The 114,040-nt window shown below is 50.8% G+C and carries 115 protein-coding genes; 68 read left to right on the forward strand and 47 right to left on the reverse strand.

Translation table 11 applies throughout. From position 1 onward, the window contains the following. The 3 genes from P2G53_RS12485 to P2G53_RS12495 all read left to right on the forward strand — a co-directional run. Positions 1-91 (forward strand): IS3 family transposase (locus tag P2G53_RS12485; RefSeq protein WP_275817948.1); only part of this gene is annotated, 91 nt, incomplete at its 5' end. Positions 92-569: 478 nt separating this feature from the next. Further along, complete coding sequence (locus P2G53_RS12490) at positions 570-971, forward strand: GFA family protein (RefSeq protein WP_275817732.1); 402 nt, start codon at positions 570-572, stop codon at positions 969-971. Positions 972-1,080: 109 nt separating this feature from the next. Beyond that, positions 1,081-1,569, forward strand: a complete 489-nt coding sequence (locus P2G53_RS12495; RefSeq protein WP_275817734.1) for an RDD family protein — start codon at positions 1,081-1,083, stop codon at positions 1,567-1,569. 107 nt (positions 1,570-1,676) lie between these two features. On the opposite strand, the gene leuA is transcribed toward P2G53_RS12495, so the two are convergent. Continuing rightward, on the reverse strand, positions 1,677-3,359 hold the full coding sequence (leuA, locus tag P2G53_RS12500; protein WP_275817736.1) for a 2-isopropylmalate synthase: 1,683 nt from the start codon (positions 3,357-3,359) through the stop codon (positions 1,677-1,679). 218 nt (positions 3,360-3,577) lie between these two features. Here leuA and P2G53_RS12505 point away from each other — a divergent pair, with 218 nt between their 5' ends. Beyond that, positions 3,578-4,045, forward strand: a complete 468-nt coding sequence (locus tag P2G53_RS12505) for an Lrp/AsnC family transcriptional regulator (RefSeq protein ID WP_275817738.1) — start codon at positions 3,578-3,580, stop codon at positions 4,043-4,045. Positions 4,046-4,111: 66 nt separating this feature from the next. Here the strand turns inward: P2G53_RS12505 and P2G53_RS12510 are convergent, their stop codons facing one another. Next, positions 4,112-4,360: a hypothetical protein gene (locus P2G53_RS12510; RefSeq protein ID WP_275817740.1), complete on the reverse strand. Its 249-nt coding sequence runs from the start codon at positions 4,358-4,360 to the stop codon at positions 4,112-4,114. 406 nt (positions 4,361-4,766) lie between these two features. Between P2G53_RS12510 and P2G53_RS12515 the strand changes: the two genes are divergently transcribed. Then, on the forward strand, positions 4,767-5,147 hold the full coding sequence (locus P2G53_RS12515) for a BBE domain-containing protein (RefSeq protein ID WP_275817742.1): 381 nt from the start codon (positions 4,767-4,769) through the stop codon (positions 5,145-5,147). 6 nt (positions 5,148-5,153) lie between these two features. Here the strand turns inward: P2G53_RS12515 and P2G53_RS12520 are convergent, their stop codons facing one another. Further along, complete coding sequence (locus P2G53_RS12520) at positions 5,154-5,615, reverse strand: YaiI/YqxD family protein (RefSeq protein WP_275817744.1); 462 nt, start codon at positions 5,613-5,615, stop codon at positions 5,154-5,156. Between the two features lie 315 nt (positions 5,616-5,930). Here P2G53_RS12520 and P2G53_RS12525 point away from each other — a divergent pair, with 315 nt between their 5' ends. Genes P2G53_RS12525 through hisA form a run of 3 tightly spaced genes read left to right on the forward strand, consistent with a single transcriptional unit; the run spans position 5,931 to position 8,768 of the window. Next, positions 5,931-7,319, forward strand: coding sequence for a glycosyltransferase (locus P2G53_RS12525; protein ID WP_275817746.1), 1,389 nt, complete (start codon positions 5,931-5,933; stop codon positions 7,317-7,319). 28 nt (positions 7,320-7,347) lie between these two features. Beyond that, positions 7,348-7,947: a hypothetical protein gene (locus tag P2G53_RS12530; RefSeq protein ID WP_275817748.1), complete on the forward strand. Its 600-nt coding sequence runs from the start codon at positions 7,348-7,350 to the stop codon at positions 7,945-7,947. A gap of 50 nt (positions 7,948-7,997) precedes the next feature. Beyond that, complete coding sequence (gene hisA / locus P2G53_RS12535; RefSeq protein WP_275817750.1) at positions 7,998-8,768, forward strand: phosphoribosylformimino-5-aminoimidazole carboxamide ribotide isomerase; 771 nt, start codon at positions 7,998-8,000, stop codon at positions 8,766-8,768. Between the two features lie 106 nt (positions 8,769-8,874). On the opposite strand, the gene P2G53_RS12540 is transcribed toward hisA, so the two are convergent. After that, complete coding sequence (locus P2G53_RS12540; RefSeq protein ID WP_275817752.1) at positions 8,875-9,735, reverse strand: LysR family transcriptional regulator; 861 nt, start codon at positions 9,733-9,735, stop codon at positions 8,875-8,877. A gap of 193 nt (positions 9,736-9,928) precedes the next feature. On the opposite strand from P2G53_RS12540, the gene P2G53_RS12545 reads away from it, so the two are divergent. Together P2G53_RS12545 and P2G53_RS12550 are read left to right on the forward strand one after the other, a co-directional pair. Continuing rightward, positions 9,929-11,122 carry a YbfB/YjiJ family MFS transporter gene (locus tag P2G53_RS12545; protein ID WP_275817754.1) on the forward strand — a complete coding sequence of 398 codons (1,194 nt, stop codon included), beginning with the start codon at positions 9,929-9,931 and terminating at the stop codon, positions 11,120-11,122. 15 nt (positions 11,123-11,137) lie between these two features. Beyond that, complete coding sequence (locus P2G53_RS12550) at positions 11,138-11,740, forward strand: glutathione S-transferase N-terminal domain-containing protein (protein WP_275817756.1); 603 nt, start codon at positions 11,138-11,140, stop codon at positions 11,738-11,740. Between the two features lie 165 nt (positions 11,741-11,905). On the opposite strand, the gene P2G53_RS12555 is transcribed toward P2G53_RS12550, so the two are convergent. Then, the gene (locus P2G53_RS12555; protein ID WP_275817758.1) at positions 11,906-12,211 is read right to left on the reverse strand and encodes a hypothetical protein; all 306 of its coding nucleotides are present in this window, start codon (positions 12,209-12,211) and stop codon (positions 11,906-11,908) included. Positions 12,212-12,386: 175 nt separating this feature from the next. Here P2G53_RS12555 and P2G53_RS12560 point away from each other — a divergent pair, with 175 nt between their 5' ends. After that, complete coding sequence (locus P2G53_RS12560; RefSeq protein WP_275817760.1) at positions 12,387-13,316, forward strand: AEC family transporter; 930 nt, start codon at positions 12,387-12,389, stop codon at positions 13,314-13,316. Here P2G53_RS12560 and P2G53_RS12565 read toward each other — a convergent pair. The 3 genes from P2G53_RS12565 to P2G53_RS12575 form a co-directional block, all read right to left on the reverse strand. Beyond that, complete coding sequence (locus P2G53_RS12565; protein WP_275817762.1) at positions 13,308-14,339, reverse strand: nucleoid-associated protein; 1,032 nt, start codon at positions 14,337-14,339, stop codon at positions 13,308-13,310. The two genes, P2G53_RS12560 and P2G53_RS12565, sit on opposite strands and share 9 nt — an antisense overlap. Before the next feature lie 134 nt (positions 14,340-14,473). Beyond that, the gene (locus P2G53_RS12570) at positions 14,474-14,662 is read right to left on the reverse strand and encodes a hypothetical protein (RefSeq protein WP_275817763.1); all 189 of its coding nucleotides are present in this window, start codon (positions 14,660-14,662) and stop codon (positions 14,474-14,476) included. A gap of 646 nt (positions 14,663-15,308) precedes the next feature. Beyond that, complete coding sequence (locus tag P2G53_RS12575) at positions 15,309-15,524, reverse strand: hypothetical protein (RefSeq protein ID WP_275817765.1); 216 nt, start codon at positions 15,522-15,524, stop codon at positions 15,309-15,311. A gap of 462 nt (positions 15,525-15,986) precedes the next feature. Between P2G53_RS12575 and P2G53_RS12580 the strand changes: the two genes are divergently transcribed. Continuing rightward, complete coding sequence (locus P2G53_RS12580) at positions 15,987-18,728, forward strand: bifunctional acetate--CoA ligase family protein/GNAT family N-acetyltransferase (RefSeq protein ID WP_275817767.1); 2,742 nt, start codon at positions 15,987-15,989, stop codon at positions 18,726-18,728. Positions 18,729-18,732: 4 nt separating this feature from the next. Here P2G53_RS12580 and P2G53_RS12585 read toward each other — a convergent pair whose 3' ends face one another. After that, a complete protein-coding gene (locus tag P2G53_RS12585; RefSeq protein WP_275817769.1) occupies positions 18,733-19,017 on the reverse strand; it encodes a metalloregulator ArsR/SmtB family transcription factor in 285 nt (94 codons plus the stop codon). A 347-nt stretch (positions 19,018-19,364) separates the two neighbouring features. Here P2G53_RS12585 and P2G53_RS12590 point away from each other — a divergent pair, with 347 nt between their 5' ends. Then, positions 19,365-20,300, forward strand: a complete 936-nt coding sequence (locus P2G53_RS12590; protein WP_275817771.1) for a universal stress protein — start codon at positions 19,365-19,367, stop codon at positions 20,298-20,300. Between the two features lies 1 nt (position 20,301). Here P2G53_RS12590 and xthA read toward each other — a convergent pair whose 3' ends face one another. Beyond that, entirely contained in the window at positions 20,302-21,120 is an 819-nt protein-coding gene (gene xthA, locus P2G53_RS12595) for an exodeoxyribonuclease III (protein WP_275817773.1), read from the reverse strand. A 173-nt stretch (positions 21,121-21,293) separates the two neighbouring features. Here xthA and gorA point away from each other — a divergent pair, with 173 nt between their 5' ends. Continuing rightward, positions 21,294-22,652, forward strand: coding sequence for a glutathione-disulfide reductase (gorA, locus tag P2G53_RS12600; protein WP_275817775.1), 1,359 nt, complete (start codon positions 21,294-21,296; stop codon positions 22,650-22,652). Between the two features lie 7 nt (positions 22,653-22,659). On the opposite strand, the gene P2G53_RS12605 is transcribed toward gorA, so the two are convergent. Next, positions 22,660-23,298, reverse strand: coding sequence for a DUF2238 domain-containing protein (locus tag P2G53_RS12605; protein ID WP_275817777.1), 639 nt, complete (start codon positions 23,296-23,298; stop codon positions 22,660-22,662). A gap of 127 nt (positions 23,299-23,425) precedes the next feature. On the opposite strand from P2G53_RS12605, the gene P2G53_RS12610 reads away from it, so the two are divergent. Beyond that, positions 23,426-23,956 (forward strand): DinB family protein, encoded by a 531-nt coding sequence (locus tag P2G53_RS12610; protein ID WP_275817779.1) that lies wholly within the window; start codon positions 23,426-23,428, stop codon positions 23,954-23,956. 18 nt (positions 23,957-23,974) lie between these two features. Here P2G53_RS12610 and P2G53_RS12615 read toward each other — a convergent pair whose 3' ends face one another. After that, positions 23,975-25,000 (reverse strand): GGDEF domain-containing protein, encoded by a 1,026-nt coding sequence (locus P2G53_RS12615; RefSeq protein ID WP_275817781.1) that lies wholly within the window; start codon positions 24,998-25,000, stop codon positions 23,975-23,977. A 271-nt stretch (positions 25,001-25,271) separates the two neighbouring features. Here P2G53_RS12615 and P2G53_RS12620 point away from each other — a divergent pair, with 271 nt between their 5' ends. Then, on the forward strand, positions 25,272-26,927 hold the full coding sequence (locus P2G53_RS12620) for a SulP family inorganic anion transporter (protein ID WP_275817783.1): 1,656 nt from the start codon (positions 25,272-25,274) through the stop codon (positions 26,925-26,927). Here P2G53_RS12620 and P2G53_RS12625 read toward each other — a convergent pair. After that, on the reverse strand, positions 26,915-28,084 hold the full coding sequence (locus tag P2G53_RS12625) for a cation diffusion facilitator family transporter (protein ID WP_275817785.1): 1,170 nt from the start codon (positions 28,082-28,084) through the stop codon (positions 26,915-26,917). The two genes, P2G53_RS12620 and P2G53_RS12625, sit on opposite strands and share 13 nt — an antisense overlap. A 365-nt stretch (positions 28,085-28,449) precedes the next feature. Here P2G53_RS12625 and P2G53_RS12630 point away from each other — a divergent pair, with 365 nt between their 5' ends. Beyond that, the gene (locus P2G53_RS12630; protein WP_345799207.1) at positions 28,450-29,367 is read left to right on the forward strand and encodes a bile acid:sodium symporter; all 918 of its coding nucleotides are present in this window, start codon (positions 28,450-28,452) and stop codon (positions 29,365-29,367) included. On the opposite strand, the gene queE is transcribed toward P2G53_RS12630, so the two are convergent. After that, on the reverse strand, positions 29,364-29,993 hold the full coding sequence (gene queE / locus P2G53_RS12635) for a 7-carboxy-7-deazaguanine synthase (RefSeq protein WP_275817789.1): 630 nt from the start codon (positions 29,991-29,993) through the stop codon (positions 29,364-29,366). The two genes, P2G53_RS12630 and queE, sit on opposite strands and share 4 nt — an antisense overlap. Before the next feature lie 111 nt (positions 29,994-30,104). Here queE and P2G53_RS12640 point away from each other — a divergent pair, with 111 nt between their 5' ends. Continuing rightward, positions 30,105-30,617 (forward strand): DUF3087 family protein, encoded by a 513-nt coding sequence (locus P2G53_RS12640; protein ID WP_275817790.1) that lies wholly within the window; start codon positions 30,105-30,107, stop codon positions 30,615-30,617. A 56-nt stretch (positions 30,618-30,673) separates the two neighbouring features. On the opposite strand, the gene rdgC is transcribed toward P2G53_RS12640, so the two are convergent. The 14 genes from rdgC to ccoN all read right to left on the reverse strand — a co-directional run bounded on the left by rdgC (position 30,674) and on the right by ccoN (position 43,813). Continuing rightward, positions 30,674-31,582 (reverse strand): recombination-associated protein RdgC, encoded by a 909-nt coding sequence (rdgC, locus tag P2G53_RS12645; protein ID WP_275817791.1) that lies wholly within the window; start codon positions 31,580-31,582, stop codon positions 30,674-30,676. A 66-nt stretch (positions 31,583-31,648) separates the two neighbouring features. Then, a complete protein-coding gene (locus tag P2G53_RS12650; RefSeq protein ID WP_275817793.1) occupies positions 31,649-32,131 on the reverse strand; it encodes a thioredoxin fold domain-containing protein in 483 nt (160 codons plus the stop codon). Positions 32,132-32,202: 71 nt separating this feature from the next. Next, positions 32,203-32,745: an adenine phosphoribosyltransferase gene (locus P2G53_RS12655; protein ID WP_275817795.1), complete on the reverse strand. Its 543-nt coding sequence runs from the start codon at positions 32,743-32,745 to the stop codon at positions 32,203-32,205. Between the two features lie 82 nt (positions 32,746-32,827). Further along, complete coding sequence (gene fnr, locus P2G53_RS12660; RefSeq protein ID WP_275817797.1) at positions 32,828-33,610, reverse strand: fumarate/nitrate reduction transcriptional regulator Fnr; 783 nt, start codon at positions 33,608-33,610, stop codon at positions 32,828-32,830. A gap of 67 nt (positions 33,611-33,677) precedes the next feature. Then, positions 33,678-35,066, reverse strand: a complete 1,389-nt coding sequence (hemN, locus tag P2G53_RS12665; RefSeq protein WP_275817798.1) for an oxygen-independent coproporphyrinogen III oxidase — start codon at positions 35,064-35,066, stop codon at positions 33,678-33,680. A 34-nt stretch (positions 35,067-35,100) separates the two neighbouring features. Beyond that, complete coding sequence (locus tag P2G53_RS12670; RefSeq protein WP_275817800.1) at positions 35,101-35,778, reverse strand: sulfite exporter TauE/SafE family protein; 678 nt, start codon at positions 35,776-35,778, stop codon at positions 35,101-35,103. Next, a complete protein-coding gene (gene ccoS / locus P2G53_RS12675) occupies positions 35,771-35,959 on the reverse strand; it encodes a cbb3-type cytochrome oxidase assembly protein CcoS (protein ID WP_275817802.1) in 189 nt (62 codons plus the stop codon). The genes P2G53_RS12670 and ccoS overlap by 8 nt, the downstream gene beginning before the upstream one ends. Positions 35,960-36,000: 41 nt before the next feature. Further along, positions 36,001-38,484 carry a heavy metal translocating P-type ATPase gene (locus P2G53_RS12680; protein ID WP_275817805.1) on the reverse strand — a complete coding sequence of 828 codons (2,484 nt, stop codon included), beginning with the start codon at positions 38,482-38,484 and terminating at the stop codon, positions 36,001-36,003. Between the two features lie 4 nt (positions 38,485-38,488). Further along, entirely contained in the window at positions 38,489-39,001 is a 513-nt protein-coding gene (locus P2G53_RS12685) for a FixH family protein (RefSeq protein ID WP_275817808.1), read from the reverse strand. 94 nt (positions 39,002-39,095) lie between these two features. After that, a complete protein-coding gene (gene ccoG, locus P2G53_RS12690) occupies positions 39,096-40,520 on the reverse strand; it encodes a cytochrome c oxidase accessory protein CcoG (RefSeq protein WP_275817810.1) in 1,425 nt (474 codons plus the stop codon). Between the two features lie 140 nt (positions 40,521-40,660). Then, positions 40,661-41,554 carry a cytochrome-c oxidase, cbb3-type subunit III gene (gene ccoP, locus P2G53_RS12695; protein ID WP_275817812.1) on the reverse strand — a complete coding sequence of 298 codons (894 nt, stop codon included), beginning with the start codon at positions 41,552-41,554 and terminating at the stop codon, positions 40,661-40,663. After that, positions 41,551-41,733 carry a cbb3-type cytochrome c oxidase subunit 3 gene (locus P2G53_RS12700; RefSeq protein WP_275817814.1) on the reverse strand — a complete coding sequence of 61 codons (183 nt, stop codon included), beginning with the start codon at positions 41,731-41,733 and terminating at the stop codon, positions 41,551-41,553. The genes ccoP and P2G53_RS12700 overlap by 4 nt, the downstream gene beginning before the upstream one ends. Before the next feature lie 7 nt (positions 41,734-41,740). Then, positions 41,741-42,358, reverse strand: a complete 618-nt coding sequence (gene ccoO / locus P2G53_RS12705) for a cytochrome-c oxidase, cbb3-type subunit II (protein ID WP_275817950.1) — start codon at positions 42,356-42,358, stop codon at positions 41,741-41,743. Between the two features lie 24 nt (positions 42,359-42,382). Then, positions 42,383-43,813, reverse strand: a complete 1,431-nt coding sequence (gene ccoN, locus P2G53_RS12710) for a cytochrome-c oxidase, cbb3-type subunit I (protein ID WP_275817816.1) — start codon at positions 43,811-43,813, stop codon at positions 42,383-42,385. 421 nt (positions 43,814-44,234) lie between these two features. Between ccoN and P2G53_RS12715 the strand changes: the two genes are divergently transcribed. Next, positions 44,235-44,843, forward strand: a complete 609-nt coding sequence (locus P2G53_RS12715; protein WP_275817818.1) for an alpha/beta family hydrolase — start codon at positions 44,235-44,237, stop codon at positions 44,841-44,843. Next, positions 44,840-45,901 (forward strand): 23S rRNA (cytidine(2498)-2'-O)-methyltransferase RlmM, encoded by a 1,062-nt coding sequence (gene rlmM, locus P2G53_RS12720; protein WP_275817820.1) that lies wholly within the window; start codon positions 44,840-44,842, stop codon positions 45,899-45,901. Before P2G53_RS12715 ends, rlmM begins: the two co-directional genes overlap by 4 nt. A 58-nt stretch (positions 45,902-45,959) precedes the next feature. Here rlmM and P2G53_RS12725 read toward each other — a convergent pair whose 3' ends face one another. Continuing rightward, complete coding sequence (locus P2G53_RS12725) at positions 45,960-46,241, reverse strand: antibiotic biosynthesis monooxygenase (protein ID WP_275817821.1); 282 nt, start codon at positions 46,239-46,241, stop codon at positions 45,960-45,962. Positions 46,242-46,398: 157 nt separating this feature from the next. On the opposite strand from P2G53_RS12725, the gene tusA reads away from it, so the two are divergent. From tusA to P2G53_RS12740, 3 genes are all read left to right on the forward strand, one after another. Beyond that, positions 46,399-46,635: a sulfurtransferase TusA gene (gene tusA, locus P2G53_RS12730; RefSeq protein ID WP_275817822.1), complete on the forward strand. Its 237-nt coding sequence runs from the start codon at positions 46,399-46,401 to the stop codon at positions 46,633-46,635. Continuing rightward, positions 46,632-47,180: a ProQ/FinO family protein gene (locus P2G53_RS12735; protein WP_275817824.1), complete on the forward strand. Its 549-nt coding sequence runs from the start codon at positions 46,632-46,634 to the stop codon at positions 47,178-47,180. The genes tusA and P2G53_RS12735 overlap by 4 nt, the downstream gene beginning before the upstream one ends. A gap of 382 nt (positions 47,181-47,562) precedes the next feature. After that, entirely contained in the window at positions 47,563-49,740 is a 2,178-nt protein-coding gene (locus tag P2G53_RS12740) for a GGDEF domain-containing phosphodiesterase (protein ID WP_275817826.1), read from the forward strand. Here the strand turns inward: P2G53_RS12740 and P2G53_RS12745 are convergent. After that, on the reverse strand, positions 49,737-50,786 hold the full coding sequence (locus P2G53_RS12745; protein ID WP_275817828.1) for a DUF3080 family protein: 1,050 nt from the start codon (positions 50,784-50,786) through the stop codon (positions 49,737-49,739). The genes P2G53_RS12740 and P2G53_RS12745 overlap by 4 nt on opposite strands. Continuing rightward, a complete protein-coding gene (locus P2G53_RS12750; protein ID WP_275817830.1) occupies positions 50,779-52,104 on the reverse strand; it encodes an MATE family efflux transporter in 1,326 nt (441 codons plus the stop codon). Before P2G53_RS12750 ends, P2G53_RS12745 begins: the two co-directional genes overlap by 8 nt. Before the next feature lie 196 nt (positions 52,105-52,300). Between P2G53_RS12750 and P2G53_RS12755 the strand changes: the two genes are divergently transcribed. Continuing rightward, positions 52,301-53,761, forward strand: coding sequence for an NAD-dependent succinate-semialdehyde dehydrogenase (locus P2G53_RS12755; RefSeq protein ID WP_275817832.1), 1,461 nt, complete (start codon positions 52,301-52,303; stop codon positions 53,759-53,761). Positions 53,762-54,052: 291 nt separating this feature from the next. Further along, positions 54,053-54,253, forward strand: coding sequence for a cold-shock protein (locus tag P2G53_RS12760; protein ID WP_275817834.1), 201 nt, complete (start codon positions 54,053-54,055; stop codon positions 54,251-54,253). Between the two features lie 93 nt (positions 54,254-54,346). Here P2G53_RS12760 and P2G53_RS12765 read toward each other — a convergent pair whose 3' ends face one another. Continuing rightward, entirely contained in the window at positions 54,347-54,583 is a 237-nt protein-coding gene (locus tag P2G53_RS12765) for a YkgJ family cysteine cluster protein (protein ID WP_275817836.1), read from the reverse strand. Between the two features lie 54 nt (positions 54,584-54,637). Beyond that, a complete protein-coding gene (gene mqo, locus P2G53_RS12770) occupies positions 54,638-56,158 on the reverse strand; it encodes a malate dehydrogenase (quinone) (protein ID WP_275817838.1) in 1,521 nt (506 codons plus the stop codon). A gap of 391 nt (positions 56,159-56,549) precedes the next feature. Here mqo and P2G53_RS12775 point away from each other — a divergent pair, with 391 nt between their 5' ends. Continuing rightward, positions 56,550-56,954 (forward strand): SMI1/KNR4 family protein, encoded by a 405-nt coding sequence (locus tag P2G53_RS12775; protein WP_275817840.1) that lies wholly within the window; start codon positions 56,550-56,552, stop codon positions 56,952-56,954. Positions 56,955-56,998: 44 nt separating this feature from the next. On the opposite strand, the gene phaC (P2G53_RS12780) is transcribed toward P2G53_RS12775, so the two are convergent. Continuing rightward, positions 56,999-58,738 (reverse strand): class I poly(R)-hydroxyalkanoic acid synthase, encoded by a 1,740-nt coding sequence (gene phaC / locus P2G53_RS12780; protein ID WP_275817842.1) that lies wholly within the window; start codon positions 58,736-58,738, stop codon positions 56,999-57,001. 300 nt (positions 58,739-59,038) lie between these two features. On the opposite strand from phaC (P2G53_RS12780), the gene P2G53_RS12785 reads away from it, so the two are divergent. After that, on the forward strand, positions 59,039-59,305 hold the full coding sequence (locus P2G53_RS12785) for a glutaredoxin family protein (protein WP_275817844.1): 267 nt from the start codon (positions 59,039-59,041) through the stop codon (positions 59,303-59,305). Here the strand turns inward: P2G53_RS12785 and P2G53_RS12790 are convergent. After that, positions 59,283-60,089, reverse strand: coding sequence for a TatD family hydrolase (locus tag P2G53_RS12790; RefSeq protein WP_275817846.1), 807 nt, complete (start codon positions 60,087-60,089; stop codon positions 59,283-59,285). The genes P2G53_RS12785 and P2G53_RS12790 overlap by 23 nt on opposite strands. A gap of 14 nt (positions 60,090-60,103) precedes the next feature. Continuing rightward, positions 60,104-62,062 carry a transglycosylase SLT domain-containing protein gene (locus P2G53_RS12795; RefSeq protein WP_275817848.1) on the reverse strand — a complete coding sequence of 653 codons (1,959 nt, stop codon included), beginning with the start codon at positions 62,060-62,062 and terminating at the stop codon, positions 60,104-60,106. A gap of 168 nt (positions 62,063-62,230) precedes the next feature. Between P2G53_RS12795 and P2G53_RS12800 the strand changes: the two genes are divergently transcribed. Next, entirely contained in the window at positions 62,231-64,111 is a 1,881-nt protein-coding gene (locus P2G53_RS12800) for an ATP-binding cassette domain-containing protein (RefSeq protein WP_275817850.1), read from the forward strand. Here the strand turns inward: P2G53_RS12800 and P2G53_RS12805 are convergent, their stop codons facing one another. Beyond that, complete coding sequence (locus P2G53_RS12805) at positions 64,112-64,546, reverse strand: universal stress protein (RefSeq protein WP_275817852.1); 435 nt, start codon at positions 64,544-64,546, stop codon at positions 64,112-64,114. Positions 64,547-64,681: 135 nt separating this feature from the next. On the opposite strand from P2G53_RS12805, the gene P2G53_RS12810 reads away from it, so the two are divergent. Further along, positions 64,682-65,188, forward strand: a complete 507-nt coding sequence (locus P2G53_RS12810) for a hypothetical protein (RefSeq protein ID WP_275817854.1) — start codon at positions 64,682-64,684, stop codon at positions 65,186-65,188. Beyond that, the gene (locus P2G53_RS12815; RefSeq protein WP_275817856.1) at positions 65,175-65,408 is read left to right on the forward strand and encodes a DUF1653 domain-containing protein; all 234 of its coding nucleotides are present in this window, start codon (positions 65,175-65,177) and stop codon (positions 65,406-65,408) included. Before P2G53_RS12810 ends, P2G53_RS12815 begins: the two co-directional genes overlap by 14 nt. On the opposite strand, the gene P2G53_RS12820 is transcribed toward P2G53_RS12815, so the two are convergent. After that, positions 65,405-66,109, reverse strand: coding sequence for a DNA topoisomerase I (locus tag P2G53_RS12820; protein WP_275817858.1), 705 nt, complete (start codon positions 66,107-66,109; stop codon positions 65,405-65,407). The genes P2G53_RS12815 and P2G53_RS12820 overlap by 4 nt on opposite strands. A 274-nt stretch (positions 66,110-66,383) precedes the next feature. Between P2G53_RS12820 and topA the strand changes: the two genes are divergently transcribed. From topA to P2G53_RS12835, 3 genes are read left to right on the forward strand one after another with little or no spacing between them, the layout of a single operon-like run. Continuing rightward, positions 66,384-69,002, forward strand: coding sequence for a type I DNA topoisomerase (topA, locus tag P2G53_RS12825; RefSeq protein WP_275817860.1), 2,619 nt, complete (start codon positions 66,384-66,386; stop codon positions 69,000-69,002). A 34-nt stretch (positions 69,003-69,036) separates the two neighbouring features. Then, positions 69,037-69,561 (forward strand): DUF6586 family protein, encoded by a 525-nt coding sequence (locus P2G53_RS12830; protein ID WP_275817862.1) that lies wholly within the window; start codon positions 69,037-69,039, stop codon positions 69,559-69,561. Positions 69,562-69,567: 6 nt separating this feature from the next. Further along, positions 69,568-69,825: a hypothetical protein gene (locus P2G53_RS12835; RefSeq protein ID WP_275817864.1), complete on the forward strand. Its 258-nt coding sequence runs from the start codon at positions 69,568-69,570 to the stop codon at positions 69,823-69,825. 39 nt (positions 69,826-69,864) lie between these two features. Here the strand turns inward: P2G53_RS12835 and P2G53_RS12840 are convergent, their stop codons facing one another. Beyond that, positions 69,865-70,329 (reverse strand): SulA-like leucine-rich domain-containing protein, encoded by a 465-nt coding sequence (locus P2G53_RS12840; protein ID WP_275817866.1) that lies wholly within the window; start codon positions 70,327-70,329, stop codon positions 69,865-69,867. 2 nt (positions 70,330-70,331) lie between these two features. Continuing rightward, positions 70,332-70,934, reverse strand: coding sequence for a transcriptional repressor LexA (lexA, locus tag P2G53_RS12845; protein WP_275817867.1), 603 nt, complete (start codon positions 70,932-70,934; stop codon positions 70,332-70,334). Positions 70,935-71,073: 139 nt separating this feature from the next. Here lexA and dinG point away from each other — a divergent pair, with 139 nt between their 5' ends. Genes dinG through sixA form a run of 5 tightly spaced genes read left to right on the forward strand, consistent with a single transcriptional unit; the run spans position 71,074 to position 76,317 of the window. Next, positions 71,074-73,182, forward strand: a complete 2,109-nt coding sequence (gene dinG / locus P2G53_RS12850; protein ID WP_345799208.1) for an ATP-dependent DNA helicase DinG — start codon at positions 71,074-71,076, stop codon at positions 73,180-73,182. 33 nt (positions 73,183-73,215) lie between these two features. Beyond that, positions 73,216-74,607 carry an ATP-dependent RNA helicase RhlB gene (gene rhlB, locus P2G53_RS12855; RefSeq protein WP_275817871.1) on the forward strand — a complete coding sequence of 464 codons (1,392 nt, stop codon included), beginning with the start codon at positions 73,216-73,218 and terminating at the stop codon, positions 74,605-74,607. After that, the gene (locus P2G53_RS12860) at positions 74,582-74,818 is read left to right on the forward strand and encodes a hypothetical protein (RefSeq protein ID WP_275817873.1); all 237 of its coding nucleotides are present in this window, start codon (positions 74,582-74,584) and stop codon (positions 74,816-74,818) included. Before rhlB ends, P2G53_RS12860 begins: the two co-directional genes overlap by 26 nt. 12 nt (positions 74,819-74,830) lie before the next feature. Beyond that, a complete protein-coding gene (locus tag P2G53_RS12865; RefSeq protein ID WP_275817875.1) occupies positions 74,831-75,859 on the forward strand; it encodes an NAD(P)H-dependent glycerol-3-phosphate dehydrogenase in 1,029 nt (342 codons plus the stop codon). Then, entirely contained in the window at positions 75,856-76,317 is a 462-nt protein-coding gene (sixA, locus tag P2G53_RS12870; RefSeq protein WP_275817877.1) for a phosphohistidine phosphatase SixA, read from the forward strand. Before P2G53_RS12865 ends, sixA begins: the two co-directional genes overlap by 4 nt. On the opposite strand, the gene P2G53_RS12875 is transcribed toward sixA, so the two are convergent. Continuing rightward, positions 76,256-78,049, reverse strand: a complete 1,794-nt coding sequence (locus tag P2G53_RS12875) for an O-antigen ligase family protein (RefSeq protein WP_275817879.1) — start codon at positions 78,047-78,049, stop codon at positions 76,256-76,258. The two genes, sixA and P2G53_RS12875, sit on opposite strands and share 62 nt — an antisense overlap. 72 nt (positions 78,050-78,121) lie before the next feature. Here P2G53_RS12875 and P2G53_RS12880 point away from each other — a divergent pair, with 72 nt between their 5' ends. Genes P2G53_RS12880 through P2G53_RS12890 form a run of 3 tightly spaced genes read left to right on the forward strand, consistent with a single transcriptional unit; the run spans position 78,122 to position 80,754 of the window. Then, positions 78,122-79,000 carry an alpha/beta hydrolase gene (locus P2G53_RS12880; RefSeq protein ID WP_275817881.1) on the forward strand — a complete coding sequence of 293 codons (879 nt, stop codon included), beginning with the start codon at positions 78,122-78,124 and terminating at the stop codon, positions 78,998-79,000. 12 nt (positions 79,001-79,012) lie between these two features. Continuing rightward, entirely contained in the window at positions 79,013-79,864 is an 852-nt protein-coding gene (locus P2G53_RS12885; protein ID WP_275817883.1) for a DUF4892 domain-containing protein, read from the forward strand. Positions 79,865-79,866: 2 nt separating this feature from the next. After that, positions 79,867-80,754 (forward strand): patatin-like phospholipase family protein, encoded by an 888-nt coding sequence (locus P2G53_RS12890; RefSeq protein WP_275817885.1) that lies wholly within the window; start codon positions 79,867-79,869, stop codon positions 80,752-80,754. 6 nt (positions 80,755-80,760) lie between these two features. On the opposite strand, the gene P2G53_RS12895 is transcribed toward P2G53_RS12890, so the two are convergent. Then, complete coding sequence (locus P2G53_RS12895; RefSeq protein ID WP_275817887.1) at positions 80,761-81,294, reverse strand: Smr/MutS family protein; 534 nt, start codon at positions 81,292-81,294, stop codon at positions 80,761-80,763. A gap of 62 nt (positions 81,295-81,356) precedes the next feature. On the opposite strand from P2G53_RS12895, the gene prmB reads away from it, so the two are divergent. From prmB to phaR, 7 genes are all read left to right on the forward strand, one after another. After that, positions 81,357-82,271: a 50S ribosomal protein L3 N(5)-glutamine methyltransferase gene (prmB, locus tag P2G53_RS12900; protein WP_275817888.1), complete on the forward strand. Its 915-nt coding sequence runs from the start codon at positions 81,357-81,359 to the stop codon at positions 82,269-82,271. Between the two features lie 70 nt (positions 82,272-82,341). Beyond that, the gene (aroC, locus tag P2G53_RS12905) at positions 82,342-83,433 is read left to right on the forward strand and encodes a chorismate synthase (protein WP_275817890.1); all 1,092 of its coding nucleotides are present in this window, start codon (positions 82,342-82,344) and stop codon (positions 83,431-83,433) included. Between the two features lie 195 nt (positions 83,434-83,628). Further along, positions 83,629-84,123 (forward strand): adenosylmethionine decarboxylase, encoded by a 495-nt coding sequence (speD, locus tag P2G53_RS12910; RefSeq protein WP_275817892.1) that lies wholly within the window; start codon positions 83,629-83,631, stop codon positions 84,121-84,123. Beyond that, a complete protein-coding gene (speE, locus tag P2G53_RS12915; protein WP_275817894.1) occupies positions 84,104-84,958 on the forward strand; it encodes a polyamine aminopropyltransferase in 855 nt (284 codons plus the stop codon). The genes speD and speE overlap by 20 nt, the downstream gene beginning before the upstream one ends. Positions 84,959-85,024: 66 nt before the next feature. Beyond that, positions 85,025-86,188, forward strand: a complete 1,164-nt coding sequence (locus P2G53_RS12920) for an MFS transporter (RefSeq protein WP_275817896.1) — start codon at positions 85,025-85,027, stop codon at positions 86,186-86,188. A 71-nt stretch (positions 86,189-86,259) separates the two neighbouring features. Next, a complete protein-coding gene (locus tag P2G53_RS12925) occupies positions 86,260-86,529 on the forward strand; it encodes a DUF6489 family protein (protein WP_275817898.1) in 270 nt (89 codons plus the stop codon). Positions 86,530-86,547: 18 nt separating this feature from the next. Further along, on the forward strand, positions 86,548-87,066 hold the full coding sequence (gene phaR, locus P2G53_RS12930; protein WP_275817952.1) for a polyhydroxyalkanoate synthesis repressor PhaR: 519 nt from the start codon (positions 86,548-86,550) through the stop codon (positions 87,064-87,066). 57 nt (positions 87,067-87,123) lie between these two features. On the opposite strand, the gene phaC (P2G53_RS12935) is transcribed toward phaR, so the two are convergent. The 3 genes from phaC (P2G53_RS12935) to P2G53_RS12945 are packed head-to-tail and all read right to left on the reverse strand — an operon-like array spanning position 87,124 to position 90,134. Beyond that, positions 87,124-88,188: a class III poly(R)-hydroxyalkanoic acid synthase subunit PhaC gene (phaC, locus tag P2G53_RS12935; RefSeq protein WP_275817900.1), complete on the reverse strand. Its 1,065-nt coding sequence runs from the start codon at positions 88,186-88,188 to the stop codon at positions 87,124-87,126. Next, positions 88,185-89,177: a poly(R)-hydroxyalkanoic acid synthase subunit PhaE gene (locus tag P2G53_RS12940; protein ID WP_275817902.1), complete on the reverse strand. Its 993-nt coding sequence runs from the start codon at positions 89,175-89,177 to the stop codon at positions 88,185-88,187. Before P2G53_RS12940 ends, phaC (P2G53_RS12935) begins: the two co-directional genes overlap by 4 nt. 60 nt (positions 89,178-89,237) lie before the next feature. Beyond that, positions 89,238-90,134 carry a LysR family transcriptional regulator gene (locus P2G53_RS12945; protein ID WP_275817904.1) on the reverse strand — a complete coding sequence of 299 codons (897 nt, stop codon included), beginning with the start codon at positions 90,132-90,134 and terminating at the stop codon, positions 89,238-89,240. A gap of 146 nt (positions 90,135-90,280) precedes the next feature. Here P2G53_RS12945 and leuC point away from each other — a divergent pair, with 146 nt between their 5' ends. The 15 genes from leuC (at position 90,281) to P2G53_RS13020 (ending at position 107,584) form a co-directional block, all read left to right on the forward strand. Then, positions 90,281-91,702, forward strand: coding sequence for a 3-isopropylmalate dehydratase large subunit (gene leuC / locus P2G53_RS12950; RefSeq protein ID WP_275817905.1), 1,422 nt, complete (start codon positions 90,281-90,283; stop codon positions 91,700-91,702). Positions 91,703-91,719: 17 nt separating this feature from the next. Continuing rightward, complete coding sequence (gene leuD, locus P2G53_RS12955; RefSeq protein WP_275817907.1) at positions 91,720-92,367, forward strand: 3-isopropylmalate dehydratase small subunit; 648 nt, start codon at positions 91,720-91,722, stop codon at positions 92,365-92,367. Positions 92,368-92,412: 45 nt separating this feature from the next. Then, positions 92,413-93,495 (forward strand): 3-isopropylmalate dehydrogenase, encoded by a 1,083-nt coding sequence (gene leuB, locus P2G53_RS12960; RefSeq protein ID WP_275817909.1) that lies wholly within the window; start codon positions 92,413-92,415, stop codon positions 93,493-93,495. Between the two features lie 98 nt (positions 93,496-93,593). Beyond that, entirely contained in the window at positions 93,594-94,709 is a 1,116-nt protein-coding gene (asd, locus tag P2G53_RS12965; protein WP_275817911.1) for an aspartate-semialdehyde dehydrogenase, read from the forward strand. 319 nt (positions 94,710-95,028) lie between these two features. Then, positions 95,029-97,767 carry a FimV/HubP family polar landmark protein gene (locus tag P2G53_RS12970; RefSeq protein ID WP_275817913.1) on the forward strand — a complete coding sequence of 913 codons (2,739 nt, stop codon included), beginning with the start codon at positions 95,029-95,031 and terminating at the stop codon, positions 97,765-97,767. 1 nt (position 97,768) lies between these two features. Beyond that, the gene (truA, locus tag P2G53_RS12975) at positions 97,769-98,632 is read left to right on the forward strand and encodes a tRNA pseudouridine(38-40) synthase TruA (RefSeq protein WP_275817915.1); all 864 of its coding nucleotides are present in this window, start codon (positions 97,769-97,771) and stop codon (positions 98,630-98,632) included. A 61-nt stretch (positions 98,633-98,693) separates the two neighbouring features. Further along, positions 98,694-99,326, forward strand: a complete 633-nt coding sequence (locus tag P2G53_RS12980) for a phosphoribosylanthranilate isomerase (protein ID WP_275817917.1) — start codon at positions 98,694-98,696, stop codon at positions 99,324-99,326. Next, positions 99,304-100,524, forward strand: a complete 1,221-nt coding sequence (gene trpB / locus P2G53_RS12985; protein WP_275817919.1) for a tryptophan synthase subunit beta — start codon at positions 99,304-99,306, stop codon at positions 100,522-100,524. Before P2G53_RS12980 ends, trpB begins: the two co-directional genes overlap by 23 nt. 22 nt (positions 100,525-100,546) lie before the next feature. Further along, complete coding sequence (gene trpA, locus P2G53_RS12990; protein ID WP_275817921.1) at positions 100,547-101,350, forward strand: tryptophan synthase subunit alpha; 804 nt, start codon at positions 100,547-100,549, stop codon at positions 101,348-101,350. 25 nt (positions 101,351-101,375) lie between these two features. Beyond that, entirely contained in the window at positions 101,376-102,296 is a 921-nt protein-coding gene (gene accD / locus P2G53_RS12995) for an acetyl-CoA carboxylase, carboxyltransferase subunit beta (RefSeq protein ID WP_275817923.1), read from the forward strand. A gap of 67 nt (positions 102,297-102,363) precedes the next feature. After that, the gene (gene folC, locus P2G53_RS13000; RefSeq protein ID WP_275817925.1) at positions 102,364-103,632 is read left to right on the forward strand and encodes a bifunctional tetrahydrofolate synthase/dihydrofolate synthase; all 1,269 of its coding nucleotides are present in this window, start codon (positions 102,364-102,366) and stop codon (positions 103,630-103,632) included. Positions 103,633-103,638: 6 nt separating this feature from the next. After that, positions 103,639-104,196, forward strand: coding sequence for an SPOR domain-containing protein (locus P2G53_RS13005; protein WP_275817927.1), 558 nt, complete (start codon positions 103,639-103,641; stop codon positions 104,194-104,196). Positions 104,197-104,291: 95 nt separating this feature from the next. Beyond that, a complete protein-coding gene (locus tag P2G53_RS13010; RefSeq protein WP_275817929.1) occupies positions 104,292-104,786 on the forward strand; it encodes a CvpA family protein in 495 nt (164 codons plus the stop codon). 39 nt (positions 104,787-104,825) lie between these two features. Continuing rightward, the gene (gene purF, locus P2G53_RS13015; RefSeq protein ID WP_275817931.1) at positions 104,826-106,349 is read left to right on the forward strand and encodes an amidophosphoribosyltransferase; all 1,524 of its coding nucleotides are present in this window, start codon (positions 104,826-104,828) and stop codon (positions 106,347-106,349) included. Positions 106,350-106,363: 14 nt separating this feature from the next. After that, a complete protein-coding gene (locus P2G53_RS13020; protein ID WP_275817933.1) occupies positions 106,364-107,584 on the forward strand; it encodes an O-succinylhomoserine sulfhydrylase in 1,221 nt (406 codons plus the stop codon). On the opposite strand, the gene thpR is transcribed toward P2G53_RS13020, so the two are convergent. Next, positions 107,577-108,143 (reverse strand): RNA 2',3'-cyclic phosphodiesterase, encoded by a 567-nt coding sequence (gene thpR / locus P2G53_RS13025; RefSeq protein WP_275817935.1) that lies wholly within the window; start codon positions 108,141-108,143, stop codon positions 107,577-107,579. The genes P2G53_RS13020 and thpR overlap by 8 nt on opposite strands. 29 nt (positions 108,144-108,172) lie before the next feature. On the opposite strand from thpR, the gene P2G53_RS13030 reads away from it, so the two are divergent. From P2G53_RS13030 to P2G53_RS13045, 4 genes are read left to right on the forward strand one after another with little or no spacing between them, the layout of a single operon-like run. After that, positions 108,173-109,183: a tRNA-dihydrouridine synthase gene (locus tag P2G53_RS13030; protein WP_275817937.1), complete on the forward strand. Its 1,011-nt coding sequence runs from the start codon at positions 108,173-108,175 to the stop codon at positions 109,181-109,183. 32 nt (positions 109,184-109,215) lie between these two features. Beyond that, positions 109,216-109,548 (forward strand): TfoX/Sxy family protein, encoded by a 333-nt coding sequence (locus tag P2G53_RS13035; RefSeq protein ID WP_275817939.1) that lies wholly within the window; start codon positions 109,216-109,218, stop codon positions 109,546-109,548. Then, the gene (locus P2G53_RS13040; protein WP_275817941.1) at positions 109,545-109,868 is read left to right on the forward strand and encodes a cupin domain-containing protein; all 324 of its coding nucleotides are present in this window, start codon (positions 109,545-109,547) and stop codon (positions 109,866-109,868) included. Before P2G53_RS13035 ends, P2G53_RS13040 begins: the two co-directional genes overlap by 4 nt. Continuing rightward, a complete protein-coding gene (locus P2G53_RS13045) occupies positions 109,865-110,401 on the forward strand; it encodes an O-acetyl-ADP-ribose deacetylase (protein WP_275817943.1) in 537 nt (178 codons plus the stop codon). Before P2G53_RS13040 ends, P2G53_RS13045 begins: the two co-directional genes overlap by 4 nt. 7 nt (positions 110,402-110,408) lie before the next feature. Here the strand turns inward: P2G53_RS13045 and P2G53_RS13050 are convergent, their stop codons facing one another. Next, positions 110,409-110,909, reverse strand: a complete 501-nt coding sequence (locus P2G53_RS13050; RefSeq protein WP_275817945.1) for a YbaK/EbsC family protein — start codon at positions 110,907-110,909, stop codon at positions 110,409-110,411. A 498-nt stretch (positions 110,910-111,407) separates the two neighbouring features. On the opposite strand from P2G53_RS13050, the gene P2G53_RS13055 reads away from it, so the two are divergent. Further along, entirely contained in the window at positions 111,408-113,888 is a 2,481-nt protein-coding gene (locus P2G53_RS13055; protein WP_275817947.1) for an SIR2 family protein, read from the forward strand. Positions 113,889-114,040 lie beyond the last annotated feature (152 nt).

Consider the following 114,040-nt stretch of genomic DNA (forward strand, 5'->3'; position numbering starts at 1 on the left):
CGAATACATCGAAGTATTTTATAACCGCATACGTAGGCACTCGGCTTTGGGCTATGTCAGTCCGGCAGAGTATGAGCGCAAATGCGCATAACCTAGTGTCTACTTTTTGTGGGTAGGACCAATATCCAAGGATGTTTAGGTGTCAGTTTCAATCTTACTTAGTCTTTATGGTTGGCCATTTCTTGTTGGACTAGGTTGCTTTGTAGGTTCAGTCTCCACAAAAGCCAGATCCGGTTTGTTTGGCCTATTAAAGAGTTATTTATGCCTGTTAGTAGCCATTCTCCTTTCATGGACCGCAACTTTATTCATTGAAGTTTGGGTCATACCTCATGCAAGTAGTGACGAGTGTGTAAATGGACTGGATAGCTGCAACATTACTCTGCTTGAGTTAGGGGGCTGGATAGAAACATGGAATTTTATAGTGTTAGAGGTTTGTGCAATCTTGGTTGCCATCACTTTGGCAGTAAAACAGGTAAGACATTTAACAAAAACAGGCAGTTGACGTGGAATGCCTTCAACTGCTCTAAGCGTTATGTGTATTCCATCCATAGACCGTGGAAAAAATTTTGATGTCTGATTATTCAGGTTCCTGTCTGTGTGGCACCGTAAGCTTTTTGGTAAAAGGTGAGTTTGACAGCTTTTACCTGTGTCACTGTCAGCACTGCCAAAAAGACACGGGGTCGGCTCATGCAGCAAATCTATTTTCGCAGTCAGCTAAATTGACTTGGTTGGCAGGTAAAAACGCTGTAACTAGTTTTACGCTGCCAGGTACTCGCCATAACAAAAGCTTTTGTAAGTTTTGTGGCTCAGCACTGCCCAGCACTCAGATCGAAGGTTTGCTCGTCGTTCCTGCAGGCTGTTTGGACACTGAAATCACGTTGCAGCCAACGGCACACATCTTTTTATCCAGCAAGGCGTCGTGGCAGGGGAAGTTAGGGGACGTGCCAGAATTCGATGGGTTGCCAGATTGAGCGGCCACCACATCCTTTTCGGCTATAAGCAGACGCATCCCCGCTGCACCACGACATACCGCAAAGCCAGGCGTTAACTTTACAATCAACCAACAAGGAAATACGCAAAATGGAATTTGAAACTACCGAAATAGATGTAACACCCACTACGGATGCCGCGTTAAACAAAGCCAGTCGCTGGAAACGGTTGTGGGCCTCTCTGATAGATACCTTCATTTTGTTGTTATTCATCGTGCCTATGATGTACATAACCGGGGGATTTGATGGGATTAAGGATGGTGTGCAGCCTTCGATCGTTTACTCGTTGCTGATAGGCCTGCTGAGTATCGTTGTTTTTATTATTATCAATGGGAAGCTACTGACTGGTAGTGGCCAGACAGTGGGTAAGCGAGCAATGGGAATCAAAATTGTATCGCTATCGGGTGAGCTGCCAACTGTAAAAGAGCACCTGTTAAAAAGGTATGGGATCTATTTTCTGCTCGGGCAGGTCCCCTTTATTGGCCAAATTCTCTCCATCGCCAATGTGTTGATCATCTTTGGCAAACAACGACGCTGTGGTCACGATCATATAGCGGGCACGACAGTGGTTAATTGCTGACAGGTTTTAAAGCTTACTTTGGCTATTCTGTAACTCGCAGAGTTATAGCGTGAGCACTGCAAAAGAAAAGGCGCATAACAATGCGCCTTTTTTCGTTGTATAGGAATTCAGCTTGCCTGTCGTTCTGCTTCCTGTACCGACTGACTGCGATTCAGACCGGTAAACAGTGCCTTGATCGCGGCACTGACAATATTCCGGTCGATGCCCACACCAAAGATTGCCGGGCCACCGTCAATCTGCATTTCGATATAGCAGGCGGCTTCAACCGCTGCACCGCTGCCGATGGCGTGTTCGTGGTAGTCGATTACCTGTACCGGCTGACCCAGAGCTTTAATCGCTGCGTCGATGGTGCCGTTACCAATGCCGTTGACAGTACGTTGCTGGCCGTTGTCCTGATAGCGGATTTCAACCTCAGTGGCACCTTTGTCACCGTGGCTGTGGGTGGTCAGATCGGCATCGGTAAAGTCATAAGCTCCGCTTGCTTTGATGTAGGTCTGCTCAAACAGCGCCAGAATATCGGCACTGGTGGCTTCCTGACCCTTGGCGTCGGTGAAGTTTTTCACCACCCGGCTGAACTCGATCTGCAGGCGGCGCGGCAGTTCAAGCCCGTACTGCTGCTGCAACAGGAAGCTGACACCGCCTTTGCCTGACTGGCTGTTTACCCGCACCACGGCTTCGTAGCCACGGTTCAGATCGGCCGGATCGATAGGCAGGTACGGGACTTCCCAAATGCCTTCAGGATCACGCTGGGCAAAGCCTTTTTTGATCGCATCCTGATGCGAACCGGAGAAGGCGGTAAACACCAGCTCGCCCGCATAGGGATGGCGCGGGTGCACCGGGATCTGGTTGCACTCTTCCACGGTACGGCGGATCTGTTCAATGCGGGAGAAATCCAGCCCCGGGTGTACGCCCTGGGTGTAGAGGTTCAGCGCCAGGGTGACGATATCCACGTTGCCGGTACGCTCACCATTGCCAAACAGACAACCTTCAACCCGGTCAGCACCGGCCATTACCGCCAGCTCTGCTGCGGCGACGGCTGTGCCGCGGTCATTGTGCGGGTGGACGCTGATCAGAATGCTCTCGCGACGGGCCAGATTACGGTGCATCCACTCGATCTGATCCGCATAGATATTGGGCGTAGACATCTCAACCGTGGCGGGCAGGTTGATGATCATTTTGCGTTCAGGCGTTGGCTGCCAGATGGCGCTGACAGCATCACACACCTCTTTGGCCACTGGCAATTCAGTACCGGAAAACACTTCAGGGGAGTACTGGAAGACCCATTCGGTTTCCGGGTACTGCGCGGTGTACTGTTTGACCCAGCGGGTGCCTTGTTCGGCAATCGCTTTTACGCCAGCCACATCGGTGTTGTAGACGATACGACGGAAATCCGGCGCAGTAGGATTGTACATATGCACAATCGCGCGACGTGCGCCCACCAGCGACTCTACGGTGCGTTTGATCAGGTCTTCACGGGCCTGGGTCAGCACTTCAATGGTGACATCATCCGGGATACGGTTTTCTTCAATCAGACGACGCACAAAATTGAAGTCGGTATCGGAAGCGGCCGGGAAGGCGACTTCGATCTCTTTAAAGCCGATCTCCACCAGCATTTCAAAGAAACGCAGTTTGGTTTCAACGGACATGGGATCGATCAGCGACTGGTTGCCATCGCGCAGGTCGGTGCTCATCCAGATCGGTGGATGTTCAATGGTCCGGTTTGGCCACTGGCGGTTTTCCAGTTTCACCGGTGCAAAAGCGCTGTATTTGGTGGCGGGGTTGCTGAGCATCTCTTTCTCCATCAGGTATAGGTTCAGACCTGAAAAAAGCGGGTGCACCGGGTGACTGGATGTAAGCCTTCAGGTGACACCCGCAAGCTTGTGGCTTGCTGCTTTTTTCAGATTGAGAGCATTTTACTGCTATATGGTTGGAATTATGTTGCTATTATTGCGTATTATTGGCTTATATAAGCAACTAAATTCTATTTATATAGATATGTGAGCAATAAATGAAACTTGATGCGTTTGATCAGGCAATTTTACGTCAGTTACAACGGGATGGGCGAATCACCAATCAGGAACTGGCCGAAGCGGTGAACCTGTCGCCATCACCCTGCCTGCGCCGGGTGCGCCGTCTGGAGGAGGAGGGTTATATCGATGGTTATACCACCCGCCTTAACGCTCGCAAGCTGGGTCTGAAACTGATGGCGTTTATTCATATCAGTATGGATAAACATACGCCGGAACGGTTTGACCGGTTTGAACAGGCGGTGGCTGCGCTGCCGGAAGTACTGGAGTGTCATCTGATTACCGGGCAGGACGCCGATTATCTGCTGAAGGTTGTAGTGGAGGATATGGACGGTTATCAACAGTTTCTGCTGAACAAGATCACCCGGGTTGAGGGTGTATCGGGTGTGCATTCCTCGTTTGTGCTGAAGTCACCCAGAGATACAACCGCACTTCCGGTTGGAAGCTGATTTGCAGAACCTGAAAATAAATCACCCCCTGCAGAGAGAGTACAGGGGGTGATGGGGGACAACGCTTTAACGTGGAGTAGGTGAAAAGCCTGCTTCCAGTGTGCCGCGCAGCGCGTATTTGCTCATATCATCTTGTTTCACAACGCTGGAACCGGCGTAGGTTGGGTTGGTTTCGATGACCTTGTTAATCTCTTCAGCAGTATTTGCCTGAGGCTGCATAAAAGGTGCTGCAATCTTATCGGTCACATCGTCGGCAAACGCGGTGAAGGGGACGAAGGCTGCACTGAGCAGCAGCATTTTGAGTGATGTTTTCATGGCTAGAGTTCCTATCATTTGACCGTCATGTCAATGTTGCCCCGGTGTGTTGTTGTGGTTGTGTCTTATACCGGGTGGTTTCCCTGCAAGCCTGCATCCATCTGATGCTGTGAAATTCCTTTTATGCTTGCGTTACTTGGACAGGGTCCGAATCCTGATTGTTCATGTTTTATACGATCTGGCGCTTGAATGTTTTTGTACGTTTTTTGCACATCTCGGTGGTGCCGGGCTATCTCCGGTGATTTTCAGGTCATTCCAGAGGTAGCCGCTATGTCAGAGGTCACCGTTTTTAGAGAAGCCTTTCAGGTTTCCTTTCCACGCCCGCTGAGAGATCTGTGGCATGTCGCCCATCGGTTTGCAAAGGTATTAGAAAGGCGATTATGTCTATACGCTGACGGATACAGCGATGGATGTTTATCTGAAATTTACGCAGGAAGTACTGCTAGAACTTTCTCTATTGCACCTGTATCTGATCGATGGCGCGGTACATAGGGTAGGGCGCAAGGAAACCGCCTGGGAGTGCCGTGATGCCATGTGGTCAATGGTGATTGCAGGCATTGATCCGGACCCGGCGAAAGCGGGCCGTCTCACCGAATGGGCCCAGAGTTACTGGGAAGAGATTCATCCGCATAACCGGGATGGTGCCTATATCAACTTTATGATGGATGAAGCTCCGGCCCGTATCCGGGCCACCTACGGCGATAATTATGATCGACTGGCAGCCATCAAGAAAAAATATGATCCGGAAAACCTGCTCAGGGTTAACCAGAATATCCCACCCAGTTAATACAGATCAGGTTTTTGGTTTGGGCGCATACCGGGCAAGCAGCCGATCAAGCTGGTTGGCAAACTGCTGACGGTCGCGCTGATTCAGAGCTGGTGGTCCACCGGAATTCACACCACTGGCCCGCATGGTATCCATAAAATCCCGTATATTCAGTCGCGCGCCAATGGTCTCTTTGGTGTACTGCTCACCCCGCGGACTGAGCACGAAACCGCCTTTTGCCAATACGTCAGCCGCCAGGGGAATATCTGCGGTTATTACAAGGTCGCCGGGTGCAACGCGGCTTTCGATTTCTGTATCTGCTTTGTCAAATCCAGACTCGACACGCAGCATGCTGACAAAGCGTGAATTGGGAATCTGCAGGTTTTGGTTGGCGACCAGTGTTACCGGAATCTGAACCCGTTCAGCGGCCCTGAAGAGTATTTCTTTGATCACCACCGGACAGGCGTCAGCATCCACCCAAATCTTCATTGTTATCACCTGTTTATAGCCGCACTACGCCGTATATTTTGCGCCGCATTATAGCGGATTTTACAGCGGATCTCTGTTTTGTCTCTGATCAGAGACAAATAAATTAAGACCTTATTCAGTTGCGGTTCGCCATGCTTATTCGAAATTTCTGCATCGGGTTCAGGCTGAATCATTCAGAGCGGATATTAGACTTTTTTTATGCGTTGCAGCATATATCTTATATCTGCAAAAAAATGCATAATCGCGAAAAATTTTGCCTGGATGGCTAACCCCTTCAACGCCCGATCTCACTTAACTTGCAGGTAGATTGTTGCTATGTCTAACGACTTCTCCAGTCGCGTCAAATGGTTTTATAAACTGGCGCCATTCTATCTTTTGACGGCGACCGTTTTCTACATGGCTTGGACCACCGAGCCAGAGACTGATATTGCTTTTACACCGCTTCGCTGGATTATGTTGCTGCTGTTTGTGCCGCTGGCGCTGAAGTACGTAATTCAACTGCTGGCGTCGCTTTTTTACGGCCTGACCCAGGCGCGGCCCATTTTTATGGGGGCTTTGCCACGGGTATCGGTTCTGATTCCCGCCTGGAATGAAGAGGTGGGCATTGTAAAAACCCTTAAGTCTGCATTGCACAGCGAATACGCCAATCTGGAAATTGTTGTGATCAATGATGGTTCAACAGACGGTACCGATCAGCAGATTCAGGGCTTTTTAAAGTCTCTGACTCCGGCTCAGCGTGCGAATGTACAGTATCTGAAGCTTGAAAACGGGGGTAAAGCCCGGGCGTTGAATCAGGGTCTGGAGATCGCCACCGGTGAGCTGATCGTGACGGTTGATGCGGATAGCGTGCTGGATAAGCAGGCAATCAGTCGATTGGTAAACCGTTTTTCCGAGTCTGACGTGGCCGCCGTTGCGGGCAATGTGATTATCGGTAACCGTGCGCGTTCCATCGAATGTCTGCAACAGCTTGAATACCTGTATGGGTTCTTTTTCAAGCGCGGTGACTCTGTCTTTAATTCTGTTTATATCATTGGTGGTGCCGCGGCGGCTTACCGTCGTGATGTGCTGATGCAGCTGGGTGGTTTTGACCATTCCATCATTACCGAAGACATTGAGATCTCCACCCGTATTCTGGCGCACGGATACAAAACCCGGTACGCGCATGATGCAGTTGTGTACACCGAAGGTCCGGCGGATTGGAAAGGGCTGTGTAACCAGCGTCTGCGCTGGAAGTTTGGCCGCCTGCAGACGTTTTTCCGACACCGTTCGCTGTTTTTCCAATGCAGTAGCCGTCCCGGTCCTTATCTGAGCTGGTTACTGCTACCGGTAGCACTTTACGCCGAACTGCTGCTGCTGTTTGAAGTTGTACTGATGACGGTATTTTTTAGTTACACAATCTACACCCAGGATTATCTGCCATTGCTGTGTGTGATTATGGTGATGAGCTGTCTGATTTGGTTGCAGGTACTGACTGACCCCAAACGCGATAAACATAGCAATCTGCTCTGGCTGGCACCGGTGGCCTGGCTGTTGTTTTTCTTTATTGATGCGGTTGAGTTTCAGGCGCTGTATCGCAGTATCAAACGCTTCTGCAAAGGTGAAGCGTTGCAATGGCAGAAGTGGGTCCGTAAAGGCCTTAGCCAGGCGCCGGATCTGCTCGGTGATACCCAAGGCAGTCAGACTCCGGTTGATTTGCTAAACTGAGGCCAAACTTCGGGTAACCGGGTGTGGCATGTTACGCATATTGATCATTGCGATGGTGCTCTTGGGCACCATCCTTTTTTTTCACAGGGAACAACCCGCCCCGGTTCACCGCTCGGGTGTGCTTGTTTCTGGCGCACCCCAGCAAACCCTTCCACAGGATACCCAACTGGTCACCGTCGGTGATTACCTGCTGCTGCCTCTGGCCGAGTTCAGCCTAGAGGCGCGGGTGCTGGGCCGTGAGAACTATCGTTTTGGTCGCGAGGCGGATCTGTCACCGATGGATCTGGCGCTGGGCTGGGGCGAGATGTCAGATTCCGCCATTCTCTCCCGTATTGAGATCAGCCAAAGCAACCGTTTTTACTTCTGGCGTACCGAACGTTTTCCAATACCCCGCCGACAGATTGAAACTCAAAGCGCCAACATGCATCTGATTCCTGCCAATGATTACGTTGCCGGTAAAATGGATGAGGTGCAGGCCGGTGATCTGGTGCATTTCAGTGGTCAGCTGGTGGAAGCCAGAGCTGAAGATGGCTGGCGCTGGCGCAGTTCTCTAACCCGTGAAGATACGGGTAACGGTGCCTGTGAGCTGGTGCTGGTCAAAGACCTTTATATTCTGCCACCGCCCTGATGCTTTTGTTACAATGCGCGGCGTTCAAGATCTCATTGGAGTAATCACACATGACCCTTTTCCGTCCCTGTATCGACCTGCATCAGGGTCAGGTAAAACAGATCGTTGGCGGCAGTCTGACCGATCAGGGTGCCAGAACCAACTTTGTCAGTGCCCATGATGCAGCCTGGTATGCGGACCTCTACCGCCAGCATGCTTTGCAGGGCGGCCATGTGATTGCACTGGGTCCCGGCAATAAAGAGCAGGCACTGTCTGCACTGGCAGCCTGGCCTCAAGGATTGCAGTTTGGCGGGGGTGTGACGCCCGATAATGCGGCTGAATTTTTGGCAGCGGGTGCTTCTCACGTCATTGTGACCTCCTATCTGTTTGAAAACGGTGAATTCAGCTGGGAACGCCTGGAACAGATCAAAGCTGTCACAGGTGCCGAACGTCTGGTGCTGGATCTGAGCTGCCGTCGGGTGGGACAGGGCTGGTGCATCGCAACCGACCGCTGGCAAACCGTCACCAAAACAGAGGTCACTGCCGAGTTGCTGACGACACTGGCAGAACACTGCGCAGAGTTTCTGATTCATGCCGCGGATGTTGAAGGCCTGCAGGGCGGTATTGATACTGAACTGGTGTCTTTATTGGGCGAAGCGTCACCGATTCCTGTGACTTATGCCGGTGGGGCACGTAATCTGGCGGACCTGCAACAGGTTCATGAGCTGTCGCAGGGCAGAGTCGATCTGACCATTGGCAGTGCGCTGGATATCTTTGGCGGAAACGGTGTCACTCTGCAGGATTGTATTGACTGGAACAACTCACAGCAGCCGGCCAGTTAAAGACTGACTCAGCTTTGAACCGAACCGGACTTCAACACCTTAACCCAGAGTCTCCTACCGGGCTGTATCGAAGGGTTTAATCAGTAGTACAGACTAGAGGGGTTAATCAATATGCCTCTAACTCTGCAACAAAACGCTCCATTGCAGGACTCCAGGTGTCTGGCTCATCCGTTGCAAAGTAGGTATCCAGCTCGCTTAGCTCCGACGGCAATTCCAGATAATCAATAGTGAAGCGTTGACGATGTGCTTCGACGGTTGAAAGTGGCAGCAGTGTATAGCCCATGCCTGCAGCGACACAGCCCAGGATGCCATCAATGCTGCCGAACTCAAAGATTCTGGTTGCGGTAACGCCCTGTGACGAAAGGAACAGTTCTATTCGCTGTCGGTAGCTGCAACCCTGGCGAAAGGCGAGAAACGTTGTCTCCAGAAGCTGCCCTGCAGAGGGTATCTCGGTCATTGAGTGCGGCCCGACTAATACCAAACGTTCCCTGAATGCTCTGATCAGATGAAAACGATCATGTTCTGGACGACCTGCAACAAAAATTCCATCCACACCACCATCAAGCAATCTGGCGATCAGCTCCGCGGTTGGTCCAGTTTCTACCGTCAACTTAATCTCCGGATACGTCTGGTGAAACTTTGTCAGTATGCTGGGTAACCTGACTGCCGTGGTGGTTTCCATGGCCCCCAGACGTAGTCTGCCTGGAGCATCTTTACCCCGCTGAAACAACCCCAGAACATCGTCATGGTCCTGCAACATGCGCTTTGCATAGCTGGCGAGTGTACTACCTGCACTCGTCAGTCTCGTCCCCCCTTTGCGATGAAAGAGTTGAGCGCCTAACTCTGCCTCCAGTTTCTTAACATGTGCTGTCACGTTGGATTGCACGGTATGGCGCCGTTCAGCAGCCGATAGAAAACTGCCAGTTTCAACCACGTCCATAAAAAGCTGGAGGGACTTTAATTGCATCACATATTTTCCTGCAGTCTAAGTATCATTAAAGATGATATTAATGATCATTTTAAATCATTACTAATGAAAATAATTGTACGGTAGCCTAACTATCAGAGCTAAGTGTCTGAGAAGGGCAAGCGCATGTTCATATCGATCTGGCTTGCACTGACAGGATGCAAATCACAGGTTTACCAGGAAGTACAAAGCCATGATCAAGAGAGCCGATCTGCCGGCAGTGATGACCGGAATAACAACCACACTGGCTGGTATAGGTGTTGCCCGTTTTGCGTATACGCCACTGCTGCCCGAACTCATACAGGCAGGGTGGTTTGGTGACAGCCAGGCGGTATATTTGGGCGCGGCCAATCTGCTGGGTTACCTGATCGGGGCTTTATCTGCTCATCGCCTCTCAGAACAATTGCCACTACGGGCTTTATTGGGGATATGTTTTATCGCCATTGCAATGAGCTTCATGCTTTGCGCAGCACCGGCCAGCTTTGCATGGTTCTTTGTCTGGCGACTGATAGCCGGTGCCTGTGGTGCCATCCTGATGGTGGTGGGGCCTGCGACGGTTTTAACACGAACGCCTCAGGAACGTCGGGCTGTAGTTGGGGCTTTTGTGTTCACCGGTATTGGCCTGGGTGCCCTGTTATCTGCATTGGTCGTGCCTCTGCTTATAGAGGTAAGTTTGACGGCGACCTGGCTAACCCTGGGGGCACTGGTGTTACTGGTTGGCTTGATTTGTGATCGAAACCTGTGGCGGCTGGCTGAGTCATCACTGCAAACAGCAATCAGATTGAACCGCTCCGAGACACAGAAAGCAGGTGTTGGACTGGCGATACTGTTGGTGATGGCAGCCTATGCTATGGATGCCATCGGGTTCGTTCCTCACACTGTTTTCTGGGTCGATTATCTGGCTCGGGAGCAACATCTTGGTACTGAGGTTGCTTCAATACAGTGGGCAGTGTTTGGTGTGGGGGCAGCCTGTGGCCCTTTGCTTGTGGGTTGGGTCGCGCAACGACTCGGTTGGCAGCATGGCCTTACCCTGGCTTTTATCGCTAAGGCACTTGCTGTTGGCTTACCGCTACTGTCCATTGCTCTGGTGAGTCGCACGCTCTCTTCGTTCATTGTGGGTGCGATGGTGCCGGGGGTCGTCGCTCTTACGTCCGGTCGCATTGCAGAGCTGGTCGGGCCAGCCGAGCATAAACGCTATTGGGGTTATGCCACGGCAATCTTTGCGATTGCTCAGGCGGGTTCCGGTTATGCCATGTCGGCACTTTATGGGGTATGGGGAAGTTATTATTTCCTGTTCTATACCGGCAGTGCTGTTTTGGCTCTCGGAGCGATGCTGATCGTTTTTAGTCACTTTATGGCTGCAAAGCCAGCCTGCACAACCAACTGAATTTGAGGAGCCATTATGAGACTTTTTTTGAATAAGACATCACCTTATGCCCGTATGGCCCGCATTGTTATGTTGGAGAAAGGGTTGGTTGATCAGGTGGAACTGTGCTGGTGTGATCCCTGGAGCGACGATGAACAACTGCTTAGAGAAAACCCTGCCGGTCGAATTCCAACACTGGTTACAGACAACGGTACGGCGCTATCTGAATCGATACTGATTGCAATGTTTCTGAACGATCAACAGCTCAATCCAGCACTTATTCCGGATAGCACAAAAGAGCAGGTGTTATATCTTGCAGGTTTAGGACAAGGGCTGATGGATGCATCATTCACCACGGTGATTTCCAGGAAATACCTCAACGAGGAAGCAAATAATTCGATCCTTAGCCAACGTCGTGGGCGGGCTATTCACCGGATACTGGATCGGCTTGAGAGCTGCATTGATGGTTATGCAGAAGCAGAGCAAATCACATTGGGGGATATTTCAGTGGCTGTTGCCCTGGAGTACCTGATATTCCGCCTTCCCGAACTGTACCTGGGCAACAAATATCCTGGTCTTGAAGCTTGGCGCAGTGGCATTACCCAACGTGCAAGTTTTCTGCACACTGTTTTTGCTTGAATAGTATCGGGTGTTTGAGCCAGGCAATAAGACCCGGATTGAATGCTGTGAAACAGCCGCAAAAAAAATGCCCCACAGAGAGTATCAGTGGGGCATTCTGTCACGCTTCAGGTCTATAACGTTCAGGCTACAAACTTGTTGCGATGCGAGTGTTTAAAGCATCAATTACTTGGTAATTGCCTGCAGTTCAGCCATTGCAGCTTCACGGGTTTCATTCGCGATACTGGTGAACGCTTCACCCTGGCTTTTCAGCAGTTCAAACAGAGCTTTGTTAGCTTCCATATTGAACTTGATCAGGTCTTCTGGTGATTTAACGTCTTTCGCTTTTTCTGCTTCTTCTTTGAAGAAAGCAGACAGTTGTTCACCGGATTTTTTCTGCTGCTCGATCGATTTGGTGATAGCAGAAGCCTGCAGTTCCATCAGGCTTTTGATGGTGTCGAAAGATTTCTGAAAATCAACATTGCTAGTCATGTGTGTTCTCCTGCTTTAAATTATGTTGCACTGCACAATGAGTCTGATTTTAGGCATTCAGGGTTTAATGTCAAGATTTTTTTGTGCGGTGCACAATAAAATGTTTTTCACCTGACTGGAACTCAAGCCGACGAGTTGATTTAATGGCAGCCCGTCTAGTGTAGATCAAAATCACATGTCTGGATTTGAAACCATTCTGACCCTGTTTCTGCTGATCGGCGTAGGGTACGTTGCGCGTCGTACGTTGCTGGCATCACATTCGCTGGTGGCATTGAACAGCTTTGTGTTTTATATCGCGGTGCCCGCATTGCTATTTTTATCTGCCTACCGGCTTCCACTGGAAAGCCTGCTGCAGCCTGGCTACATCGGTGCGTTTTTGCTGGCAACAGTTGCTACAGGGTTGTTGGCGATTGCCGGAGCAAAACTCTGGTTTGAGACCCGCTCGCCGGAACAGCATGTGATGCGTGCTGTGAACGGCACCTTTGCAAATTTTGCTTACATGGGCATTCCGCTGATAACGACGCTGTTAGGTGAGCAGGCACATGGCCCGATGATTTGTATGATTCTGGTCGGCAACCTGTTCATCATCGGTGGTGCCCAGATTGTGATTGAAGTGATGCGTAGAGAGGGAACGGGTGTCAGTGCACTGGTGAAAACACTGGACCGTTCGCTGTTGCGCAGCCCGGTTTTTTTGGCCACCGTGGCCGGGGTGCTGGCTTCCTGGTTGTCTATTCCTTTACCCGCAGTTCTGACCCGCGCTTTGGAGATCATGGCGCCTTCAGCTATTCCTGTCGCTCTGTTCTGTCTCGGCGCGGGTCTGCAATTTGCCGCACTTAAAAACTGTAAGCTGGAGATGGTGTGGCTGATTGTCGTTAAACTGTTTTTTCAGCCGCTGATGACCCTGGGTGTTTTTCTGTTATTTGGCCTGGATGATCCCAACTGGCTGCTGGCGACGGTCTTGCTGACTGCTCTGCCGACCGGTGCGTTGGCACATGTTGTGGCACTGCGCTACGACGTCAGTGAACAGGAAACTTCGCTTTGCGTTGTACTATCAACGCTTCTGTCCGCTGTGACAGTGGCGTTGTGGAGTGGCTGGTTACTCTGAATAATCCACCCCGGTCGCAGCACTTAGCTGCTGTCTCAGGGCCGGGGGCAGGTTTTTCAGTATAAGGCGGCCGTTTTCCGGATCAAACAACACATCCTGCTGGCTGTTTATAAGCCCTAATGCCTGTTGTGCCAGTTCAAGCTTCCAGCTGCCGGTACGTGCCTGCAGGCGTCCAATACGATTCAGGGTCAGGTTGTGTGGCTGAAACTGATCGCTGAGGCGGTAAGGCCCCTGTTTGGCAAAGGTGCCAAATGCGCCGGCATGGGTTTCTGCCTGTTCCGGTGGGATATAGACTTCAAACAGGCGTGACACATCCTCCAGTGCCACCGGCTCGCGCTCCTTTTTCTGCTGCTGCATATAATCAACAACCTGATCCATTGCTTCAGCGGTGCGGCTGCCCAGCTGATGCGTTTCACAGTAATCGGCCGCGGCTTTGATCAGGTCGTGGGTGGCTTCTTTAGCAGCTATGGTTTCAGAACAACCGGTAAGGCGCGAAATACTGTGCTCATCATCTGCTTTTGCTTTAGGACCGATAAAACAGAGGTGCCCCTCCTGTTCCATCTGTAACGCTGTCAGATTGACCTTAACGGCCTGTTGCGGATGCTCCAGATCCAGTTGTTGCTTAAATGTTGGTTCTCCCTGGGCTGTCAGCAGTAATACGGGCTGTTCTGCCGCTACGGCAATCATCAGGTGCAGACTTACAGCGTCCCGGTAAAGGGCAAGAATGATTGCACTGGGTTTAATCTCTGCCTGTTCCAGCAGGGGTTGCCAGGTGACTTTGATCTGTTGCGCCAGTGATCTCAGAAGTTCTTCGCGCTCACTGTGACGGGGCAGATTTTTAATAAGGTCAGCTACAGGATGTGCGGCGTCTGCCAGCGTACCATGTTGCAGATTACTGCGCCGGTCGAAGCTGTTACGCAATTTTTCAAAGATAAATTGAGCCGATGTGCTTTGAGAAGGCACAACCTGAATCTCAGTACCGGCAGTATGGAGGGGCAACAGCAACAGGTGTTCGATGGGCATGATAGTGACAGCGGCTTAATTGAAAGCGCCATTCTACCGTTAATTGATCGGATCTGTTGAGCTGAAAAAGGGAGAAAGCTTAAAAAACTGAATGAGCCGGTTAACGCCGGCTCATGGTCATTAAACTGAAGAGTTCAGTCGTCATACTCCTCGTCATACACGTTATGTGTTTCTTGCCGTAAACGACGTTCCTCCAGAATATCCTCGATTTCGCGACGTTTGGTTGACTGCCGTGTGCGAGGGATTTTGTCACCCACTGTGGATGGTTCCCAATCTTCCAGGTCGTCCGTTGGCATTTGGTCGACACGCACTTTTGTACCCATGTTCATCTCTCAATATGTTAATGGTTTGCAGTGAATCTGCGGGATGAAAGCGTAGGGAGGGGTTGGAAAATCAACACAACCTCTTTTTCCGCGAATATAGGGCAGAACAGGAGATCGGGTGTAATTTATTTTTTTTATCAAACAGATAACTTTCTGCTAAAGCATTAATGAAACAGTTGTTGGAAAAATTTTGCTTGATACGGCTTTCGTCTGCTTAACCTAAACCCATGAATCTGCTATGCTGCATTGCAATATATCGAGCTATTGCATCGCAGCAGTCCTGAACTTTTTTCATGTAGTAGGTTTAGGTGAATTCTGTGCGGTGAACTACACTGAGAATCAGTGCTTGATTGGATATCGGCTACGGAGAGTGTGTACATGTGTTGTGTTAAATGTGCCAGTTTTATTGACTCTCCCTATACAACCGCGCCTCATGACGACTTATGCAAGATGCGTGAAGAGAAGACATCGGTAATCTACGGTTGTAAGGGATGTTTCACTTTTTTTGAATTTACAGATGATGCGATCTACCTCATGGACACCAGTGAGTGTGAAGCTGAGTCAAGAGTAGCCTGATACAGGTTGAGCATTATTTGAAAAAGGCGCCTTAAGGCGCCTTTTTTGTGTCTTTAAGAGTGTGCTGCAATTAATGCTCCCACTCATCTTCCTCTTCAAATACATCGGTTATTTCACGCATCAGACGCTTTTCTTCCAGAAGGGCTTCAATTCGACGGCGCTTGTCAGGTTTTAAGCTGTCTCGCTTATAGATCACGTTATCAAGATTATCTTCGGCAGAAGGATCTCCTACCCACTCATCAAGGTCGATAAGACTATCTGGTTTTGGCGTATTGCGTTGATTCATCTGGCTGGCCTCGCTGCACTGATCACGGCAAACAAACAGAAAGACAAACGTATTTAAGGAATCTTTGACTAAAGTCACAGGGTCGATCGGGTTTACGGTACTGCTTAGCCTGATTATGGTACAGAATAAGTTTTTGGGAAGAGGCTGCGGTTAAATTTAGTGAAAAGTTTTGTTGCTAAAAATGGGTTTCTTATACTCGTTTATCGTCACTGTTTGCTCGCTGAAAGGCAGGGCAGGGTATGACAAAACGCTTTGCTGCACTGCAATAATATGCTACTTTTGTAGGGTGAAATTAAATCTTTTGTTCAGGTAATTTTGTCTTAAGGCTTTTAAATAAATAACCATTATTTTCAATTGGTTATGGATTTAAGCCGGGACGGGTTTTAAAACTGGATAGATCGCAATGATGCGCTGCGAAATTGACGCAGCGAAAAACTCAGCAGCAACAGGGGTAAAAAGGCTGTGCCAACAAAATATCTGAAACGGTTTTTTAAACCGCAGTCGATTGCCGTGTTTGGTGCTTCAGAGCGAGAGCACAACATGGGCGGTATCGTTATTCAGAATTTGCTGGAAAGCGGATTTGCCGGGCAGTTGTTTGCTGTGAACTCTCAGGGCTATGACGCGGTGTATGGCGTGCCCTGTTTTACACGTTTGAGTGAGCTGCCGGAAATGCCTGATCTGGCAATCATCTGCTCACCACCAGAAACTGTGCCCGATATTATTCGCGCGCTGGGTGCAAGCATGGTCAAAGCGGCCATGATTCTGACCGGCGGGCTCTCTTTCTCAGAAAATGAATCGCAGCGCAGTCTGCGTGAACAGGTGCGCGAAGCGGCCCGCCCGTATGGCATACGTATTATGGGCCCCGATTGCATGGGCATACTGGTGCCGGGCCACAATATGAACGCCAGTTATTCCCATATCAATATCTGTAAGGGCAAGGTGGCCTATATCGGGCAATCAGGGACGCTGGGAACAGCCATGATTGACTGGGCAACCGGTCAGGAGATTGGGTTTTCTCACTTTTTGACCCTGGGCGATGGTGCCGATGTCGATCTGCCGTCAGTTATTGATTATCTGGCGCAGGACCCTTACACCCATGCGATTCTGCTGCAGTTAAACCGTGTTGATGGCTCTGCCCGGCATTTTATCTCGGCGGTACGTTCAGCTTCACGCAACAAGCTTGTACTGGTCCTGAAAAACAATGCCTTCATAGGTAAAGAGTCCCGTGCTGAGCTTGCGCCCGGTATTTACGAAGATGATGTGGTATATGACGCCGCCCTGCGACGTGCAGGTGTGGTGCGGGTTGCCACTTCCGATGAGCTGTTTAATGCGTTGGAAACCCTTACCCGCATGAAACCGATGCGGGGTAAACGTCTGGCCATTATCTGTAACGGCATGGGGCCGAATGCGCTGGCCACAGAGCGTTTGTTCAGAGATGGTGGCGAGTTAGCCCAGTTGTCCGAAGACTCCGTACAGCAGTTGAAGGAGTTGTTACCTTCCCACTGGAACCGACAGAATCCGGTTGATCTCAATTCCGATGCGACGCCTGACCGTTTTGCCGCCGCCGTGCGGATTCTCACCAAGGACCCCCAGGTAGATGCGGTACTGGTGCTGCATTCACCCACTCGGTTGTCTCCCTCCGTGGAGACGGCTGATGAAGTGATAAAGGTTGCCCGCAAAACGCCACGGAATGTGTTGACCTGCTGGATGGGCAGGCAGACGGCCATTGCGGCGCGTAATCTGTGTAACAGTGCCGGTATCACCACCTTCCTGACACCGGAGGAGTCGGTGGATGCCTTTATGCATATGGTTGATTTTCACCATAACCAGGAGGTGATGCGCCAGACGCCGGCACCGTTCCTTGAACAGAATGCACAGAACCACAGTACGGCTAAACAACTGATTGCTGATGCGCTGGCGCAGGAAAGAGATTATCTGACACACGAAGAGTCGATCCGCCTGCTTGATCTCTACAACATCCCAACCTCCGCAACCTTCTATGCTGAAGATGTGGCGGGTGTAATGGCCATCGCACGTAATCTGGATTGTTCTGTTGCCATCAAGGCACTGCATGATCACAACCACTATCCATTCAGCTATGAAGAGAGTGGAGGGCAGCGCTGGCGCGACATGGCACTGGATCTCTATTCACTGGCAGAGATTGAGCGGGCCTCTGTGAACCTGTCTTACCGTACGACTGAAAGCTACGGCGAAGACAGCCTGAAGGGCTTTTGTGTGCAGGAGATGAAGCGTGGTTTCCAGTCTTTGCAGATTAATCTGGGCATCACCCGTGACCCCACTTTTGGGCCGGTGATTGTGTTTGGCATCGGCGGTCATTCGGTGGATGTGATTGCGGACCGGCATGTGATGTTACCGCCATTGAATATGTCCCTTGCGCTGGAGCTGGTGCGACAGTCCAGAGTCAGCAGAATCATTGATGACAACAGCTATCAGCCGGAGCATGACAAAGAACTGCTTAGCCAGATGCTGGTGACACTGTCAGGCATGGTTGTGGATCTGCCTCACCTCCAGTGTCTGGAGATCAACCCGTTGCTGCTGAACAAAAGCGGTCTGCTGGTGATGGATGTAAGTGTGTCGATCAGTCCGATCCCGGGTCAGCTGTCGATCTCGCCTTATCCGGAAAATCTGACTAAAGCGATCAATCTGAAGTCAGGAAGGCCTGCAATTATCAGGGCGATTCGCGGTGAGGATGAGCCTAACCATCTTGAGTTCTATAACAAACTCAGCCCGCAATCGATTCGTCTGCGTTATTTCTACAGCCGCGGTGTGCCCACACATCATGAACTGGCGAACTGGACCCAGATCGATTACGACCGTGAGATGGCGTTTATTATTTCTGCGGATAAGCAGGACGGTCCAGGTACCGAGACACTGGGAGTGGTTCGGGCGGTTACTGATGCGGATAATGTGCGGGCAGAGTTCAGTATTGTCATCCGGGACGATCTGCAGGGAGAGGGCCTAGGCGTCATTCTGATGCAGCGGATTGTGGATTATTGCCGTGAACGGGGTGTCTTGCAGCTGGTTGGGTCAACGCTTACGAACAACAAAGGCATGCAGGGACTGGCGTCCAAGCTTGGATTTACCGTCAATTACAACATTGAAGAAGATGTTGTTGATATGAAAATGCTGCTTAATCAGCCGGTTGAAGACTGGCAGCGTGCCCGGTTGCAGCTGCCTGTCTGATCGATCAGAGATTAGGGCAGAACATCTCGTGGAGGGTGTGAATAATCCGCTTAGCGGTATCACCTTCCAGTGAGTAGTAGATGGTCTGCGAGGCACGACGGGTTTTAACCAGACCGTCTTTGCGCAATACCGCCAGGTGTTGCGAGAGGGCAGACTGGCTCAGATCAAGATTCAGATTCAATTCTGTCACTGAGAGTTCCTGATCATTCAGATAGCAGAGAATCATCAGGCGACTTTCATTGCCCAGTGCCTTCATAAGTTTGGCTGCCTTCGCAGCATTTTCCCGCATCAGTTCCATCTCCATGACAGGAGGGTTCGCCCTGGAATCTGATGTGGCAGAAAAACTTGTCATACTAGTGGCCAAACGATCACTCCAAATATATCGTCAATAAGTATATAAAAACCTGATATAAGGTGCGGAAATATTGCATCGATACTAACTTATATTGGGTAAGAGGATCAATTTTATCGCTACCATAGAATAACTAATTAGAGTTATCTAAATTAGAGCAGTCAATTTGTTTTAGATTTAGATTTCAAATATTTAGTTATAAGAATTAATAAATGGTTATAAGTGTTAAAAAGACCCGCCTTGCCAGTCGTCAGATACATCACGACTGCTTCGAAGGAGCATGAATGCAGAAAATATTGGTACATATCGATTCCAGGCATGATTTGAGTGCTTTGCTGGATAAAGCTCTCTATCTGGCGCGTCAGTTCAGCAGCAAGGTTGAGCTGTTTAGTTGTTGTTACAACCGTTCGATCGCTCAGGGCCTGATGTTTGATCGTGAGCAGAAAGAACAGGCAGAACATGCTTATGTCCGACAACAGGAAGCGCATCTGGAGAAATTGGCAAACACGCTGGCACAACAGGGTGTTGATGTGTCATGGGATGTGACCTGGGACAGGCACACTGCTGAGGCGGTGGTACGTAAGGTATTGCGTTTTGAGCCTGACTTGTTGCTTCAGGCGGTCGCGCATCATCCTCTCGGCATCGGCCATATGCTTTTTGCCCCGGTTGATTGGCAGATCGCCCGTAAATGTCCGGTGCCGGTGTTATTTGTTAAAGAGCGACCCTGGGGAGAACTGTTACGTATGGCGGTGTGTGTCGATCCTCTGCACGAAACCGATCAGAGTGCGTTGCTGGATCGCCGTCTGCTGGATACCGCCAGCGCTTTGGCAGAGCAGGGTTTTGCTGAGCTGGATATTGTCCACTGCTTTAATACGCTGCCCCATGAAGCGATTTTTGATGAGCATATGGTGCTGGATTATCAGAATCTGCAAGAGAATGTGCAGCAACACCACCGTCAGGCCCTCATTAAACTTCTGGGCGGATATGGCCGGACTGTAGATGACCCTGAAGTGCATCTGCTGCACGGCGAAACGGATCAGGCGATTACGGAGTTTGCCAAACAGCAGAATACAGATCTGTTGATTTTGGGCGTGATTGCCCGCAGCGTGCTGGATCGGATTTTACTTGGCAGTACCATGGAGCGGGTGGTTGATCAGGTTCAGTGTGATGTTTTGCTGATCAAACACCCGTCGTTCAAATGTCCGGTGAGTGAGAGTTAAATTAACTGATATTCAACTCGGCCCAGATCGGGGCATGATCAGACGGTTTTTCCATGCCCCGGATTGTGTAATCAACATTGGACGCCTGGCACAGGCCCAGCAAGGGCTTGCTCAGCAGGATGCCATCAATTCTCAGACCGCGTTTTGGCTCTGCTTCAAAACCTCTGGAGCGGTAATCAAACCAGCTGAATACCTGGTCATTCTCCGGATGCAGATAACGAAAACTGTCGGTCAGCCCCCAGCCGGTCAGACGCTGATACCACTCCCGTTCTTCCGGTTGAAAGCTGGACTTGCCGGTTTGTAACCAGCGTTTACGGTTGGCTTCGCCAATGCCGATATCCAGATCCAGTGGAGAGATATTGAAGTCACCCATGACCACCAGTGGCTGCTCGGGATCACACTCCTGTTGCAGATATGCCTGCAGGTCAGAGTAAAACCGGCGCTTGGCTGGAAATTTGGTGTCGTGGTGGATGCTTTCTCCCTGGGGGAAATAACCATTAATGACCCGAATCTCACTGCCGTTGGCACAGGGATAATCCGCGATAATCAAACGTTTTTGTGCGTCATCATCATCGTGGGTGAAGCCTTTTTGTACCCGCAGAGGCGCTTGTCGGGACATCAGGCAGACCCCGTAGTGGCCTTTCTGGCCGTGAATTTCGACGTGATAACCCATCGCTTTAATATCAGCGAGCGGGAATTCCTCATTATGTACCTTGGTTTCCTGCAGGCCGATGATATCCGGTTGGTGGCTATCAATGACTGCCTGAAGCTGATGCAGGCGAGCGCGAATACCATTTACGTTGAAGCAGACTATTTTCATGGTCATCCTTAGCGGGTACGTGAATCGCGCTTATCTTAACGGCTTGGTAAGGTGTTGCAAACCAATCAGGATAAGTCTTGTCTATGGCTGTGTTTGGTTTTTGCAATTGGCAGAATGCTGAGGGCAGGGGTAGAGTAAGCCCGCGGGTTATGCTGTTACACGAGGAGTGGTGTGTGTCTGAGTTTGATTTTGATCTGTTTGTCATTGGTGCCGGTTCCGGTGGTGTTCGCGCAGCGCGGATGGCTGCTGCAATGGGTGTACGGGTTGCGATTGCTGAAGAAAAGCATTTGGGCGGCACCTGTGTAAACGTGGGTTGTGTGCCGAAAAAACTCTTTGTGTATGCCTCGCAGTTTGCCGAAGAATTCTCTCAGGCGGCGGGTTTTGGCTGGCAGGTTGATGTTTCGCAGTTTGACTGGCCCACCTTGCGTGACAACAAAACCCGTGAAATAGAACGCCTGAATGGGGTTTATCAAAACCTGCTGGTCAATTCGGGTTGTGAACTGATTCATGGCCGGGCGATCCTGACAGGACCAAATGAGGTCGAAGTTGAAGGACGGCGTTATACGGCTGAACGTATCCTGATTGCTGTGGGTGGATGGCCGCATATCCCGAATTTTCCGGGCAGAGAGCATGTGATCAGCTCCAATGAAGCGTTTTATCTTGAGCAGTTTCCCCGTCGCGTTCTGGTGGTGGGCAGTGGTTATATCGGTGTTGAGTTTGCCGGCATCTTTAACGGCCTGGGGGCGGACACAACACTGGTCTACCGTGGCGAACAGATTCTGAAAGGTTTTGATGAAGAGGTCCGAACCTTTGCTGCCGATGAAATTGCAAAGAAAGGGGTTGATCTGAAAGCCAATACGCAGATCGCTTCAGTTGAAAAAAATCATGATGGCTCCTTAACGGTCAGCTTTGAGAATGGCTCTTGTCTGGAGACGGATCTGGTGATGTACGCTACAGGCCGGAAACCCAATGTGACAGGACTCGGGCTGGAAGCATTGGGAATCCAGCTGTCGGCCGGTGGCGCGATCAAAGTGAATGAGCAGTTCCAGACTGCGGTGCCGTCGGTCTATGCCATTGGTGATGTAATCGATCGGGTGCAGTTAACCCCCGTTGCACTGGCTGAGGGTATGGCACTGGTCAAGAATCTGTACGGTCAGCAATCAGTTAAAGTCGATTATGCATTGATTCCAACAGCGGTATTTTGTCAGCCGCCGATTGGCACTGTGGGGCTGACTGAAGCGCAGGCGCGTGAGCAATACGGTCAGATCGAAGTTTACCGTTCCAACTTCAGGGCGATGAAACATACGCTGAGCGGCAGTGAAGAACGTACCTTGATGAAATTGCTGGTGGATAAAACCTCACGCAAGGTATTGGGTGTTCACATGGTGGGGGCCGATGCCGGTGAGATCATTCAGGGCATTGCGATTGCATTAAAAGCAGGTGCAACCAAAGAGGTGTTTGATGCCACCATCGGCATTCATCCGACGGCGGCAGAAGAGTTTGTCACCATGCGCGAGCCGGTTTCTGACTGAACCCGGCTCAGTTCAGCCTCAGTCTGCTGATCTGTCGGTCATGCCAGCCAGACAGGCAGGTCAGCGAGGCTATTGCACCGATCAGGGCAAACGCCATGTCGCTCTGGGTGTCCCAGACATATCCCTGGGTACCCAGAAAGGCTTCTGCGGCAGTGCCGCTCAGTTCCGCCACCCACCACTCAATCAATTCATAAAAAGCGCTGAAGGCGAGACACAGGCTGATGATCATCAGCACTAACCAGCGTCTGCCATTGACCACCTCCAGCCGCAGCAAAATTTCACGGGCGAGAATGGCGGGAGCAAATCCCTGCATGAAATGACCGACTTTGTCATAGTGATTGCGCTCAAAACCCAGCGGTTCTCTGAGCCAGTCAAACAGCGGGACTTCGGCATAGGTGTAGTGCCCGCCTACCATCAGCACAATGGAGTGGATCAGAATCAGCACATACAGCAGAGGCGTCAGTGGGAAACGCCTGCGGGTCAGTGTCAGCAGGATAATACCAATCAGCGCGGGCACAACTTCCAGAAACCAGGTGAAGCCGTCTTTGGGCGCGATTGCCGACCAGATCAAAACGACACTGAACAGGCAAAGCCAGAGTTTTGGGTAGAGGCCAAAGGTGGGAGTCTGCGTGGTATCGGTGTCCATCCGGTAAAATCCTGAGGTTATTTCTCTTCACTCTGATGCAGATCAAGTTAAAGCGCAACTGACTTCGCTGTGCACCTCAATTTGTCATCTTGCTTTGCTGTACTGGGGAAAAAAGAGTGGAGCTATTATGACACTGAAACAGCATTTTGAATTACTGGCGCAATACAATCAGTGGCTGAACGAAAAGATCTACACCCTCTGCAATGAACTCCCGTCAGAAAAGCTCGGCACACTGGGCGCTGATCCAACCTGTACTGTTTTATGGTTCATTAAAACCGGAATTCAGCTTGACCAGGTGTGGCTCAGACGTTTTGCCCAGCATCCTGCAGGTTTTGTGTCACTGATGGATCTCAGATATGCCGCAAGTGAACCGTTGAGTGAAACATTGCCAGACGATCTTGAGCAACTCTGGTCGATTCGATACCGTCTGGATCGCCGCATTCTGGATCTGTGTGATGAATTAGAGGTCTGCCATCTTTCTTATCCGCTGGCTTACCAGAATCGACAGCATTACCGGTTTGAAAAGCGTTTTGGTTATCTGCTGCAGCACCTGTTTAATCAGCAAACCCATGCACGGGGTGGTTTGGTCGCGGCCCTGCAGATGCAGGGCATCGTGCTTGATACAACTGAGTTGCTGGCCGTCATCCCTGAGGCCTGAAGAGGTATCTGGCGGAACTTAATCCGCCAGATGTACCTGATTGCGGCCATTTTGTTTAGCCGCATAGAGTGCCTGATCTGCACGGTTGATCAGTGTGCTTGGGGTTTCGCCTGCCACCAGCTGAGCCACGCCAAAAGAAGCACTGATAGAACTGATTACGTTGCCGTTGTTTTTTTGTTTAATGCGAATAGCCTGAACTTTGCTACGAAGCATTTCGGCAACTGCCGCCGCTTTGTGGGCGCTGCACTCGGGCAAAATCACGGCGAATTCTTCACCGCCGTAACGCACAGGGATCATCGGTTCAGGGCAATTGGCCTGCAACAGCTTGCCGACATGCTGCAGAACTTTGTCACCCATCTGATGGCCGTAGGTATCATTGAATTTTTTAAAGTGGTCCACATCCAGCATCAGTAAAGAGAGACCGTTGGGTACGCTGATGCGACTCAGTTGCTCCAGTTCCTGGTCAAAGGTACGCCGGTTGTAGAGACCGGTCAGCGCATCCATCGAGGCATCCAGGCGGGTGCGCTCCAGTTCTTCACGCAGTGTATTAATCTCTTTCTGCGCAGCCTCAATCTTGCGCTGAAACTCCTGCGTGGATTGGTTCATGGACAGGGTGTACTGAGACAGGGTCTGAATGACGCTTTCAAGCGGTGGGTTCTGTTCTGACTTGCCCTGCGCCTGCAAAGCATCCAGACTGCTTTCAAGCACTTCGCTGAAATCAGCATTCTCTTTGGCTGCCTGATGTGCATGGGTGTGCAGATTGTTGATCACCGCGACGAGCTGCCCCTGAACCTTGTTTGCCGCATCGGTTTCAGCGCCAAGCATATGCTCACGAAACATTTTTTCACTCAGAAGATTTGGACAGGTGCCATAGGTCTGCACGGTTTTGTCCATCTGAAGATTCAACGCAGGCATGCGTTTTGATACATAGGTGTACCAAAGGGCGTAATTCAGCGGGTTGGGTGGGATCTGATACTTGACCATCAGAGGCACGGCCTGACGTAAGTAACCAGCGGCCTGATTTGAATTATCGGCAAATTTCATAACGCTACGCTCTACTGCAAAACACGGGAGGATAAGTTTCCGCTTCAGGCGCAATCATTTTGAATGCAGATACCAGGCACTCGAGCCAAAGCGGATGAAAATTGCCGATTCCATGGCTTTTGTCCCTGATTTTTATGAGTGTATAGTGTATCGGCCATTCCGGCCAATGCTTAAAAAATTAAGTTAATTTTATCTAATGCCCCCCAAGGCACTGTATTCCCAAAAATATTATGTACTGTTAAGTAGCGGTAAAACAGAGGGATTAGACTAAATGCAGTGGATCTACGGCTTTAATACTAAAAATATCAGAGGTGATCTGCTGGGCGGTTTGACGGCTGCAATCGTCGCACTCCCCCTCGCACTGGCATTTGGTGTTTCCTCGGGCGCTGGCGCCATTGCGGGTGTTTATGGCGCGATCTGTGTAGGTTTTTTTGCGGCGTTGTTTGGTGGCACTCCCTCGCAGGTGTCGGGTCCTACCGGGCCAATGACCGTTGTAATGGCTGCCACCTTTACTCATTACTCAGGGCTGGATCCCGAACAGGGGCCGGTGCTGGCATTCACTGTGGTGTTAATGGCTGGCGCAATGCAGGTCCTGCTGGGGCTGTTTAGGTTAGGTAAATACATCACGTTGGTGCCGTTTCCCGTTATATCAGGTTTTATGACCGGCATCGGTGTCATCATTATTTTTCTGCAGCTTGCACCTTTTATTGGCCATGAAGGAGCATCATCGGTGGTGGGTGCGCTGGCACTGTTACCGCAACAGGTAACCACACTTAACCCCTGGGCAACGGCACTGGGCTTGTTGACCCTGCTGACGGTATTTTTCTGTCCACGCCAGATTACCCGTTTTGTGCCTTCAGCATTGATTGCCCTGTTGCTGAGTACGCTGCTGGCAATGCTCTGGATTCCTGCCGATAAGGTCCCTGTACTGGGTGATATTCCCACGGGATTACCTGCCTTGGTCTGGCCCCAGATTTCGATGCCGCTGCTGTCCGATATGCTGATTGCGGCGATGATGCTGGCCATGCTCGGTGCCGTGGATTCGCTGTTGACCTCTCTGGTGGCTGATAACATCACCAAAACCCATCATGATTCAGACCGTGAGCTGATCGGGCAGGGGATCGGTAATATGGCGGCCGGGCTACTGGGTGGTCTGCCTGGTGCCGGGGCCACTATGCGCACAGTGGTTAACGTCCGTGCCGGTGGCAAAACACCGATCTCCGGTGCAGTCCATGCACTTGTGCTATTGGTGATTGTGCTGGGGGCAGGTCCTATGGCGACGCATATCCCTCATGCGGTCCTAGCCGGAATCCTGCTCAAGGTGGGTATTGATATTATCGATTGGCGCTTCCTAGGTCGTCTGCACCGTGCCCCGTTGTTTGTCATTACGCTGATGCTGTTGGTGCTGTTCCTGACGGTGTTTGTGAACCTGATCACGGCCGTGTTTATCGGCGTGTTCCTGGCCAATATTGTTACCCTGAAGCGCCTGGCAGACAGTCAGGTGGATGCTCTGCGCGTGATTGCGGATCAACCTGAATTTTTGCCGGACCTGACTCTGGATGAGCAGCAACTGTTACGTGATGCAAAAGGGCAGATACTGCTGTTCCATTTCGAAGGCCCGGTCAGCTTTGCCTCAGCCAAGGGGCTGTCGAAAAAACTCGCCGTCACAAACCCCCATGAGGTGGTGGTTATGGATTTTAGCCGGGTGCCCTGGATCGATGTATCCACCGCGATGGTGATTGAGGATCTGATCATTGATGCGCGCCGGTTGAACCGGGAGGTACTGCTGGTGGGACTGAGTGAGGCGGTGCTGAATGTGTTCGAGCGCCTGCGGATTCTGAACAGAATCACGCAGGGACATCTTTTTGATGATCGTGCCTCAGCCCTGATTAAGGCATCTGAACTGAGCCGGACTCAGTCAATCTGACCGGCCCCCAGATAGACCTTGCCGAACCAGCGGGGTTGCTCCAGGTGGTCCCGCAGCCCTGCGATCAGTTCCTTAAGCGTTGTGCCACTGTTCAGCAGCGCCTGCAGGTCCTCTTCAAGTAACAGAATCTCCAGATCAATCAGATCCTTGCGATAGTGCAGGGTGACACGCCAGGGTTTCACCGGCACGGCACACTGGGCAAAAAAACGCTCAATGTCCGGTTCAATGGTACTGCGCATTGGCAGGGGTGTGAAAAAGCCTTTCTGGTCGAGTTTGGCATCATCATAGGTATCGATATGATAGATGATATGGCCAATGTCTTCGTTGTGTTTGAGCAGCTTCAGCATGGCGTTATCACCAATCTGGTGTCCCTCTGAGGCACTCACAAAAGGGGCCACCTGAATATGCATCTCCAGCAGGCTGTTACTGCCCATGCTGCGGCTTTTGAAACTGTGTACGTTGATGACGCCATCCACTGACATCACCAGCGTCTTGAGTCGCTCCACCTCTTCAGGCGGCAAACCGGTATCAACCAGCTGACGCAGACTGTCCCAGGTCAGGTCCCAACCGATTTTGCCCACCAGCAGGGCGACAACGACCGCTGCAACGGCGTCCAGCCAGATCCAACCCATCATGGCACCTGCAACCCCGATCAGTACGACGACTGAGGAGAATGCATCTGAGCGGCTATGCCATGCGTTAGCAATGATCATATCTGACTTGATCTCTTTACCCACTTTCAGGGTGTAACGAAAGATCCACTCTTTACCCACAATCGAAAGTGCTGCCACCAGCAGAGCAGGCCATTGCGGGATGCTCAGCGTTTCACCGCTGAGCAGATTATGCAGACTGTCATAGGCCATGGCCCCGGCCACGGCAATCAGAACACTGCCGAGTATTACCGTGCCGACAGTTTCAAACCGTGCATGTCCCCAGGGGTGGTCTTCATCAGGTGCCTGACCGGAAAAGCGCAGTACGATCAGTACCAGCGCGTCGGTCAGGAGATCAGACAGGGAGTGGATACCATCGGCAACCAGTGCTGTGGAATGTGACAATACGCCCGTGACGATTTTCATGACACCTAACACGGCGTCGAGCAGAGCGCCCTGAAGGGTAACTTTTGCGGCAATGGCAGTATGTTCAGGATGACGATGCATATATACGGATCCGTACAGGCGTAGGTAAACTAATCTCAGAGATCAATAGCATACGACAGGTTACTCTCGATGTGGTCAGAGACTGTCAGAATTTCTTTAATCTTCACAACAGAACTGGGCGGTTTTGTGTGTCTCTTCAGGTGTATGCTTTGTTAACACTCGTGTATCAATTATTTAATAAATTTATTTCTAATATATGACTAAGTAATTGATATTTAACGGCCAAGTAGTCAACTGGTTAAAAAATGATCAGTTTAAAGTCAGGCCAGTAACCATGGGAACTTGATGAAGTTTTAGTGGCAGAATTCACAGTGTTATCCACAGGCAATGTGGGTACAACGCGCTAGCAGGCATGATTACAGCCTTTGCTTAATTTTATCTTAACAAAAGGGTCACAGGATTCGGGTATGACAGCGAGCGTTTTATCTCAGATCGTATTACCTGCAGCACTGTTTTTAATCATGCTGGGTGTCGGCATGTCGGTCGAGTTGAAAGCGTTTCAGGCAACCTTGAGGCAGCCCGCTATTTTGCTCAGTGGTGTACTGTTGCAACTGTTTGCTCTGCCTGTGCTGGGGTTGCTGGTGATTGTGTTGTTTCAACTGTCGCCGCTGCTGGCCTGTGGTCTGATGATACTGACCTTTGCGCCTGGCGGTGCTACCTCAAATATGATCACCTACCTGGCAAAAGGGGATACGGCGCTGTCGATCTGCCTGACAGCGATTGCCGGTCTGATAACCCCGGTAACCCTGCCGCTGTTCAGTGCCATAGCCATTGGTTACTGGCTGGGGGATAACAATGCAATCAATTTCCCGGTGTTGCCGACAATGCTCAAGCTGGCGTTTATCGCCATATTACCCGCTCTGATCGGTTCTGCTTTGCGACACCTCTATCCTGTTGTTTGCGACCGGCTGACAGGGCCCGTCAAGATTATCACGGTACTGTTTATGCTGCTGGTGGTCGTGGGGCTAATTAAACAGAATCAGACCCAGCTCTTGGCGCTGTTGCCTCAGCTAACCACGGTATTGCTGGTGCTGATGGCGTTAGCCATGCTGAGTGGCTACTTCATGGCAAAATGGTTGAACGGTGACTCAAAAGCCGGTATCACGCTGGCGATAGAGGTGGGTATTCAGAATGCTGCGGTGGCGCTACTGCTGACAGCGGGCATTTTGCAGAATCAGGAGATGGCGGCGGTCGCGCTGTTTTACGGTGTGCTGATGAATCTGCCGGCGCTGCTGCTGATACTGTGGCGCAACCGTCCCGGATTAAAACCTGCGCTCTCTTAATCGATGTTGAGAATTTTGTGCTGCTGCAGGCTTAGCTTCCACTGAGGATGTTGCAGGCAATAGTGCAGGGCTTCCTGAGTGTGGATGGGTCTCATAGGGCCATCCATCGGTTGCAGATAAAAATGCTCGAAAGCCAGTGCTTCGAAATTGGCCGGGGGGGCCAGGGGTTGCGGATAGACCAGCTTCAGCTCATGTCCCGTCTGAACGACCAGTGCAGCATCTGCTTTGGGGCTGACACAGATCCAGTCAATACCTTTGGGTAAAGGACGGGTGCCGTTGGTCTCAATGGCGACTTCACACCCGGCAGCATGGCAGGCATCGACCAGTGTCTGGTCCAGTTGCAGGGCGGGTTCACCCCCGGTGAAGATCAGATAGGGCGGCTGTTCAACATTCGGCCAGAATGAGACCAGGTATCGAACCAGTGTGGCGGCATCTTCAAATTTTCCGCCATTCTGACCGTCGGTGCCGACAAAATCCGTATCACAGAAATCACACACGGCGTCGGCGCGATCCTGTTCGCGACCTGACCAGAGATTGCATCCGGTAAACCGACAGAATATAGCAGCTCGACCAGACTGAGCGCCTTCACCCTGCAGGCTAAAAAAAATCTCTTTTACCGAATACATATGATATGTTCATTTAGCTGTTTGTCTAAGAGGCGCAGAGTGTACACCGTACACAGCTGTCGTGCGACAGTTGCGCAATAACCACAATAATCACGACGATCAGGTTGTACTATGACACTACGTAACATTGATAAGACGCTTTACAAGCAAAAGCAACGGAAGCTGGCGCTCTCGCTTTGTGTCATCTTCTTTATTTTCGCCATGGTGTTCAGCACCGTGCTGCGTAACTACTTCGGTAATCCCGAAGGTGCAAACACCTGGGTTAATCTGACCGGTGTTCTGATGGGGTTGGCTCTGACTGCGGGCCTGTTCGCCCTGTTCTCCAATCATGCATCACTGGATGAAGTGCGTTATGCCTGGAAAGTGAAACGTCAGGTACTGAAAATCCAGAATAAACTGCATCATTGGGAAGCGCTGCTGGAAAAGGGTGATCAGACCGCTGCGACGGTGATCTCGTTTTATTACCAGGGCGTGTTACAACTGCAGATGCTGGACGGCAATGATTTCGGTTATTCCGAAACCCGTCAGCGGGAGTCACGCTTCCGCAATCAATGTCGTGAGCTGGGTTTGCGTTGCAACGCTGATGAATACAGCAGTGAGCTGCTGGCCAGCCTTAAAGCCTGAAGCATTCGGTTTTTGCATAAACAAAACGCGGCCTGAGCCGCGTTTTTTATTGTCTGTTACTGCCGTTGCAGTTCACCACCAAAGGCTTGCAACAGGGCGGGCAACAGGCGGTTAAATTCCAGCCCCATCTGCACCATATCAGCATCAAACTGGGCGATTGGGTCCTCATCCGCTTCTGTTTTAAGTTGTTCCTGAAGCTGATCGGAGAGTTTCAGACGTTTTAAGGACAGATCTTCCTGCAACATGAAACGCAGTTGCTGCTCCCACTCAACCGCCAGTTTAACCACCCGTTTGCCGGTTTCCAGATGGGCAATAAATTCATCATCCTCCAGTGCCTGGCTCTTGATGCGGATAACGCCCCCTTCGGTGACGCTGTCTCGCAATTCAGCTTCATCCAGCGTGGTGAATTCCGCAGGACGGCTGGCGGGTTCTGACAGCCAGCCAGAGAGAATTGCTGCTGGGGCATTGTTGACATCAATCCGGGTCACCGGCAGTGAACCCAGGCTGCCACGCAGGTGACTGAGCAATGCTTCAGCTTTGGCCGCACTGCTGCTATCCACGGCAATCCATCCCTGTTGTGGTGAGATCAGGGCATAGGTCTGTTGATGGCGACTGAAGGCGCGGGGCAGCAGATCAAGAATGATCTCATCCTTAAGCTGGTCTTTCTCTTTTTTGAAAACCTTGCGCTCAAGTTCAATCTGGGCGACTTTTTCCTGCAGGGCAGCTTTAATCACGCTGGAGGGCAGGATCTTCTCCTCTTTACGTGCGCACAGCAAAACAAAACCCTGCACCGTATGCACCAGTTCATCATCCAGATCCGGGCAGGGGGCAGCCCAGCCATAACGCGCCAGTTCCCCAGATCTGCACGGGGTGAATGCGTGTTCAGCCAGGGTGTTTTGCAGTGAGGCAAGTGGCAGTTCAAAACCATCCTGCAAGCGATAGAAAATTACATTTTTAAACCACATAAGAGTTCCATGCTCAGGTGAGGGGCGGCATCTTAACAAGTTTTTGGCGTGCCGGGGGAATTCGAATCAGTCTTTTTGATTCTGTAGTTGTTGCCAGCTTGTCTCGATTGCTTCATCAAGGTAAAAGCCAAACAGCTCAGGGGTGGTGTAGCCTTCCAGTGCTGCTGTAAGCGGCGCGCCCTTATGATCAAGAAACAGCAGGGTGGGAGTGACACCAATCTTGAAGCGTTTGGCAAACGCATTAGCGGTGACTGTCTGACCGTCAAAGTCGGTCAGTTCCTGGTGGGTATTCATCTCAATGCGGCGAAATCGAACACGGTTTGTATATTGCTGATTACGTTGCATGGGTTGCAGCAGGTCGTAGCTGAGCTGAATACAGTAGGCACACTCAGGCTGGGATACCAGAATCAGCAGTACCTTATCGATATCATCGGCTTCCGAGATGGCAGCGCTCTGTTCACTGAGATCCCTTGCCAGTGGAATATCGGCCTGAACACTGAAACAGGCCAGCAGCAGATTTACTGTCAGTAAAAGATGGCTGCACCGCATAGAATCACACCCTTTTACAGTAAAGCTGGCAGCGCTATGAACTGAACATGGCGCTGCCGATTACTTGCTGATTACAACCCTTCAAACGCCATCAGGGTGTGAACGGGAACACCACTGTCCTGGATCAGGGTAGAACCCTGCAGGTCGGGCAGGTCGATCAGGGCGGCAGCTTCTGAGACCGACGCGCCCAGTTTTTTAACCAGTGTGCAGGCAGCCAGAATGGTTCCGCCAGTGGCAATCAAATCATCAAACACCAGAACCCTGTCACCAGGGCCGACTGCATCGAGCTGCATTTCAACAGACGCTGAACCGTACTCAAGCGCATACTCCTGATGGATGGTTTCGCCCGGCAGTTTGCCTTTTTTACGAACCAGTACCAGAGGCAGGTTCAGGTGATACGCCATGATAGAACTGATCAGAAAGCCACGGGCATCGATACTGGCAATGTGCGTAATGTCACTGTCGATATAGCGCTGAATAAATGCATCAGACACCATGCGCAGGGCTTTAGGGTCCTTGAAGATCGGTGTGATGTCACGGAATTGAACGCCTGGTTCCGGCCAGTCGGGAATGGTGCGGATCACAGACTTTACATAACATTCATCGTAAGACATCAGGTTCTCCTTATTATGGATTCAACAGGCAGGGACCGAATCAACGGCGTGCGAAAGGTCATGCGTCCCTGCAGAGGTGTATTTAAGAACAGTCAGACTGGCGCTGGGGCATATGTTCTGCATTGTTGGGACACTCACCGGAGAGCTGGTACAGCTCTTTCAGGTGGGTCAGATGAACCTCTTTACCTTCGACGCTCAGCAGCTCATTTTTCTGAAAGCGGGTAAAGATACGGCTGACGGTTTCTACGGCCAAGCCCAGATAGTTACCAATCTCATTACGTGACATGGAGAGACGGAAGCTGGTTTCTGAATAACCGCGCTGTTTGAAGCGTTGTGACAGCTTGATCAGGAAGGTAGCAATGCGCTCGTCGGCGTTCTTTTTGGACAACAGCAGCATCATCTGCTGCTCTTCCCGAATCTCTTTACTCATGCTGCGCATCACCTGACGACGCAGTTCCGGCAGTTGGCCAGAGAGGTCGTCCAGACGATCAAACGGAATTTCACAGACGGTGGTGGTTTCCAGTACTTTGGCAGAAACAGGATACTCGCTGCAGTCAAAACCGCTCATGCCCACCAGCTCGCCGGGGAAAAAGAAACCGGTGATCTGCTCTTCGCCTTCATTGGTGAGGGTATAGGTTTTAACGGAGCCGGCACGGATCGCATAAATAGACGTGAAAGGGGTGCCCTGAGTGAAAAGGTGATCGCCTTTTTTCAGTGGCTTACTTTTCTCGATGATATCGTCCAGCCGTTCCATCTCGGTCATATTGAGTGAAACCGGCAGGCAAAGGCTGCTCAGGCTGCAGGTTTTGCAGGTTACCTGATGCAGGCTGCGTAATTTACCATCGGTCACGTGATATTCAGCCATTGTGCCATCCTGTCTGTGGTGTAAGTTCTAAATTATCACCCAATATGCCGCCCCTGAAAAGCGCAGATCAGATGATCCGCGAGAATCGCTGCACGTTTTCAGACTTTGGTATATAGGCATCGAAGCTCATACAGATGCGGCGGATCAGTAATCGACCTGCCGGAGTCACACTGATACGTTCAGGAGACAATTCAACCAAACCATCGGCGGTGAACTGATTCAGTTCATTCAGCGCGTCGGCAAAGTACTCATCAAAGTTGATGGAAAATTCCGATTCAATCTGCGCTTTTTCAAGCTCAAAATGACAGATCAGTTGAGTAATCACCCGGCGGCGCAGGTGGTCGTCAGCACTCAGTTTTACACCCCGTTTAATGGCGTGTTCATGTGTTTCGACCGCTTTGGTATAGGCGGCAACTTCATGTTCATTCTGGTAGTAGACCGAGCCAATCTGACTGATGGCCGAGACGCCCATGGCAACCAGGTCACAGTCCGCATGGGTGGTATAACCCTGGAAATTACGGTGCAGGTGTCCTTCTCGCTGTGCCACTGCCAGCTCGTCATCCGGCTTGGCAAAATGGTCCATGCCGATGTAGACATAACCGGCGTCCAGCAGGGTGTTGATGGTGGTTTCCAGTATAGCGAGTTTGGTATCCGGGCTTGGCAGGGTGGCCGCGTCAATGTGTTTCTGAGAGCGGAACCGGTCAGGCAAATGCGCATAATTGAATACTGACAGTCGGTCAGGATTCATATCAATGACGGTCTCCAGGGTACGCTGGAAACCTTCCAGACTCTGAAACGGCAGCCCATAGATCAGGTCAAGGTTGAGTGAACGGAAACCTTCAGCTCTGGCTGCATCAAGAATCAGGCGGGTTTGCTCAACACTCTGTACCCGGTTAACGGCTTCCTGAACCTTGGGATCGATATCCTGCAGGCCCAGACTGATGCGGTTAAAACCGATTTCGCGTAACACGCTGATGGTCTCTTCAGAGGCTTCACGGGGGTCGATTTCGATTGAGTAGTCACCGCTGTCGTCGTTCAGCAGATTAAAATGCTTTCGCATCTGCCCCATCAGTTCGCGCATCTGATCATGGCTGATAAAGGTGGGGGTACCGCCACCCCAGTGTAGCTGGGTTACGCTACGGTCGTTGCTGTACCACTGGGACAGCTGCGCCATTTCACGGTAGACCGTATCCAGATAGGGTTGTGCCTTGTTGCGGTTACGGGTGATCACCTTGTTGCAGGCGCAGTAGTAACAGACATGTTCACAAAAAGGGATATGCACATAAAGTGACAAAGGGGCACTGAGGTCCGTCGTCTGCTGGGCACAGTTAACCAGATCCGCTGGCGCCAGCGCCGGATCAAACTGAACGGCGGTTGGGTAAGATGTATAACGCGGCCCTGACAGGTCATAACGTTTAATCAGATCCAGATCCCACTTAATCAGGTTATTGTCCACTGATAGTACCCTCTAAACTTTAACCGCAGTGGCCTTAAGCCGCCTGCAAATAATCAAGAACACCGCGCCAGGGTAAACTGAACAGACCCATGATTATGATGATGAGTCCTGCGACCTGACGGGTCAGTTGTTGTTGCAGCAGGCTTTTTACCTGCTGCGCAAAAAGTCCGGTTAACAGCATGACGGGCAGCGTGCCAAGACCAAAACAGGCCATCAGCAGGGCGCTGTACTGCCAGTCGGCGGCGGCTGAGGCCCAGATTAATGTGCTGTATACCAAGCCGCAGGGAAGCCAGCCCCAAAGGCTGCCTAAAAGAAACGCCTGACCGGGGTGGCGGGCTGGTAGCAATCTTCCGGCAAGCGGACGTAGTTGTTGCCAGAGCATGCCGCCAACCTTCTCGAGACGGGTCACGCCGAGCCACCACTGCGCAATATATAAACCCATGGCGACCAGCATCAGACCTGCCAGAGTGCGCAAAATAAGCTGTAATTCAAGGTTGCTTAATAACCAGCCGAGACTGCCAAACAGGGCGCCGGCCAGGCTGTAGCTGAGTATCCGGCCACCGTTGTAGCTGACTAATAAACTTAGTCCCCGAGAGCCTGACGGAGCCTGTAATGCCACGCTGCTGGCGATACCGCCACACATGCCAAGGCAGTGGGTGCCGCCAAGCAGGCCGAGCAAAAAAGCGGTAGGTAGCGCAAAGGCTTCAGTCATCGGATTTCCGAGGCGGTTTCGCGTCCTGCGGAATCAGATCATCATCATCGTCGAAAAGAATGCGGTGCGCAGGGGAGTCCAGATCGTCAAACTGTCCACTGTTTACGCTCCAGAAAAATGCCCAGACACCACATCCGGCAAGAATCACAGCGATTGGTATCAATAGATAGATAATGTCCATGGCATTGTCGCTAAATAGCCCTGAAAAAGTTGTGGCATAGTTTACCTGATTTTGGTTGTCTCAGCAGCTCTGTTTTTTGGCATAGAGCTGAGCCGCAAGGCATTACCAACCACCACCAGTGAGCTCAGAGACATGCCTAACGCTGCCATATAGGGCGCGATAAAACCAAATGCAGCCAGGGGCAGGGCGGTCAGGTTATAGCAGAGTGACCAGGCCAGATTCTGATTGATAATCCGTCTGGATTTACGCGCCAGCTGAATACCACTGGCCAGACGGGTCAGGTCATGGTTTACCAGTACAGCGTCTGCACTGGTTTTGGCCAGATCGGTTGCACTGCCCATGGCAATGGACGTCTGAGAGCCTGCCAGAACGGGGATGTCGTTAATGCCGTCACCCACCATAATGACGCGCTTACCTTCGGCCTGCAGCTGATTGACATATTGCAGTTTCTGTTCAGGGCTGGCGCCGGACATACAGTGGTTGATGCCAAGTTTGGTAACCGTATCGGTAACGGCACTGGAGCTGTCCCCGGTGAGCAGGTGGCAGTTCAGGCCGAGACGTTTAAGCTGCGCAATGGCGCTGGCCGCTTCCGGGCGCAGATGGTCGTTCAGGCGGAACCATGCCTGAGGTCCGGCTGCGCTGCACAGTAATAACCAGAGACCGCTTTGGGTCGGGGTGGTTAACGTGGCATCAGGGCAGAGTGTCATCGCATACTCGGGTTTGCCGATACGATAGAGGGTCTGATCAATCTTGCCCTGAAGACCCAGGCCCAGACTTGCCTCAATATCACGTGCGCTCAGTTGTTCTCGATTATCCTGAAAGGCGTGTGCGATAGGGTGCTCACTGTGTTTTTCCAGAGCGGCGGCGAGCTGAATGCATTGTTGTTCGCTGGTATCACCTAAGGGGATAACCTGCTGCAGGGTAAGTCGTCCTTCAGTCAGGGTTCCGGTTTTATCGAACACAACCTCATCTGCATTGGCCAGCGCTTCAAGTACATGACCACGGGTAATCAGTAAACCGTGTTCGCGCAGGGTGGCCGTGGCGGCTGTGAGGGCAGTCGGGGTGGCCAGCGACAAAGCGCAGGGACAGGTCACTACTAAAACTGACAGCGTGATCCAGAATGCATTGGCCGGTTCGATCTGCCACCAGCTGATGCTCACTACCGTTGCGGTCAGCAGGACGATGGCAACAAAATAGCTGGCGACCTTATCGGCAATTTTTGCGACGGCAGGTTTTTCCGCCTGCGCCCGTTCTAACAGGCGGACAATGGCGGATAGCTGCGTGTCGTTACCGGTTCGGGTGATACGCAGGGTCAGCGGATTTTCAACATTCATGGTGCCGCCCACCACAGCGTCACCGGTTTGTTTTGCGATTGGCAGATATTCGCCGGTCAGGGCTGACTCATCCACCGAGCTGCGACCGGCGATGATCTCGGCATCCGCAGGGATGGTTTGGCCGGGTTTGACCAGAATCTCCATGCCCGCCTTGAGTTCAGAGGCTGGGATCAATTGTTCTTTACCGTCCAGTATCTGTATCGCGCTGTTGGGAATCAGATTAAGCAGCGCATTCCCGGCGCGGCCTGAACGGTGGCGCGCTTTCATTTCAAGAAAACGACCAGTCAGCAAAAACAGGGTAAACATGGTGACAGAGTCAAAATAGACTTCACCGCTGTTGGTCACCGTCGCCCAGACACTGGCCAGATAGGCACCACCAATGGCAATTGAGACCGGTACATCCATGGTCAGATGACGGGTCTTGAAATCCCGGAGTGCGGCGATAAAAAACGACTGGGCGGAGTAAAGGATTACGGGGGTGGCAAATACCAGGCTAACCCAGCGCATAAAGGATTCATATTGTGTTTCCATGCCCTGGAGAGCACCGCCATAAAGGGCGATGGCCAGCATCATGGTCTGCATCATACCAATGCCGGCAACGCCGAGACGGCGCAGCGCTTTTTTCTGCTCCAGCGCGAGCCGCTGCTCTTCAAGATCCGGCTGGTAGGGGTGGGCCTGATAACCGATGCAATAAATTTCGGCGAAAATATGGCTGAGTTTTTGTTGTTCGGGCTGCCAACTGATGCGTGCACGGTGATTTGTCAGGTTCACCCGAACCTCAAGTACACCGTCCATCTTGCTCAGATGGTGTTCCAGTAACCAGACGCAGGCGGCACAGGTAATGCCTTCAATGACCAGGCTGGCTTCCCGGTGATTTTCAATTGCCGAGACAAATCCCTGCTGGAGTTCAGGGCTATCGTACAGTGTCAGCTCATCGAGGAAACCGGATTTAAGCTCCCGGGTTTTAATCTCCGGAGAACCGGCAGGTCCAGCCCGGTGTTTATAATAATTTTCCAGGCCACTGGCCGCGATGGTCTCAGCCACCGCCTGGCATCCGGGGCAGCACATTGACCGCGGCTGACCCTGGATCAGCGCGCGGTAATCGGTACCCGGTGGGATCGGCAAACCGCAGTGGAAGCAGTCTGCTGCAGCGTCCAGTGTTTGGGGAGCCGCCAGTGACGTGTCAGTCATACACTCAGTTTTCAGCGCTTAGCTCAACGGTGTTCTGATCGTAAGGGGGTGAAATCTCTGCACGCAATCGCCATTCCTCACTGGAAGGCTCAAGCAGCAGGTAACGCTTACCTTTTAGCTCAGCCTGCAAACTGCCGGTATAGGCCATGCTGCCAGGCACACGCTTCAGGGTGATTGACTGGTCATATTTTTGATGTGTTGGATGCACGATGTTCAGATTCAATGTTTCAGGCGGCGTATCCTGATTGGTTTTGAAATTCAGCATCAGATCGCCAGTCAGGTTGTCCAGCATCAGGTTAGCACCAATGCCCATACGCTGAGCGGCTTCAACCCGGCTTGGATCCAGAACATGGTTACGTGCAACCTTGTAAAAGTCATCTTTAACCAAACCGTCCATTGTAACGATGGAAAGATACAAAAAGGTGAAGCCATAGATGAATACAGCAATCAGTGGAGCCAGAATAAACCAGAGCCAGGGTTGCTTGTACCAGGGTGCCTGAGGCGTTTGATCAGTCATATTTCTACCATGTATAAAAAAAGCTGCCGGGGCGCCGTGCTGGTGGCACCGGGCAGCTATTCTAACCGATTTATATCAGCTGCGTGCAATGCCCTTAACGGGCAGGTGCAGGACCGATAAAGCGGCTCTCTTCAGTGATGCTGATGTCCGGGGCATTTACGGCAGTCACCGTGAAATGGATCTTGGTATTGGCGGATTCCAGATAGCGTCGATCAAGATCAAGGCGCAGTGGCAGATCCAGCAATTCACCTGCGGAGATTGTGACCTCAGAAGGACCAATCAGTTCAAGTCCATCAAGACCCGATACCGAGATTGTATAACGGTGATCATTCTGCTCTTTGTTGGCCATCTTCAGCGTATACACGTTTTCAATTTTACCACTGGGCGTTTCAACAAAGAGCTGACCCCGGTCACGTAAAATATCCAGTTCCAGAGGTACACGGTTAAATAGTGTATAACCAAAGGCGATAAACATGGCACATAGCACAGCGAAGTAGCCAATCAGTCGGGGACGGAAGATGTGAGTGGTTTTACCTTCCAACTGATGTTCAGTGGTGTAACGTACCAGTCCGCGGGGATAACCCATGCGATCCATGATGTCGTCGCAGGCATCAATACAGGCACCACAGGCGACGCATTCGTATTGCAGACCATCACGGATATCAATGCCAACAGGGCAGACATGGACGCAGTTACCACAATCAATACAGTCGCCTAAGCCCTGGGCTTTATAGTCTGCTTCTTTTTTACGTTTACCGCGGGTTTCGCCACGTTTTTCATCGTAAGAGATGATCAGGGTGTCCTGATCAAACATAACGGACTGGAAACGGGCGTAAGGGCACATGTAGATACAGACCTGCTCACGCAGCCAGCCAGCATTACCGTAGGTGGCTACTGTGAAAAAGCCCAACCACCAGGTTTCCCAGGGGCCGAGATTCCAGCTCAGGATATCCGGGATCAGCTCACGTACCGGTGAGAAATAACCAACAAAGGCCACCGCGGTAGCAATCGAAAACGCCAACCACAGGAAGTGTTTCAGACTTTTACGCAGAAACTTTTCAGTGGTCCAGGGTTGTTTGTCCACGCGCATGCGTTGATTGCGATCACCCTCTGCAAATTTTTCGATCCAGATATAGATCCAGGTCCAGACGAACTGTGGGCAGGCATAACCGCACCACAAGCGACCGGCAAATACAGTAAAGAAGAACAGGGCAAAGGCCAGGATAATCAGCAGCCAGGAGAGCAGCATAAAGTCCTGAGGCCAGAACGTCATGCCAAATACATGGAACTGGCGGTTAGGCAGGTCAAACAACACAGCCTGTCGGCCATCCCAGCTTAACCAGGAAAAACCAAAAAACATCACCAGCATAATCAGACTGGAAAGTTGACGGAACTTCTTAAAAAATCCCGTGTAATGCTTAACGTAGATATGCTCCCGTTTGGCATACAGATCGAAGTTTTCGGCTGCATTTTTCTTGGGCGGTTTTGGAGTGATATTTTGCACCGGAATCTGGTTCATAAGCGTTCTTCTGTGGCAAAAGCAAAAACTGATCCCTAGCAACCTTAGGTTTATTAGGGAATTTGCATATTATACTAACCCGGAAATAAAAAAGGCGATATGACCTAGATCATATCGCCTTTCTTCAGTGACTGTCCCGCTTATTTATTGGACAGACTGTAGACATAAGCAGTGATCAGATGAATCTTCTCATCGCTCAGCAGGTCTTTGTGCGCTGGCATCATACCTGCGCGGCCGTTACGGATAGTGTGTGCAACTTTCTCGAACGTACCACCATACAGCCAGATATTATCAGTCAGGTTAGGTGCACCCAGCATCTGAACGCCTTTTGCGTCAGTGCCGTGACATGCAGTACACAGAGCCTGGAACTGACCCTGGCCGCGAGCGGCAGCGTCTTTGTCCACTTCCTGACCACTCAGGCTCAGGACGTAGCTGGCAACGTCGCGTACACCTTCTTCACCCAGTACAGCACCCCAAGGTGGCATACCGCCATTACGGCCATTGGTGATGGTGGCTTTGATGGTGGCAGGTGCGCCGCCGTACAACCAGTCATTGTCGGTCAGGTTAGGGAAGCCGTGGGCGCCGGTACCGGCAGAACCATGGCATACAGCACAGTTGTTACCAAACATGCGCTGACCCATTTTCAGGCCTTTTTCGTTTTCAGGCAGCTGCAGTTCTTCTACAGAAATGGCTGCGTACTTGGCGAAGACAGGCTTGTACACCTCTTCAGCATGTGCCATCTCTTCTTCCCACTGGTTGTGAGAAGTCCAGCCCAGCAGACCCTGGAAGCTACCCAGACCTGGATAGAGAACCAGATAAACCAGACCAAAGATGACGGTACCCAGGAACATTTTGAACCACCACTGTGGCAGTGGATTGTCATATTCCTCAATGCCATCAAAGGCATGGCCAACTTTTTCTTCAGTAGTATCGTTAAATTTCTGACTCTTACGAGTCGCAAACAGTAACCAGGTACAACCCAGGATAACTGCCAGGGTAATGACGGATACCCACGCGCTCCAGAAAGCACTCATTTTTCAATTCTCCCGTTACTGGCCTTAGTATCCAGTTCATCTTCAGGCTCATTCAGCGGCATATTCGCTGCGTCGTCATACTTTGACTTGTTTTTTGGGTGCAGTACCCAAGCAAACAGTGCAAAGAAGACCACCATCATGATGACTGGCATGTAGGGACCGTAAACTTCGTAATTCACGCGTTAATTACCGCTTGTTGTTGTACACAGAGTGGGTTTTACCCAGCGCCTGCAGGTAAGCGACCAGAGCATCGATCTCGTATTTGCCCTGAACAGCATCCTGTGCACCAGCGATCTGCTCATCGGTAAACGGTACGCCCATCGCGCGCTGTACTTCCAGTTTCTTAGCTGTGTCTTTACCAGTCAGCTTGTTCTCGAACAGCCAAGGGTAAGCAGGCATCTTGGATTCCGGAACCACGTCACGAGGGTTGTACAGGTGAGCACGGTGCCAGTCGTCAGAATAACGACCGCCTACACGGGCCAGGTCAGGACCGGTACGCTTGGAGCCCCACAGGAATGGGTGTTCCCAAACGAATTCGTTCGCAGTAGAGAAGTGACCGTAACGCTCGGTTTCGGCACGGAACGGACGAATCATCTGAGAGTGACAGTTGTTACAACCTTCACGGATGTAGATGTCACGGCCTTCAAACTCCAGCGCGGTGTAGGTACGCATACCTTCAATCGGCTTGGTTGTTGAGGTCTGGAAGAACAGAGGTACGATCTCTGCCAGACCACCGCCACTGATCGTGATGATGATCAGCAGGATCATGAGGCCGATATTCTTTTCTATCGTTTCATGTTTGATCATGTTGTTTAACTCCTATCGGCCTTAAGCTGTCTGTGGTGCAGCTTCAGCAGCAGGTGCAGTGCTGCCTTTACGCACGGTCTGCCAGGTGTTGTATGCCATCAGCAACATACCTGTCAGGAAGAACATGCCGCCCAACCAGCGCACAAAGTAACCTGGGTGAGAGGCTTCCAGTGCTTCAACAAAGCTGTAGGTCAGAGTGCCGTCTTCGTTTACTGCACGCCACATCAGACCCTGCAGAATACCGTTTACCCACATCGCACAGATGTACAGTACGGTACCGACAGTTGCCAGCCAGAAGTGAGTGTTGATCAGGCCAACAGAGTACATCTGAGCCTTGCCGAACAGACGCGGAATCATGTGATAAACCGCACCGATGGAGATCATCGCTACCCAACCCAATGCGCCAGCGTGTACGTGGCCAACGGTCCAGTCAGTGTAGTGAGACAGGGCGTTTACCGTCTTGATGGACATCATCGGGCCTTCGAAGGTAGACATACCGTAGAAAGACAGAGATACCACCAGGAAGCGCAGAACAGGGTCAGTACGCAGTTTGTGCCATGCGCCGGACAGAGTCATCATACCGTTGATCATGCCACCCCAGGATGGCGCCAGCAGGATCAGGGACATTACCATCGCTACAGACTGAGTCCAGTCAGGCAGCGCGGTGTAGTGAAGGTGGTGACCACCCGCCCAAATGTAAGTCGCAATCAGTGCCCAGAAGTGCACGATGGACAGACGGTAAGAGTAGATTGGACGCTCAGCCTGTTTTGGCACGAAGTAGTACATCATGCCCAGGAAGCCTGCAGTCAGGAAGAAACCTACCGCATTGTGTCCGTACCACCACTGAACCATGGCATCCACAGTACCTGGGTAAACAGAGTAGGACTTCATGAAGCTAACCGGCAGGGCTGCACTGTTCACGATGTGCAGGACTGCAACCGTGATGATGAAAGCCATGTAGAACCAGTTACCTACATAAATGTGGGAGGTTTTACGCATTTTCACTGTTCCTAGGAAAACAATCGCGTAGGCAACCCACACCAGCGTAATCAGGATATCGATTGGCCATTCCAGCTCGGCATACTCTTTAGAAGAGGTATAACCCAGCGGCAGGGTGATAGCAGCAGCCAGGATAACGGCCTGCCAGCCCCAGAAAGTAAATGCAGCCAGACCGTCAGAAATCAGACGGCGCTGACAGGTACGCTGTACCACGTAGTAAGACGTTGCAAACAGGGCGCAACCGCCGAATGCAAAGATAACTGCGTTGGTGTGCAGTGGACGCAGACGACCAAAGGTCAGCCACGGAGTATCAAAGTTCAGTGCAGGCCAAACCAGCTGCGCAGCAATCAGGACACCGACGGTCATACCGACGATACCCCAAATTACTGTCATGATGGCGAACTGGCGCACCACTTTGTAGTTGTAGGTGGTTGGTTCAGTTGCTGTGCTCATGTCAGGCTCTCATCAACAAGCTTTTTTGGGAAAATGGAATTTCGGGGGCAATTATCTGGGAATAGCCCCGGGTTTTCAATGCAATTACCGGAATGCCTGAGGCAAATTGTCGCACTGCCGTAACCACGCCGGGTGTGATTACATCAAAAAGAACAATCAAAACACTTAATTTCAACTCATTGAAATATATTAATAATTTTATCTTGTTATGGACTTAAGGGGCACGTTGATCAGGTGCGGCTATAGGTCGTTTGACGCATTTTTAACAATTCAGGGGCAGAACGGTATTCCGAGTTTAGTTGATATATGTCAAATGTGCAGAAACGCTCTGAAGCCCTGTTAGGAGCTGGACTTGGGCTTTCGTATTAGTCAGGCAACCGGTTGGGAATTCAGTATAATGCAGCCACTTTTAACCTGAGTGATGCAAACTGTGGTTCAGATCGAAGGACAGCCTAATAAAGGTCGGGTGTTGCTGGCCCATGGTGCGGGTGCGGGGAGTGACAGCGCGTTTATGCAACAGCTTTCCTCGGGGCTGGCTGCGTTGGGGCTTGAGGTGATCCGTTTTGAATTTCCTTATATGCAGCGTATTCGGGTTGAACAAAAACGTCGTCCACCGGATCGGCAACCGGTGTTACTGGATTGTTTTGAACAGTTGATCGACACCTACTACAGTCCGGACATTCCGCTCTATATCAGCGGTAAATCAATGGGCGGTCGCATGGCCAGTATGCTGATGGAACATCCTAAAGTGACTGCTGGCTGGGTGTTTGGTTATCCCTTTCATGCACCCGGTAAACAGCAACCACGCATTGAGCACCTGCAAGCCCTGCAAAAGCCGTTAACTATCTTTCAGGGTGAACGAGATCCTATGGGTAACCGGGATGAGGTGCAGAACTACCCGCTGAGTGACGCTGTTCGGATTCATTGGCTTAAGGATGGTAATCATGAACTTAAACCGAGAAAAAGTGCAGGCTGTACTCAGGAACAACATTTGGCAAGCTGTTTTGCAGTAATAGGAGCACAGTTGTGAGCTTTTTTGACCGTCTAATCCTGCAATGTCGCGCAGGCTTTGAAAAAGAGGCCGCGGCTGAAATCACAGAACGGGCTTCAGAGCTCGGATTCTATGGTTATTGCATGCTGGATCAGGATGCAGGGTATCTGAGTTTTCATCTGCCGGAACCCGGCACGGCGGAAAAACTGATCAGCGCATTGTCGTTCCGGTCACTGATCTTTATTCGTCAGTGGTCGGTGGCAGGGGAGTGTCTGTCACTGGAGGGTGGTGATCGGGTAGGGCAAATTTTGCCATATTTGCCTGAGTTTCCAGACTGTTGTGAAGTGGTGGTTGAATATCCGGATACCACAGCCGGTCGTGAACTGGCTGGTTTTTCCCGTAAATTTGGTTCAGCACTGGCGCAGCATCTGCGTAAAGCAGGGGTGCTCAAAAAAGGGTCTGAAAACCGGTTGTCCCTTTTTGTCCTCTCAGGACAGCGTATCTTTCTGGGTTACATGCCACGTAGAAATTCTTCTGGCTGGCTCTGTGGCATCCTCAGACTGAAATTCCCGCAGCAGGCCCCCAGTCGTTCAACTCTGAAACTGGAAGAGGCCTGGCACTGGTTTGTCCCGGCTAAACAGTGGGATGAGCGCTTGCCATTTGGCGCCACTGCAGTGGATCTGGGCGCAGCGCCAGGTGGCTGGACCTGGCAATTGGTTCAGCGCAATATGTTTGTCACGGCGGTGGATAATGGCCCGATGCAGCCAGCCCTGATGGAGTCAGGTCAGGTTGAACATGTGAAGGAAGATGCCTACAGCTTTGCTCCGGCCAAACCTGTCAACTGGATGGTCTGTGATGTGGTGGATAAACCGGTCAGAACGGCTCATCTGGCGGTTGAGTGGATGCTGAATGGCTGGTGCGATGAAATGATTTTCAATCTGAAACTGCCGATGAAGCAGCGCTACCAAGAGACGCGGCAGTGTCTCAATTTGATTGAAGACCAGTTGGCGGCAGCGGGCATTGGTTTCAAACTGTCTGCCCGGCACCTTTATCATGACCGGGAAGAGATCACCTGCCATTTAAGGCGCCTTAAATAAAAAAAACGGAGCCCGAGGGCTCCGTTGATGTCGCCTGCGTCAACGCATGCGTATGTCATCAGTGTTCAAAAATGGTGATTTTTTCTTCAGTTTCCATCATCGGAATCAACTGCTCCATCATCTCCTTGCGGGCATCAGAGCTCATCCAGCGTTGCCAGTCCTGCAGAGTGCGATAGCTCGCAATAATCAGTCTGTGATTAGGGTCGACAACATTACGCAGGACTTCTCCGGATATGAAGCCCGGAGATTGCATGGCCAGTTGCAGGGTAGCCTGAGCGGCACGGTCATAATGCATTATCAGTTCTTCAGCGATATGACGTTCAATCAAGACCCGGATCATTCTTATTCTCCCCGTATAAATATATCCCTCTGTTATTTCTAGCATGGACGATTTTTCGGCTGAATGCGAGTTTCAACTTATTGCTTTGGAAAGAACTTTTTATACGCCGGTGAATTTGAGAGAATGCGCGGCATTAATCTGTTTTACCGTGGTATAAATGAAAGCTGATCATACCCTTGATGCGCGTGGACTCTATTGTCCGGAACCTGTTATGTTGCTGCACGGACAGATTGGTGCCATGCAGTCAGGTGAAATTTTGCACGTCTTGGCAACAGATCCATCCACGCAGCGTGATATCCCAAAATTTTGTGCGTTTCTTGGGCATGAGCTGCTGGATCAGTATGTTGATGAAGGGCTGTTTGGATATTACATCCGTAAAGGCCAGGTCAGTTGAGTAGTGCCGAAATTGATCGTCTGAAAAAGATGACAGAGCAGTTAGTAGTGAGGCTTGAATCAGAGCTGGAGCAGGCGGAAGTCAGCCGGTCGGGATTCAAGTCGGACACCCTTAGTGAGGCTGAAACCGTGAATGATGAAGTAAAAAACAGTGCCAAGGCTAAATCTAAAAATCGTGCTGCTAATATGGCCGCCTTGCAGTTGCTGATAGATGCCTACCCAAAGGTGTTTGACCGCCAGAATGTACGCCCCCTCAAAATCGGTATTCAGGAAGATCTGGTTGCTGATGGCAAAATCGCCAAAAATAAAATCAAACGCGCTTTGGCGAGTTATGTTCGCTCCCTCAACTATTATCGCTCACTCCGTGAAGGGGCAGAGCGGATCGATCTTAAAGGCGAAGCCGCCGGGCTGGTGACGCAGTCTGAGTCCGACCATGCCAAAGAGAAGCTGAAAGAGATCAATAAAAATCGTCTGCAGCAGCGTAAAAAACAGGAAAAAGATGAGCGTATTAACCGCAAATTAGAAATGCTGGTAACGCGTAAGTAAGCCCTATCAACGGATGCTTCGTGTCGATTTGATAACCTGCGCATTGCCAGTGTTTTCAGTCGATTCGGAGCATTTTTTATGATGGTTGACTGAAACAAAAATTTTTGTTGCGTTGCAGCAAAAGTTAAGTTAAAAATAGAGCGCACCTTAAAGGATAAGTGTGCGGGTATAAAAGCGATGGTTCTGCCTGGAGTGGCGGGGTCGGTTACTATTTGCAAGGATGACACGTTCCTTTAAGGGATTGTATGTTGCGCTGCTTTTATACATTGCAAAACAGCTATCGGGCTGTTCAACGTTTTACCCCCTCTGTCACTGCTGGACACAGCAACGACCGTTTTTATTCCATACTGTCAGGCTTCACAACTCTGCTGGCGAGGCCTCTATGCTGATGTCGGCTTTTGCTTTCGATCAGGTTCATTGGCTGATTCTTCTCTGTTTGCTGCTATTCGTGGCATTGGTGAGTGGACACAAGCCACTGTTTCAGTTTTTTCGATCATCCAACACCTGTTCAGACGCAGCATCATCTCAAGCCTGTCACGATTACCAGTTGCTCCTGAACAGCGAAGCGCATGGTGTGATGCTCTGTAATTTGCAGGGTGAAATGCTTTGCAATCGGTTTGTCCACCAATTGCTGGGTTGGCCTGCGGGAACGCCACAACCGGTTACGTTGCTTCAGTCGGTGTTGCAGGCGGTGCATTTTAGTCGTCTTAGCGGAACCATTCGCCAGCAGCAATCAATATCATTTCCGGTTTCGCTGGCAGAGATCGGTTTTCTCTTGCAGGGGCAGCCCCTGAAGCAGCCATCACTTTCTGGTCACTCGTATATTATTCGTTTATTACCTCTGAACGAACGGCGCTTAAACCCTAACTTTGAGCGGATCTGCAGACACATCAATGAAATTGAAGATGCAGCAGCCATTGTCGATCTTGATCTCAATATCTGCTCGGTCAACCAACGCTTTGATGAACTGACCGGCTACAGTACTGCTGAGGTTTTATCGCGTAACCTGACTTCTCTGCGCAGTACAGAAAATCCAGCCGATTTCTACGAAGCTCTGTGGCAGCAGGTGAGAGACTCCGGTCATTTTTCAGGCAAGGTTCTCAGTCGTGACAAGGAGGGACGCACCTTTCTGCATCGGCTGACGATAAGTGAAATCCTCAATGACCAGGGGGTTGTGACCCATTATCTCTGTATTTATGGCGAAGTGGCTGAGTCGCGTCCCGCCAATCTTATGTCGGGGGATGCGCTGTCGCTGGCGACGGAGCATAAACGTCTGGATCTGTTGTTCCGTCAGCGTGTAATGCAGTTTGAGCGTTTCAATCTGGTCTTGCTGAATATCAATCGTTTCTCCCGCATTCAGCAGACGCAGCATGCTGGTGCGGCTCATGAGGTATTGGATCAGTTACGCCTGAGACTGGAAAAGTCCTGCTCTGCACAGGATATCATCGGTCGTTACGGCCGGGATGAGTTTGTGATTTTGTGTCCGGACAGTGAGTCCTATACCGAGTCACTGTTGCGGGAGATTGTACGTCATCTGCAACAACCGATTCAGTTAGATGATCTCAATGTGTTTATTTCGGTCAGCATGGGGGTTGCGCGCTATCCGGAACATGCCGGTGATTTGTCAGCCCTTATTAATGCAGCAGGTATCGCCATGCGCGGGGTGGCAAACGGCGAAAACCGCGTCGGTTATTACCGTCAGGCCCTGGGTGATGCGGCAGCTAAAAGTCTCAGAATGGAAAGTCTGCTACGTAATGCGATTGATCGGGCTGAATTGAGCCTGCATTACCAGCCAATTTTTAACGCACGCTGCGAGATGGTGAAGGTAGAGGCCTTATTACGCTGGCATAGTCCTGAACTGGGTCATGTATCACCGGGTGAATTTATCCCTGTCGCCGAACAGAGTTCACTCATCGACAAGCTGGGGTATTGGGTAATCCATGAAGCCTGCCGGCAACATCTGGCCTGGCGCAAGGAGGGTCTGCAGATCCCGATTGCCATCAATATCTCCAGCCGGCAGTTGCGGGAGCCTGCTTTTGCAGAAAGGTTGCTGCGAGCACTGCGAATTCATGGTGTCAGTCCTGACCAGTTATTGCTGGAGGTTACGGAATCGGCTCTGATGGAGCAGCTTGATGCCGGTGCCGATATTCTGCAGCATCTGAGTGATCAGGGTTTTTCGATAGCGATTGATGATTTTGGCACAGGCTACTCATCGCTGGCGTATCTGCAGCGTTTTCCTGCATCGACATTGAAAATCGATCGTTCCTTTATCGTGGGGTTGGTGCAAAACAAAGATACCCGGGTGCTGGATTCCATTTTGCAGATGGCACGTACCCTTGAAAAATCAGTGGTGGTTGAAGGCGTTGAAAACGCTGCCCAGCTGCTCTATCTGCAAAATCGTGCAGTGGATCAGTTACAAGGGTTCCTGCTTGCCAGGCCCATGCCCGCAGATAGGCTGCTCTCTGATTACCAGAACCGGCAATTGTTGGTTCATCCCGCTCTGCAAGTTTCAGTAGCTGAAGTGAGCGTGAAGTCAGATCTGGACAGATTGCCGGGCTAACGGCTGGGCATCAGGCCACACTGCATCAGGATCTGCTGCCAGGCTTCAGTGTGCCGGTTGCGAGCTTGTTCATAACGGCGCCACAATCCCTGTTCACCCAACCATAACGCCCGGTAGTTATGCATGTTTTCCGGCATTACGCCTTCGTTCTCAAAGAGTTGCCAGAGTTGTTGGTGAGTGCCAATCCAGCTGCTGGCGTGGCGTTGTACTTCTGCCATGTAAGGTTGCACCGCGGCGGCATAATATTTCTGAAACACATTTCTCAAGATAGTCGCCTGTGGCGTGGGTTGTTGCTGGAAACACAAGGGTCGTTCAGCCAGTCTCAGTTCAATGATATTGGCGGTCTGATTCAGATAGGCCGTCAGTAATCGAAGACTTTGCAGGATTTGAGCACCCGCTTCAGATTGATGCAGTTCGGCATAGGCCGCTTCTACCTGTTTGATTAGCTCAGCATTAATTTGCTGATTGTTCAGCGCCGCTTGCGTAGCAAACAACAGCGTCTGCATTGGGGCAGACGGGCTGGGATTGTTGTCACGGGCCAGCGGCGCTGCACTGAGGGCAAAATGTTGTTCAATCTCCGTAGCAGTGTATATGCCGTTCCAGAGCTCTGCGGGCAGGTTGAGCTGTTTGAGCCTGAGAATTTCTGAGACCTGTTGGATTAAATCCCGGTCTGTTGCTGGATCGTCTTGCAGTAACTGTGCGCAAGACCGAATGCCCTGATAGAACTTCAACTCATAGATAAGCCGACTTGCAGGGGTATACACCTTGCCGAGTGAGCTGTTGCGTTCGGCAATCATGGGCAGCAGACCACAGTGTTTTAGTTTGAGTACATCCAGTAGGCCCTCGCGTATTTCCGTGGTCGGCTGCAGGCGTGCACGGCGTGGGGGAAAGGCCGGAATGGCAGGAAACATAGCCTTGGGTTGCTCGATATCCAGCACACGGCTGACCCGCAGGCTGTAGTCATCCAGCATGTCTTCGACATCGTTCTGTTGTCCGCAGCCGACAAACATCAAAGCTGAGATGAGCAATACAGCGGGCTTAAGCAAGGTAACGCCTGTTTAAAAAATAGTAACGCGATAGCAGTAGTATAGCGCCTGCCGTCAGGCCTCCCAGTAGTCCATACCAGAAACCCAAAGCACCTAAGGGAGCCGAAATCAGGCTGGTTTTTGCCAGTATGTAGCCCAAAGGTAAGCCAAAACACCAGTAAGCGAGAAACACCAGAATAAGCGGCACGGCGGTGTCTTTGTGGCCACGTAAAATACCGGATGTAGTGATCTGCAGGGCATCCGGAAACTGAAACAGCAGGGCAACCCAAAGCAGTGAGATGCAGATCTCGATCAACACAGGATCACGGGTATACAGGCTGGCGATCTGTTGATTAAACAGCGCAATGCCTAACGCCGCGAGGCTGGCAAACAACAGTGCTAACTGCAGACCGCAGCGGGCTGTAAATAAGGCAGCCTGAGGCTTTTGCTGGCCCAGTTGATGCCCTACGCGGATAGTCATGGCCATGGACAAACTGAGCGGCAACATAAAAATCAGGCCGGTAAAGCTGATCGTGATCTGGTGCGCGCCAATTTGCACCTCGCCCAGATCTGCCAGCAATAAACCGATCAGCGTGAACATGCTGACTTCGATCAGCAGCGCCATGCCAATGGGCATACCCAGCCGGATAAACGGCCAGAGTGTCTGCCAGGACGGGTATTGCCAATTGCTAAACAGCTGCATGCGGCCAAACAGACTGGAATGGTGCAGATAGACCAGCATGCTGGTCAGCATGATCCAAAGCACAATGCAGCTGGCCCAGCCACAGCCCTCAGCACCTAATTCCGGCAAGCCAAGTTTGCCGTATATCAGTACATAGTTCAGCGGAATATTGCATATCAGACCCAGCAGGGCGATCTGCATTCCGGGACGGGTCTTGCCAAAACCTTCGATATAACAGCGCAGCAACTGATACACAAACAGCGCAGGAAATCCCCAGCTGATAGCCGCCAGATAACCCTGCGTTAAATGGGCCAGTGCGGGATCAATCTCCATTAAACTCAATAGCACACTGCTGTTTTGCAGAAGTAGAAAAGCGACACCACTGAGCATCAGCGCCAGGAACAGCCCGATATGCAGTTGTTCACGGGTTTTCTCAGGCTGGTTGGCACCGACCAGATGCGCCACCAGAGGCGTGGTCGCCATTAATATGCCCTGGCAGGATAAAAACAGCGGTAGCCAGATCGCCGATCCAAGGGCTACTGCGGCAAGATCGAGGGTGCCGTAATGTCCTGCCATCAAGGTATCGACAAATCCGATGGCTGTCTGAGCCAGTTGAGCTAAAAAAACCGGCCAGGCCAGCGACAGGATCGCTTTCATTTCTGTTGAAGCGCGCAGATCAGTGTTCCTTACATGCTGAAGTAAAACTCAGAGAGTGTATCGGTTATACCGGCAGTCACCTAGCCTGATTACGTTGAAAACGGTTTTAATCAATAGTCTGATACGCTGCGTGTGGTTGAATCTATTCGGTATACTTTTACCAAGGCCAGATGGATTTTTTCAGGAGCAAAGCACGATGTTGGATATTCTCAATAGCCCGCTTTTCAGACAACAAGCCTATATCAACGGCTGTTGGTGTGATGCGGATGATCAGCAGGTTTTTGAAATATACAACCCGGCTGATGGCAGCGTGATTGGGACAGTACCAAAATTGAACGCCGCCATGATTGAAGCCACCGTGGATGCGGCAGCAGATGCATTTGAAAGCTGGAAGAAAACCACAGCCAAACAACGTGCTCAGATCCTTAAAAACTGGTATCAGCGGGTCATTGACAATGCCAGCACCTTAGCGGCGATCTTGTCACTTGAGCAGGGTAAACCCCTGGCTGAAGCAAAGGGTGAGATTCTCTATGGCGCATCCTTTATAGAATGGTTTGCCGAAGAAGCCCGACGGGCCTATGGCGAGATGATTCCGTCACATAAGCCCGATGCGCGGATTCTGGTGAATAAAAAACCTGTAGGTGTTGTTGCTGCCATCACGCCCTGGAATTTCCCCATGGCAATGATTACCCGCAAAGCGGCACCTGCTTTGGCCGCAGGTTGTAGTTTCATTGTTAAACCGGCTGAAGATACGCCTTTTTCGGCATTAGCATTGGCAGCGTTGGCGGAGGAGGCGGGTGTACCGGCGGGGGTGTTTAATGTGGTCACCGGTGATCCGGTAGAAATTGGTCAGACGCTGACCAGCAGCTCCGTTGTGAAAAAACTTTCATTTACCGGATCAACCGCGGTCGGCAAGCTGTTGATGCGTCAATGTGCTGATACGGTGAAACGGGTTTCACTGGAACTGGGTGGCAATGCGCCTTTTATCGTCTTTGAGGATGCTGATCTTGATCTGGCATTACAGGGAGCGATGGCTTCAAAGTACCGTAATGCCGGTCAAACCTGTATCTCTGTCAACCGTTTTCTGGTGCAGCGAGGTGTCTACGATCAGTTTGTGGACAGACTGAGTAAGGCAGTATCGGCTTTATCTGTAGGTCGGGGAGACGTGTCAGGTGTCCAGGTCGGACCACTGATTAATGCTGCTGCTGTTGAAAAGGTAAAAACTCATATCGATGATGCTATTGATCAGGGCGCGCAGGTTGTCTGTGGCGGTTCACAACACGCACTTGGCGGTTGTTTTTTTCAGCCAACCGTAGTCAGTGGCGTAAAGCGTGGTATGAGAGTGCTGCGTGAAGAAACCTTTGGACCGCTTTCAGCTGTGGTTTGTTTTGATACAGAAGCTGAGGCGGTTGCCATGGCAAACGATACTGAATATGGATTGGCCGCTTATTTCTATACTCAGGATCTGGCTAGAGCATGGCGTGTTTCTGAGCAATTGGAGTATGGCATGGTGGGTATTAACGAGGCGATGATATCAACCGAAGTGGCACCCTTTGGTGGGGTAAAAGAGTCTGGAATCGGTCGCGAAGGTGCGCGTCAGGGCATCGATGAATATCTTGATCTGCAATATACATTGATGGGTGGTTTGGCACCATAAAGGTGCATTTTGATTAAAAACTACTCAAATCCACGCAGATTAGACTAAGGTATAATGATATTTTCCCTATTAGTTATAAACCTATGCAAAATGTAATTGATTTCACATAAAAGCACGCTATGATCAGTGTGCTAGAAAAGAATACGGCTTGCATTATGGATCGACGTAACACCTGTGGTTCGTTCTTTTGATCATAAGTAATTCCATATCTTCTCTGCTCAACGTTCTACTCTACGAATTTTCGCTGAGGCAGAACTAAATTACTCATGTTCAAAAAAATGGTGAACTACTATGGCAACTGGTACCGTTAAATGGTTTAACGACGAGAAAGGTTTTGGTTTCATTGCTCAGGAAAACGGTCCTGACGTATTTGCACACTTCAGTGCTATCCAGGGTGACGGTTTCAAAACTCTGGCTGAAGGTCAGAAAGTTGAATTCAACATCACTCAGGGTCAGAAAGGCCCACAGGCTGAAAACATCACTAAGGTGTAATTTCAGCAGCCGGATATTTATCCGGTATTGATGCAAAAAGGCAGAGATTTTTCTCTGCCTTTTTTGTTTCTGATCTCTTTTGATTCTTATAGCTTAAGGGCAGGTATCTGCTTCAAGCTGGGTCAGTAAAATCAAAGCTTCCTCGCGTCGGGTTCCGCAGTGCTCCTGCAGAGCAGGAAAATCAGCACACACCTTAGGCCGTTCCGGCTTGCCAAAGATGCCACAGCGCATATCCTCAGTCAGATGCACGCAGGGAACCCCGGCTGGTTTGTTCAGGCTGGATATACTGGGCGCTATACAGCAGGCGCCACAGCCTAGACGACACTCCATTTATTCGCTTCCGATTTCAGGTATTAAAAAAGCCGGCGGATGCCGGCTTTCAGGTTAGCTTGCTACGGCCCGGTCAGGGGCCTCACTGAGGTCACCCTCAAAGAGTTGCAGCGTAGTTAACGTGCGCCTGCGAATGCTGCGCATCAGCTCGGTTTCTTTGCTCAGATCATGCCCGTAGGAAGGAATCATTTCCAGCAACTTTTGTTGCCATGCTTCTGAGGCGAGCTTGTCTTTAAAGCAGCGTTCAATCACGTTAATCATGGTTGGAACAGCGGTAGATGCACCGGGAGAAGCACCCAGCAGCGCTGCCAGAGAGCCATCAGCGGAAGAGATGACTTCGGTACCAAATTCCAGTTTACCTTTGCCATTAGCATCTTTTTTGATGATCTGAACACGCTGGCCAGCATAAGACAGTTCCCAGTCCTCATCTTTTGCCTGCGGGTAGAATTTGCGCAGGGCGTCAACGCGGTCTCCGTGGGACTGCATCACTTCACTGATCAGGTAGCGGGTAAGGTCCATATTGTTCATGCCAACAGACAGCATGGGTTTGAGGTTGCCCAGGGTGATGCTTTTGGGCATATCCAGCATGGAACCTTCTTTCAGGAACTTGGTGGTAAAACCAGCAAAAGGACCAAACAGCAGTGCCTGCTTACCGTCAATGATGCGAGTATCCAGATGTGGTACGGACATCGGCGGTGCGCCAATGGGGGCTGCGCCGTATACTTTCGCCAGATGCTGGCTGACAATTTCCGGTTTTTTGCAGACCAGCCACTGGCCGCTGACCGGGAAACCACCATAACCTTCACCTTCTTCAATTTCAGAAAGCTGCAGCAGAGGCAGTGCACCGCCACCGGCACCCAGGAAAACAAATTTGGCGTTGTAGGATTCTTTTGCGCCATCTGAGTGTTTCAGGGTGACTTTCCAGCTACCGTCTTTCTGTTTATCGAGATCCGTTACGGTACGGCTCAACAGCAGCTCGAAATTGTCATGTTTCTGGAGGTAGTTAACCATGTTGCGTGCGAGCGCACCAAAGTTAACATCGGAGCCAAATTTAATACGGGTCGCGGCCAGCTTCTCGCTGGGGTCGCGATCAACCATGATCAATGGCATCCACTCTCTCAGAACAGCGTGGTCTTCGGTATATTCCATATGCTCAAACTGCGGATGCTGGCTCAGTGCAGCATAGCGTTTACGCAGGAACTCAACGTTTTTATCACCCCAGACGAAACTCTGATGTGGCACGGGGTTGATAAAGTTAGACGGTTCAGGCAAGGAGCCCTGCTCGACCAGGTAAGACCAGAATTGCAGACTGACTTCGAAGGCTGAATTGATGGCAAATGCTTTAGCGGTATTGATGGTGCCATCGGGCATTTCAGGAGTGTAATTCAATTCGCAGTAGGCGGCGTGGCCAGTACCGGCATTGTTCATACCGTCAGTACTTTCTTTGGCGACATGATCCAGTCGTTCAACCATACTGATGGTCAGAGAAGGATCCAGCTGCTTAAGCAATACGCCCAGCGTGGTACTCATGGCGCCAGCGCCTATAAGTAGTACGTCTACCGATTTTGTGGTCATAGAAACTTCGCCATTTAGTCTTAAGTAATGGGAATAGGATTAACAGTGACGCAGAGCTTGTGGCTCAACGAATTGTGCATTGCCAGAAGGGTGGTATGACAGATGCAGTAACCGCTGCGGCCTGAAATCCATATGCTGAACATCTACAAGATAGTACTTTGCCGAAGCATTGATGTTGCAGCGCAGTCGCTCGATTATACGTAATATGTTTGCAAAGTCTCCATAGACCTCCTGAATATGCATTATCCATTTGTTTGATAATACGCCTAAAGTGGCATGTCAGCGGGCTTTGCAGATTCACCACCCAGCGGGATTCAGCTGGGTGTAATGAGGCTTTGCAGCCATTTTGGTGTCGCAGGTAGAATAGTGAAAAATTTTCAGGAGAACGGTAGTGGATGACACAATTGAACGGTTGAGAGAGGTGAATATGGATGTACCCACACCGCTTGAGTTACCGGATGAAGATCTGCTGGTTGAGATTGAAGAAGCGATGCTGATTGGTCTGCCGCGGGATTATAAACAGTTCCTGCTGGAGGTCAGTGACGTTGTATATGGCAGCCTTGAACCGGCTACGGCAGCTGATCCCGGGTCGCACACCTATCTGCCGGATCTGGCAGCCAGAGCCTGGGATGAAGGCATGCCACGTTATTTGATCCCGGTTTGTGAATCACCGTTGGGCTTTTATGCCATCAACCCTGAAGGTGTTATTGTGTATTGGGCCGAAGGCGAGTTGACGGATGAGGAGTGGCCCACGATCTGGGACTGGGCTGAAGAGGTCTGGCTCGCTGGAGCATAAAAAAAACCGGAGCATTGGCTCCGGTTTTTTGTAAGTGCAGGTGATTACTTGATGCGGGCAGCCACGTAATGGCCTGGTGCTGCTTCAAGCGACTTGAATGTGTCATTGCCTGCAGCGGCAGGTGCTGGTACTTTGCTGCCGGCACGTTTTTTCAGCCACTCAGCCCAGTGAGGCCACCATGAACCTTCCTGTTTCTCGGAGGTTTCCAACCAGTGGTCAGCACCTTTGCCCAGTTCACCATTGATCCAGTAGTGACGACGGTTCTTGGACGCAGGGTTGATAACACCGGCAACGTGGCCGCTGGCACCCAGTACGAATTCAACCTTGCCTTTCATGAGTTCGGTACCGGTGAAGGTGCCTTTCCAGGGTGCAATGTGGTCTTCATAGGTGGAGAGGAAGTAGACCGGAATTTTGATCTTGGACAGATCAATCTGTTCACCACAAATGGTCAGGCCATTTGGCTCAACCAGTTTGTTTTCCAGATACATGTTGTTGATGTAGAAGGTGTACATGCTGGCTGGCAGGTTAGTAGAGTCACTGTTCCAGTACAGAATGTCGAACGGTGGTGGTGTCTGACCTTTCAGGTAGTTGTTCACCACGTAGGACCAAATCAGGTCGTTGGAGCGCAACATGTTGAATGAGGTGGCCAGTTCGCGACCGTTCAGGTAACCCTGGTTTTTAACCTTGTTTTCCAGATGTTTTACCTGCTGTTCGTCGATGAAGACGCAGAGGTCGCCCGGATCGGTAAAGTCGACCAGTGTGGTAAAGAAGGTCGCGGAAGCGATGCTGGTATCTTTACGTGCAGCCATCACAGCCAGCGCAGTTGTCAGCAGGGTACCGCCAACACACCAGGCTACAGCATTCAGCTTGTCACTGCCGGTGATGGCCTTAACTACTTCAGTTGCCTGAATGATGCCGCTTTCAACGTAATCATCCCAGCTGATGTAGCCCTGTTCTTCGGACGGGTTGATCCAGGAGATCAGAAATGTGGTCTGACCCTGGTCGACACAGTATTTAACAAATGAGTTATGTTCCTGCAGGTCAAGAATGTAGAATTTGTTGATGCACGGTGGAACAATCAGTGTCGGCTTGGCATAGGTTTCTTCAGTGGCCGGGCTGTACTGGATCAACTGGAACATCTCATTCTGGAAAACGACATCGCCTTTGGTGGTGGCAATGTTTTCACCCAGAACAAACGCAGACTCGTCAGTCATGGAGATACGACCTTTCTCCAGGTCGCCCAACAGGTTTTTCAGACCGTCAACCAGACTCTGACCTTTTGATTCCAGTGCCTGCTGCAATACTTCCGGGTTGGTGAATGCGAAATTGGTTGGTGACATCGCATCAATGTACTGCTGGGTGTAGAACTCCAGCTTTTTCTGTTCGGTATCGGACAGTTTTGCGTTTGCCGCCATTTCAGACAGCAGTTTAGAGCTCAGCAGGTATGACTGTTTGATGTAGTCAAATACCGGGTTAGCGGACCATTCTTCTGCCTGAAAACGGCGATCACCACGGGCCGGTTGAGCCACGCTCTCTTCCTTGTTGCCCGTTAGAAGATTTTTCCACAGGTTGATCTGACCCTGCTGGTATTCGGTAATGGTACGGATCCAGAGGGTTGGATCTTCCCATGAACGGTTGGCCAATTCTGTCCATGACTGGCTAAACTGACGGAAGATGTCATCGCCACCGGAGGCGTAAAACATATCCAGCATCTTTTTTGTTTCAGAGTTCAGGAAATCGATAAGCTCTTGTGGGTTCGAGAGCAGGTTGCTTTTGTTTTGCATGGAATCGCCTTTATATTCAGTCTCAATGTATTGGCTGGCGGAACGTTGCGGCGTCTTATGAGTGTATTTATTTTTGCGAAGCCAAAGGTTCAATATCCATCATATTCTGTTGCAGTGCAAGTAAAGTGAATGTTTCTTGGCCAATAGTAGAATGCGCTTATTCTATTGGGATATAGCCTTGCTACTTCTGTAGTGTCGAGGCTTAAGAAACTGAATCATCTCAGTTTTGGCAATGGATGTTCGACATTTGATTGTGCATTTGCATAATGAGCGCGTTTTCTAAATGACAGGTAAATCAGTGTGAAATACTGCTTGGAACTGCTGGGTACGGAAGGGTGTCATCTCTGTGATGTGGCGGCGGATATTCTGGTGGCCAATTTGAATCCGGCGGAATGGGAGGTTTATCAGGTTGATATCGCCGAAGAAGACTTGATTGATGCCTACGGGCTGCGGATTCCCGTGCTGCGGGATATCAAAACAGGGCTTGAGCTTGACTGGCCTTTTGATGCCTCTACGCTGTCTGACTACCTTTACCGCATTCAGCTCAGATCTGATTTGAAAAATTAAATAGCCGCTCACAGTTTTCCATCACCTGCTGGCTCAACAGCTCAGTGGGGCGGCCTGTCAGGCTTGCAACGGTGCTGGCAATATGCGGCAGGTATTCGGGCAGGTTGCGGCGCGATTTGGGCTTTGGTTTCAAATCACGGGGAATCAGATAGGGGGCATCTGTTTCAAGTAATAACCGGTTTGCGGGAATATCTCTTACCAGCCTCTGTAAAGTTTCACCGCGACGCTCATCACAGATCCAGCCGGTAATCCCGATATACAGATCAAGATCCAGATATTTATAGAGCGCTTCTTTATCGCCGGTGAAGCAGTGTGCAACACCTCCCGCGATCTGATCGCGATATGTTTTTAGAATTTCGGTCTGACGTTGCTGAGCATCCCGTTCATGCAGGAACAGGGGAAGGCGGGTTTCACTTGCCAGCTCAAGCTGTTGCTCGAAGGCGTATTCCTGCTGTTGTGGGGTAGAAAAATTTCGGTTGAAATCCAGCCCGGTTTCACCCACAGCTACAACACCTGGCTCACTTAGTAATGATTTGAGATGGGAACGGGCTTCAGCGGTGAATGACTTGCTGTAATGGGGATGAACACCGATTGTGCAATACAGAGTCCCGGGATAGCTGTGAGTCAACGTCAGCGCCTGTTCGGACGACTCGACGGTGGTGCCGGTGACAATTAAGCGGCTGATACCGGCATTAAGTGCAGACTCAATGACCTCGTTCAGATCATTGTCAAAGGCGCCATCGGTCAGGTTGGCGCCAATATCAAGCCATTTCAGTGCAGACATTCAGGCCCTTAGCGTCATCTGTTTTGCCGGGACTGGTTAAGGGCGACCTGAGCCAGCTGCCGTTCAGTCATTAATTTTGCTACACGACCGTCTAAACGGTCATAAATCACGCGGTAAGCCAATACATTCTGCACGTATTTACGTGTTTCTGAGAACGGGATGGTTTCGATCCAGACATCCAGCGGCAGGTGACCGCGCTCAGACAGCCAACGTGATACCCGATGCGGCCCGGCGTTGTACGCCGCAGCAGCATAGGCCGGGTTCTGGTCAAATTTTTTCATCATATCGCTGAGATATGCCGAACCAAGCGCGACATTGGTAATGGGGTCATTCAGCTGACTGGAACGACTGTAGGTTACCTGATGTTTTTTTGCGGTCAGTTTGGCTGTGGCAGGCATCAATTGCATTAAACCGCGGGCACCGGCATGAGACTGCGCTGAACTCAGAAACGCGCTCTCCTGACGGGCTATAGCCATTGGGAAACTCAGATCGAGACCCTGTTTTTGCGCCTGAGTCTTGAACAGGTTGGCGTAGGGCTGTGGGAAACGATGCGAAATGTTGTCCCAATCTTCGGTCTGTGCGGCGATGATGATTGCTTGCAGGTGCCAGCCCCAACTGTGTGCCAGTTCTGCGGCGAGTTGCTGTTGCTCAACGGAAAGTGATTTTTTGGCGTTGTACCACTCGCGGTTGGCTTCAAGCAGGCGGCCAAGACTATAAAGCTCACGTGCCCGTTTAAGCGCAGGTATATCTGCAACGGCGGTCAGCGCTTCTGCCGCGAAAGGTTTGTGTTCTTTATTGAGTTGAAAAGCACTGCCGGTTAACTCTGCAGCGAGAAAGCCGTAAAAACTACGATCTTCAGACAGTGCTTTGAGTTCTGTTTGTACGTCGCTTTGCGGCTCGATATGTTGCTTGGCGATCAGTGCCCAGTATTTCCAGGTCGTTTCTGTTTTCTTTTCTGCGGGCAGGTGTGCGATACCGTTTGCAACGGCTTTCCAGTCTTCAGCCTGCAACGCGTTACGAATACGGCTCTCTGTTAGCAGTGGCAGTGAGTAGTCAGGGTCCAGTTCTTGGCTGAAACGAATGGCGTCAGGGTGGTAACGCCAGTTGAGCCGCAGGCCAATATATTCGTTGATATTGGTTTGCTCGGAACGGTTGAGCGCCTGATCACGCAGTGCAAGCCAGCGCTCAGTGGCGGTAATCGGATGCTGTTTGAACCAGCGTTTTACAATCAGTTCCAGTGCCGTGGCACGATGCGCTTTATCGATCTGCTGCAGCGAGCTTAAGCTCAGGCTTTCCGGATTATTATACAAACTCCAGAAAGTCTCATGCTGTTGCTTGAGTCGGTTATCCTTCACAAAACGAGAGGCGTACTTGGCGAGACTGGTCTCATCATCGGCCAGTGCATTCCAGAAACGGGTATTGGCTTCAGCAGAAGTAGGGTGGCCCTGTTTAATCCAGGCATCAAACAGCGGGTCACAGCTTTTCGGCTGTGAATAGCCGGCCTGCCAGAGTTCTGGAGCCTCAGCCAGCGCTTTGGCGCTGTTGCCTGTGTGCATCTCAGCGACCAGTTTGTGGCACAGATAATGGGTATCAGGCAGCGGTTGGATGGCGTACTGTGTCAGGTAAGTATGCCATTGCTGTGTTGAAGCCAGGTGGTTCAGCCACTTTTTGTGAAGCTGTGTCGAGAGCGGCGAATCTTCAGCACGTTGAATGAATTCAACGACCTGGCCCTGAGACAGCTCACTGAGCGCACGGGTCATGGCATGGTAATCTAGATAGATTGCCAGAGGGTAATCCCGCAGCCTGGATCTCAACGCGTTGAAATCCTCAGTCTGATTTTTTTCCAGCGCAGTCATGGCTTGCTGAAATTGCTGACGCTGTGTTGTCAGCTGGGAGTTGTCTTTCGCTGCATCGACGGACAAGCTGAAACATGCAGCAACGGAAAGTAAAACAGTGGTAACGGTACGCTTCATCCTTTGGGCCTGTATCCGTTTTTATTTTAATTCAGGTACTACTCTTCCTTTCTTATACGGCAGAAAACGCTCCAGCTGAATGTTATTTCAGCAATATGCAGTAATTTCATGCACAGGTATAAATTTCCAGTAGAATAGCGCCTTTCCAGCCAGTTTTCATGATTATTTATGCCCTTAATTCGACTTGACAATGTATGTATAGCCTTTGGCGATAAGCCTTTGCTGCAGGATGTTAATTTCCAGATAGAGCCCGGTGAACGGGTTGCGCTGGTTGGACTCAACGGTGCAGGCAAATCCACCATGCTCAGACTGATTTCCGGGCAGCACGCGACGGACAGTGGCGAGTTCTGGGTAGCGCCGACCTGCCATATCGCTGAATTGCCGCAAAGCATGCCTGCCGCCGATGAGCGCAAAGTGGTGGATGTGGTGACAGGGGGGCTGGCGTCAATTCAGGCCCTACGTGCTGAATATGATCAGCTGGCGATGTCTGAAGAGCCGGATCTGAAGGCTTTGGAGCGTTTGCAGCACGAAATTGAAGCGGTGGACGGCTGGCATCTGGAACAGCGGGTTCAACGCATCATCGAACAGCTCAATCTGCCGGCGGACCGTTTGATGTCTGAGTTATCCGGCGGCTGGAGGCGCCGTGTGGCGCTGGGGGCGGCGCTGGTACAAAACCCGCAGTTGCTCTTGCTGGATGAGCCGACGAACCATCTGGATATTGAAACTATCGAGTGGCTGGAGCAGCAACTGCTGGAGTTTAAAGGAGGATTGCTGATCATCTCCCACGACCGTGCGCTGGTCGACCGGTTGGCGACGCGCATTATTGAGCTGGACCGTGGGGTGCTTACCTCCTTTCCCGGTGCGTATCACACTTACCTTGAGCGCAAAGCGAAAATGCTGGAAGACGAAGCCCGGCACAATGCTGAGTTCGACAAGAAGCTGGCTCAGGAGGAGCGCTGGATCAGACAGGGCATCAAGGCTCGCCGCACCCGTAATGAAGGTCGTGTCCGTGCGCTGAAACAGCTTCGTAACGAGCGTTCGGAACGGCTGGACCGGCAGGGTAAGGCTCGGTTCAATCTGGAAGAAGCGACGCGCAGTGGCAAGCTGGTTGCCGAGCTTCAGGGCGTTGGTCTCAGTTTTGAGGGTAAAACACTCTTTAAAGATCTGGACTTTTTGTTGCAGCGTGGTGATCGGGTAGGGTTGATTGGTCCAAATGGAGCGGGCAAAAGTTCGTTGCTGAATGTGCTGCTGGGCAAACAGGCTCCGGATACGGGCACGGTCAGGCTGGGGAGTAATCTTAAAGTTGCCTATTTTGACCAGCTAAGGGCACAGCTTGATCCTGAGAAATCAGTGATGGATAACATCGCAGAGGGGCGTGAATCCATTACGCTCAATGGCCGAAGCCGTCATTTGATCAGTTACCTGAGCGATTTTATGTTTGCGCCGGAACGTGCTCGTACCCCGGTCAAAGCCTTATCGGGGGGCGAGACGAACCGTGTATTGCTGGCAAAACTCTTCAGTCAGCCTGCAAACCTGCTGGTGCTGGATGAACCTACTAACGACCTGGATGTGGAAACACTGGAGTTGCTGGAAGAGATCATTATGGATTTTGACGGCACCTTGCTGCTGGTCAGTCATGATCGAACCTTCCTTGATAACGTGGTGACCAGCACGCTGGCGTTTGATGCGCCGGGGCAGGTCAAGGAGTATGTCGGTGGTTATCAGGATTGGCTGAGACAGCGTCCGACAAAAGCTGCACCACAGCCAGCAGCTAAAAAGCCTGAGGCAAAACCTGAAGAAAAGGTGCGTACGGTACTGAAAAAACTCAGTTATAAACTGCAGCGTGAGTTAGATTCGTTGCCCGATCTGCTAGAAGCTGCAGAAGCTGCGCTTGACGCGCTGCAAATCGAAACCAGTGACGCTGCTTTTTATCAGCAGGATCCTGCGCATGTGACGTCTCGTCTGCAAGCATTGCAGGATCAGGAAGCGGAGCTTGAGCGTTTAATGGAGCGCTGGGTTGAGCTTGAAGCGATGCAACAGGGCGAATAATCAACTGACAATTCGGACAGCCAGCACATCGCATTTGGCACCATGCAGAATGCCGTTGGCTGTTGAACCCAGCAGTAACGCAAGTCCATGCCGCCCGTGACTGCCAACCACGATCAGGTCAATCTGATGTTCATCGGCCAGCCGGTGGACTTCAGTTTCGATATGTCCGGTGATTACAAACTGTTGTTTCACCGGATAACCTAAACCTTCAGCGTATTTGATCAGGTTCTGGTGTGCATGTTCATCCAGTTGCTCCTGAATAACACCCAGATCAATCGGCACATCGCCACCATAGGCAAAACTCAAAGGCTCAATCACATGCACCAGATAGAGCTCTGCACTATTGGCTGATGCCAGCGCACTGGCTTTTGCTTTGAGTTGCTCACACTCTTCGGTCAGATCCACTGCGAGCAAAATCTTCTGATAAGTTTGCATAAGGAATCCTTCTGTTTCATCTGTATTGAGATTAGCATAGCCGCACTATTTGGAAGCGTTGTTGAAAGCACAGCCTGATCTGTATCAATGCTGGCTGTATAAAGACTGATTAGAGCGGGTACCCGGAGCATAAACATGAAGTGGATGATTATTATTTTGATCATGATGTCCCTGATTGGGTCGATGATGTGGGTGATGCCCACACCGCGCCAGAAATATCAGGCGAAACTCCGTTTGCAGGCTAAAAAAATTGGCTTTCGGGTGCAGCTCGAACGGGTCACACTTCCACGCGCGAAAGGCGAGATGGAACCTGAAACAACCACTGTTACGGCCTACCGATTGATTCGCAACCGCCGCGATAAAAAACTGGCTCAGGCTCATATCCCCTGGACGGTATACCGTATATCCGCAGTTGCTGATCTGGGGTTGCCGCAGGGCTGGAGCTGGGGGCTGGGTGAAAAAACCTTATCTGAGCCGCAGTTGGATATGCTGACTGAAATCATTGAAGCGATGCCAGACGATGTGCTCGCTATTGAATCGAGTCCGGTTGAAGTCGGTGTGTTCTGGTCAGAAGAGGGTGGTGAAGCGATGCTGGACCTGATCAAAACACAATTGGAGCGTTTGTTAGATGCCAATCTCTGATACTCCCAGCCTGAAAACCGGCCGCTACCGTCATTATAAAGGGGCTGAATATGAGGTCTTGGATCTGGCCCGGCACTCAGAAACTGAAGAGTGGCTGGTGGTGTACAGGCAATGCTACGGTGATTTCAGTCTCTGGGTCAGGCCGCTGTCTTTGTTTCAGGAGCCTGTTGTGAAAGAGGATGGTTCAGAACTGGAACGTTTCGCCTGGATTGGAAATTAAAGCAGACGATCAATCGAATCCGCCAGAGTGCCGCGTGATTTGGGTCGCTGGGGCTGAATGTTTGCGATCAATTTCTGCAGGCGGTCCATCGCTATGGCCTTGCTTTGACGAGGCAGCGACGCTCTGACCAGAAGTGCCTTAGCATGTTTGTAGTGTGAAAGTGCGGTCATGATTTCGCCAGCGGCTTCAAACCGGGTGCCCTGGTTGATATGAGCCTCGACCACAACGCGAATGCGCAGACTGTAAAGCTCCTGCTGGTAGCTACGGGCCAGAATGGGCGTTAACTTGCCACCCCTGGCCAGTTGTACCACCAGTTTGCCAGCAAAGTTGATATAGATTTGTGCCCGTTTTAAGGCCTTGTCGTTGGCGAATACCTCGGTATTAGGGCGGGCACTGTCGGCATTGCGCTGCAGGCGCGTTGTTGCTTCAAGCAGCTCAGATTCCGGAGCCAGCAGGCTGATTTCATCCAGTAAAGAGACGGCATGTTCGTTGAGTTTTGACACAATTTCCGGCTTACAGCCAGCTTCGCGCAAAACTGCAATCGCTTTGAACAGATGTTCAGATTGACTCTGTAGCCAGGTCAGACGTTTCTGGCGGGCGTTTTCCTGTTGCTCGCGGGTGGTGATAATGAAGTTCACCGTCAGTGCGGCCAGACCCACAATCGCAATAAGAACGACATATATCAGATTATCTTGCAGCATCAGGCCCGATTACTTTTGCAAAAGTATTGAAATTTGAACGGTTTATTGATTCTACTAGTATACGGTTGTAATCGGCGTTGTCGATTGCCAGGTGTCGATAAAACGTAAATCCAACTTGACCCCTGTATTTTGAGCACTTATATATGCAGCCATTCTGTTGGGGCGGAGCTATTAAACTGTTCAGTCTGTCCTGCGTCAATGCATGACCGATATCGGTAAGCTGTTAATGGTCATAATGAGTGAATAACTTCGCTCTGAGGAAAAGTAATCTTTCATGGGAAAATCACTCGTCATCGTCGAGTCACCGGCTAAAGCCAAGACGATAAACAAATATCTGGGTAGTAATTTTATCGTCAAATCCAGTGTGGGGCATATTCGTGACCTGCCGACCAGTGGCAGTGCTACCAAGACGGATGCCAAGGAACGGGCTCGTCAGGCTGCAATCACGCGCAAAATGACGCCGGAGCAGAAAGCTGTCCACAAGCAAAATAAAGCCCGTGAACAGTTGATCGGTCGGATGGGTATCAACCCGGAAGCAGATTGGCAGGCGCATTACGAGATATTGCCTGGCAAAGAAAAAGTTGTGGATGAACTGAAAAAGCTCGCCAAGACGGCTGATGCTATCTATCTCGCAACCGACCTTGACCGTGAAGGGGAGGCGATTGCCTGGCATTTGCGTGAGGCAATCGGTGGTGATGATAGTCGTTTTCGTCGTGTGGTTTTCAATGAGATCACCAAAAAAGCGATCACTGAGGCTTTTGATGATCCGTCATCACTGGATATGTATCGGGTCAATGCCCAGCAGGCACGACGTTTTCTGGATCGTGTTGTGGGATATATGCTCTCGCCTTTGCTTTGGGAGAAGATTGCCCGTGGCCTGTCAGCAGGCCGGGTACAATCTGTGGCTGTGAAACTGGTAGTGGAGCGTGAGCGTGAGATTCGTGCTTTCATCCCCGAAGAGTTTTGGGAAGTCCATGCCAACACACAAACAAGGTCTGAGGATGCCCTGCGCCTGCAGGTAGAACGTCTGGCCGGTGAGGCGTTTCGCCCCGTCAGTGAGGCTGAAACCCAGAAACACCTCGATCAGCTAAAGGGTCTGGAGTATCGGGTGGTCAGCCGTAAGGATCGCCCGACTTCAAGCAAACCCTCAGCACCCTTTATCACCTCTACATTGCAGCAGGCTGCAAGCACCCGGATGGGCTTTGGGGTGAAAAAAACCATGATGCTGGCGCAACGTTTGTATGAAGCCGGCTATATCACCTACATGCGTACTGACTCTACGAATCTGAGTGCAGAGGCGGTTGCAAGCTGTCGTGACTATATCGCAGAGAAATATGGCGCCCGTTATCTTCCTGAGCAGCCGAACAGCTACAGCAGCAAAGAGGGCGCACAGGAGGCACACGAGGCGATTCGTCCATCGGATGTCAGCCGTACTAGTGCTGCACTTGCGGGTATGGAGCGTGATGCTGAGCGTCTGTACGACCTGATTCGCAATCAGTTCCTGGCCTGCCAGATGACGCCAGCACAGTATTTGAGCACCCGAATCACTGTGCAGGCAGGCGAATTTGAGCTGGCCACCAAAGGCCGCATTCTCAAGTTTGATGGTTATACCCGTGTCATGCAGTCCAAAGGTAAGGGCGACGAGGATATCATTCTGCCGGACGTGAAAGACGGTGAAGTACTGGATCTTAAAGGTCTGGAGCCTAAACAGCATTTCACCAAACCGGCACCGCGTTACACTGAAGCCAGTCTGGTCAAAGAGCTTGAAAAACGTGGTATTGGTCGTCCATCAACCTATGCGGCGATCATTTCTACCATTCAGGACCGTGGTTATGTTGAGGTTCAGAACCGCCGTTTTTATGCCCAGAAAATGGGTGAAATTGTTACCGAGCGGCTGAACGAAAACTTTAATGACCTGATGGACTACAGCTTTACAGCGCGTATGGAAGAGCGTCTGGATGACATCGCGACTGGCAAAGCGGACTGGAAGGATTTGTTGACCCGTTTTTACCGCAACTTCAGTAAAACACTGGAAGATGCACAGGCCGGTACGCATGAGATGCGACCTAATCAGCCGACTGAAACCAATATTGATTGTCCGGATTGTGGCAGACCCATGATGATCCGTACGGCCAGCACCGGGGTATTTCTGGGCTGTTCGGGGTATAGCCTGCCGCCAAAGGAACGCTGTAAGTGTACGATTAACCTGATTCCGGGAGATGAGATTGTCAGTGCGGATGGGGATGATGAAGAGGAATCCCGCATTTTGCGCAACAAGCACCGCTGCAAATTGTGCAGCAGTGCGATGGACTCTTATCTGGTAGATAAACATCGTAAGTTGCACGTCTGCGGTAATAACCCGGATTGTAGTGGTTTTGAGGTCGAGCAGGGCGAATATCGCATCAAGGGATATGATGGACCGACCATTGAATGCGATAAGTGTGGTGCAGAGATGCAGCTCAAAACCGGCCGTTTTGGTAAGTTCTTTGGCTGTACGGGCGAAGGTTGCAAAAATACCCGCAAACTGCTGAAAAACGGCGAACCTGCGCCACCAAAAATGGATCCAGTGCCAATGCCTGAACTGAAGTGCGAAAAGGTGGACGACACCTATGTGCTGCGTGACGGTGCATCCGGTCTGTTCCTGGCAGCCAGTCAGTTTCCGCGTAACCGCGAGACTCGGCCACCACTGGTTGCGGAGTTGTTACCGCACAAAGCAGAAATTGATCCGAAGTATAGCTATATGTTCAAGGCACCTGTTAAAGACGATGAGGGCAACCCAACCGTCATTCGCTTTAGCCGCAAGACCAAAGAGCAGTACATCATGACAGAGGTCAATGGTAAGGCAACGGGTTGGAAGGCATTCTACCGGGGTGGAAAGTGGGTCGTTGAGTAAGCCACTTTACGGTTGCCAATAAATCAGGTGGAACATGAGCGGAATATATTTAGCCAGAACAAATCAGAAACTTAACTTCAGCCGGATTCATCTGGAGTGCCTTAAGTCTGCGCAGACTGACTCAAGTTGGAACAAACATGCCAAAATTGAGTCATTCAATGAGTCTGTACTGTTTCATCTGGCAGCCACCTATGATGCTTTCCTGCGGGAAATTGCAGAATACTATCGTGTTGATACCGAGCAACTGAGCGGCTATCGTTCGTTGGCGGCCAATATTGAAGCGATCGGTGTTGAAGGGCCTGAGCTAAAACGCCTGAGTATGCTGGAAGCAGATGCTGACAACTGGTTGCACAAACTTTTGTCCGCTTATGAGGCTTGCTGGCATGGTGCTGACAATCTGCAGCCAAAAGCTACAGCCAGCAGTGTTTCTGAAATACATGTGGTGCAAATTAATCCGGATCATGCGGAAGATGCGCAACTGATCGAAGAGTATGAACAATGGTTTTCTGAACTGTCAGGATTGATTGCCAGTCTCAGAGAATCAATGCAGGAGTGGTGAACGATTGTGACAGACAAGCAACCTGAGATGGTGTTGGAGATCGTTGAGCTTGAGAATGGCGAACTTGCCATTCGTAGTGCTGAGCTGGATGCTGAACCGATGATCAAAATCGAATTTTCAGAAACCCTCAGAGACCAGCTCGAAGAACAATACCTGGATGTTGCTCGGGTGATGTTAACGGCGGGTATTCAGTTGGCTGTTGAAAACGGCGTCAACCTCAAATCCAGACCTGCAAATGACGAAATGCTGCATATTTTGCATTAAGAGCTTAAGAGGCAGTTTGGCTGCCTCTTGTTCTTCTCGTTAGCAATAACGGATTACAATCGCATGGCTCTGGCCCAATCTGGCCGCGTCTTTCAGTTCAGCCATCTCTTTTGCATCAAAGCCATTTTCAGTTGATATAACCAGATGACTGGTGCCTGTCTGTAGTGCACGACAGGCCAGATTATGGGTGCTGTGGTGGATGTCGGCATTCAGCAGCATAACCTTGTTCAGATCGATATCAGCCTGTTGCAGCATGGGTTTTGCCAAACCAGCGGGCGGCGTCAGCCAGAGCAGCCAGCGCTGGTCAAAGCTCAGCTGGGTCAATAATGGCAGCAGCATGGCCAGTGTCTGAGGCTCTTTGTCCGGTACGACAATTTCAGTGACTTTACCGGCTAACGCATGATTGACTGCGAATTTGCCTGTGACTTTTGTATACGGTTTTGATTTTACCGGCAGAGTAACGATGTGCTCAGAACGTGTAATACGCGGCTGTACTGCTAACATGATCAATTACCTCGTCTAATAACACCCACGCCTAATCCTTCAATGGTCAGGTCGTGTTCTGTCAGATCAACAACAATAGGCTCATAGGCTTCATTTTCAGCGATGAGATACACTGTATGACCCTCTTTTTTAAGGCGTTTTACCGTGACCTCCTCTTCAATTCGGGCAACAACGATCTGGCCATCCCGGGCCTCCCGACATTGATGTACTGCTAGCAGGTCTCCATCCATGATGCCGACATCCTTCATGCTGTCGCCTTTAACCTTGAGCAGGTAATCAGCACGGGGATAGAAGAAGTCAGCGGAGATAGTGCAGTGATCTTCAATATGTTGCTGTGCCAGAATCGGGGAGCCAGCAGCCACCTGTCCGATCACTGGCAGACCCAGATCAGGTTCCAGATCCGGAAGTCTAATGCCGCGGGACGTGCCGGGAATAATCTCAATTGCACCCTTTCTGGCCAGGGCTTTCAGGTGTTCCTCAGCTGCGTTGGCGGATTTAAAACCCAGATCACGGGCAATATCGGCACGGGTAGGGGGGTAACCCGTCTCTTCAATATGCTGGCGGATCACTTCGAGTACTTCTGTCTGTCGTTTAGTCAGTTTCATCGTCTTTAATCTGTCTTTTTATACAGTACTTGTATTTTTATACAGTAATTTTGGCTTTGTAAAGTGATATGTGTATTTTTATCCAGTATTTTTACCATCTCTGTTACTATAAGGCTCAAATTGATGGATGAGGTCAGGCGTGGATCAGGCGCTTAAAACAACGATTCAGGGTGCGTACAGCCGTTTTCTTGAAACCCGTGCTTTAAAAGCGCGGTATGGTCAGAAGCTGATGATTGCTGAAATTGCCCGTTGTTTTGCTGCACTCTCTACCAAAACGGATACTGAGTCTGATCAGCATATCTGTTTGGTTGAAGCGGGAACCGGTACCGGTAAAACCATGGCTTATCTGCTGGCGACTGTGCCGGTAGCGTTAGAGCAACAAAAAAAAGTCGTCGTAGCGACAGCAACCGTTGCTCTGCAGGAACAGCTACTGCTTAAAGATCTGCCCATGTTAATTGCAGATGCCGGAATAGAGCTGACCTATACCCTTGCCAAGGGCCGGGGTCGGTATTTCTGTATCAGTAATGCAGAATTACTGGTGAGTCAGCAGGTTGAGTTAGGCCAAATTGCACTGTATGAAGATGAGGCTGCTCGAAAGCTTGATCAGACTGATCTTGAGCGCGCTAAATCACTGCTCAGTCTTTTCGCCTCAGGTGAGTGGGATGGTGACCGCGATGCGTTGCCTGAGACACTTCCTGATGGACTCTGGTCTTCCCTGACCAGCGATCATGTGCGCTGTACCAACCGTCGCTGCAAACACTTCTCCATCTGCCCATTTTTCCAGTCACGTCAGCAGATGGATAAAGTCGATCTGATTGTTGCGAACCATGATCTTGTGCTGGCTGATCTGGCGTTGGGCGGGGGCATGATTCTGCCCGCACCTGAAGACACACTCTACATCTTTGACGAAGGGCATCATCTGGCGGCCAAGGCGCGAGGTCACTTTTCGTTTCAGATGTCGGTCAAGGCGAGCCGCAGATGGCTCTCCAGATTGTCCAGAACATTCAATAAATTACTGAATGAATCTGATAACCATGCGCTGTTGTCCGAAAAAATTGCCCGTTTAACATCCCCTCTGTCTGATATGGAGCAGGTGTTAATTGAACTGGAACAGCAATTACAGGACCTGCTGGCGGATAAGGCAGCCAAGGATCAGAAATATCGTTTTGCCGGTGGTCGGATCCCGGAAGCCCTGCAAATGACGTTTGAGCAGTTCTTTGTCATTTGCCAACGGGCACTTCAGCTGTTTGAACAGATTACGGATCTGCTGAAGCAGGCGATGGATGGAGAAGTTGCTGATCTTTCTCAGGCACTGGGTGAGGCATGGTATCCACAGCTGGGAGCCATGTCTTTCAGACTGCAAGGCCTGTATGGCCTTGCCAATTCTTATGCAAAAACTGATGCAGGATCACGCGCACCCACTGCGCGATGGTTGGCTCTGACTGAAAACAGTGAGGGTTTTGATATCAGTTGCCACAGCAGCCCGGTTTCTGCCGCAGAAACACTCAGACAAAATCTGTGGCAGGCGTGTCATGGCGCTGTGGTTACTTCTGCGACCCTTACGGCTTTGGGGACCTTTGACCGGATAAAAGAGGATCTGGGCATTCAGGCCAGCGCAGCTTCACTGCAGGTAGCCAGCCCGTTTGATTTCAGTAACGCTGCAGAACTGCATGTGCCAGCTATGCGTTCTGACCCTGGGCAGTCTGATGCCCATACGCAGGAAGTCGCAGAGATTATCATTCGGCATCTACCGGAGGCTCAAGCAACGCTGGTTTTGTTTAGCTCATGGTCACAGATGCGTTATGTGCTTGAACAGATCCCGGATAACATGAACAATAGCGTTCTTGTTCAGGGGCATCTGGCGAAACATGAGATTTTGCGCCTGCACCGGGAACGGATAGATCAGGGTGAAGCCAGTATTATTTTTGGTCAGGCCTCATTTGCTGAAGGTGTTGATCTGCCGGGTGACTATCTGACACATGTGATTATCACTAAACTGCCTTTCAGCGTTCCTGATGACCCTGTGGATGCCACGCTGACAGAATGGATGGCCAGCCATGGGCTCAATCCGTTTGAGCATTGGGTCGTACCCATGGCGTCAATGCGTCTGACCCAGGCAACCGGACGGTTGCTGAGAACTGAACATGACAGGGGGCGTATTACCTTGCTCGACAGACGGTTTGTAACGCGCCGTTATGGTCGTTTATTACAGGCATCACTGCCTCCCTACCGATTGATTACTGCTTAGGACAATGAATTGAGCGAAGCTAACGAGCCAGAGATGGATAATAAGACAACTACAAAAACCTCAACTGGACGTCGTGCAGGGCGATCTCAGCGCAAGAGCTCACATGCTCCTGCCAATTGGAGTTTGGAAGATTTTCAGGTGCCAGCTGTTGAAGACAAGCTGCGCTTTCATGATTTTCATCTGCCGGATGTGGTGATGCATGCGATTGCCGATCTTGGCTTTGAATATGCGTCTCCCATTCAGGCGGCAACCATTCCTGCAGCCCTGGCTGGTAAGGATATTATCGGCAAGGCGCAAACCGGTACGGGTAAAACTGCGGCCTTCCTGCTGGGTATCATTACTGACCTTATCGACTACCCTTTGCCTGAACGTAACCGGCTGGGTGAGCCTCGTGCGCTGATTGTTGCACCGACCCGTGAACTGGCGTTACAGATTGCTTCCGATGCTGTTGATCTGTCCAAATATACCGATCTGCATATTGTCAGTCTGGTTGGCGGTATGGATTACGACAAACAGCGTCAGCAGCTGAAACAGCAGCCGGTTGATATCCTGGTTGTCACACCGGGTCGTTTGATCGATTTCATTAACCGAAAAGATGTCGATCTCTGGAATGTCGAGGTGCTGGTGCTGGATGAAGCTGACCGCATGTTGAGCATGGGATTTATCCCGGATGTGCGGACGATTATTCGGAACACTCCGCGTAAAGGCAGTGACCGTCAGACCCTGCTTTACAGTGCTACCTTTACGGACGATATCCTGAATTTGGCAGCGCAGTGGACATTTGAAGCGGTAAAAATCGAGATTGAGTCAGAACGTAAAACCACAGATAACGTTGCTCAGCAGGTGTATCTGGTTTCAAGTTCGGAGAAATATAACCTGTTGCGCAATTACATGGACAAAGACCATGCAGAAAAGGTCATTGTCTTTTGTAACCGCCGAGATCAAGCCCGTAAGCTGGCCGAGCGACTCACTCGTGATGGTATCAAAGCCGCGCTCATGTCAGGTGAAATTCCCCAGCAGAAACGTGTGCGCACCTTGGAAGATTTCCGCAGCGGCAGAATCCAGGTATTGGTGGCAACCGATGTGGCGGGTCGTGGTATTCATATTGAGGGCGTTACCCACGTTATCAATTATCAGCTGCCTGAAGATGCTGATGACTATGTACACCGCATTGGCCGAACCGGGCGGGCTGGCGCAACAGGTACGTCTATCTGTTTTGCCTGTGAAGATGACTCGTTCCTGATCCCGGAAATTGAAGCTGAAACCGGCGTGAAGCTGGATTGTATCCACCCTGATCCGGCCCTGTTGAAGCCGATTCAACAGGTGGCTGATAAATCGGCGCCAGAACCTGTTCCTGCAGATACTTCTAGTGAGCAGGTATCAGAGGTCAGTGAGCAAAATGACTCAGAACAACGACCGGCATAATCTTCAGCGCATCAGTCGCTGGGTTGCATTGGTATTCAGTGCGCTGATCGCTGCCCTGGGGGTTGCCGGATATCAACGTACCGGTGACCTGATTCAACTTGCAGTATTTTTAGGTATCTCGTTATTGGGGTACTTTGTCGTGTTATTGTTGTTTTATGGTATCGGTCGTTTGTTGGACAGTCTGGATGACAGTCAGGACAGTAGCAGGTGAAACGGGCAAGTCATGTCAGAACCATTGAAAATTGCAGTATTGGGTGGTGGTAGTTTTGGTACGGTGTTGGCCAATATAGCAGCGGAGAACGGCCATGCTGTAAAACTCTGGTTGCGTGATGCTGAACGTGCAGCCGATGTGAACAAGACTCATGAAAACAGTCGGTATCTTCCGGGTTACAGCCTGTCAGACACACTGATTGCATCAGCCGATTTGCAAGATGTTTTACAAGCCGCTGATCTGGTGTTTGTCTCGATACCAAGTTCCTCCTTTCGAGCGGTTGTAAGACAGGCTGCGCCGTACCTGAATCCCAATCAGATGATAGTGAGCACCACCAAGGGCATTGAAGCAGAATCATTCAGTCTGATGAGTCAGATTTTGCGTGAAGAACTCCCGCATGCCCGAATTGGTGTTTTGAGTGGACCTAATCTGGCGAAAGAGATTGCCGGACGTCAGCTAACAGCCACGGTCATTGCCAGTGATGATGCAGAACTGCGTAACCGTGTACAGCAAGTGCTGCATCGCAATTACTTCAGGGTCTATGCCAGCAGTGACACCTATGGTGTGGAATTGGGTGGCACCCTGAAAAATATTTATGCGATTGCAGCGGGATTGAGTGCTGCTTTGGGTATGGGTGAAAATACCAAAAGCATGTTGATGACCCGCAGCCTTGCAGAAATGAGCCGCTTTGCTGTCTGTATGGGGGCCAACCCCATGACCTTTATCGGTTTAGCGGGTGTGGGGGATCTGATCGTCACCTGCATGTCCCCGCTGAGTCGAAACTATCGCGTCGGCTTTGCGTTAGGGCAGGGTAAGTCTCTTGACGAGGCTGTTTCTGTGCTTGGTCAGGTGGCTGAAGGCGTCAACACTATCAAGCAGGTCAAAGAAAAAGCGGCTGCCATGGATGTGTATATGCCATTGGTGTCTGCACTCTATGATGTGGTTTTTGAGCATGCACCGATCGCTGATGTGGTTAAGATGCTGATGACCAATGAGCAGAGTACGGATGTAGAATTTGTCTTACCGCGGGAAAATCCGTGAACTTTTATCTGATGCGGCATGGGCAGGCTGAAGCCTATGCCGCTTCGGATGCTGATCGTTGCCTGACCTCTTCGGGTAAGCATGAACTGGAGAGGTTTCTTAAGGAGTTAAGTCCAGTTCTGCAAGATGTGGATCTGATCCTGCATAGTCCATATCAAAGAGCTTTCGAAACAGCGTTAATTGTATCTTCTGTTCTGGGTGTGGATTCTGTTCAGGCCCTGCCTCATTGGACACCAGAGGCTTCACCATCGCTGGCCCTGGCCTCACTTGAATCCTCCCAGAATAAAACACCACTGGTTGTAACGCATCTGCCACTGGTAGGGTATGTCACTGCCCTGTGTTGTCAGGGCAGCGAACAATATCCATTACCTTTTACCTGCGGTGAAATTGTCAAGATCACTGCTGACTGGCCGGCGGCAGGGCTGGGACAGTTGCTGCAGAACTGGCGGCCGGTTTAGGTTTCAGAAAGCGCGCCTGTAACCCCTGCAGAGATCTATTACTGTCATACATAGACATCGCTTCGCGCATCACATCATCTCTTTTTTCAAGTTGATTTAGCGCGCCATATGCCACCGCTAGATCCATATACACGGGCACTTGAGGCGACATTTTAAGGTGATGTTGTGCCCAGCCAATGTATTCCAGTGCACCGCGGCCATCATTTGCGTCAAATCCCTTATACATATTCTGTTTCAGGGTGAGATAGGTGGCATAGTCCCGGAAATAGGGGTTAAACAGTGCTGATTCCAGATGCTGTTGAGGGCGTTTCTGATCCCTCAGATAAGTGATAAGGCCGGTATAGGAATACAGCGCGTGTACCAGGAAGGCATTAACGATCACCGCTGTCGCGATAACTACAGCCGGTAGGGTTTTTTGCGCTGCTAAGGACAGGCCATCAGTAGAACGACTGCGTTTGTTGTGTTGATTGATAACAAACAGCAAAAACAGCAACACCAACCAGTGTGTGTTACTGATATAAAATGGCAGCTCTACCTGACTGTGTAAGACGATTGGAATTAAAAGAGCCGCATAGCCGGTACCGCGTTGCCAGCCTGCCTGATATAGCTGATAAAAAGTGGCAATGGCTGCGATCAGAATGCCCGCAATGGAGAGTAGCCCTCCCTCCACCAGCCAGAGAAGTAATTCGTTATGTGGATGGGTAAATCGGGGTTGAGTGCCCAGACTGAGTATGCCCGCATCCTGATACTCAGCGCGTTTATCCTGAAAAACTTTCTGGAAACTGCCAACGCCATGGCCCAGCAGCGGTTTTTCCAGCACCAGATCGAGCGATATTTTATACACTTTCCAGCGCACATCGCTTTCCATACCGCCCATAGCCTGATCAAACTTATTCAGGGTTTTAGTCAGGCCGGAGCTGCCCAAAACAGCACCTGATGTACAGCAGATAATTATCAGTCCCAGCATCACTTTGTGATTGAGCAATAACCGCCAGCGCCCAAGCAGCAGGATAACCAGTCCCAGTACCGCACCTAAAAGACCTACACGTGAACCGCTGTAAGCGATAATAAAACAGCTGATAAAACCGGTCAGACATAAGGAAAGTTTGACTACCCAGTGCATCCCGGACAGTGTTGGACGACTGATCAGGTAGAAAAGCAGCACCAGTGTTGTCGCCATCAGCGATGCTTGCAGGTTAATTTGCTGAAAAATGCCAAAAGGTGTTTTTGAACCGCTGAGGGGCATATAGGGTGCCATCTCGATTTTGGGTGCAAGCTGTAGCAAACCATAAAAGCCAGAGATAAGTCCTGTCATCAGCAGCAGATACAAGCTGCGCTCAATCTGGCGTGGCGTAAGGCGAAACTGATAAAAGCTGATCAACAACAGGTAACTGCCCACCAGCACCATAATACGCATGGCCCATTCAGTGGGGTTTGTGTTTTCAGTCATAAAGCCACTGACCAGAGCCCCGAGGGGCAGCATACTTAGCGCCAGCCAGTGTGCAGGCAAAATAAGCTGGTCAGTTCTGAGCATGATGAAAAAACCGGCGGCGATGATCCAGCTGGCGACTATCCAGAGGGTATTGTTAAAGGGAAGGTATAAACCCTCGCCACCGAGATTGGGCTGGTAGTAAAAAGGTGCCACCAGAAACAACAGGCCAAATAGAAGGAAGAACAGCTTTTGTGGCGCCTGGAGTGACGGGTCCTTTTCCAGCTTAAGGTGGAGTTTCATCTATGCGATCCCTGAGATAATGGTTAGTATCGGCCTATGTTACCTTAATTGGTCAGGCTTGGGTGGAACGGTGTGTTGGATATCGATTGTTTGAATAACGCGCGTGAAATCAGTGTCTTGGCTAATGGTTATCAATTTGCTGCCATCGAATATGGCCCTTCAGATGGACCCGCAGTGCTTGCGTTACATGGCTGGCTGGATAATGCCGCCAGTTTTAACTGGGTAGCTGACGCGCTGCCTCAGGTTCGTTTGATTGCCATTGATTTGGCAGGGCATGGCCTGTCACAGCATCGCCCTGAAGGGATCAGTTATCAGATTTGGGATTATGCAGTTGATGTGCTCGCATTTGCTGATGCGATGAACTTGCAGCGGTTCAGCTTACTAGGACATTCCATGGGCGCGAGTGTCGCACTGATCATGGCAGGCCTGGCACCTGATAAAGTTCAGGCTGTGGGCTTTTTGGAGGGACTGGCCCCGATGATCTATCCTGAATCTCAACTCCCAAAGCTGATGGCTGAGGCAATTATTAAACGAAACAAATTGGCCCATCGTCCGGTCAAAATCTTCACTGAACCCGAAGAAGCAGTCCAGATCAGAATGTCAGGCCGCTGGCCCGTTACTCGTGAGATGGCTCTGGCATTGGTCCGGCGTGGCCTGAAAAACACAGGGCAGGGGTGGGTCTGGTCACATGATCAGGCACTGCTGCAACCGTCACTTGTGCGGTTTTCTAAAGCACAGGTCACGGCCTTTGTTGAAGCGCTTGCCGCGCCTGGATTTATTCTTGTAGCCACTGATTTTGCGCGACAGACATTGGTTGATCCCTGGCGCTCAAACCTGCGTACAGTAACGATAACCCAGGTAGAAGGTGGTCATCATTTTCACATGACACCAGAAGGGGCTAAGGCAGTGGCTGCTGCGGTTGATAAGAACTGGCCCAAGTTAAACGGATAATAAGGACTCTGCATGCGTTTAGGTAAGTTTATATGCCCACTGCTATGGGTGCTGTCATTACCAGCAGGTGCTGAGCCCTATGGCGCGGCTGATTATCCTGAGATCAAACGATTTCCTAATTCAGAGATTGTGCAGTATGCCAGCAAATATGAGCCGGATTACCGGTTTATTCTTGGTGGACTTGAGAAAGTAAACGGGGTGGTAAGACCGGAAAAAGAGGAGCGGATTAAGGGACAGCTAACCCGGATTACCTACCGTATTCCTGATAATCATTTAGCCGCTGAAGCCTTTGCCTTTTATCTTGATCAGATCAAGACTCTGGGTGCTGAGGTTTTGTTTCAATGCCAGGGTCGAGCTTGTGGTAGCAGTAATCAGTGGGCTAACGATATCTTCGGATACTTCCGGCTTTACGGACCTGATGCTGAACAATCATTTGCAGCGGCTAAGGCCGGTGAACGTTACATCAGTCTGTATAGCATTACCCGCGGCAATAAACGGGTCTATACCCATCTTGAAGTTGTTGAAGCACCCGGCGCAGCTCCCACGGTCTCTCAGTCATGGTCGGATAGTGCTTTTAAACTCGCGTCTGATGCTGATCTCAAAGAGCTTGCAACGCGTGTTATCCAGTCCGGTGACCAGGTATGGCTGGTTACCTACGCGTTCGAAGGTGATTCTAAAGCCGCACAGATTGAGTCTGCCCGAGCACAGCTTAGCGTTGTCCGTGATCAGTTGATTACACTGGGTGTCGCGGCTGAAAAAATCCGCCTCTATCCTCTGGGTGGCTTCCTGTTACCCGGTATGAGCAAACCATCGACTGAAATTTTTGCCTACACTGATGCCTATAAGGGGTCAGGAAACGACTGAGTATGACAACTGTATCACTGGTACTTGGCAGCGGAGGCGCCAGGGGGTATGCCCATATAGGTGCTATCGAAGAGATTCAGCGGCGTGGCTATGAGATTGTTGCAATCTCTGGCAGTTCGATGGGGGCTTTGGTAGGGGGCATGTACGCGGCAGGTAAACTGTCTGAATATCGCGATTGGGTGTCGTCTCTTAACTGGATGCAGGTACTGCGGTTATTAGACTTCACCCTGAGTCGTGGGGCTATCAGGGGAGACCGGCTGTTCGTAAAACTGGCTGAAATTCTCGAGTCTTCCCCCCGCATTGAAGAGCTGTCCATACCCTTTACCGCGGTGGTGACGGATATCACCCGACAAAAAGAGGTGTGGTTTCAGCGTGGTTCCTTGCTCGAGGCGCTACGCGCTTCAGTGGCGATTCCGGGTCTGTTTACGCCCGTTGAACGTGACGGACGTTTGCTGGTAGATGGCGGGGTGTTAAACCCTTTGCCGATTATTCCGGTGGTGGCTGCCCAGGCGGATCTGATTATTGCGGTGGACCTTAATATCCCGGAAGGCTGCTACAGTAGTCTGCAATGGCCTGATACCCGTTTTCTGGAACGCTCAGGTGTCAGTGATGATTGGAGTATTCCCGACACCGCAGAGTCTGGAAATGGGAAAAAACTGACGTTCACCAAAGAAGCCGGTGGGCGGTTGGATATTTTACTGAACTCGGTTGAGGTGATGCAGGCCAGCCTGTCTGAATACAAAATAGCAGGTTACCCACCGGATCTTGTGATCAGGGTTCCGAAAAAAATTTGCAGCTTTTATGAGTTTCACCGGGCACGAGAAGTCATCGAATTCGGGCGGTTGGCAACCCGTCAACACCTTCAGGAACTGGAGCGCAGTGTTGGTTAAGCCAGATCAGCGTTTCAGCAGGATATAAAGTGCACCGCTGCCGCCATCAGCGGGCACAGCAGAACAGAACGCCAGTACTCCCGGTAAGCGACGCAGCCACTCATTGACATAGGATTTTATTAACGCTTCTCCGCTATGTGCTTTGCCATGTACCAGCAATAAGCAGCGGAGCTTCTGCTGGCGCGCATCCCGAATAAACAGACTGACCTGATCTCTGGCCTGTTCGACGGTATAACCATGCAGATCCAAACCCTGATCCCAGGGAATATGCCCTTGCTTCAGACGTTGCAGCAGTCGGTGTTGCACACCCGGAACGGCAAATAACAGTTGTTCTTCAGAACCCACACGCTTTGCATCGGCATCTGAGAGGCCATCAACAATTAACTCTTCTTGCCGAACAGCAGCGCTGCGACGGTAGTGTTTACTGGTGGTATCAGGCTTGTTGCACACATCAAGATCAGCCCGATCATGCTGATGAGGCGTCACGTCCTGCAGTGCATCCTGAAAGCTGATGTCGTCGTCTGAAGTATCTGAATTCATGGTATTAACAGGGGGTTTTATTTACTATAGCGGGCCTGTTTTCTGATTATCGGTTGCCCGGAATGCGTGATCAAGCTCATATTATCTCCTGTCTGAATACTCTGCGTGACTACGTGCGTTATGCAATGAGTGAGTTTGCCCGTCATGAGGTGTTTCTTGGGCATGGCACAGACAATAACTGGGATGAAGCGGTACAGCTTGTTCTGGCGGCAGTCGATCTGGCCTGGGACGTTAATCCGGCGGTACTGGATGCAGCACTTCTGCCGGATGAAAAAAAACAAATTCTGAGTTTTATCGAACAACGGGTTGATGCGCGAAAACCTTTGCCCTACATCACCCGTCAGGCCTGGTTTTGTGAGCTGCCGTTTTATGTCGATGAGCGAGTTTTGATTCCTCGCTCACCGATAGGCGAACTTATTCAACAGCAATTTTCACCCTGGCTGAGAGAGGACTCTGTGACCCGGGTGCTTGATCTGTGCACCGGCAGCGGCTGTATCGGTATCGCTTGCGCCTATGCGTTTCCGGATTCTGAAGTGGATCTGGTGGATATCTCACCGGATGCGCTTGAGGTTGCCGGCATCAATATTGAAAAACACCAGATGGTAGATCGGGTATTCGCCATCGAATCAGACCTGTTTGCTGAGCTCAAAGGTCGCAAATATGAGTTGATTGTCAGTAATCCGCCTTACGTAGATGCGGCAGACCTGGCAAGTATGCCTGATGAGTTTCAGCATGAGCCCGAACTCGCGCTTGGCTCAGGTCCAGATGGTCTGGACATTACCCGGAAGATTCTGCGCCAGGCTTGTGATTACCTGACAGAAGATGGCCTGCTGGTGGTTGAAGTGGGCAATAGTGAAGTTCATCTGATGCAGCAGTATCCTGAACTTCCGGTGATCTGGCTGGAATTTGAACAGGGTGGTAATGGGGTATTTGCCATCAGTGCCGCCGATCTGGTTCAGTATAAAGACCTGATCTGATTTTAATTGCAGCTGTCGTTTTTGTTATACTCGGCACCCTATTTGATCTTGTAGCTACGGAAGTGATCCCATGTCTGGAAATAGTTTTGGCAAACTGTTCACAGTGACCACCTTTGGCGAAAGCCACGGCAAGGCGCTGGGTTGTATTGTGGACGGCTGTCCTCCGGGGATTGAACTTTGCGAGGCTGACTTGCAGCTCGATCTTGATCGACGCAAGCCGGGTACATCCCGTCACACCACGCAGCGTCGTGAAGCTGATGAGGTGGAGATTCTGTCAGGGGTGTTTGAAGGTAAAACCACCGGTACGCCGATTGGCCTGCTAATTAAAAATACTGATCAGCGTTCCAAGGATTACAGCAATATCGCTGAAACGTTTCGTCCGGCGCATGCGGACTATGTTTACAGTCACAAATATGGTTTCAGGGATTACCGGGGTGGTGGACGCTCCTCTGCCCGTGAAACCGCCATGCGTGTAGCGGCTGGATCGATTGCGAAGAAGTTCCTGGCCACTAAAGGCGTTGCTATAAGAGGCTACTTATCACAGCTGGGGCCACTGAAGATCGATACCAATCAGTTTGATTGGGATCAGGTTGATCAAAATCCGTTTTTCTGCCCGGATGCCTCCCTGGTTGCGCCGCTTGAAGCCTATATGGATTCGCTGCGCAAAGAGGGTAATTCCATTGGTGCAAAAATCTCCGTTGTCGCAACAGGCGTTCCTGTTGGTCTGGGTGAACCTATTTTTGACCGTTTGGACGCTGATCTGGCGCATGCACTGATGAGCATTAATGCCGTCAAAGGGGTCGAGATTGGCGATGGTTTTGCGGTGGTGGAACAGAAAGGCACCGAGCACCGCGATGAGATGACACCGGAAGGTTTCCTGTCCAATCATGCCGGCGGTATTTTAGGTGGCATCTCTTCCGGTCAGGATATCGTGGCACACATTGCACTTAAACCTACTTCCAGTCTTCGTTTACCAGGTAGAAGCATTAATGCCAGAGGGGAGGCGATTGAGGTCGTGACTCAGGGTCGCCATGATCCTTGCGTGGGCATTCGTGCCACCCCCATTGCTGAAGCAATGCTGGCCATTGTGCTGATGGATCATTTCCTCCGTCACAGAGGACAAAACGCAGATGTGCAGTGCAGCATTCCGGTCATAACCTAAGTGCCTGTCACTAGACGATTAAAATGAAATTCTGATGAAAACTAAGTATTTTTTTACAGAATTTACTTTAGTTTTTGCTTGTTTGATTGTATAAATGCGCCACAATTAATCGGGTGCTCGACATCACTGTCGGGCACTTTTTTATTCTCACATAACCTGCTCCATTCGCGGGGCATTAAGGGGGAGTCAACGTCGATGCAAGAGGCACTTACCGCTGTGCACGAGGTGGAAGAACATGAGTCTTCAAGCAGTGTAGCTTGGCCAGGTTTTTATCAGGGTGAAGACGACGATCGTCTGGACTACTTCATCGAACGCGATGGCGTTCGTTTTGCAGGTACCCACCTGATTATTGACCTCAAAGGTGCGACCAATCTGGATAATCTTGAAGTGATGGAAAAAGCACTTCGTGATTCAGTGACGGAAGCCGGCGCTACACTGCTGCATATCCATCTGCACCACTTTACCCCAAATGGTGGTATTTCCGGCGTAGCTGTATTGGCTGAGTCACACATCAGTGTGCACACCTGGCCAGAACGTAGCTTCGCAGCTTTTGATGTTTTTATGTGCGGTGATGCAAAACCGGCGCGCGCTGTTCCTGTGCTGGAGAAAGCATTTAAACCGACTGAAGTAAAAGTAGACGAAATCCTACGAGGTAAGGTGAACATCGACGATGACAACTACCTACAGTGAAACACTGCACCAGGGTTACGGCCAGCGCTTTGATGTAGAAGAGGTTCTGTTTGAACAGCAGACCGATTCCTGGCATCTGGTTATTTTTCGTAACCCGATTTACGGAACGGTGATGGCGCTGGATGGCATCATCCAGACCACTGAACGAGACGAGTTTGTCTACCACGAAATGCTGACCCATGTGCCTTTGCTGGCACATGGCAATGCCAAACGCGTACTGATTATCGGTGGCGGTGATGGTGGTATTCTGCGTGAAGTTTGCCGTCATGAGTCCGTAGAGCATGTCACTCAGGTTGAGATTGATCAGTCTGTAATTGAAATGTGTAAGACATACCTGCCGAATCACTCGGCAGGTGCTTTCGATGATCCGCGTACCAATATCGTTATCGCTGACGGTATGGAATATGTTCATCAAACTGATGATAAGTTTGATGTGATCATCTCTGACTGTACCGATCCGGTAGGTCCGGGCGAAGTGCTCTTCAGTAGCCGTTTTTACGAAGGTTGTAAAAATCTGCTGACTGAAGGTGGCGTGTTTGTGGCGCAGAACGGTGTGCCTTTCCTGCAACAGGATGAGGTGATCACTACGCGTCGTCGCCTGAGTCCATACTTCGCTGATCAGAGTTTCTACACGGCTGCTGTGCCGACCTATATCGGTGGCGTCATGGCATTGGCCTGGGGCAGTGATAATCCGGCATTACGCCAGTTAGATCTGGCGACACTGACGGCCCGTTATCAGGCCAGCGGCATCAAAACCCGCTACTACAATCCACAGGTACACCAGGGCTGTTTTGCTCTGCCTCAGTATCTGTTGGATGCATTAGAGACTGCCTGAGCGTAATATCTGAAAGAGCCGGTGTAAGCCGGCTTTTTTATTGTGCCGTTTTCAGACTATAAGCCCATGCCAAGCTCATACCTCAGCCTCAGCGGTTTCTATTTTTTCTATTTTGCCCTGCTGGGCATCATGGTGCCGTACTGGACGCTGTACCTGAAATCCTTCGGTTTTGAAGCTCAGGTCATCGGCATGCTGATGGCAACATTACATGCATCCCGTATCTTTGCGCCCTATCTCTGGGGGCGGCTTGCCGATGAAACCGGTCAGCGCCTGCGCATTGTTCGCTGGGGGGCGGCTATCACCTGGATTATTTTTCTGCTGGTGTTTTGGCAGAACACGGCCATGGGCATTGGTCTGGTAATGTTGGGATTCAGTTTTTTCTGGAATGCAGTATTGCCACAGTTTGAAGTGATTACGCTGGGTTATCTTGGGGAGCGGCGACATCGCTACAGCCAAATCCGGTTATGGGGTTCCATTGGTTTTATTCTGACGGTTGCAGGCATAGGGGTTGTGCTGGATCAGATTTCTATTCAGTGGATTCCAGTGTTTATGCTGCTCACCATGATCGGTATTTGGCTGACCTCTCTGATAGTAAATGAGGATGGTCAGACAGAGGTGGCTCATACAGGTACAGCAGGTGCTGAATTCTGGCAGGTACTTAAGCACCCTCAGGTACGTGCATTCTTTTTGATCTGCCTTCTTATCCAGTTGGGACATGGTGCCTATTACACGTTCTATTCCGTTCTGATGGTGGATCTTGGTTACAGTCGCACGGACATCGGTGTGCTCTGGGCTGTGGGTGTCATCGCAGAAGTGATTATTTTTATTTTCATGCACCGGATGATCGAACGTTGGGGTATCCGGAATATCATGCTTATCAGTCTTGTTTTGTGTGTCCTGCGTTGGGTGCTGATTGCCTGGATTCCGGATCAGAAATGGCCCATGGTTTTTGCGCAAACACTGCATGCTGCAACCTTTGGCTGCTTGCATGCGGTTGGCATTGCGCTGGTGCATCATTACTTTTCTCAACGCAGTCACGGGCAGGGCCAGGCCATGTATTCGAGCTTTGGCTTTGGTTTGGGTGGGGCATCAGGCGCGCTTTTGAGCGGCTTTTTATGGGATGCTGCAGGTCCGCAATGGGCCTTTGGTGTCTCTGCATTCGTCAGTCTTGTTGCTATCGTGTTGGCACTGATATGGATCTATCCGGAAAAAGTGCAGCAAAACAATTGATTTGGGTATTTTGCAGTGCCGAAGTTTTGCTATAGGATAGGGAGTGTAAATACCCCTTAAGGAGTCAGGGTATGAAGTTTAATATTGATATCGACATGACGCCTGATGAACTTCGTCGTGTATTGGGTTTGCCCGATGTGCAGAAGTTTCAGGAAGATATGATGCGAAAGATCACGGAACAAATGGAAGCCGGTGTTGAGGGTTATGATCCTCTGACATTGTTTAAACCCTATCTGACCAGCGGGCTGGGTTCCATGGAAGCGCTGCAAAAACTGATGATGAACCTGATGACCTCCGGGTACTCAGGTAGCAGTTCTTCTGCGCCTAAAGGCAAAGACTGAGTACTGCACGTGAAAGAGATGCAGATCCTGTCACCCAATAGTAGAGAGAGCGGTACGTTGCGAATTCTAAGAAAATATACAAATCGCCGTTTGTACGACACCTCACGCAGCTGTTATGTCACCCTTGATGATGTCAAACAGCTGGTACTGTCTGGAGAGGCTTTCAAGGTCGAAGATTCAAAGACCGGTAGCGATCTGACACGGAATATCCTGTTGCAGATTATCAGCGAGCAGGAAGCCCGGGGTCACGGCACTCTGCTGACAAACCAGGTTTTGCAGCAATTGATCCGTTTCTACGGGGACAGCATGCAGGGCATGATGAGCCAGTACCTTGAGCAGAGCATATCTTCCTTCCTTGAGCATCAGGACCGCATCCGTGAACAGATGCAGACCATGATGGGTGCTGCCAACCCATTGACCATGATGACCCGTTTTGCTGACCGTAATCCTATGTGGAATATGTTCGGCCAGACCGATGAAGGCCAGAAGAAAGAAACAACGACTCCGCCGCCGGATGAAAAATCTGAGAAATCCTGATAATAAAAAAGGGCGAAGTGATTCGCCCTTTTTTATGTATTTCAGTCAGCAGTCTGACTAATCCCGTTCGGCCAGCCACTCTTTAATCGCCGGCGCGACAGTTTTTTGCGCCTTTGATGACACGAATACACCAATGTGGCCCGCTTTAATTTCCATCTCCTGATAATCCTGGCTGTTGCAGTGGTTTTTAAGCGCAGTAGAGGCTTTAGGTGGCACCAGATGATCAAAGCTGCCAAAAATATTCAGCACGGGTTGGGTGATATTCTTAAGATCAACCTGCTTTGGCCCAATCTGAGCTGTACCCTTGATCAGCCGGTTTTCCTGAAAAAACTGGGTAATAAACTCCCGAAAGGCTTCGCCGGCCTGATCCGGGCTGTCATAGATCCAGCGTTCCATGCGTAGAAAACTGAGCGCACTCTCTTCGTTTTCAAGCTGATTGGGCATGCCCAGATTTTTTTGCAGCCCCAGCCTCATCGGCATCAGAGAGTTGTAGGAGTCGTTCAGCATGTTGCCCGGAATGTTGCCATAGGTCTGAACGGCAAGGTCGGTGTCCACATACTTGGCAAGGTGGTAGAGCAGGTTATCCTCGGTTTGAAAATCAACCGGGGTCACCATGGTAATCAGGTTTTTGATCTTTGCTGGATTCAGAGCGGTGTAGCAGAGGCTGAAAGTACCGCCCTGACAGATGCCGAGCAAATTGGTCTGTTCGCTGCCTGCATGAGCACAGACCTGATCAACCGCGTTATTCAGGTATTCGTTGATGTAATCGTCCAGATCCAGATAGCGGTCTGCAGCATCGGGATAACCCCAATCGATCAGATAAACATCCAGCCCCAGTTCAAGCAGGCGTTGCAGCATTGAGCGCTTGGGTTCCAGATCAATCATATACGGACGATTGACCAGGGCGTAGCTGATCAGAAGGGGAGTCTTGCAGGTCTTTTTGCCAATCGCTTTGTAATAACGCAGAGAAAATTTATCCTGGCAGAACAACACCTCAAACGGGGTTTGCTCAACATCCACCTCTTTGATCTGCAGTAGCGTACTGTAACTCTTCAGCAGTTTGCGGTTGAACTCGAACAGCTCATCAGCCACGACAACCGGATCAAGATCTAGCTGACTCATGCCTTAGACCCTCCCTTGGTGGCGCGCAGTGCTTTGACCTCTTTTTTGAGATCTGCGATCTCTTTTTGCATGGACTTGATCAGCTCAGCGGTATTGTATTGCTGGATCTCCAGCATCTGTTGTTGTAGCTGTTGGAACTCACGCTGGGTCACACGCATCTCTTTACGCAACTGATGTTGACGTTTTAAAGCTGTATCAAGACCGCGACGGGTGGCGAGGCCAACCGACTGGAAATGCACATCCCGCACATCCTGTACAAACTTGCGCAGTTGCATGAGGGCATTACTGATACGGCCATGGGCGCGCTGGTATTCATCGGTCAACACGGTTTTGGAATAGGCCAGTTCGTATGCATCCACCCAGAGATCATGCAATGCCTGCAGGCTGGTGATCTTCTCTTCGGAGGCTGTGAGTTTTTGTAATAACTCGGTGCTGGCCAGCTGATTAATAGAGTTATAGTGTTTGACGTATTCGTTCAGCGCTTCCTGATGCTCCAGCATCAGTTTTAATGCTTCACGTAACTGCTGCTGAGTTTCCTGATGACTGCCAACAACCGGTGTTTCAAGCAGGCTTTTAACACCGCTGATAAACGGGTTTTCAAATAGCAGGTCATCCCTGAAACTGTGGCTTTTAAACAAAGAAGCAAACTGTTCCGGTACCTGCCACTGTTGCAACAGCAGTTCTGTGGTTTGTTTCTGGATGTAATTCTGAAACTGCAGTACCGCATCGTTCAGGCTGGAATCTTTTCCACCCCGGTACTGGCGTAACACTTCTTCGCCGTATTCGGTAAAGTTTTTGGCTTGAGCGCCCAGTACTGAGAGCAGCTGAGAGAATTGCTTTGGCCCTTCCTGGTTGAGCGTGGATTGGGCATGGGTCATCCACTCCTGCCACTCCTCCGGGGACGCGGCGGGTTTACCATCAGCTAACTGGGTCCAATATGCTTGCTGCGCGTCCAATAACGCCTTGATCTGCGATGCGCTGCTATCCATGGGCAACCTTTGTTATAAAAACAAGCCAACGTGGCTCTGGTATATCTTGCTCCCATCTTATTACAACTGGGAAATCGGTTGTACCTGTCTATTGTCTGATCGCAAAATTTCCAGCAATTTATTAGCCGCATTCGACAGTGTTCGGTTGCGGTGAACAATAGCCCCCAGTGGGCGCATAACGGGTGTGGCATGGACGGGTAAAACACGGAGATCAGGCGTTATCAGTGATTCCGGCAGCAGGCTCCAGCCAAGCCCAATCGAAACCATCATGCGGATGGTGTCGAGATAATTGGTCGACATGCTCACATCAAGTTTGAGTTTATGTTCGGCAAATAGCGCCTCTACCAGCTGACGCGTAAAGGTGTTGCTGCTGGGCAGAATGGCAGGATAAGCCGTTAGTTCTGCAAGTTGTAATTCGGTAGCCTGACTCAGCGGATGAGTGGGTGAGACCACATAGTTTAACTGGTCCTCCCAGATCAGTTCAGAATGGATATTGCTATCTGGATCTGGTGATAGCGTAATCAGAGCGAGTTCCAGCTCTCCCTTCAGCACACCCTCATAGGCTACTTCTGATTCTGCAAAATGCAGGTCCAGTTTTACCTCCGGATAGGTTTTTGTGAACTGCTGTAATAAAGGTGGCAGCCGGTGCAGGCTGATGTGATGACTGGTGGCCAGCGACAGGGTTCCGGTGACGTTACCAGAGAGGTTGTCCAGCGCACGCCGGGCATCATCCAGCTCGACCAGAACCTGCATTGCACGGGGCAACAGGGTTTGTCCCGCTTCCGTCAGTGACACTGTGCGTCCAATGCGGTCAAACAGGCGACAGTCCAGTTGTTGTTCCAGCAGGGCGATCCGTTTGCTGATGGCTGATTGTGTCAGATAAAGCTGATCAGCCGCTTTTGAAAAAGAAGCAAGTCGCGCCACGCTGATAAAAGCCTGCAGTGCACTGGTATCCATAATGTCTCCGAGTGAAGAGGGTTTTATGTATTCTATTATGGAATCAAAACTATAAAAAATATGAATTTGTTTTGTGGATTAGCATTCACTAAGATGGCGACTTGCCAATAAAGCTGCCGCAAGGGTAGTTGAGTACGAGGTGTTATATGGCTGGTCAGACGTTATACGATAAATTATTTGCGTCCCACTTGGTGCGCAGCAATGAAGATGGCAGTGCACTGATCTACATCGATCGTCAGTTGCTGCACGAGGTAACCTCGCCGCAAGCATTTGAAGGCCTGCGAATCGCGGGACGTAAGCCATGGCGCATTGATGCCAACCTGGCCACGCCTGATCACAACGTGCCGACGACTAACCGTAGCGGTGGTGTATCCGAGATTGCGGATCCGGTGTCCAAGATTCAGGTCATTACACTGGATGAAAACTGTGATGACTTCGGCATCCTCGAGTTCAAGATGAATGATGTTCGCCAGGGCATTGTGCACGTTGTCGGCCCTGAGCAGGGTGCGACCCTGCCGGGTACTACGGTTGTCTGTGGTGACTCCCACACTGCCACCCATGGCGCCTTTGGTGCACTGGCGCACGGTATTGGTACCTCAGAAGTTGAGCATGTACTGGCAACCCAGTGTCTGATCACCAAAAAAATGAAAAATATGCTGGTGCGTGTTGATGGTCAGTTGGGTGCTGGAGTGACTGCCAAGGACATCGTGTTGCATGTGATTGGCAAAATCGGCACGGCGGGTGGTACCGGTTATGCGATTGAGTTCGGTGGTGAGGCGATCCGTTCACTGTCGATGGATGGCCGCATGACCATCTGCAACATGGCGATTGAGGCTGGTGCTCGGGTGGGGTTGGTCGCGGTCGATCAGACCACCATTGATTATGTAGAAGGCCGTCCTTTTGCGCCTAAAGGTGAGCAGTGGGATGCAGCCGTCGCTGCATGGCGTGATCTGGTGTCTGATGCGGATGCTGCGTTTGATACCGTGGTTGAGATCAATGCAGCGGATATTGAACCGCAGGTCACCTGGGGCACCTCGCCGGAGATGGTGGTGGGCGTTAATGCTCAGGTGCCGAATCCAGCCAATGAAACCGATCCGGTCAAAATTGAAGGTATGAAGCGCGCGCTTGAATATATGGGCCTTCAGGCAGGTCAGGCGATCTCCGATATCCATCTTGATCGTGTGTTTATCGGTTCTTGCACCAACTCCCGTATTGAAGACCTGCGTGCCGCTGCAGAGGTGGTTAAGGGTAAAAAAGTTGCCGCCACCATCAAACAGGCATTGGTAGTGCCGGGTTCGGGTCTGGTTAAGGCTCAGGCTGAAAAAGAAGGCCTTGATAAAATCTTCATTGAGGCGGGTCTTGAGTGGCGTGAACCGGGCTGTTCAATGTGTCTGGCCATGAACCCCGATAAATTGGGTGCAGGCGAGCACTGTGCATCTACGTCTAACCGTAATTTCGAAGGCCGTCAGGGCTTTGGTGGTCGCACGCATCTGGTCAGTCCGGCCATGGCGGCCGCTGCCGCAGTTGCGGGCCATTTTGTTGACGTTCGTACGTTGGGCAATCACTAAGGTTTCGAGGAGAAAGTATGAAAGCGTTTAACCAGCATACTGGTATTGCCGCGCCGATGGACCGTGCCAACGTTGATACCGATATGATCATCCCCAAACAGTTTCTGAAGTCGATCAAACGTACCGGCTTTGGTAAAAACCTGTTTGATGAGTTGCGTTATCTGGATGAAGGTCAGCCTGATCAGGAGTGCACCGGCCGTCCATTGAATGAAAAGTTTGTTTTGAATCAGCCCCGCTATAAGGGAGCAAGCATCCTGCTGGCACGGGAAAACTTTGGCTGCGGCTCAAGTCGTGAACATGCGCCGTGGGCACTGGATGACTATGGCTTCCGTAGCGTGATTGCGCCGAGTTTTGCTGAGATTTTTTATAACAATTGCTTTAAGAATGGGATCTTACCTATTGTTTTAAAAGAACAAGAGGTTGATCAGTTGTTTCGTGAAGTTGCTGCGAACGAAGGTTATGAACTGACGGTTGATCTTGAAAAGCAGTGTGTTGTCACGCCGTCGGGTACAGAGATGGCCTTTGAAATTGATGCCTTTCGCAAGCACTGCCTGCTGAATGGTCTGGATGATATTGGCCTGACCCTTGAGCATGCTGATGATATTCGTGCTTACGAATCCCGTCGCCGTCAGGAAGCGCCCTGGCTGTTTGATGCGATTAAATAATGAATTTTGATAGGCCTGATCAGCAGGTCTATCTGAGGATGTTACATGTCTAAAAAAGTTTTGATTCTGCCGGGTGACGGCATTGGTCCTGAAATTGTCCGTGAAGCCAAGCGCGTTCTGGAGTTGGTCAATACGCAGGATAATCTGGATCTGGAGTTCTCTGAGGCTCTGGTAGGCGGTGCTGCCATCGACGCAACCGGTGTGCCGCTACCTGAAGACACGCTGGCGGCAGCTAAAGCATCAGATGCCATTCTGCTGGGTGCTGTGGGCGGCCCGCAGTGGGATACCAATCCTGATTTCCAGATCCGTCCGGAAAAAGGCCTGTTGGGTATTCGCTCAAATCTGGGCCTGTTCGGTAATCTGCGTCCGGCTATTCTCTACCCGCAGCTGGCGGATGCTTCTTCCCTGAAGCCTGAAATCGTTGCGGGCCTGGATATCCTGATTGTGCGTGAACTGACGGGTGGTATCTATTTTGGTCAGCCACGCGGCATTCGTGAGAAAGAGGGTGGTATCCGCGAGGGCTACAACACCTATGTGTATGACGAAACCGAAATTCGTCGCATCGGTCGTGTCGCGTTTGAGGCAGCAAGAGCGCGTAACAAGCGTGTTTGCTCTGTAGACAAGGCAAATGTACTTGAAGTGACAGTGCTCTGGCGCGAAGTGATGACCGAGCTGGCGAAAGAGTATCCGGATGTCGAACTGAGCCACATGCTGGTGGATAACGCCGCCATGCAGCTGGTACGCGCACCGAAACAGTTTGACGTGATGGTCACCGGCAATATGTTTGGTGACATTCTGTCTGACGCTGCTGCCATGCTGACCGGCTCTATTGGTATGCTACCTTCCGCTTCCCTGGATGTGGATGGCAAGGGCATGTATGAACCAAGTCATGGTTCTGCACCTGATATTGCGGGTCAGAACATTGCTAACCCGCTGGCAACCATTCTGTCCGCGTCGATGATGCTGCGTTATTCGCTGGGTGCCGGTGATACAGCAGATCGTATTGAGGCGGCGGTGAGCAAGGTACTGGATCAGGGACTGCGTACCGGTGATATCTGGTCTGAAGGTACTGAAAAAGTCAGCACTTCCCAGATGGGTGATGCTGTGATTGCTGCACTGAGTGCGTAGAAAAACGCGCTAAAATGTAGCATAATATAGCCCCTTTAGCGGCTCCTACTGGTTAGGGGCCGCTTTCGTATGATGTTCAATCTGAATTGGTGATAACAATGAAACGTGTAGGTTTTGTGGGTTGGCGAGGCATGGTAGGTTCCGTGCTGATGCAACGCATGCAGGAAGAGGGTGATTTCGACCATATCGAAGAGCCGGTATTCTTCACCACATCCCAGGTGGGCCAACCGGGACCGGAGATTGGTAAGTCCATTCCGGCGCTGAAAGATGCCAGCGATATTAACGAGCTGAAGCAGATGGACGCGATTATTTCCTGTCAGGGCGGCGACTACACGAAAGAAGTTTATGGCCCACTGCGTGAAGCCGGTTGGCAGGGTTACTGGATTGATGCGGCGTCCAGCCTGCGTATGGATGATAGCGCTATCATCGTGCTGGATCCGGTCAATATGAACGTGATCAAAGATGGCCTGACAAAAGGGGTAAAAACCTTTGTCGGCGGTAACTGCACAGTGTCTCTGATGCTGATGGGTCTGGGTGGTCTGTTCAAAGCCGATCTGGTTGAGTGGATGACCTCCATGACCTACCAGGCGGCGTCCGGTGGCGGTGCACGTCATATGCGTGAGCTGATCTCCCAGATGGGCATTATCCATAATGCGGTGGCCGACGAGCTGGCTGACCCATCCAGTGCGATTCTGGATATTGACCGCAAAGTGGCTGAAACTATCCTCAGTGATGCGATGCCGGTTGATAACTTTGGTGTGCCTCTGGCGGGTTCTCTGATCCCATGGATTGATACCAAACTGGACAATGGCCAGAGCCGTGAAGAGTGGAAAGGTTTTGCTGAAACCAACAAAATTCTTGGTCTGAGCAGCAATCCAATCCCGATTGATGGCACCTGTGTGCGTATCGGTGCAATGCGCTGTCACTCTCAGGCGTTTACCATCAAGCTGAAAAAAGATGTGCCACTGGATGAGATTGAATCCATGCTGGCCGAGGCGAATGACTGGGTTAAAGTCATTCCGAATGAGCGTGATATTTCCGCCCGTGAACTGACCCCGGCTAAAGTCACTGGAACCTTGTCTGTACCGGTAGGCCGTCTGCGCAAAATGAATCTGGGTAACGAATACCTGAATGCATTCAGCGTAGGTGATCAGCTGTTATGGGGTGCTGCAGAACCGCTGCGCCGTATGCTTCGGATTCTGATGGCTGGTTAATTCCATGCTCCATAAAAGGCAGCTCAGGCTGCCTTTTTTTGTGTCCGGGCAAAGCTGAAACGGCATTTAGTTGCAAAATTGGCTTCATAAAATCAGAACGTTAAGACATCCTTAGGCTGGCCGATAAGTTAATATTGGTATCAGACAAATATGTCATAGCAGGTCTCAGCTCATTTTTTAGGCTGTAAAATCAGGGGGTTCAGCTTGTTCCATGTCTTGACCCCCGGCCTGTTTATAAACAATACTTCATGCAAGTTATCTAATCGCAACCCTCTGATTTATCCAGAATTTTCGAGGGTGGGGGAACAGGGATAAGACAATGTGGCAAAAACACGCTGTTGGCCTTGCCGTAGCAGGGATTTTGAGCGCTACCAATGCCTATGCACTTGGCTTGGGTGAGATAAAAGTTAATTCCGCACTGAATGAGCCGCTGAGTGCAGAAGTTCAGTTATTGCAGGTTAAACAGCTTAACGCGCTGCAGATTCATCCCAGAATGGCGGATGTGAATGATTATGCGCTGGCAGGTCTTGACCGTCCTTATTTCCTCTCAGGGATTCGTTTCCAGGTTAAGGTTCAGCCTGACGGCAGCGGTAAAATCATTATTACCTCCGATCAGCCAATGCGTGAGCCGTTCCTGAACTTCCTGATGGAAGTGAACTGGCCAAACGGCAGGCTTGTCAGGGAATACACGTTGCTGCTTGATCCGCCGGTGTTTGAACCGGAGCCTGTGAAACAGCAGGTTTCACCCGCAGCTACTACCACGGCCGTTCCTGAAAAAAAGCCAGTCAGGGCTGAAGCCGTAACCCCATCTGCACCACAGTCGTCACGGATAACGACTTCAGCCCCAACACCTTCTACCCCATCAGCGTCTGCGTCTCCTTCAGAGGTCAGAGTGGGTCGTAAAGACACGCTCTGGGCGCTGGCGATCCAGAATAAACCTCAGGGTATCTCAGCTCAGCAGTTGATGATGGCCTGGCTTAAGAAAAATCCGGATGCGTTTATTGATGGCAATATCAATCGCCTGAAAGCAAACGCTATCCTGAAAATGCCAACCGCAGAAGAGTTGGCAGCGATCACCCCCGAGATGGCGGCCACTGAAGTGACCCGTCAGACTCAGCTTTGGCAGGACAAACGTGCTGCACCAGCACCGCAAACAGTAGCGGCACCTGCCCAGCCGGAAGAGCCGGCTACACCTCAGCCAGTCACCGAGCCGGTAGCGCGTTCCGAAGAAACAGTCGCGTCCGAGGAAGCTGAGCTTAAGGTTGTTGCCCCGGATGAGCCGGTTGATGGAGTTGCTCAGGCGGACGATGCAGAGTCTGAAGCAGTCGCATCTGCGGCAGAAGAGACTACTGATGATCCATTGGCCATGCTTCAGGCGCAGAATCAGGATCTTGAACAACGCCTCAATGAAAGCCTTGAAGCGGCCGATCAGGCGACACGTGAAAATGAAGCGCTCAATCAGCGTCTTGATGCGATTCAGCAGCAGCTTGAATCGCTGCAGCGGATGCTTGAGCTGAAAGATCAGGAGCTGGCGCGGCTGCAATCTGAATTTGCAAAAGCGCAGGCCGAGCCTAAGTCTGAATCGGATCTACTCAAGCAGTTGTTTGCGTCACCCATGGTGCTGATCGGTCTGGCTGCAGGTATTGTAATCCTGTTGCTGGGAGCGCTGTTTGCGCTGCGTAAACGTAAATCATCGGCTGATACTGAAGAGACTTCTGATGTCGCGCCTGCCGTAGCGGCGGCAGCGGCTACCGCAGTAGCGGTTGATGCCGTTGCTGATGAGGCTGAGCCTGCTGAAGAAGTTGCTGAACTTGAAGAAGAGGTGGCCCTGGCAGCAGAGGCGCCTGCAGCAGAAGCTGAATCACTTCCTGTCATTGAGGAAGATACTGATCTGTCTGACTTTGATGATCTTGATCTGGATATGGATCTGGATCTCGAAGAGGACGATACAGCTCGGGTGCTGGGTACTCTTCAGGAAGATCAGGATGATGGAGAAGTCCTGATGGGTGATGAGGAGTTTGACCTCTCACTGCCTGAGACTGAAACAGAAACCGAGCTGGAAGCCGACGCGGAAACGCTGGAAGACAGCGATGAAGATCTGGACATCGACAGTGAGCTCGACAGTATTCTGGGTGAGACTGAAACACCGGAGTCTGCTGAACCTGAGATCGATCTATCCAGTGACCTGGATGATATTCTGGGTGACGCTGAGCCGGTACCTGCGGTTGAGGAAGATATCTCCCTTGAAGATGTGATGGCAGAATCTGATCAGGTTGAAGCACTGGCTGATGTCGAAGATCTGGATGATGTTGATGCTCTCGATGATCTGATGGCAGAGGAGCCGGAAGTAGAAGTACCTGCCGCGGCTGAAGAGCAGACGTTGACTGTGGATGATGATCTGGACTTCGATCTGGGTGATCTGACTGCTGAACCTGAACCAGTGGTTGAGAAGGTAGAAGAATCCTCGGCTGATGATGAGCTGGAGTTTGATCTGGCTGATATCCCTGAGACGCCAGAAGAGATTTCACAACCGGTAGAAGAGAGTGCTGAAGACGCACTGGATTTTGATCTGGATCTTGACCTGGATCTGCCGGGTGAGACCGCTACAGAAGAGTCCGCGGCACCAGCACCTGCGCCAGAGCCAGAAGCCGCTCCAGAGCTGGCAGACGATGATCTGGACCTTGATCTTGAACTGGATGATCTTGCAGCCCCTGCAGAACCAGCGCCTGCTCCAGAAGTGGCTGCTGCTCCTGCTGAGTCTGATTTCTCTGATCAGCTGGACACTGAGCTGGATGAGTTGCTGGGTGCTTCAGACAACGAGATCGAGCTGGAAGAAAGTGGCAACGACGATCAGGATGAGGATTTTGATGCACTGGCAGGACTCAACCTGCTGGAAGGTGCGGATGAAGTGGAAACCAAACTCGACCTGGCACGTGCCTACATTGATATGGAAGATCTGGAAGGGGCTAAGGATATCCTGGATGAGATTCTGAGCGAGGGTAATGCCTCTCAGAAACAGGAAGCTGAAACCCTGATGAAGAGCCTGAACGAAAGTTAATATGACAGATCCTATCAATCCCGCTATCCAAGGGGATGCAGAAGGGGCGACTACGGTCGCCCCTTCTTATCGTTATGCCCTCTGTATTGAATATGCCGGTGCAGCCTACCGTGGCTGGCAGATCCAACGTGATGATCAGGCCAATAGCATTCAGGCTGAGGTGGAAGCGGCGTTAAGCAAAATCGCCAATCATCCGGTGCATGTTATCTGTGCTGGTCGCACCGATGCGCGGGTCAATGCGACCTATCAGATTATCCACTTTGACAGTCAGGTTCAGCGGGATGAGCGCGCCTGGGTGCTGGGCAGTAACTCCCACTTGCCGGATGATATCGCCGTGCGTTGGGCGATGCCTGTCAGTAACGATTTTCATGCCCGATTCTCCGCGCTGGAACGACGCTATCGCTATCTGATCTACTCCAGTCCGGTGAAGCCTGCGATTCTTTCACGAGGCGTAACCTGGACTTATAAAACCCTGGATATCGAGCACATGCGCGAGGCGGCAGCCTATCTGATCGGAGAGCATGATTTTACCTCCTACCGTGCCATTGGCTGTCAGGCCAAAAGCCCGGTACGTGAAGTGCGGGCACTGGATATTTACCCTAGCGGTGAATTGATTGTGCTGGATGTGAGGGCCAATGCCTTCCTGCATCATATGATCCGAAATTTTGCCGGTGTATTAATGAAAATAGGCGCCGGTGAGGCGGAACCCCAATGGGCTCAGGAAGTGCTTCATGCGCGTGACCGGCGTCAGGGCGGGGTGACCGCACCACCATTTGGTCTGTATTTTGTGGATGTAAAATACCCGGATGAATTTGCACTGCCAAAATCATCACTCGGGCCCTATTTCCTGCCTCCGCAAGACTGACGTAGCCCCTCACAATCTGCTAATATCTCGGGCCTGTCCTAAAACAGAATGCAGTGAAGTTATGCGAACCCGTGTGAAAATTTGTGGTATCACCCGTTATCAGGATGCGATTGACGCGATCCATGCGGGCGCTGATGCTCTGGGGTTCGTATTTTACCCGCCCAGTCCAAGATATATTGCGCCAGAAGCGGCAGCAGAGATCATCCGCAGGTTGCCGGCATTTGTGACGACAACCGGACTGTTTGTTGATGCAGATGCGCAATGGGTTGATCAGGTCGCGCGTGAAACACGTATAGATCTAATGCAATTTCACGGTGATGAAACCGTTGAATATTGTGAACAGTTTTCACGCCCCTACATCAAAGCATTGCGGATGAAGCCTGAGCTCAGCCTCGCTGCAGAGGTGGCATTGTATGCCAGTGCTCAGAATATACTGCTGGACGCCTATCGACCCGGTGTTCCCGGTGGTACGGGTGAAGTCTTTGACTGGCAACGTATCCCGGAAACACTGGCACATCAGGTTATACTGGCCGGCGGGCTGGATAGCGACAATGTAGCCAGTGCCATTCTGCAGGTGAAACCCTATGCTGTTGATGTCAGCGGTGGTGTTGAACAGGGCAAAGGCATCAAAGATGCCGCAAAAATAATAGCGTTTGTAAAAGAGGTTAACCGTGCCGACTCCAACCGATCTTAAAGCACTTTCTCAGTTGCCAGACAGCCGGGGCCACTTTGGGCCTTACGGTGGTCGCTTTGTCTCTGAAACCCTGATGGCTGCCCTTGAGCAGTTGGAAGAGACCTACGAGAAGCTGTGGCGTGATCCGGAATTCCAGCGGGAGTTTGATTACGATCTGGCACATTACGTAGGTCGTCCATCGCCGCTTTATCATGCTACACACCTGTCCGATAAGGTGGGTGGAGCTCAGATCTATCTGAAACGTGAAGACCTGAACCACACAGGTGCGCACAAAGTGAATAACACCATTGGTCAGGCGTTGCTGGCCAAGTACACTGGCAAACCTCGTGTTATCGCTGAAACCGGTGCCGGTCAGCACGGCGTTGCAACCGCAACGGTAGCCGCCCGACTGGGTCTGGAATGTCAGGTTTACATGGGCGCGGAAGATGTGCAGCGTCAGGCGTTGAACGTATATCGCATGAAACTGCTGGGTGCGACGGTCATTCCGGTTGAATCCGGTACCCGTACCCTTAAAGATGCCATGAATGAAGCAATGCGTGACTGGGTCACCAACGTTGATAATACGTTCTACATCATCGGCACCGCCGCAGGTCCGCATCCGTATCCGAAACTGGTACGCGACTTCCAGTGCATCATTGGCCGCGAAGCGCGTAGTCAGTGTCTCGAAATGACAGGTCGTCTGCCGGATGCGCTGGTTGCCTGTGTGGGTGGTGGCTCCAATGCCATTGGTCTGTTCCACCCCTTCATTGAAGATGCCTCTGTGCGCATGATCGGTGTAGAAGCCGGTGGTTACGGTCTGGAAACGGGCCATCACGCCGCGCCTCTGTCTGCGGGTCATCCGGGTGTACTGCATGGCAACCGTACCTACCTGATGTCCGATGATGCCGGTCAGATTCTGGGTACTCACTCAGTCTCTGCGGGTCTGGATTATCCGGGTGTGGGTCCGGAACATTCTTACCTGAAAGATTCAGGTCGTGCCGAATATGTGAATGCCACCGATGAAGAGGCGATGGATGCTTTCCGTATGCTGACTCGTGTGGAAGGCATTATGCCAGCGCTTGAATCAAGTCATGCCGTTGCACATGCCATGAAACTCGCTAAAGAGATGGATAAAGATCAGATCATTGTGGTGAACCTGTCTGGTCGAGGCGACAAAGATATTCATACTGTTGCCCAGATTGATGGCATCAACATCTGATTATTATTGGAATTATAAAATCATGAGTCGAATTGCTAACTGTTTTGCTGCACTCAAGAATGAGGGTCGCAAGGCATTGATCCCTTACGTAACAGCGGGCGATCCAACGCCAACTGTCACTGTACCGCTGTTGCATGCCCTGGTTGAGGCCGGTGCCGATGTAATCGAGCTGGGTGTACCGTTTTCCGATCCGATGGCTGATGGCCCGGTTATCCAGCTCGCCTGTGAGCGCGCGCTGAGTCATGACGTACGCCTGACTGACGTGCTGGCGATGGTGAAAACCTTCCGTGAAACCAACGATCATACGCCTGTAGTATTAATGGGTTATCTAAATCCTGTAGAATCCATGGGGTATGAGGGCTTTGCCAAAGCGGCTCAGGCTGCTGGCGTAGATGGTGTACTGACGGTGGATCTGCCGCCTGAAGAGGGTGGGGAGTTCTCATCTATCATGCAGGCCCATGAGATCGATACCATCTTCCTGTTGGCACCCACCAGCCGCGAAGAGCGTATCAAACGGATCTGTGAGCATGGTTCAGGCTACCTTTACTACGTATCGGTGAAGGGTGTAACAGGCTCTTCAGCACTGAATGTGGAAGAGGTTGAAGCGCGACTGAATCTGGTCCGCAAGTATACCAACCTGCCTCTGGGTGTCGGTTTTGGTATCAAGGATCCTGCATCTGCAAAACAGGTCGCTCAGGTATCTGACGGCGTGATTGTCGGTAGTGTATTGGTCAACAAAATCGCTGATCTGGTGACTGCGCCAGAGCGTGTGCCAGCAGAAGTTGCGGCCATCATTAAAGCGATGCGAACAGAGATGGATAACTGACCGCAGGTCAGCAAAAGGTTAGAGCATGAGTAACTGGCTGGAAAAAATTGTTCCTGCACTGGCACGCTCAGAACGTAAGCGTGCCAATGTACCTGAAGGCTTGTGGAAGAAGTGTCCCAAGTGTGAATCGGTTCTGTACCGCCCTGAGCTGGAAACGAACCTGAATGTTTGCCCTAAGTGTGAACATCACATGCGTCTGGGTGCGCGTAAGCGCCTGGAAGTGTTCCTTGACCCGCAGCGTCGTCATGAGATTGCTGCCGATGTGACGCCGGTTGACCGTCTCAAATTCAAGGACTCCAAGAAATACAAAGACCGTCTGGTTGCCGCACAGCGCGAAACCAACGAAAAAGACGCACTGATTGCTATGCAGGGCGAACTTGAAGGCATGCCAGTAGTGGCCGTTGCATTTGAGTTCCGCTTTATGGGTGGTTCCATGGGTGCTGTAGTGGGTGAGCGTTTTGTTCAGGCGGCGAATATCTGCCTGAAAGAACGTATTCCACTGATCTGCTTTGCCGCCTCCGGTGGTGCGCGTATGCAGGAAGCACTGTTCTCCCTGTTTCAGATGGCAAAAACCAGTGCCGTACTGGAGAAGATGCGTAAGGAAGGTATCCCGTATATCTCCGTGCTGACTGATCCTGTGTATGGTGGTGTGTCTGCGTCTCTGGCGATGCTGGGTGACCTGAACGTTGCTGAACCGAAGGCGCTGGTGGGTTTTGCCGGTCCGCGTGTTATTGAGCAGACCGTGCGTGAAAAACTGCCGGAAGGGTTCCAGCGCAGTGAGTTCCTGCTGGAACACGGTCAGGTTGATATGATCATTCCGCGTGGCGAGATGCGCGAGCGTCTGGCTGCCATTCTGCGCAAACTCGGCCATACCCTGTCAGTACCTGTACTGGAGCCGGTCGAAGGTGAGGTGGTCGAAGACCCCGAGCAGCCTACTCAGGCTTGATCTTTAAGCAGAGAATATGACTATCAAGGCCGTCGCATTGCGTCGGCCTTTTTTCTGAGCAGCAGGTATGGCCCAAGAAATAAACCCGCAACAACGTACCCTCGAGCAGTGGCTGACATGGATGGAACAGTGCCATCCGTCCGAGATTGAACTGGGTCTGGACCGTGTACGTCAGGTGTCAGAACGCTTGGCTGTTGATCTGTCTGCCAGTCAGGTGGTGACCATTGCTGGTACTAACGGCAAAGGTTCAACCGTACGTTACCTGCAAACCATCTATTCCAGTGCTGGCTATTCCGTTGGCTGCTACACATCACCGCATTTTCTCTATTACAACGAACGGGTTGAGCTGAACGGTCAACCGGTATCCGATCAGCTGTTATGTGATGCGTTTTATGCTATTGATCAGGCCCGGGGACAGATCCCGCTGACCTATTTTGAGTTCGGCACACTGGCGGCGTTGCTGATCTTCAGTCAGACCAAACCTGATCTGGTGCTGCTGGAAGTAGGGCTGGGTGGTCGTCTGGATGCGGTAAATATTATTGACCCCGATATTGCCGTGATTACCACGGTGGCGCTGGATCATCAGGACTGGCTCGGGGACACCCGTGAGGCCATCGGTTTTGAGAAAGCGGGCATTTTCAGAACCGGGATACCGGCAGTATGCGGTGATCCGGATCTGCCAGAATCGGTACTAAAACATGCCAACAGCCTGAAAGCACCGCTCTATCGGGCTGGTATTGAGTTTCACATCAACTGCGATGGCGATCTCTGTCAGTTTAAAGGGAAGGGGGTTGATGGTACTGCAGTGTCGCTGGCTGATATTCCAAGGCCTGAATTGCCGCTGCCAAATGCGGCTACTGCATTGCAGGTCTGTCAGCTGTTGCCTTTGGTGATCTCTGAAGATCAGAAGCGGGTTGGTATTGCTCAGGCCCGATTGACCGGTCGAATGCAGAAAGTCAGTTATCAGGGCATCAATTTCTGTCTGGATGTGGCCCACAACCCCGAAGCGGCCGGTCTGCTGGCGGATCGGCTGGCTCTGTGGGACAAACCGATATTGATACTGGGCATGCTGAAAGATAAAGATCGTGCTGCGGTTGTTGAAGCGCTATTACCGGTTATAAGTGAGTGGCATCTGGTTGATCTGGATACACCCCGGGGTGGCACGGCAGCCGAACTTGCCAGCTTTTTGCCGGATGACGTAAAACCTTACCAGCATGCGACGGTCACAGATGCAATCAATTACCTTGTGAACAGCGAAAAACCGCTTCAGGATGTTATGATTGCAGGGTCGTTTTACACCGTTGCCGAAGCCTTGAGTGTGTTGAAAAGGGATTAACCGTCTATGCAGCAACAGATTAAACATCGCCTTATCGGACTGGCCGTTATTCTGGTCTCATCTGCGATTCTGTTTCCGTTGCTGTTTAGCGGGGCCGGTTATCAGGAACGGCATCTGACCAGTCAGATCCCTGATGCACCTGACCGCCCTGAGATTGTCTATATCGAACCGCAGTCCAAACCCCTGCCTAACACTGAACAGCTGGCTGAGCCGGGTGAAACCACCACGCTGCCTGAAGTGCCTGCTGTTGTGGGTGATGCACTGGCCGGTGCACAACACAAACCTGATCTGGATCTGCGGGATGATCAGCCGGTGCTGGATCAGCAGGGTGTGCCGGTCTCCTGGACACTGCAGTTGGCCAGTTTTAAAGATGAAAGTAACGCCCGCAGTCTGCGACGTCAGTTAATCAATGAAGGCTATAAGGTGTTTACCCGCAAGCAGGGTGAACTGGTTAAGGTGTATGTTGGCCCTGAGATGCAGCGCAGCCGACTGGAAAACCTCAAGGCTCAGTTACAGAAAGATATGGGGCTGGACGGAATCATCGTTCGCTTCACCACTCAATAGCGTTTGAAAAACCTCGTTCAGCAACCGTATTTCCTTTTTTCTCACCGACTAAAGTCTGTTAAAATGCGGCCTGTTTTTTCCAACGGCAGAAGACGATGAACTGGGCTGACTGGACCATCCTTGTCATTATTGCGATTTCAAGCCTTATCAGCCTGAAACGCGGCTTTGTACGTGAAGCATTGTCACTGCTGACCTGGATTTCAGCATTTATCGTTGCACGTCTGTTCTCCCAGTCCCTCGACGTTGTCCTGCAGCCCTACATAGAAACACCTTCCGTACGCTGGGGTGCTGCCTTTGCTATTCTCTTCATTGCCACACTGGTGATTGGTGCTCTGCTGAATAAGTTAATCAGCATGCTGGTTGATGCAACCGGCCTGAGCGGTACCGACCGAGTGCTGGGTATAGGTTTTGGGGCTGCCAGGGGTGGCCTTATTGTGGTGGTTTTAGTGGCACTGGTGCGCATGAGCCCGGCCATTAACGATCCCTGGTGGCAGGAATCCCAGTTGATTCCGCACTTTGTTCTTATGGAGACCTGGACCAAGGATGCTGCCCGCGATATGGCGAGCCTGATCTGGAACGCCGGTCGCTGAGGTTTCCGTTTAGTAAGTTAGCACTTTGAGGTGAGTTGAATGTGCGGCATTGTTGGTATTGTAGCCAAATCCTATGTTAACCAGACCATCTTTGATGCCCTGACGGTGCTGCAGCACCGGGGCCAGGATGCGGCCGGTATGGTGACCTGTGAAGGCAACCGGTTTTTCCTGCGCAAAGATAACGGTCTGGTGAACGAAGTCTTCCGCACGCGTCATATGAAGCGCCTGGTCGGTAACCTAGGTATCGGCCATGTCCGCTATCCAACGGCAGGCAGCTCAAGCTCCGCTGAAGCGCAGCCTTTCTATGTGAACTCACCCTACGGTATTGCGCTGGCGCATAACGGTAACCTGACCAATGCCGAAGAACTGGCCGATCAGATGTTCCGTGCCGATCTGCGTCACATCAACACCACCTCTGACTCAGAAGTGCTGCTGAACGTATTCGCCCATGAACTGCAACGTCAGGGCAAACTGCAGCCACAGGCTGAAGATATGTTTGCTGCTGTGCGTCGTGTACATGAACGCTGCAAGGGCGGCTACGCTGCGGTGGCGGTAATTACCGGTTACGGCATTCTGGCGTTCCGTGATCCAAACGGCATTCGTCCGCTGACCTACGGTAAACGTGAGACCGAAACTGGTACTGAATATATGGTCGCCTCTGAGAGTGTGGCGCTGGATATTTCCGGGTTTAAACGTGTCCGTGATATTGCGCCGGGTGAGGCTATCTACTTTGATATGGATGGCAATGTGTTTACCCAGCAGTGCAGCGATCAGACTAAACTGGCACCTTGCCTGTTCGAATTCGTTTATCTGGCCCGTCCTGATTCCATCATTGATGATGTGAGCGTGCATAAATCCCGTATGCGTATGGGTAAACGCCTGGCAGACAAAGTGCTGCGTGAGCGGCCTGATCACGACATTGATGTAGTGATTCCGATTCCGGATACCAGCCGTACCTCTGCGATGGAGATGGCTAAAGAGCTGGATGTGACTTACCGCGAAGGCTTTATCAAAAACCGTTACATCGGCCGTACCTTTATCATGCCGGGCCAGACCCAGCGTGCGCGTTCTGTACGCCGTAAGCTGAACCCCATCAGTCTTGAGTTTCAGGACAAGGTGGTCATGCTGGTGGATGACTCCATCGTGCGTGGTACCACCTCGGGTCAGATCGTACAGATGGCACGTGATGCCGGCGCCAAAAAAGTTTACTTTGCATCAGCCGCACCGGCGGTGAAATTCCCCAACGTGTATGGCATTGATATGCCGGCAGCGGATGAGCTGATTGCCCACGGCCGTACCGATGAAGAAGTTTGTGCAGAGATTGGCTGTGACTGGCTGGTGTATCAGGATCTTGAGGATCTGAAGGAATGCGTCAGCGAAGGTAATAAAGAGATTCAGAACTTTGATACCTGCGTGTTTGATGGTCAGTATGTTACCGGTGATGTGGATTCCGAGTATCTGAACCGTCTGAGCATGGCCAGAAACGATGCCGCTAAAGAGGACGGTCAGAGCCGCCAGGCGGCCAGTAACGAGTCCTCAAATCTCTGTAGCAAGATCGATTAAGGAGCCTTTGTTCCATGTCCATTGCGGATTACGAACGCCTGCAACGTATTCAGTTTGAAGCCGAAGGTTACGGACTTTCAACTCAGGCTGTGCGTGCAGGTCAGCACCGTTCTCTGGAAGGTGAGCATAGCGATCCTATCTATGCCACCTCCAGTTATGTGTTTTCAACTGCCCGTGAAGCGGCAGCCCGGTTTGGTGGCGAAGTAGAGGGCAACATCTACTCCCGATTCACCAACCCGACGGTACAGTTTTTTGAAGAGCGCATTGCCGCGATGGAAGGCGGCGAGCGTGCTGTGGCGACGGCTTCTGGCATGGCAGCCATCATGAGCACCTGTCTGGCGCTGATGCAGCAGGGCGACCATGTGGTCTGCTCGCGCAGTGTGTTTGGTTCTACCGTTACCCTGTTTGACAAATACATGTCACGTTACGGTATCAGCACCACCTTTGTAGATCCGACCTCGCTGGATGCCTGGCGTGAAGCGATCCGCCCGGAAACCAAAATGCTGTTTCTGGAAACCCCCTCCAACCCGCTGGCTGAACTGACCGATGTGGTTGCGGTGGGCAAAATCGCCAAAGAGAAAGGCGTGTTGCTGGTGGTCGATAACTGCTTCTGCACCCCGGTGCTGCAGCAGCCGATCAAACAGGGCGCTGACATCGTGATTCACTCGGCCACCAAATATCTGGATGGTCAGGGCCGCTGTATTGGTGGTGTTGTCGTGGGTCGCGATAAAGAGATGGAAGAGGTGTTCGGCTTCATCCGTACCGGCGGTGCCTGCATGAGCCCGTTCAACGCCTGGGTATTCCTGAAAGGTCTGGAAACCCTGCGTCTGCGTATGGATGCCCACTGCCGTAACGCGCTTGAGATGGCCCAGTGGCTGGAACAGCAGCCGGGAATCAAACGGGTCTTCTATGCTGGTTTGCCCAGCCATCCGCAGCACGAGCTGGCAAAAGCTCAGCAGACTGGCGGGTTTGGCGGTGTACTGTCGTTTGAGGTTGAAGGTGATCAGGCGGCGGCCTGGCGCTTTATTGATGCTACCGAGATGGTCTCCATCACCGGCAATCTGGGTGATGTGAAAACCACCATTACCCATCCGGCGACCACCACTCACGGCCGCATGACACCGGAAGCCCGTGCGGCGGCCGGTATCCATGACAACCTGATTCGCCTGTCGGTGGGTATCGAAGATCTCGACGATATCAAAGCCGATATGCAGCGCGGTCTGGCCGCTATCTGACCTGACGGCGCCTGGGGTTCAACTCAGGCGCTGTTTCATCCGCCATAAAGATGGCCTCGGTGGTATATACCGCGCCTTCCTGCCTTAACTGACTGCTTTTCAGGCAGAATGCATCCGTCTCAAAGCTGAATTCAAAGCCCGCCATCCGGTTAGCTAACACCGCCATGGTTCCGGCATCAACGGCTTTACCCCGTGCCAGTGTAATATGGGGGCGGTAGCGTCGGCGGGGCAACTGGAAACCCTGCCCATGAATGATCCGGTGCAGTTTTTGTTGCAGCCTTAACAGGGCTTCAGAGGGTTCTACGCCCAGCCAGAGAATGCCTGAGCTGAAACTGCCCACTTCACGGCAGTGAATAGACACCGGTGAAAACTCAACCTCAGCAATCGCTTCCAGCAGCGGGTCCAGCCGATGCGGCGAGACTTCACCAATAAACACCAGCGTCAGGTGTAACTGATCGAGGGGTGCCCAGCGTACAGTGTCAGACAGCTCGGTTGGCAGTCGCAGACTGAGCTCATCCAGCAACGCTTCAGGCAGGTCAATGGCAGTAAAAATACGCATTGTGCATCTCCAGCCGGGAACCGTTTATAATGCGCTCTTTTAATCAACAGGTCAGCCTCAAACCCGTGAATATTATTCTTGCACCGATGGAAGGCGTGGTGGATTTCACCATGCGCGATCTGCTGACCCGCGTGGGTGGCATTGATCGCTGTGTGACAGAATTTGTCCGGGTCAGTGACCGTGTATTGCCTGCCCGGGTGTTCCGGCGTATCTGCCCTGAGCTTTTGAATGGCGGCAAAACTCCGGCCGGGGTGCCTGTGGTGTTACAGCTACTGGGCAGTGATCCAGCGCTGCTGGCCGGTAATGCCCGCAAAGCGGTAAAACTCGGTGCACCGGCAATTGATCTGAACTTTGGCTGCCCGGCCAAAACCGTGAACCGCAGCCGGGGCGGGGCAGTGCTGCTGGATGAGCCGGAACTGGTACATGCGATTGTCTCGGCAGTCCGACAGGCGGTGCCTGCGGATATTCCGGTGACAGCCAAGATGCGTCTGGGCAACAAGGATAAAAGCCTGGCACTGGAAAACGCCCACGCCATCAACAGTGCCGGGGCGACCAGTCTGGCGGTACATGCCCGAACCAAAATCGAAGGTTATCGGCCACCGGCCCACTGGGAGTGGATTGCCCGCATCCGTGAGGCAATCTCGATACCGGTGGTGGCCAACGGTGAGGTCTGGACCATTGATGATTACCATCTGTGCCGTGAGGTCAGTGGCTGTGCAGATGTGATGATTGGGCGCGGTCTGATTGCCAAACCCGATCTGGCCAGCCTGATCAGTCAGCACCGCGTCGGAGGCGATTTGCAGCCTTATAACTGGCTGGCCGTAGTGCCGTTGGTTATCCAGTACCTGAACCAGATTGAGCAGGATATCGCGCCGCGTTATGTGCATGGCCGGATCAAACAGTGGTTGCAGCAACTGCAGCGGGAATACCCAGAAGCGGCTGTGTTGTTCCACACCATCAAAACCCTGCGTCAGCCGGCCGAGATCCGGCAGGCGATCATGGCTACTTTGCCGCTGGCTGATGTCTCCGCCGTCGCTTAGACTGCTATAAACATCGCCTGACAGGGGCTGTTATGGCCAACTCGCAAGACTATATCGATTTTCTGCTGGATCAGCTTTCCGGCTTTCGCACGGTGCGCACCAAACGGATGTTTGGCGGTCACGGTATCTTTGCCGGTGATCTGATGTTTGCCCTGGTGGTGAATGATCAGCTCTATCTCAAAGCAGATGCAAACCTGGCGGCGGTCTTTATCGACGAAGGCTGCCAGCAGTTTACCTACCAGAAGCAGGGCAAAACCGCCCATATCAACTACTACACCGCCCCGGAAGAGACACTGGATGACCCTGAGATGATGGCGCAGTGGGCGGAACGCGCCTATCAGGTGGCGCTGAGGGCGCAGGCATGAACCTGCTCAATGATCTGCCCGCCAACCTGCAGGAAGAGGTGTTTGAGACACTGCTGGAAAAAGGGCCTGTCAGGATTGAGCGTATTGTTTCCAACGGGCAAATAACACCGGAAGATCAGGTCTACGACCAGCACTGGGATGAATGGGTTTTACTGCTTCAGGGTGAGGCCACTCTGTTGCTGGTGGATACCGCAGAAGAGATTCATCTGGGTACAGGCGACACTTACTATCTGCCCGCCGGTTGCCGACACCGTGTTACCTATACCAGCTCTGCACCCCCGGCGATCTGGCTGGCGATTCACTTTGGGGCTGAATCATGAGCCATTCTTCCTGTGAGCGTATCAGCATTATTCAGGGGGATATCACCCAACTGCAGGTGGATGCCGTTGTGAATGCTGCCAATGCTTCGCTGCTGGGCGGTGGTGGAGTCGATGGGGCGATCCATCATGCGGCTGGCCCTGAACTGCTGGCCGCTTGTCGTTTACTCAAAGGCTGTCGTACCGGGCAGGCTAAAATTACACCGGGATTCAGACTGCCTGCACAGTATGTGATTCATACTGTGGGACCAATCTGGCAGGGCGGCAGTGCTGGGGAGGCGGAACTGCTGGCAGACTGTTACCGGAACAGCCTGAGCCTTGCAGCAGAACAGGGTGTTCGGACGCTGGCCTTTCCCGCCATCAGTTGTGGGGTGTATGGCTATCCTGTTGAGCAGGCGATTCCTATCGCATTAAATACGCTGCTCGATACACTTGAGCAGTGCCAAGAAATAGAACGTGTCCACCTGTGCTGCTTCGGTACAGCCATGGCGCAAGCCTATCAGGCGGTCTTCAAGTCCCTTTGTCTCGACAGTTAATTACAGCTTAAAAGTGCGTCAGGTCATGCAGCTGTTCCGGTGCGCAGCTGATTTCACCGTGCGGCTGCTGGGCCATCAGTTCAGTAAACTGCTCGTGTTTAAGGTGCACCAGCAGATTATGGTCGCCCGCTTCAATATACAGATCATTTTCACTCAGTAGCGCATCGTCACAGACCACATTGATGCCATACGCCTGACCTAACGCCGGTATCGCGCCGGGAGCGCAATCACCAAAGATTCTGAACACCTCATCTTCATCCGCCAGTTGCAGTCGCTGGCCGGTAATGGCTTCAATCTGCGGCAACATCACTTTATACATCGCTGGTACGGCGGCGAGGGTGTAGTGCTTGTGATGGTCCTGCAGTAGCACGGCCTTAACAACCTGTTTTAGCGGTACTGCGGCAAGCAAGGCAGACTCCGTGGCACTGCGGGAAGGGTAGTGACTGACAGTGTCGTAGGTACAGTGTTTATTGTGCAGAAAGCTGTCGAGTGTTGCGGTAACAGACATAACCACATCCTCTTTGTTTGGGGGTATGTTCAGTATAGACGTCGCGGGCTTGGGCGATTAAAAACAGATAACTTACGAAGCGACCGAGATGTACGTATTTTTCTTGGAGTATTCACTTCACGCTGCTGTGTCTCGTTGTGGATAAAACACTGGGTTTTTCTGTATGCATAAACAGTATATTTAAAACAGTACCTATGTATGGCTCGTTTTTCTGCTGGTTATGGCGCGTTTATGCTCTTGCCTTTCTAGCTAAATGCTTACATATTAAACACTTATGGATATCGTTGTGCAGATATATGCGCACAGTAAGTCATCAAATTGAACATGCTCATTTTTATCGGAGGAAAATGATAATGTCGTCCAAAAAAGTCTTTTATAATCAATCTATTAAGAAATTAATAATAATTAATGGCGCGCAGAAAAACGCGCATGCGCAGTATTAAAATGTTATAACTCTGTCAGACCCTAGGTGCACCTAAATTTATAAAGGAGTAAAAATTGAATCCTCATATTAAAAATTCATTACTAAATGGAAGGCTAGTACTTTTATTTGGGGCTGGAGCATCTATTGGCTGTAAAAATGGCCTTAAACAAACGCCACCTCTAGGTTGGGATTTAGCCAAAATACTCGCAGAAGAAATCGGGGAAAAATTCTCAGATGAAGATTTGTCAGATGTTTATGCTGCGGCTAAGGAAGTTTTAGGAGACCAGGTTCACAGGATTTTTGAAAAACACTATAAACACTGCACGCCATCGAGTGAGTTTAAGGAGCTTTTAAAGTATCCGTTTTTTCGTATCTATACATTGAATATTGACGATGCTTTCGAAAAAGCAGCCCATCAAGTACCAAACCTAAAATTTAATGTGAAAAATAGAGACGACAATATCACTGAGGTAGATCAATTCTATCAGACACTTGACTATATAAAACTCAATGGAGATGTAAACCACCCCTCAAAAGGTTTTATATTTTCTGCACAGGAGTATGCAAAAGGCTCTTCAGGTGAGCCGCTCTGGTATAGTGAGCTAGCTAAAGATTATCATAAATACACCTTTATATTCATAGGGACCAAGCTTAAAGAATCACTATTCTTTCATCAAATTGAAAAATATAAAGCTAAAACAAAAAGTAATGACTTAAAAAGTTACATCTTAATTCCTTCACTTACAGCTATTCAGAAAAAAAGCCTACAAGCTTCTAATATTGAGCACTTAGAAGGAAAGCTAAGTGATTTTACAGATTGGCTTGAAGGTGAATTTGAGGAGCCACCGACAAGTGTAGACGTAGTTAAAAATACCCGTCCAGAATTAAACTTTGAGTCTAAAGAGAAAACTAAATATTTATCATTGTTTTCAGGAGTAACTCCGGTAAATAGATCTTCTTTGGCATTAATAGATTCTGATAGCTCAAAGTCAAAAATCAGAAACTTTTATAAGGGCTTTAAGCCCACATGGTTGGACATACTAGATAATGTTCCAGCCAGCTTATCTAATGTGGATCGGTTCTATAATGCTGTTTTAGAAAATTCCAATTCAAGTGAGCTTGAATTGCATATTCTATTTGGAAGTGCAGGATGCGGTAAAACTACAGCTCTAAAACAACTTGCATTAAGAGTCGCAGACAAAGGGTTACGGAATGTTTATTTTATTGAAGAGTATAAAGATAATTTCCAAGAGCTTGTAGCAGAACTCGACCATAGACATGATAAGGCATATTATCTATTTATTGAAAGAATTGGTGATGTCGCCCCTCAAATAGCAGAAATAATAAAATCAGCTAAATCTACAAAGGCTATTTTCATCAGTGCTGAAAACCCTAAAATATGGAAAACGAGAGTAAAAGAACACCTGGGTGAATATTTAACATCTTCATCAGATATATCTCATATCAACTCTGGTGATGCTGATTTGATTTTAGAGAAGCTGGAGCGTTTCGGGAACTGGACTCGGTTGTCCAAAATGTCACCTAAAAATAGGAAAATAGAATTAATTAAAAAGTCAAAAAGGCAGCTTCTAATCGGTCTAATAGAGGCGACTTCTGGTGAAGGTTATAATGAAATAATACAAAAGGATTACAAAGGAATAACGTGCGATTCAGAGAGAGCGTTGTTGCTGCTTGCTGGATTAGCTACTACACAAAGAGTTCCCGCAAATGAAGCAACATTAACTAGAGCACTGTCATATTTAAACTTAAATCCTAATGTACATCAACTCGCCGCTCAAATGGATGGTATTGTTACTTATACTAACGGGAGTGTTACTACTCGGCATAGAGTTTATATTGAGCGATTGTTTAATCTTTATGTTCCACAAAGTGAGTTATTAAAAATAATAGACTCTTATATAAGAGCATTTTCAGTTTACCAATTCCCTATTGTTAAAAATATCTCTAGGAATGAAGCATCTATATACAAGCATCTTGTTAATGCGAAATCGTTAAAGCGGATTCTTAAAAACGATAAAGACAGTGTTCTTTCTGTTTATGAGGAATATGAAAAGACATTCGAGAATGAAGGCCTATTCTTACTTCAATATGGATTGGCCTTAAGGTCATTTGAGGAAAATCAGCAAGCTTTCGAAAAGCTTAGAATAGCACATGATGCATTTCCTGAATCACCGCATATTGAACACGCTCTCGCACAGCAGAGAATTATTTTAGCTTGTATCGAGACAGATGAAACTGTAGCTATGGCTCATTTTTCCGAGGCTGAAACAGTTCTCAATAGATTAAATTCTGCAAATGTTAGTGCTTTTGACAGGTATCCTATAATTACTTTGTCTGAAGGTCATGTAAAAGTGTTAGATAATCTCGGTTACAACAAAGAAGCTAGATTAATGGCTAAACAATACCATGACAGAATAAGTAAGAACAAAAATCTAGAATCTAATTATCGCCTATCTCAAACCGTAAGCGATCTTGCAAAGTTTTATTTAACAGGAAAGTGGCCCGAACGTGTCCAGTCTGATTTAGTGAGTTAGAGTTATAACAAACGCCTGCAATCGGACAGTGTAGTTCCCCCGCTTTAGTGGACATCTCGATCTAACAGAATCGAGGTGGAAAATGCCAGCGTACAAGAATCAGAAGAAGACACGACAATACACAACTGAATTCAAGGCCCAAGCTGTTAAGC

Origin of the sequence: Neptuniibacter sp. CAU 1671 (assembly GCF_029222905.1) — a bacterium.
Taxonomy (GTDB): domain Bacteria; phylum Pseudomonadota; class Gammaproteobacteria; order Pseudomonadales; family Balneatricaceae; genus Neptuniibacter.

Excerpts from the sequence above, each read along its gene's own strand:
- P2G53_RS12490 (WP_275817732.1), top strand. The coding sequence starts at position 570 with ATGTCTGATTATTCAGGTTCCTGTCTGTGTGGCACCGTAAGCTTTTTG.
- P2G53_RS12495 (WP_275817734.1), top strand. The coding sequence starts at position 1,081 with ATGGAATTTGAAACTACCGAAATAGATGTAACACCCACTACGGATGCC.
- leuA (WP_275817736.1), bottom strand. The coding sequence starts at position 3,359 with ATGCTCAGCAACCCCGCCACCAAATACAGCGCTTTTGCACCGGTGAAA.
- P2G53_RS12505 (WP_275817738.1), top strand. The coding sequence starts at position 3,578 with ATGAAACTTGATGCGTTTGATCAGGCAATTTTACGTCAGTTACAACGG.
- P2G53_RS12510 (WP_275817740.1), bottom strand. The coding sequence starts at position 4,360 with ATGAAAACATCACTCAAAATGCTGCTGCTCAGTGCAGCCTTCGTCCCC.
- P2G53_RS12515 (WP_275817742.1), top strand. The coding sequence starts at position 4,767 with ATGGATGTTTATCTGAAATTTACGCAGGAAGTACTGCTAGAACTTTCT.
- P2G53_RS12520 (WP_275817744.1), bottom strand. The coding sequence starts at position 5,615 with ATGAAGATTTGGGTGGATGCTGACGCCTGTCCGGTGGTGATCAAAGAA.
- P2G53_RS12525 (WP_275817746.1), top strand. The coding sequence starts at position 5,931 with ATGTCTAACGACTTCTCCAGTCGCGTCAAATGGTTTTATAAACTGGCG.
- P2G53_RS12530 (WP_275817748.1), top strand. The coding sequence starts at position 7,348 with ATGTTACGCATATTGATCATTGCGATGGTGCTCTTGGGCACCATCCTT.
- hisA (WP_275817750.1), top strand. The coding sequence starts at position 7,998 with ATGACCCTTTTCCGTCCCTGTATCGACCTGCATCAGGGTCAGGTAAAA.
- P2G53_RS12540 (WP_275817752.1), bottom strand. The coding sequence starts at position 9,735 with ATGCAATTAAAGTCCCTCCAGCTTTTTATGGACGTGGTTGAAACTGGC.
- P2G53_RS12545 (WP_275817754.1), top strand. The coding sequence starts at position 9,929 with ATGATCAAGAGAGCCGATCTGCCGGCAGTGATGACCGGAATAACAACC.
- P2G53_RS12550 (WP_275817756.1), top strand. The coding sequence starts at position 11,138 with ATGAGACTTTTTTTGAATAAGACATCACCTTATGCCCGTATGGCCCGC.
- P2G53_RS12555 (WP_275817758.1), bottom strand. The coding sequence starts at position 12,211 with ATGACTAGCAATGTTGATTTTCAGAAATCTTTCGACACCATCAAAAGC.
- P2G53_RS12560 (WP_275817760.1), top strand. The coding sequence starts at position 12,387 with ATGTCTGGATTTGAAACCATTCTGACCCTGTTTCTGCTGATCGGCGTA.
- P2G53_RS12565 (WP_275817762.1), bottom strand. The coding sequence starts at position 14,339 with ATGCCCATCGAACACCTGTTGCTGTTGCCCCTCCATACTGCCGGTACT.
- P2G53_RS12570 (WP_275817763.1), bottom strand. The coding sequence starts at position 14,662 with ATGGGTACAAAAGTGCGTGTCGACCAAATGCCAACGGACGACCTGGAA.
- P2G53_RS12575 (WP_275817765.1), bottom strand. The coding sequence starts at position 15,524 with ATGAATCAACGCAATACGCCAAAACCAGATAGTCTTATCGACCTTGAT.
- P2G53_RS12585 (WP_275817769.1), bottom strand. The coding sequence starts at position 19,017 with ATGCGGGAAAATGCTGCGAAGGCAGCCAAACTTATGAAGGCACTGGGC.
- P2G53_RS12590 (WP_275817771.1), top strand. The coding sequence starts at position 19,365 with ATGCAGAAAATATTGGTACATATCGATTCCAGGCATGATTTGAGTGCT.
- xthA (WP_275817773.1), bottom strand. The coding sequence starts at position 21,120 with ATGAAAATAGTCTGCTTCAACGTAAATGGTATTCGCGCTCGCCTGCAT.
- P2G53_RS12605 (WP_275817777.1), bottom strand. The coding sequence starts at position 23,298 with ATGGACACCGATACCACGCAGACTCCCACCTTTGGCCTCTACCCAAAA.
- P2G53_RS12610 (WP_275817779.1), top strand. The coding sequence starts at position 23,426 with ATGACACTGAAACAGCATTTTGAATTACTGGCGCAATACAATCAGTGG.
- P2G53_RS12615 (WP_275817781.1), bottom strand. The coding sequence starts at position 25,000 with ATGAAATTTGCCGATAATTCAAATCAGGCCGCTGGTTACTTACGTCAG.
- P2G53_RS12620 (WP_275817783.1), top strand. The coding sequence starts at position 25,272 with ATGCAGTGGATCTACGGCTTTAATACTAAAAATATCAGAGGTGATCTG.
- P2G53_RS12625 (WP_275817785.1), bottom strand. The coding sequence starts at position 28,084 with ATGCATCGTCATCCTGAACATACTGCCATTGCCGCAAAAGTTACCCTT.
- queE (WP_275817789.1), bottom strand. The coding sequence starts at position 29,993 with ATGTATTCGGTAAAAGAGATTTTTTTTAGCCTGCAGGGTGAAGGCGCT.
- P2G53_RS12640 (WP_275817790.1), top strand. The coding sequence starts at position 30,105 with ATGACACTACGTAACATTGATAAGACGCTTTACAAGCAAAAGCAACGG.
- rdgC (WP_275817791.1), bottom strand. The coding sequence starts at position 31,582 with ATGTGGTTTAAAAATGTAATTTTCTATCGCTTGCAGGATGGTTTTGAA.
- P2G53_RS12650 (WP_275817793.1), bottom strand. The coding sequence starts at position 32,131 with ATGCGGTGCAGCCATCTTTTACTGACAGTAAATCTGCTGCTGGCCTGT.
- P2G53_RS12655 (WP_275817795.1), bottom strand. The coding sequence starts at position 32,745 with ATGTCTTACGATGAATGTTATGTAAAGTCTGTGATCCGCACCATTCCC.
- fnr (WP_275817797.1), bottom strand. The coding sequence starts at position 33,610 with ATGGCTGAATATCACGTGACCGATGGTAAATTACGCAGCCTGCATCAG.
- P2G53_RS12670 (WP_275817800.1), bottom strand. The coding sequence starts at position 35,778 with ATGACTGAAGCCTTTGCGCTACCTACCGCTTTTTTGCTCGGCCTGCTT.
- ccoS (WP_275817802.1), bottom strand. The coding sequence starts at position 35,959 with ATGGACATTATCTATCTATTGATACCAATCGCTGTGATTCTTGCCGGA.
- P2G53_RS12680 (WP_275817805.1), bottom strand. The coding sequence starts at position 38,484 with ATGACTGACACGTCACTGGCGGCTCCCCAAACACTGGACGCTGCAGCA.
- P2G53_RS12685 (WP_275817808.1), bottom strand. The coding sequence starts at position 39,001 with ATGACTGATCAAACGCCTCAGGCACCCTGGTACAAGCAACCCTGGCTC.
- ccoG (WP_275817810.1), bottom strand. The coding sequence starts at position 40,520 with ATGAACCAGATTCCGGTGCAAAATATCACTCCAAAACCGCCCAAGAAA.
- ccoP (WP_275817812.1), bottom strand. The coding sequence starts at position 41,554 with ATGAGTGCTTTCTGGAGCGCGTGGGTATCCGTCATTACCCTGGCAGTT.
- ccoN (WP_275817816.1), bottom strand. The coding sequence starts at position 43,813 with ATGAGCACAGCAACTGAACCAACCACCTACAACTACAAAGTGGTGCGC.
- P2G53_RS12715 (WP_275817818.1), top strand. The coding sequence starts at position 44,235 with ATGCAAACTGTGGTTCAGATCGAAGGACAGCCTAATAAAGGTCGGGTG.
- P2G53_RS12725 (WP_275817821.1), bottom strand. The coding sequence starts at position 46,241 with ATGATCCGGGTCTTGATTGAACGTCATATCGCTGAAGAACTGATAATG.
- tusA (WP_275817822.1), top strand. The coding sequence starts at position 46,399 with ATGAAAGCTGATCATACCCTTGATGCGCGTGGACTCTATTGTCCGGAA.
- P2G53_RS12740 (WP_275817826.1), top strand. The coding sequence starts at position 47,563 with ATGCTGATGTCGGCTTTTGCTTTCGATCAGGTTCATTGGCTGATTCTT.
- P2G53_RS12750 (WP_275817830.1), bottom strand. The coding sequence starts at position 52,104 with ATGAAAGCGATCCTGTCGCTGGCCTGGCCGGTTTTTTTAGCTCAACTG.
- P2G53_RS12755 (WP_275817832.1), top strand. The coding sequence starts at position 52,301 with ATGTTGGATATTCTCAATAGCCCGCTTTTCAGACAACAAGCCTATATC.
- P2G53_RS12760 (WP_275817834.1), top strand. The coding sequence starts at position 54,053 with ATGGCAACTGGTACCGTTAAATGGTTTAACGACGAGAAAGGTTTTGGT.
- P2G53_RS12765 (WP_275817836.1), bottom strand. The coding sequence starts at position 54,583 with ATGGAGTGTCGTCTAGGCTGTGGCGCCTGCTGTATAGCGCCCAGTATA.
- mqo (WP_275817838.1), bottom strand. The coding sequence starts at position 56,158 with ATGACCACAAAATCGGTAGACGTACTACTTATAGGCGCTGGCGCCATG.
- phaC (WP_275817842.1), bottom strand. The coding sequence starts at position 58,738 with ATGCAAAACAAAAGCAACCTGCTCTCGAACCCACAAGAGCTTATCGAT.
- P2G53_RS12790 (WP_275817846.1), bottom strand. The coding sequence starts at position 60,089 with ATGTCTGCACTGAAATGGCTTGATATTGGCGCCAACCTGACCGATGGC.
- P2G53_RS12795 (WP_275817848.1), bottom strand. The coding sequence starts at position 62,062 with ATGAAGCGTACCGTTACCACTGTTTTACTTTCCGTTGCTGCATGTTTC.
- P2G53_RS12800 (WP_275817850.1), top strand. The coding sequence starts at position 62,231 with ATGCCCTTAATTCGACTTGACAATGTATGTATAGCCTTTGGCGATAAG.
- P2G53_RS12805 (WP_275817852.1), bottom strand. The coding sequence starts at position 64,546 with ATGCAAACTTATCAGAAGATTTTGCTCGCAGTGGATCTGACCGAAGAG.
- P2G53_RS12810 (WP_275817854.1), top strand. The coding sequence starts at position 64,682 with ATGAAGTGGATGATTATTATTTTGATCATGATGTCCCTGATTGGGTCG.
- P2G53_RS12815 (WP_275817856.1), top strand. The coding sequence starts at position 65,175 with ATGCCAATCTCTGATACTCCCAGCCTGAAAACCGGCCGCTACCGTCAT.
- P2G53_RS12820 (WP_275817858.1), bottom strand. The coding sequence starts at position 66,109 with ATGCTGCAAGATAATCTGATATATGTCGTTCTTATTGCGATTGTGGGT.
- topA (WP_275817860.1), top strand. The coding sequence starts at position 66,384 with ATGGGAAAATCACTCGTCATCGTCGAGTCACCGGCTAAAGCCAAGACG.
- P2G53_RS12830 (WP_275817862.1), top strand. The coding sequence starts at position 69,037 with ATGAGCGGAATATATTTAGCCAGAACAAATCAGAAACTTAACTTCAGC.
- P2G53_RS12840 (WP_275817866.1), bottom strand. The coding sequence starts at position 70,329 with ATGTTAGCAGTACAGCCGCGTATTACACGTTCTGAGCACATCGTTACT.
- lexA (WP_275817867.1), bottom strand. The coding sequence starts at position 70,934 with ATGAAACTGACTAAACGACAGACAGAAGTACTCGAAGTGATCCGCCAG.
- rhlB (WP_275817871.1), top strand. The coding sequence starts at position 73,216 with ATGGATAATAAGACAACTACAAAAACCTCAACTGGACGTCGTGCAGGG.
- P2G53_RS12860 (WP_275817873.1), top strand. The coding sequence starts at position 74,582 with ATGACTCAGAACAACGACCGGCATAATCTTCAGCGCATCAGTCGCTGG.
- P2G53_RS12865 (WP_275817875.1), top strand. The coding sequence starts at position 74,831 with ATGTCAGAACCATTGAAAATTGCAGTATTGGGTGGTGGTAGTTTTGGT.
- P2G53_RS12875 (WP_275817879.1), bottom strand. The coding sequence starts at position 78,049 with ATGAAACTCCACCTTAAGCTGGAAAAGGACCCGTCACTCCAGGCGCCA.
- P2G53_RS12885 (WP_275817883.1), top strand. The coding sequence starts at position 79,013 with ATGCGTTTAGGTAAGTTTATATGCCCACTGCTATGGGTGCTGTCATTA.
- P2G53_RS12890 (WP_275817885.1), top strand. The coding sequence starts at position 79,867 with ATGACAACTGTATCACTGGTACTTGGCAGCGGAGGCGCCAGGGGGTAT.
- P2G53_RS12895 (WP_275817887.1), bottom strand. The coding sequence starts at position 81,294 with ATGAATTCAGATACTTCAGACGACGACATCAGCTTTCAGGATGCACTG.
- prmB (WP_275817888.1), top strand. The coding sequence starts at position 81,357 with ATGCGTGATCAAGCTCATATTATCTCCTGTCTGAATACTCTGCGTGAC.
- aroC (WP_275817890.1), top strand. The coding sequence starts at position 82,342 with ATGTCTGGAAATAGTTTTGGCAAACTGTTCACAGTGACCACCTTTGGC.
- speD (WP_275817892.1), top strand. The coding sequence starts at position 83,629 with ATGCAAGAGGCACTTACCGCTGTGCACGAGGTGGAAGAACATGAGTCT.
- speE (WP_275817894.1), top strand. The coding sequence starts at position 84,104 with ATGACAACTACCTACAGTGAAACACTGCACCAGGGTTACGGCCAGCGC.
- P2G53_RS12920 (WP_275817896.1), top strand. The coding sequence starts at position 85,025 with ATGCCAAGCTCATACCTCAGCCTCAGCGGTTTCTATTTTTTCTATTTT.
- P2G53_RS12925 (WP_275817898.1), top strand. The coding sequence starts at position 86,260 with ATGAAGTTTAATATTGATATCGACATGACGCCTGATGAACTTCGTCGT.
- phaR (WP_275817952.1), top strand. The coding sequence starts at position 86,548 with ATGCAGATCCTGTCACCCAATAGTAGAGAGAGCGGTACGTTGCGAATT.
- phaC (WP_275817900.1), bottom strand. The coding sequence starts at position 88,188 with ATGAGTCAGCTAGATCTTGATCCGGTTGTCGTGGCTGATGAGCTGTTC.
- P2G53_RS12940 (WP_275817902.1), bottom strand. The coding sequence starts at position 89,177 with ATGGATAGCAGCGCATCGCAGATCAAGGCGTTATTGGACGCGCAGCAA.
- P2G53_RS12945 (WP_275817904.1), bottom strand. The coding sequence starts at position 90,134 with ATGGATACCAGTGCACTGCAGGCTTTTATCAGCGTGGCGCGACTTGCT.
- leuC (WP_275817905.1), top strand. The coding sequence starts at position 90,281 with ATGGCTGGTCAGACGTTATACGATAAATTATTTGCGTCCCACTTGGTG.
- leuD (WP_275817907.1), top strand. The coding sequence starts at position 91,720 with ATGAAAGCGTTTAACCAGCATACTGGTATTGCCGCGCCGATGGACCGT.
- leuB (WP_275817909.1), top strand. The coding sequence starts at position 92,413 with ATGTCTAAAAAAGTTTTGATTCTGCCGGGTGACGGCATTGGTCCTGAA.
- asd (WP_275817911.1), top strand. The coding sequence starts at position 93,594 with ATGAAACGTGTAGGTTTTGTGGGTTGGCGAGGCATGGTAGGTTCCGTG.
- P2G53_RS12970 (WP_275817913.1), top strand. The coding sequence starts at position 95,029 with ATGTGGCAAAAACACGCTGTTGGCCTTGCCGTAGCAGGGATTTTGAGC.
- truA (WP_275817915.1), top strand. The coding sequence starts at position 97,769 with ATGACAGATCCTATCAATCCCGCTATCCAAGGGGATGCAGAAGGGGCG.
- P2G53_RS12980 (WP_275817917.1), top strand. The coding sequence starts at position 98,694 with ATGCGAACCCGTGTGAAAATTTGTGGTATCACCCGTTATCAGGATGCG.
- trpA (WP_275817921.1), top strand. The coding sequence starts at position 100,547 with ATGAGTCGAATTGCTAACTGTTTTGCTGCACTCAAGAATGAGGGTCGC.
- accD (WP_275817923.1), top strand. The coding sequence starts at position 101,376 with ATGAGTAACTGGCTGGAAAAAATTGTTCCTGCACTGGCACGCTCAGAA.
- folC (WP_275817925.1), top strand. The coding sequence starts at position 102,364 with ATGGCCCAAGAAATAAACCCGCAACAACGTACCCTCGAGCAGTGGCTG.
- P2G53_RS13005 (WP_275817927.1), top strand. The coding sequence starts at position 103,639 with ATGCAGCAACAGATTAAACATCGCCTTATCGGACTGGCCGTTATTCTG.
- P2G53_RS13010 (WP_275817929.1), top strand. The coding sequence starts at position 104,292 with ATGAACTGGGCTGACTGGACCATCCTTGTCATTATTGCGATTTCAAGC.
- purF (WP_275817931.1), top strand. The coding sequence starts at position 104,826 with ATGTGCGGCATTGTTGGTATTGTAGCCAAATCCTATGTTAACCAGACC.
- P2G53_RS13020 (WP_275817933.1), top strand. The coding sequence starts at position 106,364 with ATGTCCATTGCGGATTACGAACGCCTGCAACGTATTCAGTTTGAAGCC.
- thpR (WP_275817935.1), bottom strand. The coding sequence starts at position 108,143 with ATGCGTATTTTTACTGCCATTGACCTGCCTGAAGCGTTGCTGGATGAG.
- P2G53_RS13030 (WP_275817937.1), top strand. The coding sequence starts at position 108,173 with ATGCGCTCTTTTAATCAACAGGTCAGCCTCAAACCCGTGAATATTATT.
- P2G53_RS13035 (WP_275817939.1), top strand. The coding sequence starts at position 109,216 with ATGGCCAACTCGCAAGACTATATCGATTTTCTGCTGGATCAGCTTTCC.
- P2G53_RS13040 (WP_275817941.1), top strand. The coding sequence starts at position 109,545 with ATGAACCTGCTCAATGATCTGCCCGCCAACCTGCAGGAAGAGGTGTTT.
- P2G53_RS13045 (WP_275817943.1), top strand. The coding sequence starts at position 109,865 with ATGAGCCATTCTTCCTGTGAGCGTATCAGCATTATTCAGGGGGATATC.
- P2G53_RS13050 (WP_275817945.1), bottom strand. The coding sequence starts at position 110,909 with ATGTCTGTTACCGCAACACTCGACAGCTTTCTGCACAATAAACACTGT.